General features: G+C 58.6%; 80 protein-coding genes, 1 tRNA gene and 1 pseudogene (1 of these 82 cut by a window edge). 37 read left to right on the top strand and 45 right to left on the bottom strand.

Annotated elements, in window-relative coordinates; translation table 11 throughout:
• Positions 1-152: 152 nt before the first annotated feature.
• Together AC1ROI_RS18425 and AC1ROI_RS18420 are read right to left on the bottom strand one after the other, a co-directional pair.
• On the bottom strand, positions 153-1,286 hold the full coding sequence (locus tag AC1ROI_RS18425; RefSeq protein ID WP_102595820.1) for a catalase family protein: 1,134 nt from the start codon (positions 1,284-1,286) through the stop codon (positions 153-155).
• A complete protein-coding gene (locus AC1ROI_RS18420; RefSeq protein WP_102595822.1) occupies positions 1,283-3,091 on the bottom strand; it encodes a di-heme-cytochrome C peroxidase in 1,809 nt (602 codons plus the stop codon). The genes AC1ROI_RS18425 and AC1ROI_RS18420 overlap by 4 nt, the downstream gene beginning before the upstream one ends.
• Positions 3,092-3,362: 271 nt before the next feature.
• Between AC1ROI_RS18420 and bamJ the strand changes: the two genes are divergently transcribed.
• From bamJ to AC1ROI_RS18390, 6 genes are all read left to right on the top strand, one after another.
• Positions 3,363-4,076, top strand: coding sequence for a BamJ family beta-barrel-assembly machinery protein (bamJ, locus tag AC1ROI_RS18415; protein ID WP_010456752.1), 714 nt, complete (start codon positions 3,363-3,365; stop codon positions 4,074-4,076).
• A 293-nt stretch (positions 4,077-4,369) separates the two neighbouring features.
• The gene (locus tag AC1ROI_RS18410; RefSeq protein ID WP_010456751.1) at positions 4,370-4,825 is read left to right on the top strand and encodes a YkvA family protein; all 456 of its coding nucleotides are present in this window, start codon (positions 4,370-4,372) and stop codon (positions 4,823-4,825) included.
• A gap of 114 nt (positions 4,826-4,939) precedes the next feature.
• A complete protein-coding gene (locus AC1ROI_RS18405; RefSeq protein WP_077748155.1) occupies positions 4,940-5,281 on the top strand; it encodes a helix-turn-helix domain-containing protein in 342 nt (113 codons plus the stop codon).
• Positions 5,278-5,649: a hypothetical protein gene (locus AC1ROI_RS18400; RefSeq protein ID WP_003223109.1), complete on the top strand. Its 372-nt coding sequence runs from the start codon at positions 5,278-5,280 to the stop codon at positions 5,647-5,649. The genes AC1ROI_RS18405 and AC1ROI_RS18400 overlap by 4 nt, the downstream gene beginning before the upstream one ends.
• Positions 5,650-6,057: an SEL1-like repeat protein gene (locus AC1ROI_RS18395; RefSeq protein ID WP_083376029.1), complete on the top strand. Its 408-nt coding sequence runs from the start codon at positions 5,650-5,652 to the stop codon at positions 6,055-6,057. It abuts the gene before it with no gap.
• 63 nt (positions 6,058-6,120) lie between these two features.
• Entirely contained in the window at positions 6,121-7,161 is a 1,041-nt protein-coding gene (locus tag AC1ROI_RS18390) for an alpha/beta hydrolase family protein (protein ID WP_102599433.1), read from the top strand.
• Between the two features lie 352 nt (positions 7,162-7,513).
• Here AC1ROI_RS18390 and AC1ROI_RS18385 read toward each other — a convergent pair whose 3' ends face one another.
• Both AC1ROI_RS18385 and AC1ROI_RS18380 read right to left on the bottom strand, forming a co-directional pair.
• Complete coding sequence (locus tag AC1ROI_RS18385; protein WP_102595825.1) at positions 7,514-9,304, bottom strand: bifunctional diguanylate cyclase/phosphodiesterase; 1,791 nt, start codon at positions 9,302-9,304, stop codon at positions 7,514-7,516.
• Positions 9,305-9,424: 120 nt separating this feature from the next.
• On the bottom strand, positions 9,425-11,506 hold the full coding sequence (locus tag AC1ROI_RS18380; RefSeq protein ID WP_172962143.1) for a carboxy terminal-processing peptidase: 2,082 nt from the start codon (positions 11,504-11,506) through the stop codon (positions 9,425-9,427).
• Between the two features lie 140 nt (positions 11,507-11,646).
• On the opposite strand from AC1ROI_RS18380, the gene AC1ROI_RS18375 reads away from it, so the two are divergent.
• The gene (locus AC1ROI_RS18375) at positions 11,647-12,609 is read left to right on the top strand and encodes a zinc-binding dehydrogenase (RefSeq protein ID WP_077748159.1); all 963 of its coding nucleotides are present in this window, start codon (positions 11,647-11,649) and stop codon (positions 12,607-12,609) included.
• Positions 12,610-12,663: 54 nt separating this feature from the next.
• Here the strand turns inward: AC1ROI_RS18375 and AC1ROI_RS18370 are convergent, their stop codons facing one another.
• The 6 genes from AC1ROI_RS18370 to AC1ROI_RS18345 form a co-directional block, all read right to left on the bottom strand.
• The gene (locus AC1ROI_RS18370; protein ID WP_102595823.1) at positions 12,664-13,317 is read right to left on the bottom strand and encodes an HAD family hydrolase; all 654 of its coding nucleotides are present in this window, start codon (positions 13,315-13,317) and stop codon (positions 12,664-12,666) included.
• A gap of 115 nt (positions 13,318-13,432) precedes the next feature.
• On the bottom strand, positions 13,433-14,422 hold the full coding sequence (locus tag AC1ROI_RS18365; protein WP_010456726.1) for an ABC transporter ATP-binding protein: 990 nt from the start codon (positions 14,420-14,422) through the stop codon (positions 13,433-13,435).
• Positions 14,419-15,219, bottom strand: coding sequence for an ABC transporter permease (locus AC1ROI_RS18360; protein ID WP_010456724.1), 801 nt, complete (start codon positions 15,217-15,219; stop codon positions 14,419-14,421). Before AC1ROI_RS18360 ends, AC1ROI_RS18365 begins: the two co-directional genes overlap by 4 nt.
• Positions 15,206-16,042 carry an ABC transporter permease gene (locus tag AC1ROI_RS18355; protein ID WP_154501365.1) on the bottom strand — a complete coding sequence of 279 codons (837 nt, stop codon included), beginning with the start codon at positions 16,040-16,042 and terminating at the stop codon, positions 15,206-15,208. The genes AC1ROI_RS18360 and AC1ROI_RS18355 overlap by 14 nt, the downstream gene beginning before the upstream one ends.
• A gap of 5 nt (positions 16,043-16,047) precedes the next feature.
• Positions 16,048-16,854 (bottom strand): alkaline phosphatase family protein, encoded by an 807-nt coding sequence (locus AC1ROI_RS18350; RefSeq protein ID WP_077748161.1) that lies wholly within the window; start codon positions 16,852-16,854, stop codon positions 16,048-16,050.
• 188 nt (positions 16,855-17,042) lie between these two features.
• Complete coding sequence (locus tag AC1ROI_RS18345) at positions 17,043-18,107, bottom strand: ABC transporter substrate-binding protein (protein WP_077748162.1); 1,065 nt, start codon at positions 18,105-18,107, stop codon at positions 17,043-17,045.
• 349 nt (positions 18,108-18,456) lie between these two features.
• Here AC1ROI_RS18345 and AC1ROI_RS18340 point away from each other — a divergent pair, with 349 nt between their 5' ends.
• Complete coding sequence (locus AC1ROI_RS18340; protein ID WP_010456716.1) at positions 18,457-19,170, top strand: UTRA domain-containing protein; 714 nt, start codon at positions 18,457-18,459, stop codon at positions 19,168-19,170.
• A 112-nt stretch (positions 19,171-19,282) separates the two neighbouring features.
• On the opposite strand, the gene AC1ROI_RS18335 is transcribed toward AC1ROI_RS18340, so the two are convergent.
• The 8 genes from AC1ROI_RS18335 to minC all read right to left on the bottom strand — a co-directional run bounded on the left by AC1ROI_RS18335 (position 19,283) and on the right by minC (position 27,297).
• On the bottom strand, positions 19,283-21,451 hold the full coding sequence (locus tag AC1ROI_RS18335; RefSeq protein ID WP_010456714.1) for a mechanosensitive ion channel family protein: 2,169 nt from the start codon (positions 21,449-21,451) through the stop codon (positions 19,283-19,285).
• A 78-nt stretch (positions 21,452-21,529) separates the two neighbouring features.
• Positions 21,530-21,706 (bottom strand): hypothetical protein, encoded by a 177-nt coding sequence (locus tag AC1ROI_RS18330; protein WP_008031437.1) that lies wholly within the window; start codon positions 21,704-21,706, stop codon positions 21,530-21,532.
• Positions 21,707-21,963: 257 nt separating this feature from the next.
• Positions 21,964-23,253 (bottom strand): M18 family aminopeptidase, encoded by a 1,290-nt coding sequence (locus AC1ROI_RS18325; protein WP_027922480.1) that lies wholly within the window; start codon positions 23,251-23,253, stop codon positions 21,964-21,966.
• Positions 23,254-23,329: 76 nt separating this feature from the next.
• Positions 23,330-24,436: a hypothetical protein gene (locus AC1ROI_RS18320; RefSeq protein WP_102595779.1), complete on the bottom strand. Its 1,107-nt coding sequence runs from the start codon at positions 24,434-24,436 to the stop codon at positions 23,330-23,332.
• Between the two features lie 50 nt (positions 24,437-24,486).
• The gene (locus AC1ROI_RS18315; protein WP_030131660.1) at positions 24,487-25,122 is read right to left on the bottom strand and encodes an RluA family pseudouridine synthase; all 636 of its coding nucleotides are present in this window, start codon (positions 25,120-25,122) and stop codon (positions 24,487-24,489) included.
• Between the two features lie 179 nt (positions 25,123-25,301).
• Positions 25,302-25,556: a cell division topological specificity factor MinE gene (gene minE, locus AC1ROI_RS18310; protein WP_007898843.1), complete on the bottom strand. Its 255-nt coding sequence runs from the start codon at positions 25,554-25,556 to the stop codon at positions 25,302-25,304.
• Complete coding sequence (gene minD / locus AC1ROI_RS18305; RefSeq protein ID WP_010456697.1) at positions 25,556-26,368, bottom strand: septum site-determining protein MinD; 813 nt, start codon at positions 26,366-26,368, stop codon at positions 25,556-25,558. The genes minE and minD overlap by 1 nt, the downstream gene beginning before the upstream one ends.
• A 191-nt stretch (positions 26,369-26,559) precedes the next feature.
• Positions 26,560-27,297 carry a septum site-determining protein MinC gene (gene minC, locus AC1ROI_RS18300; protein WP_010456696.1) on the bottom strand — a complete coding sequence of 246 codons (738 nt, stop codon included), beginning with the start codon at positions 27,295-27,297 and terminating at the stop codon, positions 26,560-26,562.
• Between the two features lie 118 nt (positions 27,298-27,415).
• Between minC and AC1ROI_RS18295 the strand changes: the two genes are divergently transcribed.
• Together AC1ROI_RS18295 and AC1ROI_RS18290 are read left to right on the top strand one after the other, a co-directional pair.
• Positions 27,416-28,348, top strand: a complete 933-nt coding sequence (locus AC1ROI_RS18295; protein WP_010456694.1) for a lipid A biosynthesis lauroyl acyltransferase — start codon at positions 27,416-27,418, stop codon at positions 28,346-28,348.
• A gap of 28 nt (positions 28,349-28,376) precedes the next feature.
• Positions 28,377-29,549 (top strand): patatin-like phospholipase family protein, encoded by a 1,173-nt coding sequence (locus AC1ROI_RS18290; RefSeq protein WP_010456692.1) that lies wholly within the window; start codon positions 28,377-28,379, stop codon positions 29,547-29,549.
• A gap of 113 nt (positions 29,550-29,662) precedes the next feature.
• On the opposite strand, the gene AC1ROI_RS18285 is transcribed toward AC1ROI_RS18290, so the two are convergent.
• From AC1ROI_RS18285 to puuE, 8 genes and pseudogenes are all read right to left on the bottom strand, one after another.
• Entirely contained in the window at positions 29,663-30,448 is a 786-nt protein-coding gene (locus tag AC1ROI_RS18285) for an outer membrane protein OmpK (RefSeq protein WP_102595878.1), read from the bottom strand.
• Positions 30,449-30,824: 376 nt separating this feature from the next.
• The gene (locus AC1ROI_RS18280; protein ID WP_102595877.1) at positions 30,825-31,610 is read right to left on the bottom strand and encodes an outer membrane protein OmpK; all 786 of its coding nucleotides are present in this window, start codon (positions 31,608-31,610) and stop codon (positions 30,825-30,827) included.
• Positions 31,611-31,771: 161 nt separating this feature from the next.
• A complete protein-coding gene (locus tag AC1ROI_RS18275) occupies positions 31,772-33,130 on the bottom strand; it encodes a nucleobase:cation symporter-2 family protein (protein ID WP_010456685.1) in 1,359 nt (452 codons plus the stop codon).
• Positions 33,131-33,210: 80 nt separating this feature from the next.
• Positions 33,211-34,491, bottom strand: a pseudogene (locus AC1ROI_RS18270) (urate hydroxylase PuuD); the annotation flags it as partial.
• Between the two features lie 50 nt (positions 34,492-34,541).
• Positions 34,542-35,045: an ureidoglycolate lyase gene (locus AC1ROI_RS18265; protein WP_010456681.1), complete on the bottom strand. Its 504-nt coding sequence runs from the start codon at positions 35,043-35,045 to the stop codon at positions 34,542-34,544.
• Positions 35,046-35,161: 116 nt separating this feature from the next.
• Positions 35,162-36,157, bottom strand: a complete 996-nt coding sequence (alc, locus tag AC1ROI_RS18260; protein ID WP_059404692.1) for an allantoicase — start codon at positions 36,155-36,157, stop codon at positions 35,162-35,164.
• Positions 36,158-36,247: 90 nt separating this feature from the next.
• Positions 36,248-36,763 (bottom strand): 2-oxo-4-hydroxy-4-carboxy-5-ureidoimidazoline decarboxylase, encoded by a 516-nt coding sequence (gene uraD / locus AC1ROI_RS18255; protein ID WP_010456677.1) that lies wholly within the window; start codon positions 36,761-36,763, stop codon positions 36,248-36,250.
• Positions 36,760-37,686 carry an allantoinase PuuE gene (puuE, locus tag AC1ROI_RS18250; RefSeq protein WP_008031461.1) on the bottom strand — a complete coding sequence of 309 codons (927 nt, stop codon included), beginning with the start codon at positions 37,684-37,686 and terminating at the stop codon, positions 36,760-36,762. The genes uraD and puuE overlap by 4 nt, the downstream gene beginning before the upstream one ends.
• 418 nt (positions 37,687-38,104) lie before the next feature.
• Between puuE and uraH the strand changes: the two genes are divergently transcribed.
• Positions 38,105-38,458, top strand: coding sequence for a hydroxyisourate hydrolase (uraH, locus tag AC1ROI_RS18245; protein WP_010456673.1), 354 nt, complete (start codon positions 38,105-38,107; stop codon positions 38,456-38,458).
• Positions 38,459-38,614: 156 nt separating this feature from the next.
• Here the strand turns inward: uraH and AC1ROI_RS18240 are convergent, their stop codons facing one another.
• The 10 genes from AC1ROI_RS18240 to AC1ROI_RS18195 form a co-directional block, all read right to left on the bottom strand.
• Positions 38,615-40,474, bottom strand: a complete 1,860-nt coding sequence (locus AC1ROI_RS18240; RefSeq protein WP_256580179.1) for a hypothetical protein — start codon at positions 40,472-40,474, stop codon at positions 38,615-38,617.
• A 110-nt stretch (positions 40,475-40,584) separates the two neighbouring features.
• Entirely contained in the window at positions 40,585-42,471 is a 1,887-nt protein-coding gene (locus AC1ROI_RS18235; RefSeq protein ID WP_219734222.1) for a hypothetical protein, read from the bottom strand.
• 233 nt (positions 42,472-42,704) lie between these two features.
• Entirely contained in the window at positions 42,705-46,304 is a 3,600-nt protein-coding gene (locus AC1ROI_RS18230; RefSeq protein ID WP_102595854.1) for a calcium-binding protein, read from the bottom strand.
• Between the two features lie 208 nt (positions 46,305-46,512).
• Complete coding sequence (locus AC1ROI_RS18225) at positions 46,513-47,142, bottom strand: LysE family translocator (RefSeq protein WP_010456665.1); 630 nt, start codon at positions 47,140-47,142, stop codon at positions 46,513-46,515.
• A 72-nt stretch (positions 47,143-47,214) separates the two neighbouring features.
• Entirely contained in the window at positions 47,215-48,564 is a 1,350-nt protein-coding gene (locus AC1ROI_RS18220; RefSeq protein WP_042932677.1) for an NCS2 family permease, read from the bottom strand.
• 335 nt (positions 48,565-48,899) lie between these two features.
• Positions 48,900-49,271 carry a glutathione S-transferase N-terminal domain-containing protein gene (locus AC1ROI_RS18215; RefSeq protein WP_010456661.1) on the bottom strand — a complete coding sequence of 124 codons (372 nt, stop codon included), beginning with the start codon at positions 49,269-49,271 and terminating at the stop codon, positions 48,900-48,902.
• 101 nt (positions 49,272-49,372) lie between these two features.
• A complete protein-coding gene (folE, locus tag AC1ROI_RS18210; protein ID WP_003204506.1) occupies positions 49,373-49,918 on the bottom strand; it encodes a GTP cyclohydrolase I FolE in 546 nt (181 codons plus the stop codon).
• A gap of 77 nt (positions 49,919-49,995) precedes the next feature.
• Positions 49,996-50,553, bottom strand: coding sequence for a Smr/MutS family protein (locus AC1ROI_RS18205; protein WP_010456652.1), 558 nt, complete (start codon positions 50,551-50,553; stop codon positions 49,996-49,998).
• 87 nt (positions 50,554-50,640) lie between these two features.
• The gene (locus tag AC1ROI_RS18200; protein WP_102595316.1) at positions 50,641-50,961 is read right to left on the bottom strand and encodes a hypothetical protein; all 321 of its coding nucleotides are present in this window, start codon (positions 50,959-50,961) and stop codon (positions 50,641-50,643) included.
• A gap of 130 nt (positions 50,962-51,091) precedes the next feature.
• Positions 51,092-51,682, bottom strand: coding sequence for a cysteine hydrolase family protein (locus AC1ROI_RS18195; RefSeq protein WP_010456648.1), 591 nt, complete (start codon positions 51,680-51,682; stop codon positions 51,092-51,094).
• Between the two features lie 238 nt (positions 51,683-51,920).
• On the opposite strand from AC1ROI_RS18195, the gene prmB reads away from it, so the two are divergent.
• Positions 51,921-52,829 carry a 50S ribosomal protein L3 N(5)-glutamine methyltransferase gene (gene prmB / locus AC1ROI_RS18190; RefSeq protein ID WP_010456646.1) on the top strand — a complete coding sequence of 303 codons (909 nt, stop codon included), beginning with the start codon at positions 51,921-51,923 and terminating at the stop codon, positions 52,827-52,829.
• Positions 52,830-52,955: 126 nt separating this feature from the next.
• Here the strand turns inward: prmB and AC1ROI_RS18185 are convergent, their stop codons facing one another.
• The gene (locus tag AC1ROI_RS18185) at positions 52,956-53,747 is read right to left on the bottom strand and encodes a hypothetical protein (RefSeq protein WP_102595317.1); all 792 of its coding nucleotides are present in this window, start codon (positions 53,745-53,747) and stop codon (positions 52,956-52,958) included.
• Positions 53,748-53,846: 99 nt separating this feature from the next.
• Positions 53,847-54,800 (bottom strand): alpha/beta hydrolase, encoded by a 954-nt coding sequence (locus tag AC1ROI_RS18180; RefSeq protein WP_010456642.1) that lies wholly within the window; start codon positions 54,798-54,800, stop codon positions 53,847-53,849.
• Between the two features lie 129 nt (positions 54,801-54,929).
• On the opposite strand from AC1ROI_RS18180, the gene aroC reads away from it, so the two are divergent.
• From aroC to mtnC, 5 genes are read left to right on the top strand one after another with little or no spacing between them, the layout of a single operon-like run.
• Positions 54,930-56,021, top strand: a complete 1,092-nt coding sequence (gene aroC, locus AC1ROI_RS18175; RefSeq protein WP_010456640.1) for a chorismate synthase — start codon at positions 54,930-54,932, stop codon at positions 56,019-56,021.
• Positions 56,022-56,054: 33 nt separating this feature from the next.
• Positions 56,055-57,200 (top strand): MFS transporter, encoded by a 1,146-nt coding sequence (locus AC1ROI_RS18170; protein ID WP_010456638.1) that lies wholly within the window; start codon positions 56,055-56,057, stop codon positions 57,198-57,200.
• Positions 57,197-57,823 carry a methylthioribulose 1-phosphate dehydratase gene (locus tag AC1ROI_RS18165; RefSeq protein WP_102595318.1) on the top strand — a complete coding sequence of 209 codons (627 nt, stop codon included), beginning with the start codon at positions 57,197-57,199 and terminating at the stop codon, positions 57,821-57,823. The genes AC1ROI_RS18170 and AC1ROI_RS18165 overlap by 4 nt, the downstream gene beginning before the upstream one ends.
• A 34-nt stretch (positions 57,824-57,857) precedes the next feature.
• Entirely contained in the window at positions 57,858-58,403 is a 546-nt protein-coding gene (locus AC1ROI_RS18160) for a 1,2-dihydroxy-3-keto-5-methylthiopentene dioxygenase (protein WP_102595319.1), read from the top strand.
• 4 nt (positions 58,404-58,407) lie between these two features.
• Complete coding sequence (gene mtnC, locus AC1ROI_RS18155; RefSeq protein ID WP_102595320.1) at positions 58,408-59,091, top strand: acireductone synthase; 684 nt, start codon at positions 58,408-58,410, stop codon at positions 59,089-59,091.
• A 205-nt stretch (positions 59,092-59,296) separates the two neighbouring features.
• Here mtnC and AC1ROI_RS18150 read toward each other — a convergent pair whose 3' ends face one another.
• Entirely contained in the window at positions 59,297-59,575 is a 279-nt protein-coding gene (locus AC1ROI_RS18150) for a DUF3509 domain-containing protein (protein ID WP_010456630.1), read from the bottom strand.
• Between the two features lie 344 nt (positions 59,576-59,919).
• Between AC1ROI_RS18150 and AC1ROI_RS18145 the strand changes: the two genes are divergently transcribed.
• The 10 genes from AC1ROI_RS18145 to AC1ROI_RS18100 all read left to right on the top strand — a co-directional run bounded on the left by AC1ROI_RS18145 (position 59,920) and on the right by AC1ROI_RS18100 (position 69,113).
• Positions 59,920-61,746 carry a long-chain-acyl-CoA synthetase gene (locus AC1ROI_RS18145; protein ID WP_102595321.1) on the top strand — a complete coding sequence of 609 codons (1,827 nt, stop codon included), beginning with the start codon at positions 59,920-59,922 and terminating at the stop codon, positions 61,744-61,746.
• A gap of 96 nt (positions 61,747-61,842) precedes the next feature.
• Complete coding sequence (locus tag AC1ROI_RS18140; protein ID WP_010456625.1) at positions 61,843-62,361, top strand: ankyrin repeat domain-containing protein; 519 nt, start codon at positions 61,843-61,845, stop codon at positions 62,359-62,361.
• A gap of 246 nt (positions 62,362-62,607) precedes the next feature.
• Positions 62,608-63,138 (top strand): hypothetical protein, encoded by a 531-nt coding sequence (locus AC1ROI_RS18135; protein WP_102595322.1) that lies wholly within the window; start codon positions 62,608-62,610, stop codon positions 63,136-63,138.
• Between the two features lie 64 nt (positions 63,139-63,202).
• Positions 63,203-63,394 (top strand): PLDc N-terminal domain-containing protein, encoded by a 192-nt coding sequence (locus AC1ROI_RS18130; RefSeq protein WP_010456621.1) that lies wholly within the window; start codon positions 63,203-63,205, stop codon positions 63,392-63,394.
• Positions 63,395-63,641: 247 nt separating this feature from the next.
• Positions 63,642-64,517: a polyamine aminopropyltransferase gene (gene speE / locus AC1ROI_RS18125; protein WP_010456619.1), complete on the top strand. Its 876-nt coding sequence runs from the start codon at positions 63,642-63,644 to the stop codon at positions 64,515-64,517.
• 228 nt (positions 64,518-64,745) lie between these two features.
• The gene (locus AC1ROI_RS18120; protein WP_083376044.1) at positions 64,746-64,979 is read left to right on the top strand and encodes a hypothetical protein; all 234 of its coding nucleotides are present in this window, start codon (positions 64,746-64,748) and stop codon (positions 64,977-64,979) included.
• Between the two features lie 214 nt (positions 64,980-65,193).
• Positions 65,194-65,535: a ribonuclease E inhibitor RraB gene (locus AC1ROI_RS18115; protein ID WP_010456615.1), complete on the top strand. Its 342-nt coding sequence runs from the start codon at positions 65,194-65,196 to the stop codon at positions 65,533-65,535.
• Positions 65,536-65,928: 393 nt separating this feature from the next.
• Complete coding sequence (locus tag AC1ROI_RS18110; RefSeq protein ID WP_010456613.1) at positions 65,929-67,338, top strand: circularly permuted type 2 ATP-grasp protein; 1,410 nt, start codon at positions 65,929-65,931, stop codon at positions 67,336-67,338.
• Positions 67,339-67,350: 12 nt separating this feature from the next.
• Entirely contained in the window at positions 67,351-68,301 is a 951-nt protein-coding gene (locus AC1ROI_RS18105) for an alpha-E domain-containing protein (RefSeq protein WP_010456611.1), read from the top strand.
• Positions 68,298-69,113: a transglutaminase family protein gene (locus AC1ROI_RS18100; RefSeq protein WP_010456609.1), complete on the top strand. Its 816-nt coding sequence runs from the start codon at positions 68,298-68,300 to the stop codon at positions 69,111-69,113. The genes AC1ROI_RS18105 and AC1ROI_RS18100 overlap by 4 nt, the downstream gene beginning before the upstream one ends.
• A 120-nt stretch (positions 69,114-69,233) precedes the next feature.
• Here AC1ROI_RS18100 and AC1ROI_RS18095 read toward each other — a convergent pair whose 3' ends face one another.
• The gene (locus tag AC1ROI_RS18095; RefSeq protein WP_102595323.1) at positions 69,234-70,055 is read right to left on the bottom strand and encodes a c-type cytochrome; all 822 of its coding nucleotides are present in this window, start codon (positions 70,053-70,055) and stop codon (positions 69,234-69,236) included.
• A 598-nt stretch (positions 70,056-70,653) separates the two neighbouring features.
• Here AC1ROI_RS18095 and AC1ROI_RS18090 point away from each other — a divergent pair.
• From AC1ROI_RS18090 to AC1ROI_RS18080, 3 genes are all read left to right on the top strand, one after another.
• Positions 70,654-71,859 (top strand): acetyl-CoA C-acetyltransferase, encoded by a 1,206-nt coding sequence (locus AC1ROI_RS18090; RefSeq protein WP_102595324.1) that lies wholly within the window; start codon positions 70,654-70,656, stop codon positions 71,857-71,859.
• 25 nt (positions 71,860-71,884) lie between these two features.
• Positions 71,885-74,029 carry a 3-hydroxyacyl-CoA dehydrogenase NAD-binding domain-containing protein gene (locus AC1ROI_RS18085; protein WP_077748177.1) on the top strand — a complete coding sequence of 715 codons (2,145 nt, stop codon included), beginning with the start codon at positions 71,885-71,887 and terminating at the stop codon, positions 74,027-74,029.
• 95 nt (positions 74,030-74,124) lie between these two features.
• Positions 74,125-74,853, top strand: a complete 729-nt coding sequence (locus AC1ROI_RS18080; protein WP_102595325.1) for an amidotransferase — start codon at positions 74,125-74,127, stop codon at positions 74,851-74,853.
• Between the two features lie 54 nt (positions 74,854-74,907).
• Here the strand turns inward: AC1ROI_RS18080 and AC1ROI_RS18075 are convergent, their stop codons facing one another.
• From AC1ROI_RS18075 to AC1ROI_RS18065, 3 genes are all read right to left on the bottom strand, one after another.
• Positions 74,908-75,879, bottom strand: coding sequence for a magnesium and cobalt transport protein CorA (locus tag AC1ROI_RS18075; protein ID WP_102595326.1), 972 nt, complete (start codon positions 75,877-75,879; stop codon positions 74,908-74,910).
• Between the two features lie 161 nt (positions 75,880-76,040).
• Positions 76,041-76,763 carry a lysophospholipid acyltransferase family protein gene (locus tag AC1ROI_RS18070; protein WP_102595327.1) on the bottom strand — a complete coding sequence of 241 codons (723 nt, stop codon included), beginning with the start codon at positions 76,761-76,763 and terminating at the stop codon, positions 76,041-76,043.
• 214 nt (positions 76,764-76,977) lie between these two features.
• Positions 76,978-77,667: a crotonase/enoyl-CoA hydratase family protein gene (locus tag AC1ROI_RS18065; RefSeq protein WP_010456588.1), complete on the bottom strand. Its 690-nt coding sequence runs from the start codon at positions 77,665-77,667 to the stop codon at positions 76,978-76,980.
• Between the two features lie 307 nt (positions 77,668-77,974).
• On the opposite strand from AC1ROI_RS18065, the gene AC1ROI_RS18060 reads away from it, so the two are divergent.
• From AC1ROI_RS18060 to AC1ROI_RS18030, 7 genes are all read left to right on the top strand, one after another.
• Positions 77,975-78,064, top strand: a tRNA-Ser gene (locus tag AC1ROI_RS18060).
• A gap of 329 nt (positions 78,065-78,393) precedes the next feature.
• Complete coding sequence (locus tag AC1ROI_RS18055; RefSeq protein ID WP_083376046.1) at positions 78,394-78,714, top strand: YbjQ family protein; 321 nt, start codon at positions 78,394-78,396, stop codon at positions 78,712-78,714.
• A 187-nt stretch (positions 78,715-78,901) separates the two neighbouring features.
• On the top strand, positions 78,902-79,087 hold the full coding sequence (locus AC1ROI_RS18050) for a hypothetical protein (RefSeq protein WP_010456584.1): 186 nt from the start codon (positions 78,902-78,904) through the stop codon (positions 79,085-79,087).
• Between the two features lie 326 nt (positions 79,088-79,413).
• Entirely contained in the window at positions 79,414-79,785 is a 372-nt protein-coding gene (locus AC1ROI_RS18045) for a hypothetical protein (protein WP_010456583.1), read from the top strand.
• A 193-nt stretch (positions 79,786-79,978) separates the two neighbouring features.
• A complete protein-coding gene (locus tag AC1ROI_RS18040; RefSeq protein WP_010456581.1) occupies positions 79,979-80,407 on the top strand; it encodes a glycine zipper domain-containing protein in 429 nt (142 codons plus the stop codon).
• Between the two features lie 127 nt (positions 80,408-80,534).
• Positions 80,535-80,717 carry a hypothetical protein gene (locus AC1ROI_RS18035; RefSeq protein WP_010456579.1) on the top strand — a complete coding sequence of 61 codons (183 nt, stop codon included), beginning with the start codon at positions 80,535-80,537 and terminating at the stop codon, positions 80,715-80,717.
• 106 nt (positions 80,718-80,823) lie between these two features.
• Positions 80,824-81,036 carry a hypothetical protein gene (locus tag AC1ROI_RS18030; RefSeq protein ID WP_102595328.1) on the top strand — a complete coding sequence of 71 codons (213 nt, stop codon included), beginning with the start codon at positions 80,824-80,826 and terminating at the stop codon, positions 81,034-81,036.
• Between the two features lie 580 nt (positions 81,037-81,616).
• Here the strand turns inward: AC1ROI_RS18030 and AC1ROI_RS18025 are convergent.
• Both AC1ROI_RS18025 and AC1ROI_RS18020 read right to left on the bottom strand, forming a co-directional pair.
• Positions 81,617-82,024, bottom strand: a complete 408-nt coding sequence (locus AC1ROI_RS18025) for a hypothetical protein (protein ID WP_102595494.1) — start codon at positions 82,022-82,024, stop codon at positions 81,617-81,619.
• A 325-nt stretch (positions 82,025-82,349) separates the two neighbouring features.
• Positions 82,350-82,546 carry the 3' portion of a hypothetical protein gene (locus AC1ROI_RS18020; RefSeq protein ID WP_102595493.1) on the bottom strand. Its footprint extends 205 nt past the window's final position, so the window shows 197 of its 402 coding nt (coding positions 206-402); its start codon lies beyond the right edge, outside the window; the stop codon is at positions 82,350-82,352.

The following is an 82,546-nucleotide window of genomic DNA, read 5'->3' as shown; positions in this document are numbered from 1 at the left end:
TTCAGTCGGTTAGAATACCGGCCTGTCACGCCGGGGGTCGCGGGTTCGAGTCCCGTCCGCTGCGCCATATTCGGTAATCTGGAACGCTGAACGCCAGGTCACCACACAGAAAGCCCGCTTTATGCGGGCTTTTTGCTGTCCGGGATTTGGCTTTATTGCTCGGCGTTGCGGCTGTGGCGGTAATCGCTGACCGCTTCGTACACCGCCTTGCGCAGACGGTTGATCCCGCCAATCGGGCGATGAGCCTCAAGCCCGAACCACGGGTTGAACGATTGGTTATCGCATTGCACGTTTAGCGCTGGCGTGTCGAAGTCCTGGGCGGGCAGCCTGATCCGTGCCACGGTTTCGAACGGCGCATCCTTTTCCTTCCATTGGATACTCGTGTCCTCGATCGGCATGTACTTGCCCGGATCCTGGCGCTGGATCTGCAAGACAAAGCACGCGGGCACCCGATCCGTCGACAACTGCTGATTCAGCGCATTGCGTAAAAAATTCGGCAGCTTCTGGTTCTGCGCCGGCAACGTGTAGGCCGGGCAACTGTCAGGGTCGGGCGTCACCCGAAACTTCGCATTGGCGTTACCGAACTTGTAGGGCGAGACCGAAAAGTACGTCGTCTGTGTCGGACTTTCCGGCGCAGGGGAGAGTGTCGCCAAAGCGATAAACAGATGACGGACCTGCCATGTGCGCGGATCCCATCCGGGGAAAAACGCCATCAGCTTCTTGCCATCGGCCTGGGCGGCCACATTCTGACGGTATTCGGCGACATCGCTGACGAAGAAATTCGGATGGCTGAACATCACAAAGTCCTGTTCGCCACGGCTTTGTTGATCGGTGAGCAGTTGGTTGCCGGGCACGTCGTGCAACTTGATCGCCATGCCCCGGGCATCGCGGATACTGTCGAACTGTGGATAGGCATTGCCGTTGGACAGCCGCATCGTCGCTTGCCAGGTTTTGCCGGGTTCGCTGAATACGCCCTGACGCAGCGCTTGCGTCAGATCCGGCAGGACCTGGACTTCGGCCTTCACGCAGCCATGTGCCTTGGCGTGCGCATCACGCAGGTAGCGGGTGCTTTCCCGGTGCTGATCGACGATGCGCACGGCCGTCTGGATGATGTCCTGAGTCATCGCCGCTTCGCCATTCGGGATCAGTTCTTCAGCGGATACCGGTCCACTGTGCTGCCAGGCAAACCACGCCGTGGCCAGCGCCCAGCCGAGCACTCCCAGGCCCAGTACCCACAACAGGGTTTTGCCGAGAAAGGCGCCCAACCACATCCACAGTCTGCTCATGGCAATTGTGCCTCCAACGGGCCGCCCAACACTTTCAGATACTCCAGCAGCGCCCAGCGCTCCTGCGGTTGCAGCAGGCGACCGATGACGCCGTTACCCAACTTGCCAGCACGGAATTCGTGGCCGCTGTTGTGATTGCCGGTGATGCGCGTGTCGAACTTGAAGCCATTGGTAAAGGCCTCGGTGCGATAGCCCAGGTGCCTGGGGTCGTACTCGAACGTGCCTTTGAAGAAGGTCGTTGCGCGTTCATCCTGGGGCGAGAGCAGTTGATAGAGGCTTGGCACCGAACCGTTGTGCAGAAACGGCGCCGTCGCCCAGACGCCGGCCAACGGACGGGCCTTGTAGGCGCGCAATTCACGCACGCCAATCGGCAGGCCGAAGCCATCCATCTCCGGACGCTCGGCCTCGGGGATTTTCGCCTCGCGATAAGCACGGTTTCCGACGAAAGCGGTGACGTAAGCCAGGCCTTTGGCTGACGAGAGTTTGCTCATGTCCAGCGGTTCGGCGGGCGGCGGCTGCAACTGCACATCCAGTTTCGCCAGCTCCGCCGGGTCCCATTGCAAGGCGCTGAGGTCGAAGCGATGGTCGGCGATGTTATTGGCCGCGCCCGGGTCTGTGCCGATGTAATCCACCGGCAGCATTTTCAGGTGTTGCACCCAACGCCCGTTGGTCTGGACCGATCGAGGCACGTGGCACCCTGCGCAGTTTTCGCTGAATAATTCGCGACCTTTGACGGCCAGAGGCTTATCGACAGCGCCGAGCAGCGCTTCGGGCCAGGCCGGTGGTTTGAGCCGTTGCAGGGTTTGTTCGATCTGGTGCAAGTCGCGCAAGCGGACACTCGACGGATAGCGCTCGTCACCTTTGAGCGGCTGGCCATTGGCGTCGAAGAAATCCAGGGTGGCACCGACGCCCAGCGCTTCGCCGATGTTGCGGGCCATCGGTTGCTGCGCCGAACCGTTCCATTGCACCCAGTCGAAGGTCCACATGTCCCACAGTTGCGGGTAGTCCACCGGCGCATTCGCCACGCGGTAATTATCAGGTGAAATCGCATCGCCGAAGCTGGCATTGGCAATGCGCCCGAAAGCGTCGGTGCGGCCGGGGCCTTCCTCGGTCGGATAGAGCCCGCGATGGGTATCGTTCCAGGCCACTTTCACGAACATATTGAGGGAGGCTTTGAAGTCTTGGCGCAACTGTTGGCGGCGGGTGTCGTAGTCCTCGCCCAGCACGTTGCGGGCGAAACGTTCGAATTTCCACGGGTTGTAATAAGTCGAGACCAGACTGGCGACAAGTGCTTGTCCGAAACTGCCACCGCGTAGTGTAGGAACACTGGAAGGCAGGACATGCTGCGCCGAACCGCCGTCGATCCGCACGGCCTGGCCATTGAAACGCAATTCACCGGTGTGGCAGGCGGCGCAGGTGATGTCGAGGAACTCGTCCTGGCTGCCGGGGTTTTGATGGCGGGCAAACCCCACGGGCAAGTTGGCAGGGTTGTTCGGTGTGGCTTTCTGCTCGGGGTCGATCAGGAAACCAAAGCGTGCGAGGTATTCCGGGGCGGCGAAGCGTTGTTCCGAGAAGGGCAGTTCGAGCTCCTTGAACCAGTCATAGCGCAAGCCTTTGACCTGAGTGCCCTGGGGGGTGAAGTAGTAAGTCTGGCGGTCGGCGGCGCTCCACTGCTCGAGGTAATGCACCTGTTGTGCGGGGGACCAGGTCGGCAATTTCGGGTTGGCGACGTAGTACAGCACCACGGCGAGGCCCAGCCCCAGCAGCACAGCGAACAACGCCAGCAGGCGGAATAAGAGGCGCAAGATAAACATCCTTGTCGATTTTGTAGCTCTCTTATGCCTCAGTGCTTGAGGTGCGGCAAGTGGCCATTACGCCAGATGCTGTGGGATCCGGTATTCGTCTCTGTGGGGTCCAAGATGACAGAAGCTTCATCGCTGCAATCCCGAAATGCGTTAAAACACCTGAACTTATCAGAAGTTTCCTGCTCTCATGCCGGTAGCCATTGGTCGTGGCCGCCTGATAAGCTCGCGGCTTTACTCGATTGCCCTTTAGGCGCATGAACAAGGAAATAGCATGAAACAGCATCGGTTGGCGGCGGCGGTGGCCCTGGTTAGCCTGGTACTTGCGGGTTGTGACTCGCAGACCAGCGTAGAGCTGAAAACCCCGGCGCAAAAAGCTTCCTACGGGATTGGCCTGAACATGGGCAAGAGCCTGGCTCAGGAAGGCATGGATGACCTGGACTCCAAAGCCGTAGCCCAAGGCATCGAAGACGCCGTCGGCAAGAAAGAACAGAAGCTGAAGGATGAAGAACTGGTCGAAGCCTTCGCAGCACTGCAGAAGCGTGCTGAAGAGCGTATGGCCAAAATGAGCGAAGAGTCGGCAGCCGCCGGCAAGAAATTCCTCGAAGAAAACGCCAAGAAAGCGGGTGTCACCACCACTGCTTCGGGCCTGCAATACGAAGTGGTCAAGAAAGCTGATGGCGCACAGCCAAAGCCGACCGACGTAGTGACTGTTCACTACACCGGCAAGCTGACCGACGGCACTACCTTTGACAGCTCCGTCGACCGTGGCAGCCCGATCGATCTGCCGGTCAGCGGCGTGATTCCGGGTTGGGTCGAAGGCCTGCAACTGATGCACGTTGGCGAGAAGTACAAGCTGTACATTCCTAGCGAGCTGGCCTACGGCGCCCAAAGCCCAAGCCCGGCGATTCCAGCCAACTCGGTGCTGGTATTCGACCTGGAACTGCTGGCGATCAAGGATCCAGCAAAAGAAGACGCCGCCAAGTAATCAGCGTCTGCTTTAAAAACAACGCCTCGCTTTATGCGGGGCGTTGTTGCATCTGGCGTTCAGCGAGGGTAAACAAAGCGAACGGATGCTGTACGGTGCAGTCATAGCCATTGAGGACGCCGTGCTAGCCGCGCCGGCGCGCCAAGTCAATGAAATCTTGGGTTTTTTTATGTGAGTAAAAAACGCCCGATCTGAGTTGAGCCCTTATGAAACGGGGCTTTCAGCCGTGAAATATAGCTCTGTTCACAAGGTTATCCACAATTTGTGTGGATAACATTTCAGCGGGAGGAATGATGAAAGCACCTTGGAATTTCGCTCGTTTCCTGCCACTCGCCGGACGCCTGCTTGCCCGTGGACGTTTGCCGACCCTGCTGTTCGCCGTCGCCAGCAAAGGGGCCAGTCAGGGCAACCGATTGGGCAAACTCAAAGACGATCTGCGCCTGATGCAGGCACTGTGCCTGGCCTACTGGCGTGGGGAGTACCGCGCCATCAGCCCGAAGGCGCTGATCTCGGTGGTGGCCGGCCTGATGTACTTCCTCAGTCCGGTGGATGCGATCCCCGACTTCATCCCGGTATTCGGCATGCTGGATGACATTGCCGTGCTGGCCTGGTTGATGAAAGTCCTCGACGATGAACTCAATGCGTTCCGTGCCTGGCGCAAACGTCAGTTGCCGGAGAAGCTTGCGGTGGTGGAGCGGCTCCCCGATACACCTGAGCAACTTCAGCTTCAAGGCCCGAAAAAAACCTGATTCGATTGAGGATCGTCCTTATATTCATACCCCCCGCGACCGTGGCCGCTGTTAGGATTACACTTCTAGGGAAAAGTGCCGACTCGCTAAGTGTCGTTGTCCTACGGGGAAGTCATGGATATTCAGATAATCACACGCGAAGGCGAGCCCGAATACGCGGTTTTGCCGTGGGCTCAGTACCAGGCTCTACTGAAAGCAGCAGGCATCAACCAACAACCGGCGCCCGACACGCCGGCGCGTCAAGCCACATCATCAGACCCGATTCTTCCAGGTCTGGATCAACTACGCAGTTTGCGCGAAGGGAAGGGCATCGCCATCGAGGCGCTGGCCCGCACGGTAGGCATCAGCCCGTCTTATCTGGCCCTGATCGAAAGTGGCGAGCGTCTACCCGACGCTGCGATTCGCCGCAGTCTGGCCTGGGAACTGACGGTGCCAGGGTGGAGGGATGAATCGTGAGCGTCCGCATCAGTCGTCAACATTGGGACGGGTTGTTGGGTGAGCTGGATCAGGCCCGCCGCCAACGGCATCTGCTGACTTATCGAGCCTTGCTGGAACGTTTGCAGTTGCCCACGCCGGCCATGCAAACCCTCACCGCTGCGCTGGAGCATCTGGCTGCGCTGGACGCCAAGGCCGAGCAGCCGCTGCGCAGCTCGCTGGTGATCAGCCAGGGCGCCAGCCGCCTGCCACGCACCGGTTTCTTCGAATGCGTCGAGCGTCTGGGGCGTTTCTCGGGACCGTCCGACGGTGTCGCCGCCGCCTCATGGCACGCTTCGGAAGTGGTGCGCGTGTTCGAATACGAGTACCCGGAATCGGCGGAGGCCTGAGTGTTTTTACGCCTCAAGGCACGGGCCAGTTACTGGCTGGCCCGCCGATTGTTTCACTGGTCGTGGTTCGTGCGACAGCCCCGCGGCTGGAGCTGGCTCGAAGGCCAGTTCGCACGGATGGCCAATCTGGGTGATGTCGGCGCGCAAAGCTTCTATGGCCACATCCTGACCTTTCGTGGCGTTGGCCTTGGGGCTCGCGAGGAGGGTGTGCGATTGCTGCGCCTGGCGGCTTTGGCGGGGGATGGCAAAGCGGCGTATCAGGTGGGAGTGATCAGTTTGGCGGGGACGCCGAGCAAGGCGCCGGATCCGGTGGAAGCGGCGCGGTTCTGGCGGATTGCGGTGCAGGCTGGGCATCCGCTGGCGGAGATCAAGTTGAAAGGGTTGGAGAGTGGCGATACTGCGCAGTAATTGATGCGCCTGACTGCGGATGTCAGGTGTTAAGAGTTGAATCTGATCAAGGAAGATAAAACATTGAAAACAGCTTTCGGCGCCCTGTTTCTGGTCTGCCTGACCACGAGTGTATTCGCTGGCGATAACGCTATCGGTTTCCAGGCCTCTACGTTGCCAGACACGCAAAACGACCGCCCACTGGAAATGGTCGTCTGGTACCCCACCGCAACCACCGCCACCCCTCAATTGTTCGGCGACAACCCAGCGTTTGTCGGGGCCCTCGCCGTGCCCAACGCGCCACCGACCGCCGGCGAGCATCCATTGGTGGTGCTCTCCCACGGTTTCGGGGGTAATTGGATCAACCAGACATGGCTGGCCAGCGCACTCGCCCACAAAGGTTACATCGTGGCGGCAGTCAACCACCCCGGCAGCACCAGCAAAGACCGCACCCCTCAAGCTGCGGCGCAGTTATGGCGGCGGCCCGCCGACCTCAGCCGGGCCATCGACGCGGTCACGGCTCAGCCGCAACAATTCGGCGCGGTCGCCAAGCATCGAATCGCCGCCGTGGGCCATTCCCTCGGCGGCTGGACCGTCATGGAAACCGCCGGCGCCCGTTTCGACCCCGACCGCTTTGCCCTGGACTGCAAAACCCACACGAAGTTGGCCAGTTGCAACGTCTACCGACAGATGAACCCCGCCAGCACTTCGGTATCGAAGGCCCGGCTGGCCGCCGATTTGAGCGATAAACGTGTCACCGCAGTTGTTTCACTGGACCTGGGACTGTCACGCGGGATGACTGATGACAGCCTTGCGGGGCTGCCAGTGCCGACGCTAGTGATTGCGGCGGGCGTGCCTTCTGAGGAGCTACCCGCGCAGTTGGAGTCAGCTGACTTGGCTAAACGTCTGCCCCAAGCGTCGACGCGCTATGTCGAGATTAAAGACGCTAGCCACTTTAGTTTTATGGCGGTGTGCAAACCTGGAGCGGTAGCGCTTCTTGAGGAAGACGTGCCGGGAGATGGGATTATTTGTGGGGATGCTGAGGGAGGGAGGGCTCGGGAGGTGATTCAGGAGCAGGTTGCGTCGCTGATTGCGGAGTTTTTGGTGCAATCACCGCGCGACTGAAAGAGCGAGGGTGTATGGGACGTGGCGTGAGGGAAACCTCTCGCCACGTCCGCAAAGCAAATGCCTACGCTTCATCCTGATCCACCCTACGAAAAGCCGATTTCCCATCCAAAAAACCGCTTCATGGCGCTCGATGACTCTCAGCGACTTCGCGTTGCTTTGCGCCATTCCGTTGCATGAGGGCTGTGATGTGGTTAGGCGGCGGTTCGGATTGAATCCAGAGATTTTTGTTGTGTGGTCTGGCCTCTTCGCGGGCAAGCCTCGCTCCTACGGGAGATGGGTAGTCCACAATAGTTGCGAACGACAAAAAACCCTGTAGGAGCGAGGCTTGCCCGCGAAGGCGTCCGTTCAATCACCGCTGCCCGATGATCAAATCCTCGTTTTGCACCGGCACCACCAAACTATCAATCACATACACGCTATACCCCGCCACATTCTTCGCGTGATGCTTGGCCTGCGAAGCCATCTCTGCCAACTGGCTCGCATCGAGTTGTCCACAGGCCTGTGGGTGTAAATGCACGACGCCGATCGACAATGACAGCAGTGGAAACTCCTGGCGCATGCCCTGGCGATTCGGTGCGATAAAGCAGCCGGCTTCCAGGTGTTCGCTGCGGTAGAAGCGTCGGCACTGGCTGTGGAAGTCGTCCAGCAACTGGTTCAGACGTTTGCGCCAGTCTTCCGGGCCGAGCACCAGCAGGAAGTCATCCCCGCCGATATGGCCAACGAAGTCGCGGGCCGGGTCCACCCGATCGTTCAGGCATTGCGCCAGACACAGCAGGACTTCGTCCCCACGGCCGTAGCCATAGATGTCGTTGAAGGGTTTGAAACTGTCGATGTCGACGTAACAGATCACCGATTCCCGCTCCTGTTGCAGCAGCCGCGTCAGGCATTGCTGGATGGGCACGTTGCCTGGCAACAGGGTCAGCGGGTTGGCGTAGCGGGCCTGCTGGATTTTCAGTTCGGTAATCAGCTTGAGCACATCGATCACCCGGCCCAGGCCCAGATAGCCGCCGTTGAGGGTGATGATGAAGTCCTCCTCGATGCGCTGGCGCGCGCGGCTGGTGATCAAGCGACTGACTTGTTGCAGTGACTGGCTCATCTCCACGGCGAGGAAGTCGTCGTTCATCAAGCGGCTGATGGGCTTGCGTGCGAACAGGTCGGTAGCAAAGGGCTTGAGCAGTGCGTCCGAGAGCGAATGCCGATGGACGATGCCGCAGGGATGGCCTTGCTCGTCAAGCACCGCCAGTGAGTTCAGGTTGGCCTGGCGGCGGAAGGCTTCCAGCACCGTGGCCGTCGGTGTGTCCCGGGCCACGGCCGGTTGGTCGTTGAGCAAGGCGCTGAGGTCACTGGCGTCATCATTCAAAGCCACTGCTGTGCTTTCCCGTTTTGGCATCAAGACTCGGGCGTCGCGAGGTGGATGCTCTTGAGGCCGACACAGCAAGTAGCCTTGCACCAGATCGACGCCCATCTCGGTCAACACCGCGAGCTCTTCCGGCAATTCGATGCCTTCGGCGATCACTTGTGCCCGTGAGGCTTTGGCGATTTGCAGGATCGAGCCGACGAATTCACGTTTGAGGGCATCCTGGTGAATGCCGTCGATAAAGTGCCGGTCGATTTTCACGTAATCCGGCCGCAGCTCGGACCAGAGCCGCAAACTCGAATAACCGGCCCCCAGATCATCGAGCGCAATGGAAAAACCCATCGCCCGGTAGTGATGCAGGGCATTTTGCAGCAACTGGAAGTCGTCGGTCGGGGTCTGTTCGGTGAGTTCGATCACCACCTGGCTCGGCGGGATGCCGAAGTCCTGCAGCAATTGCAGGGTGCGACCCGGTTGGTGAGCGGCTTCCAACAGGGATTCCGGAGAGACGTTGAGAAACAGTTTGCCCGGCAGCTGTTGTTCATTGAAGCGTCGGCAGGCACTTTCACGGCAGGCGATTTCCAGCTCGCTCAAGCGACCGGCCTGGCGGGCAACCGCGAACAATGCGATGGGGGAGTGCAGCGGACTGTTCGAGGGGCCGCGAGTGAGGGCTTCGAAGCCGACAATGCGTCGCTCAGAGACGGAAATGATCGGCTGGAACAGGCTGTGCAAACCGCTTTGAGCCAGAATGGAACTCAATGCACTCAGCTGTTCGGTGGTGGTCATGGCGATCTCTGGCGATAAAAAAAGGACTGGGAGCCATGAGCTCCCAGTCCTTTATTTCACGACAGAATGATGACTGTTTGATGACGCTCCGGGGAGCGTCAGCATTAAATTGCCATCATTTTAGTGCTTGGCGACCGCGGTGTTGAGTTTCAGGTAGTCCAACAGAATCCGCCCGGTCTCGCTCAAGTAGGCATCGTCTTCTGGCTTGGTCTTGTCCGGCTCGGCCGCGATGGCGTCTTCGTCTTCTTTCTTCAGCTCTTTGAGCGGCTCTTCGCCCTTGGCCTTGCGACGGATGTTTTCCATCACCAGTTGCTTGGCTTCGATATCGGCGTGTTGCGCACGGCGATCAGTTTCATTGAGGCTGACGGTTTTCTCCGTCATCAGCTTCTGGGCCAGGGCCAGCTTGTCGCGAATGAACACGAATTCGGCGTCTTTGGCCGTGCGCACGTCATGCTCGGATTTGAGCTGCGTGATGTACGGTTTGAAAGGGTCGGCCGCCGGCTTGATGGCCGCGCGGATGGTGTCCCACGGCATGGCTTCCGGCAGGGCGCTTTCGCCGATTTCCTTGGTGTCGATGATCGACGGGTAATCGATGTCCGGCAGTACGCCCTGATGCTGGGTGCTCTGGCCGGAAACCCGGTAGAACTTGGCCAGGGTCAGTTTCAGCTCGCCATGGTTCAACGGCTGAATGGTCTGCACGGTGCCTTTACCGAAGGTCTGGCCACCGATAATCAGTGCACGGTGGTAGTCCTGCATGGCGCCGGCAAAAATCTCCGAAGCCGAGGCGGACAAGCGGTTGACCAGCAACGCCATCGGGCCTTTGTAGAATGCGCCCGGGTTTTCATCTTCCAGCACATCGACACGGCCGTCGGCATTACGCACCAGCACGGTCGGACCTTTGTCGATGAACAGACTGGTCAGCTCGGTGGCTTCCTGCAGAGAGCCGCCGCCGTTGTTGCGCAAGTCGATGACCACGCCGTCGACTTTCTCTTTCTGCAGCTCGGTCAGCAGTTTCTTGACGTCGCGAGTGGTGCTCTTGTAATCGGGATCGCCGGCACGGAACGCCTTGAAGTCGAGGTAGAAGGCCGGGATCTCAATGACGCCGAGCTTGTAGTCCTTGCCATCCTGTTTCAGGTTGAGCACCGACTTCTTCACTGCCTGGTCTTCAAGCTTCACCGCTTCGCGGGTGATCGGCACGATCTTGCTGGTCTGGTCGTTTGGCGCATTGCTGGCCGGAATCACTTCCAGGCGCACCACGGTGCCTTTCGGACCACGGATCAGCTTGACCACTTCGTCCAGGCGCCAGCCGACCACGTCGACCATCTCTTTGTTGCCTTGGGCAACGCCGATGATCTTGTCGGCCGGTGCAACCTGTTTGGTCTTGTCGGCCGGGCCGGCAGGTACCAGGCGCACGACTTTCACCTGGTCGTTATCGCTCTGCAACACGGCGCCGATGCCCTCGAGGGACAGGCTCATGTTGATGTCGAAGTTTTCCGCATTATCCGGCGACAGATAGTTGGTGTGCGGGTCGTAGGACATGGCGAAGGTGTTGATGTACGCCTGGAAGATATCTTCCGCACGGGTCTGGTCCAGGCGCGCCAACTGGTTTTTGTAGCGCTTGGTCAAGGTTTCCTGAATCTGCTTGGAATCCTTGCCCGCGATCTTCTGCCGCAAGACTTCGTCCTTGACGCGTTTGCGCCACAGGTCGTCGAGTTCTGCGGTGGACTTGAGCCAAGGGGCGTCCTTGCGATCGATCAGCAAGGTTTCCTTGGTATTGAAGTCGATTTTGTCGACGCCCTTGTTCAGCTCGGCAAGGGCAAAGTCCAGACGCGCTTTGACGCGGTCCAGGTAGCGCTTGTAGATGGTGAACCCGGCGTTGAGATCGCCGCTTTTCAGGAAGTCGTCGAACTGGGTCTTCCACTTGTCGAATTCGGCAATGTCGCTGGCCATGAAGTAGCTGCGCGACGGATCCAGCAGCTTGAGGTAGCTGTCATAGATGATCACGGAGCGCGCGTCATCGAGCGGCGGCTTGCTGTAGTGATGGCGCTTGAGCAGTTCGACGACGTTCAGGCTGGCGATCACTTCGTCACGATCAGGCTGAAGCTTGTCCCAGCTATTGGCTGCGAATGTATTGCTCGACATCGGCAACAGGCCGATACCAATGAATAGGGCTAGGGCGGTGCTGGGGAAAAAATGCTTCATGCTGATTCGACGCGGAGACAATTGATCACGCATATTAGGCCGTCTTTGAAGTCGCCGGTTCCACAAAGGGCCGGTCACATAATGCAAGAAAGCCCGGCGCTACAGCTACGGGCTCAGTCCAGACTCACTATGGAGGCACTGTGAAAGCATTGCAAGGCGTGGAAGGTCAAGTGGAGTGGGTTGAAGAGCCCAGTCCTACATGCGATGTAGGACAAGTTCGGATTCGAGTGGCGGCAGCAGGCCTCAATCGCGCCGATTTGTTACAGAAAGCAGGGCTTTATCCGCCACCGCCGGGAGCCAGTCAGGTACTGGGTCTTGAGTGTTCGGGGGTGATCAGCGAAGTCGGCCCGGGCTCGTCCTGGCAGGTCGGCGATCGGGTCTGCGCCTTGCTGGCCGGGGGCGGGATGGCCGAAGAGGTAGTTGTCGACGGACGGCATGTGCTGCCGGTCCCCGAAGGTTTGTCCCTGGCCGAGGCGGCGGCGTTGCCGGAGGTGTACGCGACCGTCTGGCTGAATTTGTTTCAACTCGCTGCGCTCAAACCGGGTGAGAAAGTTCTTCTGCACGCCGGAGCAAGTGGAATCGGTTCAGCGGCCATTCAGCTATGCAAGGCCTTTGGCAACCCGTGCTGGGTCAGCGTCGGTTCCGCCGAGCGTCTGGCTTATTGCGAAGCGCTGGGTGCGCAGGGGGGTGTGGTGCGCACGGGCGACCTGGACAGCTTGCGCGACCTGGGACCGTTCGATGTGATTCTCGATCCGGTCGGCGGCAACTACGCCGCGCTGAACCTGAAAATGCTGGCTCTGGATGGTCGCTGGGTGCTGATCGGCTTGATGGGCGGTCGTGACGCGAACCTGGATCTGGCGCAGGTTCTGGCCAAGCGCGTGCAACTGCTGGGCTCGACGTTGCGCAGTCGTGATGAGCAGTTCAAGGCGGATTTGTTCAGTGATTTGAGCCAGCATGTGTGGCCGTTGTTTGCTGAAGGGCGGTTGAGTCCCCAGCTGGCGAAGACCTACCCGATCAAGGACGCCGAAGCGGCGTTTGCGGAGTTGGCGAGTAATAAGGTGGCGGGGAAGCTGGTCCTGATAATCGACCCAAGCCTGACCTGAAGGACACACTGAACCTGTAGGAGCGAGCGGGCGGCGCTCCTACAGGGGTATCGGTTACTTCCAGATATGGATTGGCCAGCCGGCTTTTTCGGCGTGCTCAAGCAACACCGGATCCGGGTTCACCACGTGTGGGAAATCCACCTTCAACAGCAGCGGTAAATCGTTACGCGAGTCGGAATAGAAACTCGCACCTTCCAGATTCTCCTCTTCCGCATCCAGCCACTCCAGCAACCGGACGATCTTGCCTTCGCGGTAGGTCAGGGTGCCGACGGTCTGACCGCTATAAACGCCATGCGTCACTTCCAGTTCGATGCCGAGAATCTCGTCGATGCCCAGACGGTCGGCAATCGGCTTGACCAGGTGCGTGCCCGAGGCCGAGATCACCAGAATCCGGTCACCGGCCTTGCGATGGGCGGCGATGGCTTTGGTGGCGTCACTGAAGATGATCGGCTCGATGAAGTCTTCCACCCAAGGCCCGACCAAATGCTCGACCTCTTCCGGTGTGCGCCCGATCATCGGCTCCAGGCTGAAGGTCATATACTCCTCCATGCGCAGTTTGCCGTGGCTGTAAGCGTCCATCAGTTCGTTGTTCTGACGCATGAACGACTCGGGATCGACCCAGCCCAGGCGGCCCATTTGCGCGCTCCAGAGGGTGGCGCAGTCGCCGTGGATCAGGGTTTCGTCCAGATCAAAAATTGCCAAGGCCATTAGTGCGGTTCTCTCCGAGAACAGCTTCAAGCGGCAAGTTTCAAGCCGCAAGAAGTGATTGAGGTGGTGAGCAGTTTACAACTTGTCGCTCGCAGCTTGCAGCTTGCAGCTGTTTTCAAGCTACTTCACACAGGGCAGTCGGATCGATGGAAAGTGCCAGGCGCTGACCATCGGGGTGCAGATCGGCCGCCGAGCGGTTCAGCACATCCACCACCAATTCCACGCCCCGGGCTTCGACCCGATAGCGAATCACGTTGCCCAGCAAACTGTGGCTGCGTACTTGCGCATCAAGCTCGCCATTGAGGCTCAGCTCGATGGCTTCCGGGCGAATCGCGATGCGGTGGTTGATCGGCCGTTGCAGCAGTTTTGAGGCGCTGTCGGCGTCCAGCAGGTTGTAGTTGCCGATGAAACCGGCGGCAAACACATCCACGGGCGCGGTGTAGAGGGTTTCGGCGTCGCCGCTCTGTACGATCTTTCCCTGATTCATCAGGAAAATCCGGTCAGACATGGTCAGGGCTTCTTCCTGATCGTGCGTGACGAAGATCGTGGTCAGACCGAGTTCACGCTGGATCTGACGGATCTGTTCGCGCAGGTGCTTGCGAATCCGCGCATCGAGGGCCGACAGCGGCTCGTCCAGCAACAACAGCCGCGGACGGGTAACCAATGAGCGGGCGAGGGCCACGCGCTGGCACTGGCCGCCCGACAATTGATGCGGGTAGCGCGCGGCGAAGTCATTGAGCTCCACCAGTTTCAGCACTTCGGCGACACGCTTCTGGCTGTCGTCGGCGTTGACCTTTTGCATGCGCAGACCGAAGGCGATGTTCTGCTCCACGGTCATGTTGGGGAACAGTGCATAACTCTGGAACACCATGCCAATCCCGCGTTTCTGTGGGCTCATCGGAACCAGATCGACGCCCTCCAGCAGAATCTTGCCGCCATCCACCGACGTCAGGCCGGCGATGCAACGCAACAGCGTGGACTTGCCGCAACCGGACGGGCCGAGGAGGGTGACGAACTCACCTTTCTGGATTTCGCAGTTGATGTCGCTGAAGACGGTGGTGCCCGCGTAATTTTTTTGAAGATGTTGGACGCTGACATAGCTCATTCGCTTTTGTCCTTGTTCAAGATATTGGCCGCCCAGGTCAGAACCAGCACAAAGAAGAAGTAGGAAATCACCAGCGCACTGGTGAAGTGGCCGCTGCTGTTACGCATGTTGTTGAGGTAGACCTGCAAGGTTTCGTAGCGGGTGCCGACCAGGATGTTGGCGAACACGAATTCACCGAACAGGAACGAGAACGACAGCAGCAATGCCACCATCAACCCCTTGCGCAGGTTCGGCAGCACCACCAGGAAGGCGGCTTGCCAGGTGCTGGCACCGAGCAGTTGTGCGGCGTCCATCAGGTCGCGCAGGTTGATCGCTTGCAGGTTGTTGGTGATCGCCCGGTACATGAACGGCAGCGCGATGGTGAAGTAGCAGCCGATCAGAATCCACGGCGTACCGACCATCGCAAATGGCCCGGAACCGTAGAGCTGCAACAGCCCCACCGAGGACACCACCGGCGGCACCGCGAAGGGCAGCAGGATCAGGATGTTCATCAGCGCATCGAGTTTGGGGAAGTGGTAATGCACCACGAACAGCAGCGGCAGAATCAGCACCACTGACAGAATCAACGCGCCGACGCACACCAGCAGCGACTGCCCGAAGGCATGCAGAAAGCGCGGATCGCTCCACAGCTGGATGTACCACTTGAAGGTAAAGCCACTGGGCAGAATGGTCGCCGACCAACTGCTGGCGATCGAGTAGATCAACGTCCCGGCCAGCGGCAACAACAGAATGGCAAACAGCACGTACACCACCACCCGGTGATAGACACCGGCGGGGCCCAGTTCAGCGCGAGACATGGTAGCTCCTCTTCAACAGCAGCTGATGCACGATGGTCACCAGGGTCATCAACGCCACGAGTACCACGGCCAGCGCGCTGGCCAGGTTCGGATCCAGGGAAATGTCGCCGGACACCATCGCCGCGATGCGGATCGGCAGTACGTTGAAGTTGCCGGTGGTCAGCGCGTAAACCGTGGCGTAGGCGCCAAGCGCGTTGGCCAGCAAAATCACGAAAGTGCCTAGCAGCGCAGGGGTCAGCACCGGCAAACCGATGTGGCGCCAGAACTGCCAGCCGTTGGCGCCGAGCAGTTCGGCGGACTCACGCCAGTCTTCGCGCAAGGCATCGAACGCCGGATAAAGCAGCAGCACGCCCAATGGAATCTGGAAGTAGGTGTAGAGAATGATCAGCCCGGTTTTCGAATACAGGTTGAAGTCCTGAATGATCCCGGCCTGCTTGAGCATGATGGTGAAGCTGCCGTTGAACCCCAGCAAAATGATGAAGGCAAAGGCCAGGGGCACGCCGGCGAAGTTGCTGGTCATGTTGGCGAAAGCATTCACGAAGTTACGCAGTTTCGAGTCGACCCGGCGCAGGGAATAGGCGCCGAGCACCGCGATGATGATCCCGAATACGCTGGACCAGAAACTGATCTCGAGGCTGTACTGGATCGCTTGCAGATAGAACTTCGAATTGAAGATCTTGGTGAAGTTGGCCAGGCCCCAGCCGAACTCTTCCGATTGCAGGCTGTTGATCATTACCCAGACCAGCGGCGCGATCTCGAACACGATAAAAAACAGAGCGAAAGGCACCAGGCACAACGCTGCCAGCCATTTACCACGGGTCATGGCATTCACTTGAGCAGCTCCCGGCAGACAGGTTTGTCGTGGGCCACGCCCAGCAGTTCGCAGACCGTGCCGCAGATGTCAGTCTGTTTGGGCGCGGCGCTGGCGTTGAAGCTGAAGGCATCGCCCAGGACAAACAGCGGCACTTCCCGTTCTTCCGCCAGCAGGCCGTTGTGCGAGCGGTCGTTGTTCATGCCGTGGTCGGCGGTCACCAGCACTTGGTAGCCGGCGTCGAGCCAGGTTTGCAGGTAGTCGGCCAGGATAATGTCCACCGAGCGGGCACTGTTGCGGTATTGCGGGGTGTCGAGGCCGTGCTTGTGCCCGGCGTCGTCGATGTTCATGGGGTGGATCAACAAAAAGTTGGGCGCGTGGCGCAGACGCAGGTTTTCAGCGTCGGCGAACAGGTGCGAATCCGGGTAGTGATCGTTCCAGTAGAAGTGACCGTGCTGGATCGGCAGGTCGGGGTTGTCGGTGTGACGATCCCGGGCGGCCTCGAACGGCGAGCGGTTATACAACTCGCTGACCCAGTGATAGGCCGCGGCGGCGGTAGTCAGGCCGGCATCCGTGGCGTAGTGGTAAATGCTGCGCTGGTTGGACAGGCGCGCGACGTTGTTGTGGACGATGCCGCTCTCGATGGGCGGGACGCCGGTGAGGATGCATTCGTAAAGCGGTCGGGACAGGGCCGGCAGTTCGCACTCCAGTTTGTAGAGTGCCGCGCGTCCTGCGCCGACGTAAGCCTGCAGGTGCCCCAAGGCGTGGCGCGCGACTTCATAGTTGAGGCCGTCGAGCACGACAAGGATGACGTTGTGCTTCATAGGGGCAAAAACTCCGCGAAACAGACATTCATAAAACTTGAATTCACCACGGTCCACTGTGGGAGCGAGCCTGCTCGCGAAGGCGCCGGGTCAGTCAACACAGGTGTTGAATGTCAGTCCGCTTTTCGCGAGCAGGCTCGCTCCTGCATTTGGATCTCCATCAGCCCGACAGAAGTCGGGCTACAGGGTTATTTCATTTCGACGAGGACTTCTTCGTTCCACTTCTGCGGCAAAGCCTTGGAAGTCTTTTCCCACGCATCCGCGTCTTTGATCGGCGTGACCTTTTTGTACTGCTCGTTTGGCAGCAGCTTGGCCTGGACGTCAGCCGGCAGCTTGATGTGCTCGGCGCGGATTGGACGGGCATTACCTTTCGCCAGGTTGATCTGACCGGCATCGCTGAAGATGTATTCGCGGGTCAGCTTGGCGGCGTTCGGGTTCTTCGCGTATTTGTTGATGATGGTGGTGTAGCCGGAAATCACCGAACCGTCGGAAGGGATCAGCACCACGTAGTCATCGGGGTTCGCCATCTTGGCCTTGTAGCTCAGGCCGTTGAAGTCCCAGACCACGCCGACTTCGATTTCACCCTTTTCCATCGTGGCGATGGTCGGGTTGGCCATGGACAGGCGGCCCTGCTTGGCGATATCTGCGAACAGCAACAACGCTGGCTGCAGGTTCTTTTCGTCGCCACCGTTGGCCAGTGCGGCGGCCAGTACACCGTTGGCGGCCTGGGCGGCGGTGCTCACGTCACCGATCGACACCTTGTATTTACCGGTTTTCAGATCCGCCCACTTGGTCGGAGCTTCGGAACCGTGCAGCAGCTTCTTGTTGATGATGAACGCGATGGTGCCGGTGTACGCCAGTGCCCAGTTGCCGTCCTTGTCCTTGGCCCAGTCCGGGATCTGGTCCCAGGTGCTTGGCTTGTAGGGTTGCACCACGCCTTGTTTGACCGCGATCGGGCCGAAGGCTGCGCCGACGTCGCCGATGTCGGCACTGGCGTTGTCCTTCTCGGCGGCGAACTTGGCGATTTCCTGCGCCGAGCTCATGTCGGTGTCGATGTGTTTCAAGCCGTATTTCGTGGCCAGGTCTGCCCAGGTGCCTTTCCAGTTGGCCCAGTCATCGGGCATGCCGACGCTATTGACCGCACCTTCCGCTTTCGCAGCGGCTTCCAGGGTTTTCATATCATCAGCGGCCATGGCGGCGCTGCACATGGCAATGGTCGAGCCTAACAGTGATGCCAGGAAAAGCTTTTTCATCCGAAGCTCCTTTGGGCGTTTTCAACGCTGCGATTGCGGTTGTGTTGGTCTAGGTCAGCAATACCTGAGCCAATTTAGGCGCCGCTGATGACATTTTGATGTCGACGATCGGTCGGCCTACATTTTTCGAGCGGTGATGCTCAGGCTTGCGAGTAAGCGTAGACCATGGCTAAAGGGCTGATACGAAAGGACTTGGCCGTGAATTTGCAGGTGTCTGGCGCAACCGTTCGGCGGCTTTGTCATCTGCCAGTCACAAGCAGTGCCTAGGCTTGCAGGGAGTTGATGGAGCCAATTTGAATCACGGTTCTGCCCCGAAACAGTGCTGGTCTAGTCCAGATAGGTAACGTTGATGCGCATCGAGACAACCAAAGCGGTGACAGCCATCGGGCAGGTTCTGCAGGAACAGCTTGACCATGGCCTGTTGGCGCCCGGGAGCAAACTGCCGGCCGAGCGCAAGCTCAGTGAGTTGTTCGGCACCACGCGTATCACCGTGCGTGAAGCCTTGTTGCAACTGGAAGCCCAAGGGCAGATTTATCGGGAGGAACGCCGTGGCTGGTTCGTGTCGCCACCGCGCCTGGCTTACAACTTGATGCAGCGCAGTCACTTTCACGCGATGGTCAGTGCGCAGGGGCGGGTGCCGTCCACCGAGGTGATTTCGGCGCGGTTGCAACCGGCGTCGGCGGCGGTGTGTGCGTGGTTGCAGTTGCCGGCGCTGTCCAGCGTGATTCAGATCTGCCGGGCGCGGCGCATTGATGAGCGGCTGGTGCTCTATGTGGAGCACTACCTGAATCCGCAGTACTTTCCGGGGATTCTGGATTTCGATCTGAATCAGTCGATCACCGAGTTGTACGCCAGGCATTACGACTTGCACTACGGTCGGGTGCGTTTCGAGATCGTGCCGACGGCGTTGTCGGTGGATGCGGCGGCAGCGTTACGGGTGTCGGTGGGGAGCCCGGGGTTGCGGATTGCTCGGGTCAACTACGATCAGCACGAACGGTTGATCGATTGCGACCTGGAGTTTTGGCGCCATGATGCGATTCATGTTGGGGTGGATGTGGTTTAGCCAGGGAGACCGCGTCGCTCCCATCGCGAGCAGGCTCACTCCTACATTGGAATGCATTTCAAATGTAGGAGTGAGCCTGCTCGCGATGGCGTCCTCACAGCCACCCTATCAATCAAGTAGCAGATACATCCTTCTGCGGCCCACCACCGGCCGTCAGCACCTGCACACTCATTCGCGGCATCGCCAGGTCCATCCCGGCCTCATCCAGATGCCGCTTCAGCGACAGATTGAACGCCCGTGAAACCTCCCACTGCTTGATCGGCGCGGTCTTGAACCGCGCCCGAAGAATCGCGTTGCCCGACTCGAAACTTTCGACACCCTGAATCTCCAGTGGCGACCAGATATTGCGCCGTTGCAGCGGGTCGGCGCGCATTTTCTGGCCGACTTCGCGCATCAGCTTGATCGCCTCGTCGATGTCCATGCTGGCGGGCACCGCCACCCGGAAGATCGCGTAGCCGAATTCCCGGGAGTAGTTCTTGATGCTTTTGATTTCGCTGAACGGAATGGTATGGACGATGCCGTCGATGTCCCGCAGGCGAACGGTGCGGATGGTCAGGCCTTCGACAGTGCCGAGGTGGCCGCCGACATCCACGTAGTCATCGATAGCCAGGGAATCTTCGATGATGATGAACAGGCCGGTGATCAAATCCGCGACCAGCGATTGTGCACCGAAACCGATGGCCAGACCGATCACGCCGGCACCGGCCAACAGTGGCGTGACGTTCATGCCCATGTTCGCCAGCGCGACGATCAGCGCAATGATGAAAATCGCCACGAACAGCACGTTGCGGATCAGCGGCATCATTGTCTGCGCGCGGGCGTTGGCCAGGCCTTTGCGCGAGCGGGTGAGGGCGTGGTGCACCGCGGTGTCGCTGAGGATCCAGATCAGCCAGGCAAAAATCAGCGTACCGGCGAGGCTGAACAGTTTGACGCTGACTTCATGGCCTTCGCCTTCGGTGAAGGCAATCAGCGACATGCCCCAGACCCGCAGGCCCAGTTCGATGAAGACCAGCCAGACCACGAGATGGGCGAGGGTGTAGAAGAAACTTTTCAGGCGCTCTGAATACAGCGCATGACGCTTCACACCCTTTTGCGGTTTAAGCGAATGACGACGAACCAGTCCGTTGATGACCATGCACAACACCAGCAACACGGTGCAGATCAGCGCCTGGCGCAGTGCGGTGCTGGTGTCGCCGGCCGAGACGAAGGTGGCGAACAGCGAGATGCCCACCAGCACCAGCGCGGGCACGTACCAGAAGGTGCCGAGAATCTCGATGGTGTCGCTGAGCGCGCGGCGCGTCAGACGTCGGGACAACGGCTGGTTGCGGATCAGGTGGGCGATGGGGCGGCGGAAACGCAGGATGAACAGCCCGGTGGACAGCGCCGCCAGGACGTTGGCGACGGTGGCGGCGGAGTGGGCCAGGTGACTGCCCAGGCTGGCGACCAGGCGCGGATCGCTCAGTGCTTCACCGAATGCGGCGAAACTGCCGATCAGCCACAACGGTCGAAAGGCTTGATGGCGCAGGATGTACAAGGCCCGGTGACGATGCGGGCCGTCGAGCAAGGAAAACGCGATCACGCAGATCGCCGAAAAGCAGGTGCCGACCACCAGCGCGTAGGCCAGCACCATGGCCAGGCTTTTGCCCAAGGATGAGGGCAGGGCATAGCTCATGTAGACCGTGATGACCAAGGCAATCAGCCACGGCCCGAGTTTGCGCAGGGCGAAGCGCAACATGTCCAGGGCCTTGGGGTGTTGCGGCAGTTCTTCGGTGAGGCCGAAGCGCATGCGCACCCGGTGACTGACCCAGATCAGCGCAGCGGCCAGCAGGCTCCAGACCATCAGAATCATGGCGAAGGCAAAGATGATCGGCAGCCACTCGTTGGCCGGCAGCATCAGCGCGGTCAGTTCGTCTTTGGCCAGGTCAAATTCTTCGGACCAGCGCGTGAGCGGGCTGTCGGCACCGGAAAACTGTTTTTCGAAGGTGGCCAGTGTGCCGCCGATCAGGCCGAGTACGCCTTCTTCGGCGGCCGGCTGAGCCTTTTTGGTGACATCGCGCAGCTTTTTCAGGTCCGCCAGCAGTTTGCTCCGCTGCTGATCGTTCTCCAGCGACTTGATGACTTCGTCCAGTGATTGGCCCAGCGGTTCTTGCGCTTCTGGCTGGGCCTTTGCCGAACTGTTGAGCAAGCCCGGCAAACCGACCGCCTGGGCAGGCGCCATCGGCAGCAGCGTCATCAGGCAGACAAGGAAGAAACACGGCAGGGCGAAAAGACGAGCGAACACTAGGCGGTCAACCTCGGGGGGGGACGGATCGGCCGAGTGTACGAGCCCGTCAAAATCAATGCGAGCCAGGGGCAGGATTTATTCGTTGAGTTTGGCGAGGATCTTGAACACCACGGTGGCGAGGATCGTCAGCATGCCGATCCACATGGCGAACACGCCGGCGTTTTTGTCGCGGAAGTTGAAGCCGATTGCCAGCAAGATCATCCCGGCGAGAATGGGGATCAGCATGGCATGGAATGAAGACATCGAGATCATGGGTGACTGCCTTGTCGAAGGGGATAGCTTGAGTCTAGGTGGCTTTTGGGCGACCGGTGGTCAGAGATCAATCATGAATGCGGCGCGATCATTGTGGCGAGGCAGCTTGCTCCCGCTGGGTTGCGAAGCAACCCCAAACCCAGCTATCGCGATCTATGAGACAGCACGCATTCACCGGGGGTTGCGACTGCTGCGCAGTCGAGCGGGAGCAAGCTCCCTCGCCACAGATAGCATTCCGGCCATTCATTGGCGCGAAATTACGGCAATTCCTGGCAGGCGTAGAACGCGCTCAGCACTTTGACCAGGTGGGCCAGGTCGTGGCTGCCGCACAGTTCACGGATCGAGTGCATGGCGAACGTCGGCAGGCCGATGTCCACGGTGCGCACGCCCAGGTGGCTGGCGGTGATCGGGCCGATAGTCGAGCCGCAGCCCATGTCGCTGCGCACCACGAAGCTTTGCACCGGCACTTCTTCGGCCATGCACAGATGGCGGAAGAACCCGGCGGTTTCGCTGTTGGTGGCGTAGCGCTGGTTGCTGTTGACCTTGATCACCGGGCCGGCGTTGAGTTTCGGGCCGTGGTTGGCGTCGTGCTTTTCCGCATAGTTGGGGTGCACGCCGTGGGCATTGTCGGCCGAGACCAGCAAGGATTTCTGAATGGTGCGCACGAATTCGTCACCTTCAGGCAGCAGGCGACGCAAGGTTTGCTCGAGCATCGGACCATCGGCCCCGCACGCCGAGCAGGAACCGACTTCTTCGTGGTCGTTGCACACCAGCACGCAGGTTTCGTCGGTTTCCGCGGTCAGCAAGGCTTGCAGGCCGGCATAGCACGACAGCAAGTTGTCCAGGCGCGCGCCCGCGATGAAGTCGCCATGCAAACCGATAATGGCGGCGCTCTGAGTGTCGTAGAAGCTCAGCTCGTAGTCGAGCACCACGTCGGCATTCAGGCCATGTTCCAGCGCCAGCTGATTGGTGAGCACGGCGCGGAAGTCCACGCGCTCGTCACCGGCAAATTGCGCGAGGATCGGGGGCAGTTCGGTCTGGGCGTTGATGGCCCAACCCATATTGGCTTCACGATTGAGGTGGATCGCCAGGTTCGGGATGGTGGCGATCGGCGCCTTGAAGTCGATCAGTTGGCTCTCGACCTTGCCGTCGCGGCGGAACGTCACGCGGCCGGCCAGGGACAAGTCGCGGTCAAACCACGGCGCCAGCAGCGCACCGCCGTAGACTTCGACGCCCAGTTGCCAGAAACCCTGGCGCTGCAATTCCGGCTGGGGTTTGACCCGCAGGCACGGGCTGTCGGTGTGGGCGCCGACCAGGCGAATGCCGCCATGCAGCGGCGAATGCCGTCCCATCTTGATCGCGACGATCGACGAGTCATTGCGGGTGACGTAGTAACGACCGTTGGCTTCAGTGGTCCAGGGCTCGCGCTCGTCAAGGCGCACAAAACCCGCCGCTTCCAGACGCTGAACGAGGCTGGCAGTGGCATGGAACGGGGTAGGGGAGGCCTTGAGGAAGTCGATCAGGCCTTGGTTCAACTCTTCGCGCATAAGAAGCTCCAGACAGCAGTGGGCGGGAGTTTAACGTATTGGCCGAGGCCTTTGGGCATGACGTGAACCGGTCACGTCAGCTGGCAGCCTCTACCCGCTTTTTCAGGTACTTCATGATAATCCGCTCATCTTCGGGCTTTTCTGGCTTGGGCAATTGCGGGGGCCAGGCGTTCTGATGAGTCTCCAGCAGCTTTTTCTGTTGAGCCTTGTCCCAGCGAAGGATCTCCCGCGAGGCACATTCCCACCATTCGTGGCGGCAGGCCGTGTAGTACGGATGATCGGGTGCCGCGCTGCCGTAAAGCAGATCGCGGCCGACTTTGCGTAGGGCGCCACTCTGGTTACGCAGCTTCCATTTGATTTTCAGGCGCTGCCAGGCCGATGGGAAGGGTTTGACCCGCGGCACGTCCTGGCACAGATCGACCAACTGCTGGCTGAACCGCTCGCCATGTTGAGAAAAGAAATACGCCTGCATCGCATGGAAAAAGCGTTTTTCCGCGAAGTAGTGATAGATGAATTTTTTCGCTTCATGAACCGGTTTGTCGCGCATGGCGAACGACAGGGCGATCTGCTCGATGGTGTGGATGTCGAAGCCGTCCCGGGTCCATTCGTCGGTGAGCGTGATCGACTCTTCGAACAAGGCGCCATCTCCGTCGGTCACGCCGCACAATCCGCTGTTGTACAGCTTGAAACCATTGTCCGCGCTGACGCCGTGAGCCTGCAGGCAACCGCCGAGCTTCACATAGTCGGGGCGTTCACACACGTCCTGCCAGTCGTACTCGAAGCGATCCATCAAGTAGTGCTGCGGCTGAATCTGGTTGAAGATCAGGTTCGGGTCGCTGGTGAACAGCGTGTCGGTGTCGACGAAGAGGGTTTTTTCAGCAAGCTGCAGGCCGGCGGCAATCGCGCAGGCCTTGCGACGATGGTGATAGCCGTTTTCGCCTTGCCACAGGGTCAGGGTTTCCTGGGTCAGCATGACCGTTTCGACCGGCCAGCCGGCGTAGTCCTGAGGACGATCCGTGAGGATTCGGATGCTCGGGAGCTTGCCGTTCTTCGCGTGGGACAGCGCGGTCAAGATACTGAACTTGGCTTCGCGCCGGTAAACGTCCTGGTTGCCGTAGATCAGGTAGAGCAGTTGGTGTCGGGTTTTCTTGACGGGTGTTGCCGGGAATTCGGTAAAGCTCATCGGGATGGGGATCCTTTTGCTAAAGCAGGCGACTGCGTGTCAGGCAGTGCTTAAAACGGTGCGGGGCATTCGAAGCGCAAGCGTTCACCGGTTTGCGGATGGGTGAAGCTGAGCATGCTGGCGTGCAGGCACAGGCGTGGCCAGGCGGCCAGGGCCTGTTCGTGGGCGTAGAGCCCGTCACCCAGCAGCGGGTGGCCGATGGAAAGCATGTGTACGCGTAGCTGGTGGGAACGGCCGGTGATCGGCGTCAGTTCCACGCGGCACCAGTCGCCACAACGTTCCAGCACTCGCCAGAAGGTCAGGGCGTGTTTGCCGAACTCGTGGTCCACCACGTGGCGTGGCTTGGTCGGCGGATCGTAGCGCAAGGGCAGGTCGATGCTGCCGCTGTCCAGTTCCGGTTGTCCCCAGCACAGGGCGGTGTAGGCTTTTTCGGTTTCGCGGTCGTGAAATTGCCGAGACAACTCGCGATGAGTGTCCGGGTCACGGGCCAACAGGATGATGCCGGACGTTTCCCAGTCCAGGCGATGGACGATTCGCGCTTCCGGGTAGCCGTTTTCTTGCAGGCGGGTGATCAGGCAGTCCTTGTTGTCATCGGCCCGGCCAGGGACAGAGAGCAGCAGGGTCGGTTTATCCACCACCAGTACGGCGGCGTCCTGATGGATGATGCGGATGTTGGACAACGGCATTAAAACAGCCTCGTAACAAACGCCAACGGCGACTCAGGCCCCCGCATCCGTAGGAGCGAAGCTTGCTCGCGAACACATCATCTCGGTCTATCAGATACACCGAGTTGCCTGCTTCGCGAGCAAGTTCCGCTCCTACAAAAGCGTAAGGGCCTGAGCCGCCGTGGCTCCCGCTGGACCGACTAGCGATCCGGCAGGGTGATATTGAGTTCCAGGATCGAGCAGCTGCCCTGGTTTTCCAGCGCGACATGCACGTCGTCGGACCCGATATTGACGTACTTGCGGATCACTTCCACCAGTTCCTTCTGCAAGGCTGGCAAGTAGTCCGGCGTACTGCGTTGGCCGCGTTCATGCGCCACGATGATCTGTAGACGCTCTTTCGCTACCGACGCGGTGCTGACCTTTTTGCTGGCACGAAAGAAGTCAAAAAGATTCATTATCTACCTCCAAACAGGCGCTCGAAGAAGCCCTTCTTCGTGATATCGATAAATCGATGCGGCTTTTCCTTGCCCAGCAGACGATCGACTGCATCGCTGTATGCCTGACCGGCGTCGCTCTGGTCGTCGAGAATCACGGGCACGCCCGAGTTGGAAGCCTTGAGTACCGCTTGGGATTCCGGGATGACACCCAGCAGGGCAACCGCCAGGATTTCCTTGACGTCTTCAACACCCAGCATTTCGCCATCGCTGACGCGCTGCGGGTTGTAGCGGGTCAGCAGCAAGTGTTCCTTGATCGGGTCTTCGCCGTTTTCGGCGCGACGGGATTTGCTGGCCAGCAGGCCCAGCATGCGATCCGAGTCACGTACCGAGGACACTTCCGGGTTGGTCACGATAATCGCTTCATCAGCGAAGTACATGGCCAGGTGGGCGCCTTTCTCGATGCCGGCCGGGGAGTCGCAGACCACGTATTCGAAGTCTTCTTTCAACGCCATCAGGACTTTTTCTACGCCTTCCACGGTCAGCGCGTCTTTGTCGCGGGTCTGACTGGCGGCCAGGACGTAGAGGTTTTCCAGGCGTTTGTCTTTGATCAGGGCTTGTTGCAGGTTGGCTTCGCCGTTCACAACGTTGACGAAGTCATACACCACACGGCGCTCGCAACCCATGATCAGGTCGAGGTTACGCAAACCGACGTCGAAGTCGACGATCACTGTTTTGTGGCCGCGCAGTGCGAGGCCGGTACCGATAGCGGCGCTGGTGGTGGTCTTACCCACACCACCCTTGCCGGATGTAACCACTAGAATCTTGGCCAAGGTGTTTCACCCCTAAGGAAAAAGGACTTTTAGCCCCTGAAAAACATCTCTTGAAAAACTACTGCAGTCGGACAGCCTTGGCTGGAATCCGGTCCAGAACAGCGATAAACACTGCGTTTGGCCTTTTTCCTACTTCGTTTGAGCCGTTTTCGCTACGTTTTAGAGATGCTTGGAAAATGCGGCAGTATCCGTTAAAGCCGAATGATGTTCAACACGTCGCCTGACAGGCTGACTTGCACGCCCGCGCCCCACAAAGGGTCACGGCGCAAATCCTCGGAAACCTTGTAGTGGCCGGCGATGGAGACCAGTTCAGCGCTCATCTGCTGACAGAAAATCCTGGCTTTCGTGTCGCCTTTGACCCCGGCCAGCACGCGACCGCGCATCGGACCGTATACATGGATGTTCCCATCGGCGAGAAGTTCCGCACCCGGGCTGACCGAGGAGATCACCACCAGGTCGCAGCCCTGGGCATAAATCTGCTGGCCACCACGTACTGGCGACGTGATGATTTTCGTCGGTTTGATGGTCGGCTCTGGCGGCTTTTCCGGCTTTTTCTTCACCTGGCCTTCGAGCGGGTCGAGGGGACGCTCACGGGCGCCGGATGGCGGCAGCACCGGCAAATCCACCGCGATGGCGGCGGCGATGTCTTCGATGCGGCTGGCACGGATCGCCAGGGTGCGCAGACCATGCTGGCGGCACACGCGCATCAGGCCCGGCAGATCGACCGCGCCTTCGCTGGCCGGGAGTTTGTCCAGGGCCAGCACCAGCGGCGCATTGCTGAAGAAATTAGGCGCCTGGGCGACCTTGGCGGCCAGTTGCCGATCAAGGTTCTCGAGGTCGTTGCGGGCCAGTTCCAGCACCGTAATGGCGAGCATGCTGCCCTTCAACTGGAACACGGGATCCTGGTCTTGCGGTTCGGTTTGGCTCATGGTCGGCATACAACGGCTTGTCACTAAAAGTGCCGAGACTTATAACGAGAACGCCCGCAAGCCGCAAGCCGGGTCGAACGATGTAGAATGCGCGGCCATTGTCTTTCCGGAACCTTTAATGGATCGCCCGCGTTTTCGAAAAACATTTCTTATGCCGCGTTTCTGGCCACTGTGGTGTGGCTTGGGGCTGTTGTGGCTGATTGTTCAGTTGCCATATCCGGCGCTGCTGTTCATCGGTCGCTTGTTGGGCGCCTTGATGTATCGGCTGGCCGGCGACCGACGGCGCATTGCCAAACGCAATCTGGAACTGTGTTTCCCTGAAAAGTCCGCCGACGAGCGCAAGCGCCTGCTCAAGGAAAACTTCGCCTCCACCGGCATCGCTTTCTTTGAAATGGCCATGAGCTGGTGGTGGTCGCGTCAGCGTCTGGCGAAGCTGGCCCATGTCGAAGGCCTGGAGCATCTGAAAAAGGCCCAGCGCGAAGGCAAGGGCGTGATCCTGATGGCGGTGCATTTCACCACGCTGGAAATCGGCGCGGCGCTGTTGGGGCAGCAGCACACCATCGACGGCATGTACCGCGAACACAAGAATCCTTTGTTCGACTACATCCAGCGCCGGGGCCGCGAGCGGCACAATCTCGATTCGCTGGCCGTGGAGCGCGACGACGTGCGCGGCATGCTCAAATTGCTGCGGGCCGGTCGGGCGATCTGGTACGCACCGGATCAGGACTACGGCGCCAAGCAGAGCATCTTTGTGCCGCTGTTCGGGATTCAGGCCGCGACGGTCACGGCCACCAGCAAATTCGCCCGGCTGGGCAAGGCGCTGGTGGTTCCGTTCACCCAGGAGCGTCTGGCGGACGGCAGCGGCTATCGGTTGATGATCCACCCACCGCTCGAAGGTTTCCCTGGCGAGACCGAAGAGGCCGATTGCCTGCGCATCAATCAATGGGTCGAAGGCGCTCTGCGTGAGTGCCCCGAGCAATACCTCTGGGCCCATCGGCGCTTCAAGAGCCGTCCACCGGGCGAGCCGAAGCTGTACAAGAAACGCGGCTGATCCCTTTTTTGCACCATGGAGTGTTGCGATGAGTCCTGCTGAACCGGTTACAGGGTTGATTCTTTCCGGCGGCGGGGCTCGGGCGGCGTATCAGGTGGGCGTGCTGGCGGCGATTGCGGAGTTGCTGCCAGTGGGCGCGGCGAATCCGTTTCCGGTGATTGTCGGCACCTCGGCCGGGGCGATCAACGCAGTGAGCCTGGCCAGCGGGGCGATGGACTTTCGTGGCGCGATCGAGCGCCTGACTGCGTTCTGGCAGGGTTTTCGCAGTCACTTGGTGCTGCGCAGCGACTGGCCGGGCGTGATCCATCAGGCCAGCCGCTTCGTCAGCCACAGTTTGCTCGGCATCGGCGCTCAGGTTCCGGTGGCCTTGCTCAACAGTTCGCCGCTGCGCGGGTTGCTCAACGACAAATTGCACATGAACGGCATCGCCGAGGCCATCGCCCAGAAGCAGTTGCAGGCGGTGGCGGTCACGGCGTTCGGTTACGAGTCCGGGCAGGCCGTCACGTTCTATCAGGGCGGCGGCACCATCGATGCTTGGTTGCGCCATCGGCGGATCGGCGTGCCCACGCAATTGACCGTCGATCACTTGCTGGCCAGTTCAGCGATTCCCTTGTTGTTCGCACCGGTAAAAATCGGCGAAGAGTATTTCGGCGATGGCGCGGTGCGCCAATCGGCACCGATCAGCCCGGCCCTGCATCTGGGCGCCAGCCGCGTGCTGGTGGTGGGCGTCAGCGGCAACCCGCGCGGGGTCGACCCGGAGCAACCGCTGCAACGCGCCTACACCGGTCAGCAGCCGACCCTCGCGCAGATCGGCGGGCACATGCTCAACAGCACGTTCATTGACAGTCTGGAAAGTGACATCGAGTTGCTGCAGCGTCTGAATCAGTTCAGTCACTTGCTGCCCGATGGCACGCCGATGCGCGCGTTGGGCGTGGCGCCAGTGGACGTGTTGGTGATTTCGCCGAGTCAGCCGATCGATGAAATTGCCGCGCGGCATCGGCAGGAATTGCCGGCGGCGTTGCGCCTGTTTCTGCGCGGGCCGGGGGCGACCAAGACGAGCGGGGCGGGGGTGTTGAGTTATCTGCTGTTCGAGGCGGGGTATTGCAGCGAGCTGATTGATCTGGGGCGACGGGATGCGTTGGCCAAGCGCGGGGAGTTGTGCCGGTTTCTCGGGTTGGCGGAGCCTGTGGTTACGGCCTGAGATCGGCGGTGTTGCTATCGCTAGCAGGCTAGCTCCCACAGGGGATCTTCAGCGCGAAGATCAACTGTGGGAGCTAGCCTGCTAGCGATGGCGTCCTTAGAGACGCCGCCGGATCAGAAGTGAACCTTGGCCAGGAAACTGGTCACGCTCTGATCAGTCTTGAAACCCTGGCTGTCTTCGATGCCGTACTTGTTTTTCCAGTAGTCATACTCGACGCCGACGTACAACTGCTTTTCGCCCAGGTTCAGTGCCTTGCCCAGGTCGTATTTGACCTGCGGATTGAAGTGCAGGTTGGCGTGATATTCGCCTTTTTTGTTGACGTCATTGTCGACCACCCAGTCCATGAAACCATCGATCAGGATGTTCGAGTCGCCGACCGGAATGGTGTAGGACCAGACCGGGGTGACCTGCCAGATGTTGTCACCCGGACGGTCGCCTTCGGTATGGCGGTTGTAGAAGTTCAGCTGGAAGTAGTCGAACCCAGGGATCGCCAGGTCGAAACCGGGACCGATCAGGTAGGACTCGGTATCGTTTTCCCCGAACTCGTAAGTCATGGCCAGCAGCACGTCTTTGACCGGGCCAAACGTGAGCTTCTGGTCGAAGATCTTGTTGAACGACAGACGCGGGCTGAATTCGCCGTAGTAGGTGTTCTCACCGGCGAAGGCGTCTTCCTTGCCGTTGTAGAAGATCTTGTCGATGAAGAAGAAGTTGTCGCCATATTTCCAGCCGTCGGCGTGTTCGAAGGTCACCGTCTGCTGAATGCGCGGGTTGACCTGGAAGTCCTTGCCATACAGATAAGTCAGGCTGTTGTCCTGCCATTGCAGCAAGTCGCCGGCCATGGCCTGGCCCCCGGCCAGTAACGATCCCGCGAGCATCAGGCTGGTGCACGTACGTTTCATTCGGTTGCTCCCAAAAAGTAGGTGGTTCCACGTTATTTTTCTAAGGTCGACGCTCTGGTGTGGCGCCTTTTTCTGTAGCGGTAAAAAATCATCCAGTCGGTCAGCTTCAGTGCTGATAGCAAGAGCTGAGCCAAGGCGTTCGAAAAGCCAAAAAACTCCCGCTCGGCTGCTCAAGAGCAGTCGATTGAGAGGGGTTTTGGAGTGCCTTGGAACCGTGCAGAGCCGGGATAAGTTGGCTTTCTGGTCAGGAATTAAATCCGGGCTTTTTTTTAAAGCGGATTCAGGCGGCCGCGGAGAATACTGACTCCTTGGCCAGGTCTCAAGTGCCCCGCAACAGCGCACCGACGACAGGTTTGGAGCACGGTTGCGGGCCATCTTAAAAGTGCACCTTCAGCAGCAGGCTGGTGGTGTTTTCATTGGTGTCGAAGTTGCCGTTGTTTTCGATGCCGTACTTGTCTTTCCAATAGCTGTACTCGACGCCGACGTACACCTGTTTCTCCCGCCAGCCCAGGGCCTTGCCAAGGTCGTACTTGATCTGCGGGTTGACGTGCAAGTTGGCGTGGTAGGTGCCCTGTGAGTTCTGGTCGTTATCCACCACCCAGTCGATGTAGCCGTCGATCAACAGGTTCGAGTTGCCCAATGGCAGGGTGTAAGACCAGGCCGGCGTGATCTGCCAGACATCGTCGCCAGGGCGCGAGCCTTCTGTCTGGCGATAGTAGAAGTTCAAGGTGAAAAAGTTGAAGCCGGGAACCGCGAGGTCGAAACCGGGGCCGATCAGGTAGGCCTCGGTGTCGTCTTCGCCATTCTCGTAGGTCATGGCCAGCAACACGTCCTTGATCGGGCCGAACTCGAAACGGCGGTCGAGGATTTTGCCGAAGGAGAGGCGCGGGCTGAACTCGCCGTAATAGGCGTGAACGCCTTTGTTCCGGTCTTTCTCGCCGTTGTAGTAAGTGCTGTCGACGAACAGAAAGTTGTCGCCGTACTTCCAGCGGTCGGCATGCTCAAAGGTTATCGTCTGCTGGATCGACGGGTTGACCGCAAAATCCTTGCCGTACAAATAGCTCAGACTGTTGGTCTGCCACAGCAGTAAATCGCCAGCCATGGCCTGGCTTGCGGCCAGAAGGCCACCGCCCAACAGCAGTTTTTTCTGTGTCCGAATCATCTGTTGCTCCCTCTTGTTTTTATTTTTGCAAGGCGCAGGCAGTCCCCGACCCTGTAGGAGTTGGCTTGCTGGCGATGAGGTCAGAACATCCAATTTTGATGTCGTCTGACACGCCGCCTTCGCCAGCAAACCGGCTCCTAAAGGGTTCGTGCGTTGCTGACTTAATGCGAGTGGGCGTGACAGTCGTTGATCGCGGCGCGTTCTTTGCCGCCAAGAATGTTGAACAGCAGGTTCAGCGACAGCGCACTCAACGTCGCCATCGCAATGCCGCTGTGGGTGATCGGACTCATCCACAACGGCAAGTGCGCGAAGAACTCCGGACGCACCACGGGAATCAGTCCCATGCCGATGCTCACCGCCACCAGCAACTGGTTGCGACGGTCACCGATGTCGGCTTCCTGAAGAATCTTGATCCCGGTGGCGGCCACCATGCCGAACATCGCAATCGCTGCGCCGCCCAGTACCGCCGGTGGAATCGAGGCCACCAGAAACGCCGCTTTCGGCAACAGGCTCAGCACCACCAGCAAACCGCCGGCAACGATGGTCACCGAGCGGCAACGCACGCCGGTCATCTGCACCAGGCCGATGTTTTGCGCGAACGAAGAGTGGGTGAAGGTGTTGAAGAAACCGGCGAAGAACGAGGCGCCGGCATCACACAGCAAGCCGCGGCGCAGCATCCGTGGGCAGACTTCCTGGCCGGTGATTTTGCCCAGCGCGAGGAACATCCCGGTGGACTCGACGAAGATGATCACCACCACCAGGCACATGGACAGGATGGGTGCGAGTTCAAACGTGGGCATGCCGAAGTGCAGCGGGGTGACAATCTGCACCCAGGGCGCATCCGCCATGCCGCTGAGGTCGACCATGCCGATCAGCCCGCAGATTACGTAGCCCAGGCACATGCCGATCAACACGGAAATGTTGACCCAGAACCCGCGCATGAAGCGGTGGACCAGCAGAATGGTGGCCAGCACCAGCGCGGCAATGGCCAGGTAAATCGGTGAGCCGAATTGAGTGGCGCCGGCACCGCCGCCCGCCCAATTGACGGCCACGGGGAACAGCGACAAACCGATCGAGGTGATGACCGTGCCGGTCACCAGCGGCGGGAAGAAGCGCACGACTTTGGACATGAACGGCGCGATGATCATGCCGAAGAAACCGGCGGCGATGGTTGCACCGAAGATTCCTTGCAGGCCGATCCCGGGCATGCCGGCCATGGCGACCATGCTGCCGACGGCGGCGAAACTGGCGCCCATCATCACCGGCATACGGATGCCCATCGGGCCGATGCCCAGCGATTGCACGATGGTCGCGATCCCGGCCACCAGCAGGTCGGCGTTGATCAGGAAGGCGATTTCTTCACGACTCAGGCCGGCGGCCTGACCGATGATCAGCGGCACCGCGATGGCGCCGCCGTACATCAACAGAACGTGTTGCAGGCCGACCAGGATCAGTTGCAAAAGGGGCAAACGCTGAATTGCGGGTGCGTCGGGGATGCGTGCTTCGGATAGCTCGGACATGCAACACCTCGGATCTTTTTTATTCTTGTGATTTTGTGCATCAGGATTGACCGCGGCGCGGCCATTCGCGGGCAAGTCGGAGCGCCCTGAACAATCCACGCCCCGATCAGGTCACGTTCCTGCTGGGTCATCTGGGTGATGTTGCCCAGTGGCATGATCTGGCTGGTAACGGCCTGAGCCTGGATGCGCGCGGCGTTCTGGCGGATCTGCTCGGGGGTGTCGAACATCACACCGGCCGGAGCCGCGCTGAACAATGGGCTGGTCGGTTTGGCCGAATGGCACACCGAGCAACGTTCCTGGATCACGCTGTGCACCTTGTCGAAACTCGGGCCGGCGTTGGACGCCTGGACCGGTGCTTCTGCAGGCTTCGCAGCGGCAGGTTTGGCACCACCACCGATGGCGGTTTCCGGCAGCGGCTGGTACTCGATGGTGCCAGGCGCCTTGGCCACTTCAGGTGCGCTCGGCATTTGCGCCGGGCCGGTGACGTAAGCCAGGCAGATCATGCCAACAGCCGCGACAGGCAGGGTCCAGGCAAACTTGTGGCTGTCATGACGGGTGTTGAAGTAGTGACGCACCAACACCGCCAGCACCGCGATCCCGGCCAGGATCAGCCAGTTGTATTGGCTGCCGTAGGTGCTCGGGAAGTGGTTGCTGATCATGATGAACAGCACCGGCAAGGTGAAGTAGTTGTTGTGACGCGAACGCAGCAAGCCTTTGGCCGGCAGTGCCGGGTCCGGCGTGCGGTTTTCGGCAATCGCCGCCACCAATGCTCGTTGCGCCGGCATGATGATGCGGAACACGTTGCCGACCATGATGGTGCCGATGATCGCGCCGACGTGCAGGTACGCACCACGACCGCTGAACACTTTGCTGAAGCCGTAAGCGGCGCCAATGATCAGCACGAACAGGATGAAGCCTAGCAGGGCAGGGCGTTTGCCCAGGGCCGAGTCGCAGAGGAAGGAGTAGATGAACCAGCCGACGAACAACGAGGCGATGCCCAGTGCGACCCCTTCAGGGCCGGTCAGGCTGCTGCCCGGTGCCAGCAGGTACAGCGTCGGGTTGGAGTAGAACACCACGCACAGCAGCGCGATCCCCGACAACCAGGTGAAGTAGGCTTCCCATTTGAACCAGTGCAGGTTGTCCGGCATGGTCGGCGGGGCCAGTTTGTATTTTTCCAGGTGGTAGATACCGCCGCCGTGGATCGCCCACAGATCGCCCGCCAGACCACTTTTCGGGTTGACCCGATTGAGGTTGTTTTCCAGCCAGACGAAATAGAACGACGCACCGATCCAGGCCACGCCAGTAATCATGTGAACCCAGCGCACGCTCAGGTTCAGCCATTCCAACAGATGTGCTTCCACAGTCTTTACCTCTCGCCTGTCACTCTGTTGTCGAGTGATCAGACCTTCTCTTATTGGTGGGGGGCAAGGATCAAACGCTCATCCTCTTTGAAAAAATGCTCATCGCAGTTATTGCCTGTGCCACTGCGATCAACCACCAGGAAGTCATCCCGCTTTTCGATCGTCAGCACCGGATGGTGCCAAACGCCGCGATGGTAATTAATGCCCTGCCTGCCGTTGGTGACGAAGGCGCGGACCAAGCCTGATACAGGTTCATCGCCAAGTGGCGCGACCACGATCAGAAAGGGGTTGCCGAGCAGCGGAATGAACGCCTGGCTGCCCAGCGGGTGACGCTCCAGCATGCTGACGGTCAGCGGCATGTCCTGCGCGTCGGCGCGGAAAATGCTGATGATCGCGTTGTCCTCTGGCGTGGCGGTTTGCACCGTCGCCAGTTTGTGAAAGCGCATGGTCGAACCGTTGTTGATCATGAAGTGATCGCTGCCGTCGGTTTCGATCACGTCACCGAAAGGGGCGAAGGCTTCTTTGGTCAGCGGTTCAATCGTCAATGTGCGCATGCTGGTCTTCTTTTCCGAATTCAATGTTGTTTGTTCTGGCGTCTTCGCGGGCAAGCCTCGCTCCTACGGTCGGTGATGCCTGTAGGCGCGAGGCTTGCCCGCGAAGGGCGCGCCGCTTATTTAGCGACCTTGCCCAATACCCGCAGGCGGCTCACGCCCCCATCCGGGAACACGTTCAGGCGGATGTGGGTGATCGGGCCCAGGGCCTTGATCTGTTCGGCGAAGGTGTGTTCGGCGTGCATTTCCAGTTTCTGCGCCGGCAGCAGTTCACGCCAGAACAGCGATTGGGTTTCGATCTGGCTGTCGGTGCCGCCCTTCACGAACGCGCCCTGGATCGAGCACGTGTCCGGGTAGTTGCCCTTGAAGTGCAGGGTGTCGACGATGACTTTTTCGATCTCGCCGGCATGACCCAGCGCGACGATGACCCAGTCGTTACCCGGCGTGCGACGACGTGCGGTTTCCCAGCCGTCGCCCATGTTGATGCCACGGCCCGGGTTGAGGATGTTGCTCATGCGGCCGAAGTGTTCGTCGGAGCAGGCGAGGGCGCGGCCACCGTTGAGGGCTGCTGCCAGGTCAACCTGTTCGTTGTCGCCGACAGCGGACCAGTCGCGGAACGGAATACCGTAGACACGCAGACGGGCCACGCCACCATCCGGGTAGATGTTGAAACGCAGGTGGCTGAAGGCCTGGTCATTGCTGATTTCGTGGTAATGGTGGCTGTTGCCTTGCAGCTCGACGGCGGACAGCACTTCAGTCCACTGGGTGTTGTCGTCCGGCTCGCCCGAGGCCAGGAAGCAGGCTTCCAGGGAGGCCGACGGCGGGAAGTTGCCGGTGAAGAATGAAGTGTCGATGTCCACGCCTTTAATCGATCCCGGAACGCCCAGGCGGATGACGGCGCTGTCGTAGCCTTCAAAGCGCTTGCGGCGCGACTCCCAGCCATCCATCCACTTGCCGTTGTCATCGAACACGCCCTCCTTCCATACGGCCGGGGTCGGTTGGAACAGACGGTTGGCGTCTGCGAACCAGTCATCGGTGACCGAGATGATTTTGGTGCCCAGGCGGGCGTCGGCCAGGTTGACGAACTTCTCGAAAGGTACGGCGTAAGCTTTCATTCTTCTTGTCTGCCTTTAATAAGTTGGCTTGGGATGCTTGCAGGGCCCTGGGAAACGCAAGCGTTCTAGAGGTTTCTCGGGCCAAGCTTGCTAGAGAGTCAGTAAACGGAACAGGGCGATCTTGTTAATCTCCGCCAGCGCGCATTTGAATTCGGTATCCGCCGAATTGTGGATGCGCGTTTCGAACGCCGCGAGGATCTGATGCCGGTTGCTGCCTTTTACCGCCATGATGAAGGGAAACTTGAACTTGGCCTTGTAGGCGTCATTCAGCTCGGTGAAGCGTTGAAACTCTTCGGCCGTGCATTGGTGAATCCCCGCGCCCGACTGTTCTTCAGTACTGGCCGCGGTAAGCTGGCCCTGGACAGCGGCTTTGCCGGCCAGGTCCGGGTGAGCGTTGATCAGGGCCAGTTGGCTTTGATGATCGGCGCTCAACAGGATGTCGCTCATGCGCTGGTGCAGGGTTTCGATCTCATCGATCGAGGCGTCCTGCCCCAGGTCAAAGGCCTTCTCGGCCACCCATGGCGAATGTTCGTAGATATCGGCGAACGCGGCGACAAACGCGTCGCGGCTCAGGCTCGAAGGTTTGACGGTCTGGAAGGTGCTCATTGGGCAGCCCCTTGGTACGGGTGGGTTTCGTGCCAGTGGCGAGCGATGTCGACGCGACGGCTGAACCACACCTGTTCATGACTTTTAGCGTACTCGATAAAGCGCTTGAGCGAGGCCAGGCGCGCCGGGCGGCCGATCAGGCGGCAGTGCAGGCCGATCGACAACATCTTCGGTGCTTCGGCGCCTTCGGCATACAGCACGTCGAACGCGTCTTTGAGGTATTCAAAGAAATCGTCGCCCTTGTTGAAACCCTGGACCTGGGTGAAACGCATGTCGTTGGTGTCCAGGGTGTACGGAATCACCAGGTGCGGCTTGCCGGTCGGGTTGTTCGGTTCCCAGTAGGGCAGGTCGTCGTCGTAGGTGTCGCAGTCGTAGAGGAAACCGCCTTCTTCCATCACCAGGCGACGGGTGTTCGGGCCGGTGCGGCCGGTGTACCAGCCCAGCGGGCGTTCGCCAGTGATTTCGGTGAGGACGCGGATCGCTTCGAGCATGTGCTCGCGTTCCTGCGCCTCATCCATGTACTGATAGTCGATCCAGCGGTAGCCGTGGCTGCAGATCTCGTGGCCGGCATCGACCATCGCGCGAATCACGTCCGGGTGACGCTGGGCGGCCATGGCCACGGCGAAGATGGTCAGCGGAATGTCGAATTCCTTGAACAGTTTCAGAATCCGCCAGACGCCGGCGCGGCTGCCATACTCGTAAAGGGATTCCATGCTCATGTTGCGCGCGCCTTGCAGCGGCTGCGCCGAGACCATTTCCGAGAGGAAGGCTTCGGATTCTTTATCGCCGTGCAGGATATTGCGCTCGCCACCTTCCTCGTAATTGAGCACGAACGACAGGGCGATGCGGGCATTGCCGGGCCAGTGTGGGTGAGGAGGGTTACTGCCGTAACCGATCAGGTCGCGTGGGTAGTCAGCGCTCACTGCAGTCTTCCTTCTTGTTCGTTGACAGGTTGTGTGGCGGCCTGGCGGTGAGATGACAGGCTGGCGTCACAGCGATGGGCTGATTGTATACAACTTTATGTTCACTTTGTAAGCCTGATTTTTTGCATTTTTGATGAGCTGTCATCTTTGCATGTTATTGCAAGAAACCTGCCCGAATGGTCAGCTAATGGATGGAAGGACCTTTTAGCGCATGGTTTGGCGTCAGATTTGTTATGAAATCCTGGATGGCGGCACTGGTTGGAAAAATGTCGTTTTTATTGTGTACAATTTTTTTGAAAAGTGTCTTAATCAGTCGCTCGCCGCAGCGTTTCGTGCTCCGAACCGGTGCGGTCTCCTTTCAACTGACTTCGGGAGGCGCGAGGTCTGACTGCTCCATGCAGGCAGGCGCGCAGAATCAATGGGACGTTTGACTACACACGTTTTGGACGCTGCACACGGTTGCCCGGGCAGCTCGATCAAGGTCGAGCTGTACCGCGTTGAAGGCTCGCAGCTGGAATTGGTCGCCAGCGCGATCACCAACAGCGACGGCCGTGTCGACGCACCGCTGCTGCAAGGCGATGACTACCGTTCCGGGGTCTATCAGGTTCAGTTTCATGCGGGCGATTACTACCGCGCCCGTGGTGTTCAGTTGCCGGAACCGGCGTTCCTGGACGTGGTGGTGCTGCGATTCGGCATCTCTGCGGAACAGGATCACTATCACGTGCCATTGCTGATTTCGCCTTACAGCTATTCCACGTACCGCGGCAGCTGATCCCCCAAGCAGCTGCCTCAACCTGGAAGCGACTGCGCATATAGCTTCTTTGGTCTTTCGCCCGCTCACACTGCGGGCTTTTTTTTGTCTTGTGTTTGGCACGGATACCTTGGGTTGCACCCCGCTGATGGACGGCGAGGTGCGCACGTTTCGCTATCAGCGTTCCTTGATGATGAACACCGAAGGGCTTCCAGCGAGCAGGTGCTGGACGCCGCCCATCAGCCATACCACATCACCCTTCGCATCGGCGGCAACCAGTGACTGGTGCGCTTCGTCGCCGATTCGCGTCTTCAGATGAGGGTCGTCAAGCTCTGCCATGGACGGCGGCAGAATTTCAATCGCATCGGTCTCCACACGTCCCACTTTCAAAAAGTACACCTTGTCGTGATTAGGCCTTTTAAATACCAGCGTTGGAGGCGTGAGCTGAACATTCTCTACGTTTGCGGGAAGGAAGACCTTGTAACCGCTGTGGCCCAGTATCGACGCGAGCAACAACGAAAGTCGTCCCGGCGCGTTGGGCAACTCGGCGTAGAACTGCCAGGCATGAGTGCTCTCGGGGTTGAAGTTCAACTGCTGCAAGGGCGTCACGGAATCCGGAGCGTGTAATTCGACGATGCGTCTGGCGCCATCATTACTGGACGCAACAGGCAACATGTCCAATGGGTCGCCGAGCCGTGGTACGCCCAGGTTCGATTTGCCCTCCCAGTAGCGAAAGGTTTGCTTCATTCGGGCCAAACCGCTGCCGTTGAACTCCGCCGACTCGTTGGATAGCTCAAATAGTCGCTTGGCGACGGCGCGGGATGTCGGCTCGGTGAAACCCTTGTAAACATCCGCGACCTGTTGCGTCAGTGTTTTCTCAAAGAGCCGAGCAGCGCCGTCGACTTTCCGGGTATTTGTTGCGGCGTGGTGGCTGGTGGCAACGGGTTGCAACGAAGGTGCCTCTTGCAACATGCGCTCGAAGGCCTCGAAGCGTGAGGGCGCAAATTCCGGGTGTTGAATGAACACGAGGGGGAGCTGATCGGCCATTGGCCCCTTTGGCACGATCGGATAATGGAGTTGGCCGATCATGATGGATTCCACCGAATCAGGCTTGGTTATTTTCCCCCAGGAGGCCCATAAATACGGGTTGTCATTCAGGGTGGCAGCAGGAGGGTTGTTATCGGCCACGGGGTTGACCGCCTCGACCTGTTCGTCCAGACGAGGGCGCTTGCCTGGGGTGGGTCCTGAATCTTCAGCGTCTGAGGCCGGTGTGTTGGTTGCCTTGCGTTGCCAAAGTGTCATCCCTTCAATGTTTTCGAGTAACGGGCCCGAAGGGATCAATTCGCTCGTCGAGGAGGCCTGATAGTGGCCGTCCGTATTTTTGCGGACCATGACCGTGCCTTCTTCCGTCACGTCGACATAGGTTCTCTTCAGCTTGTCGTAACGAAGACCGTTGGCATCGGGTGACGTCAGTTTGTCGGCCAGATGCCGAGGAATGATCTCCAGCGTTTCCTGCCTCACGGGAACGCTTGCGATGGGAAGGACCATGCCCTCGCGAGTGATTTTCCACTGCGCCTGGCCAGGCACCTTCGTGAGGATCGGCCCGGGTTGGCCCGGGGCAAACGGAAGAGGCACCTGGTAGTCGCCTCTCGCGTTTGCCCTGATCAGAAAAATGCCTTCCTCTCCAATATCGGCGTAAAGCTGCTGCTGGCGGCTCATGAAAAGCCCGGTGTCGGCGATGCTGAACAGTTCGTCGACCTTGTTCCGAGGCCAGGAAATCATGCGGGTAGCCATCTCGGCATCGCTTGTAGGGTTAGCCGACATGTCGCTAATGACGACAGGCTGACGAGGCAAGGTACTTTGCGATGAACCTGGCACATTGGCGTCTGAAACGGGATTGGCGTCTCCCCGCGATGTGCCAACCGTTGCGGCCTGATGGCCGCCTCGTACCCGGCTGTCTTCTGACGAAGACCTTGGAAGTGTTGTCGAGGTATCAGGTGTATTGGAAGTTGAAACTCTTTTTGGTGGTTTGGCCATCGGTCGTATTCCTGGATTTTTATATAAGTGGGTAATGTTTAAACAATAAGTATCTGAGGCCCGATAAGGGGCGTTTAATGATGTGCGGCTATCACTGAAGAAAGGCGGTATCAGCGCTCTCTGATAATAAAAACAGACTGCCATCCAGACGGCGTTGTTTGAGCGCCGCCTAATAACCAGACAATGTTGTTTTGTTGGTCGGCGGTAATGAGAGCTTGCCGGGCTTCATTCCCCACCTGTGAAGCTAACGCCTGGTAGGCAAGTTCGGGCGCAAGAGACGGTTTTAGTCCAATCGCATTTTTCTCGACGATACCGAGTTTCAGGAAGTAAACCTTGTCATGACCCTCGCGTTTGAATATCAACTTGGGATTGCGATGTTCATTCAATAAAGGAAACACGTCATACCCGTTGCGGATCAATGCGGTGCTGACTAACCGTTTGAGGTTGTAGTCAGAGCGATCCGCGACAAAGCTGTCCCATTCCATCTGGAAATGCCTGGGGAGGAAGTCCAGCCTGCGCAAGGGTTCGCCAAATTCCGGAGGCACCATGGAAATGATTGTCCCCTCATCATCCATGCGTGAAGCGACAGGCAATAAATCAATCGGATTTTCGAACTTTGCATCAAAGATGCCCGCCCGTTCCTTCCAGTGATCCAGCGTCAATATGGTGGTGTACAAGCCGTCGCGGGCGATTACCTCGGATCCCCCCGAATATTCGAATAGTCGCTTTGCGACAGCGCGCGAGGTGACCGGTGAAAAGTCCGGGAAGGTAGTTGAAACAGACTCTGTCATCGGTTTTTCAAACAATCGGCGGGTGCTATTCACAATCCACTTGCCATCGCTGTTCAGGACTACCGGTACGGGCTGCAACCAGGGTTTCGCGTGCAACATCTGTTCAAACAAGTCGAAACGAGAAGGCTGGAATTGGGGATGCTGGAGGTAATTCAAGACTTTTGGTACGTTTTTGACCTTGGGTACCGTTTCATAATGCAGTTCACCGATCTGTATGGATTCCGTTGAATGCGGCTTGTTGACCTTTCCCCAGGATGCCCACAGGTAGGGGTTTTCATTGGTCGGGTGGGCGGGGTAGAGAGGAATAACCTGTTGCTCGGGTCCACGGGGGCCTGGCTGCTGTTCATGTTCCTCAAGGCGCTGGCGCTTGCTCGGACCGGCTTCTTCGACGGTGGAGGACGGTTGACGAGCCGTCAGTTGATCAGTGGTTTGCGTCGGAGCTTTACGTCGCCAGAATCGTGTCAGTCCAACCCTCTCGAGTACGGGGCCGGAAGGTGTCCATTCCTGGCCGAAGGTCGCCTGATAATCGCCATTCGCGTTTCTGACGACTTGAACAATGCCTTCGTCGAGCAACTCGACATAACTTCGCAGGTTGTGCCAACGAATTCCAAGCCCGTCAGCGGCGGGTAGTTTTCTGATCACCAGTGGATTGTTGATCAGATGGACGGGTACCGCGAAGGTCGAAGCGGTCACGCGCGAACCCACTTTTTGTTCGCCTGGAGTTGACGGAAAAATGGACCACAGCGGCTTGCCTTCAAGCTTCTTCAGCACCGGTCCGGCATGGTCAGGGGCGAAAGGGAAATAGACTTGGTAGTCTCCGTTGGCGTTCGGTTCCACTCTGCCAATGCCTGCGTATTCAATGTGGGCATATAACCTTTGCTCTTTGCTCATGAAGAGCCCGGTGTCACCGATGCGTATCAGTTGATCAACCTGCTCAAGAGGCCAGGACACCCTATTCTCCGGTTGCAAAAAGGGGTGAGGAGTGCGAGCAGGCATGTGGGTGACAACCACGGGCTGGTGCTGGGAAGTGTCGCCTGGCAACGTATTTGAGGCAGGGACAAGGGGAGTGAGTTCTCCCTGCACGGGCGTGTCATTGCGGCCGGACGGGCCAACCCTGGGCACGTCATCCTCAGAAGAGAGTCTGGTGGAGGATGATGAAGTGCCAGGCGTATTAGGGTTTGGAATTTTCTTGGGTGGTTTAGCCATGGCCGTAGATCCGATAATAATCAGGTGAAGGTCTGAATCAGGACTGGCCGCTGATACAGACGAAAAATTAGTTGGGTGAAAAGCAGGGCTCGTGAAGAAGCACGGCCCTGGAAAACACGGTGGTTAGTTTTGATTGGATCAGCCGTCGAGAGGCGATAGATATGTATAGGGTGTGGCGGTATTTGCTACAAAAGACGTCTGCCTATCCTGAGGTTTGAAGTCTTGCGTAGGCGCTATAGAAGTTTGCAGGTGTCTAAAAGTATCCGCAGATCGGCGGCGCTTACCGGAGGGGTGGAACGAGTGCCAAACGCCATCAACTCATAACAGTGTTCGAGTTGGTGGGCGCACCGGTGTAAAGGCACCAGGTCGGCGTAAAGGACAGTGCGGGACGTGTCTGTATCAAGTATCCAACGACGGTCCGACAGGTTGTAAGACAGACTGCCGACAGTACCGTCTCTCAGGGCTATGTTTCGAACGGCGAGGTCCTCCATTTCCAAGGCTCTCAGTTCTGCCAATAGGGCGCCCTCGTTCAGAACATCGCCTTTGAAATACCGGCCATCCAGTGAGTCAATATAGACTTCGTCGAAATCCAGATCGACTTTATAGACAACGCCGTCTGGCGTGATGACCCGTATCTGATCGATCAAATCTTGTGGGTCGTCGTAGTGCGGAAGGTGAATGACGGTATGTCCGATCAGCAGACAGTCGTCCACCCGTTTGATTCTGGTGTAGGCGAGGCTCGTTGCATCGAATTCCCAGGTAGACGCCGATGGCGATTTGAGTAGGGCGTTCGCTCGAGCGCCTGGCGTTGAAATGCCTAGCGTCATTTCGGAGCTGAGGTGGACAAGGTACGTCGAGCCGTCACCCTCCAGATGTTCGATGGTTGTTTGTTCAGGGTAAGCGACCAGTTGGACACACTTCTCCCGGTTGCCCAGGTGATGGGCCTCGTTGTCCAAGGGCTGACAAAAAACAGACGCTCCATCTCTGGCCGCGAGTGGCAGCGGCACTTGGCGGGTGCGCTCCATTGGACCGTTTATTTCGAACTGATCGTTGGAGAAAGCTGAATCGGGCAAAGAGGGTGGATCGACTCTATAAGAAACACCGTCATTCATGATCAGAAGAACAGCTTGGTTCAACACGTTGGTGGGGCGCGTCAGTCGGCTTGTGATTCTCTGGTCGCCGCTCCAGATAGAGCTGGCCAGGTTGTTGATAGTCAATCGCTGACTGTCAAAGTGAAAGGTCAGACCACATTCTTTGTACATGATGCGATCAAAGTCACGTTGGCGCATCAGGTCTACCTTGAAGTAAGCCTCGACCCGCGTCAGTTCATGGCTGGCATACTCCAGATAAAGGGTTGCCAGCGTGTTTGTGCTTCGTTGTTTTACTGTAAGGATCGTATGTTTATTGAGTCGCGAAACAAAATAACTCGTGTTTTTGTCGTGTGCGATCGTGTATTCACGGTTGTAAAGGATGACCGGGTTTTGGGTTTTTCCCTGTTCAGTAATGACTGTTTTAATCTCGAGGGAGCCGGCAGCCTCTATGGTTTCAGGAAGTTCAGGCATCAAATGAAACCCGTCCTTTGTAACGAAAGTCAGTTTCCTGTTCTGCAGTTGCCGTCGATCGTTGGCTGTTTTATAGACGCCCTTGATGTAGACATCCCGCTCTTTAAGATCGTCGAGATCAAAGCCTGAGGTGATGACCAGTTCGTGATTGTCGATTTTCCAGCTCTTTATCAGGTCCATTCTCCAGTCAAGTGCAATGACGCTTTCCTCCACGCCATCTTCAGTAATGAATACGTTGCCGGGTTTATGGGCCACCGCGTAGTGATCCTTTCCGGGACCTCCGGCGGCTGTACCTTCATTGTTCAGGAGATAGATTTTGTCATCCCCGGCGCCCGCCTCAATGGTGTCGCGACCGCGCGACTTGATGACATTCGGGCCGCCCGTACCGATGACCTTGTTTTGCGCACCGGCCAGGGTTTCGACGTTCTCAATGCTCTCCAGAAGCGTGTGCCGATAGTTGAAACGGCCCTCATTGGTCTGGTCATGGGTGATGATGGACAGTCGTCCTTCGTTCAGATCGATGAAATACCCGAATCTTTGGCGGTTGCCCTCAGGATAGCTCCCGGTAACCACTAGCGTATCGCTGCCCAAACCACCTTTCAGAAGAGTGGGTAGAGGGTCTTTTGGACCGTTTTTGAGAAGTTCGGCGGCGCCTTCGAAGATGAATTCATCGTCTTTCTCTCCCCCGGTCAGATGCTTGATACCTGCGCCGTAATAGAATCTGTTTGGCTTTTTTTCAACACCCACGATGGTGTCGTCGCCGCCACCCATAAACCACACCGCACCTTTGTTCTCTCCTGGCGTTCCGAACTCCGCGCCGGGCATGTCGTCAGTCACACCGTTACGAGCATCAATCGTGTCGTTACTATCAATGACGTGCGGTTTTTGTATGGTTTTATATAGGTACTGTTGCGCCTCCCAATCGAAGCTAGGCACCTGTGTCGGCTTTAGCTCGACCTTGAACTTGCCGTTTACAATGACTTCTGTACTGTCTTTTAATTTTCCTTCCAGTAATTTTCGGGCGGTCGCTTGTAACAATCTCGAATGTTCAACCGTTGATTTGGCAATCGCGTGGCGGGTTTGTATGTCGTCGTCAGGGGGGATTCCCCAGAAGGCGAACCAGCCCGTGCGCAGGCGCTCATGGGTAGTGAGTTCGATGTAATCATCGATATCGTCGACAACGCGTACCGCCGCATAGACCTGTGAACCTGCCACCAGCAGAAGTCCGGCCGTCAGCCCCACCGGGCCGATAAAGGAGAAACCTGCCAGTGCGGCGGCACCCAGAATCAACGTCATGGCCGCGCTGGTCACACTCAAGCCAGCAGCGACATAGTGATCCGTGGCTTCTTTGCCTGTGGTTGCCGCTGCGCTATTAAAGGATTTGACGGCGGACATGACATCGAAGGGCAACGTCAGTGCGCTCGCGATCAGCCCCGCGCCACGCCCCAGTCGAACGCCGAAGCTGGTTTTGGCAAAATCCCTGTAGGCTTTTTGCCCGGCTTCGATCATGTATTTTGCTTGCTTGGTGACCGCCACTTCGACGGCTAATGAAGTGACTTCCGCTGAAGTGCTGAGGCTGTTGAATACAACTTCGCCGTGATCTTTTCTTGCAATGGCGTCTTGCAGGCCGCGCAGCCCGCTGTAAATACCGAAGGCCTGAAGCCCGGTCCCCATGCTGACCATGCTGCTACTTTTGACCCGATTCACCCAGGGAGGTGTGGTTTTGGACAAGTGCGCGTGGCGTATATCAAGCCTCTGCGCCGCGTTCAGCAATTTGTCCAGTTTGTGGCGGTACTGTTCAGGATCGGCAGCGGGATCAGGTAATTCTCTTAGCAGGGGCGGAGCCGTTAATGGGCGTTGCGACGCCATTTCAAACAGCAAGGAAGGCAGTGCGTAATCATCCCGGGTGCCGGTGAATCGCATACGCGCTTCAATAAATAAAGGGTCAAATTGCAAGGCGTTGATAAAAGACCGCTTGGGGTGTCGAAAGAACGTGTTTTGAGCGTTCAATCCCTGACCATTTGATGTCGCGCCCAGTGCATCCAGTGCACACCGGGTAATCGAGTGGGTGCCTATTTTTATAGGGCCGAACAGCTCATCAATAACGCGTAGCTGGCTTTTATTGGCATTTGTTTGTTGCGGGGCGGAGGCGATGCTTTCTTTATCGAAATCAATAGTGGTTGGGGAGTACTCATTGGCTTGCAGTTCAATATCCGTCACTTCGACGGCATTGTAGTGATCGGGATCGGGGGTTTGGAAAACCATTGCCATAGGAACTTCCTTTTCCTGGCGTCGTGTGCAAAATCGCAGCGCCATGGTAGGGGGAGTTCTGAAAAGACAACTATATATATTTATATCGCGTGTTGCGGTTTGTTGCGGGGCGGGGTTGAAGTGTTGCCATCCTTGGCAAACACTTCTTAGTGCGTTGACGTTGATAACGTCTAATGAAATCAAGAGTTCAAGTAATAGGGCAATACGATCAGTGATTGCTTAGTAAGGAGGCTGCGCCCGCTCCACTGAAGAGTCCTGCGCTCACCCGGTTAAACCAACTTTGTCCTTTGCCACTGCGTAAATACCTGGCCGCACCATGAGCGCCCAGCCCATAAGCTAATTTGCACAGCAGATCCAGCACAGTCCAGGTCGCAATCATCATCAGCAACTGCGGCAGGAACGGTTGTTCGGCGCTCAGAAACTGCGGCAGGAAAGCAGCAAAGAACAAAATATCCTTCGGATTGCTCGCGCCCAACACGAATGCGCGTCCGAAGAGGGCACGAAAACGTGGCACCGGTGCAGCCTGGGGCACTTCAGCGCCAACCGATGGCTGGCGCGATTGCTGCCAGCTCTGCCAGGCGAGGTAGAACAGGTACAGCGCACCAACGATTTTCAGCGCGCTAAACAACTGTTCCGATGCCAGCAACAGGGCGCCCAGGCCCAGCGCCGAGGCACTGAGCAGGCAGATCGAGGCAATAACGCCCCCCAGGAACGCCGGGTAAGAGCGGCGCAAACCGTAATTCAGACTGTTGCTGATCATCAGCAAAGACAGGGGCCCCGGGATCAGGATCACCACCAGCGCAGCGCCGCTGAACAGCAGCCAGGTTTCCAGACTCATCACTTTCCTCCATTTGTGCAAAAGCCCCACCCGACGGGGTGAGGCTGATTTGAAACACTGACGCCGTAACGCTTACAAGAAAATAAACTTGGCGATGAAGATCGCGCACAACACCCACAGACTGACAGAAATTTCCTTGTGCTTGCCGGTGAAGGCTTTCAGGACCACGTAGGTGATAAAGCCCAGCGCGATGCCATCGGCAACCGAGAACGTCAGCGGCATCATGATCGCAGTGACGATCGCCGGAATGCTGTCGGTCGCTTCGTCCCATTCGATGTGCGCCATGCCGCCCATCATCAGCATCGCCACATAAATCAGCGCACCCGCTGTTGCATAAGCAGGGATCATGCCCGCCAGTGGAGCGAAGAACATGGCTGCAATAAATAACACACCCACGGTGACGGCGGTAAGACCAGTCCGACCACCCGCCGCTACGCCAGCGGCACTTTCCACATAGCTTGTGACGGGTGGGACGCCGACTACAGCGCCAAACACGCTGGAAGCACTGTCAGCTTTCATGGCGCGAGAAAGGTTTTCGATCCGGCCGTCCGCGTTCACCAGGTTGGCGCGCTGGGCGACGCCCATCAGGGTGCCGGCGGTGTCGAACATGTGCACGAAGAGGAAGGCCAGCACCACGCTGATCATGCTGACGTTGAACACGCCGGCAACATTCATGGCCATCCAGGTGGGCGCCAGGCTTGGCGGGGCAGACATGATGCCTTCGTAGTGGACGAGGCCCAGGCCCCAGCCCGCGAGGGTCACGGTGATGATGCTGATGAGGATCGCACCGAACACTTTGTGGTAGCTGAGCACGGCGATCATCAGGAAGCAGATGGCGGCCAGCAACGGGCCGGGCTCGCGCAGGGAGCCGAGCTTGATCAGGGTGGCCGGGCTATCAACGACAATGCCGGCGGTTTTCAGGCCGATCAACCCAAGAAACAGCCCCACGCCGGCGCCCATGGCGTAGCGCAGACTCACAGGAATGCTGTTGAGCAACCATTCGCGAATCCGCGAAAAGGTCAGGAACATGAACAACACACCGGAAACAAACACCGCGCCAAGGGCGGTTTCCCAGTTGTAGCCCATGGTGCCGACCACGGTGTAAGTGAAGAAGGCGTTCAGCCCCATGCCCGGTGCCAGGCCGACCGGCCAGTTGGCATACAGGCCCATTAACAGGCAACCGAGCGCAGCAGCGATACAGGTCGCGACGAACGCGGCACCGTGATCGATCCCGGCGTCGGCCATGATGTTGGGGTTGACGAAGATGATGTAGGCCATGGTGATGAAGGTTGTCAGACCGGCAATCAGCTCGGTCTTCACCGTGGTGCCGTGCAAGCTGAGTTTGAAAATGCGCTCAAGCAAGCCATTGCGTAACGGCGGCGAGAGTTCCAGCGTCGGGGCTTCGGATTTGCGGCTTTCCACAGCGAATACTCCTCAAGAGTTTTATTGTTATTTCCAGGGCCGGACCCATGAGGGTGGCAGCGGCCCTTTGAGGCACTTGCGAATTTGTTGACCGGCTGGTCAGAAACTCGCACGAAGTGGATTATGCTTTTGTATACAAATAAAGCAAATAATGTTTTTGATTTTGTAGACGAAAAGTTTGGCAATAGGGATATATCGCCGGGAGGGAGACCTTCGTCGTACCGCTGACCGAGCCCGGCTCGCATCACAAGCAAGCGGGGAAACGACTGGGGGGGAGGGTAGAAACGAATAAACCGGCCAATGGGCCGGTTTATTTTTGTTCGAGATCCGCCGTGTCAGGCAGCTGCGAACCGCTTATCCAGATAATCAATAATCACCTTGGACTCATACATCCAGGTGGTCTGCCCATTTTCTTCAATGCGCAGGCACGGCACCTTGATCTTGCCGCCTTGCTCCAGCAGGGTCTGGCGATCCTGTTCGTTGTTCTTCGCATCGCGCAACGTTACCGGCACATTCAGACGACGCAGGGTGCGACGGGTTTTCACACAGAACGGGCAGGCGTGGAACTGATACAGCGTCAGGTCCTTGGCCGCTGTTTCGACCTGAGCCTGAGCGGCGGCGGGGCGCTGCTTCTTGCCTGGGCGAGTAATGAAGTCGATGAAGATGATCAGTTGGCCAAGGCCGACACGAAGCGCTTTTACGAACACGGAATAAGCCTCACAGGGCGAACGGAAGGCGCGCAGCTTACCTGATTTTTCACAGACGAAAAAAAACCGGCGATGAATGCCGGTTTTCTTCGTGTAACGAATTACTTGATCAGGCTGAGAAACTCGCTGCGTGTCGCGGCGTTTTCGCGGAACTCACCCAGCATCACCGACGTGATCATCGACGAATTCTGCTTTTCCACACCGCGCATCATCATGCACATGTGCTTGGCCTCGATCACCACCGCAACGCCCAGGGCACCGGTGACTTGCTGGACCGCATCGGCGATCTGGCGGCTGAGGTTTTCCTGGATCTGCAGGCGGCGAGCGTACATATCGACGATTCGCGCGACTTTCGACAGGCCCAATACTTTGCCGCTCGGGATGTAGGCGACGTGAGCCTTGCCGATGAACGGCAGCAGGTGGTGTTCGCACAACGAGTAAAGCTCGATGTCCTTGACCAGCACCATTTCGCTGTTGTCGGAGCTGAACAAGGCACCGTTGGTGACTTCTTCCAGTGTCTGTTCATAGCCGCGGCAAAGGTACTGCATGGCTTTGGCGGCACGCTTTGGCGTGTCGAGCAGGCCCTCGCGGGAGACGTCCTCGCCCAATTGGCCGAGAATCGCGGTGTAATTCTGTTCCAGGGACATGAAACTACCTGTGGGGATTTTCGCAAAGGGCAAGGGTACGGTGGCAAACACGGCGCTGCAAGCGTGAAGCGACAGCTTTACTCGTCACGACCTTCCATCATGGTCCGTTTGAGCATCACATACACCGCGCCGGCACCGCCATGTTTCGGTTGGCAAGAGGTGAAGCCGAGTACTTGGGAATGCTGACGCAACCACGTGTTGACGTGGCTTTTGATCATCGGCCGCTTGCCGTCCAGACGCACGGCTTTGCCGTGGGTGACACGCACACAGCGGATTTCGAATTTGGTTGCTTCAGCCAGGAACGCCCAGAGGGTTTCCCGGGCTTTTTCCACCGTCATGCCGTGCAGGTCGAGGCTGCCTTCGAACGGAATCTGTCCGATCTTGAGCTTGCGTATCTGGCTTTCCTGAACGCCGTCACGGGCCCACATCAACTCGTCTTCCGGGCCGACGTCGATCACGAACTGATCGGACAGACCATCAACGGTGGTGGCATCGGTGCGAACGGTCGCGGCCTGACGCAACTTGGCGATTTGCGCGCGGTCGGCCTTGGGTTTGCCGGTTTCGGCGCGATCGTGCTTGATCGGCTTGACGCCTTGGATCGCACTTTTGAACAGGGAAAAATCGTCGTCTTGCATGTCAGCCTCCGCGAAGGGCGGCCAGTTTACCCAAGTCGAGGCACTATCCATAACAATTGAGGCCCGCCTAAAAGCCGGGCCTTCGATTCAATCGTGTTTTTTCATCAGGTGCGGGGACATGTTCAGCTCTCGCGATTGGCGCGAACGACGCCGGCAACGACGCCACAGCCACACACCGATATAAAGCACAAACAGGCCAACCGCCAGAGTGATCGCCGAGCCCAGCGGGCTGGCATTCAATTCGCCCAGGGCCGGAGGGCGGCCGAGCAGGCTGGCGGCGCCGGCCATTGCCAGCAACACACCGCACGTCGCCAGCAAGGCAGCAAAGGCTGCGCCGAATCGAAAACGCCAGTTGCGTTGGCCCTTGGGCCGCAAGCGGCGTGCGTCAAAACCATCGGATAACTTCATTCCGACCTTCCTCAATGGGTATCGGCCCTTCGACCGGGAGTTGTCCGGGTTGTTCCTGAGGCTAAGTCAATTGCAGCAAATGAGAGGCTTTTGCGGATGAGCGGCGGTATTGACCGCTCTTCGAGGCCGATCAGATCAGTTCATGAGTGAGCGCGAGGGTGGCGAAGTTGTCCGCCATGATCGCCATTTCGGTGTGCTGAACATGCTCGGCTGTGAGTACGCCACCTTTGTAGGGCAGATCGCGAGTCGCGCAGGCGTCTTCAACCAGGGTGCAGCGAAAGCCCAGGTTCTTTGCCGCACGCACGGTGGTGCTGACGCTGGAGTGACTCATGAAGCCGCACACGATCAGGTCCAGGGAGCCGAGTTCTTGCAGTCGATCGTACAATGGGGTGCCGTGAAACGCACTCGGCAGCAGTTTGCCGATAATGGTTTCGTCCGCCAGCGGCTCCAGGCCCGGGATAAACTCACCGCGCTCGCCCTGTGGATCGAACAGCCCGCCCACGGTGCCGAGATGGCGCACATGCACGATCGGACGACCGGCGGCACGGGCAGCGGCCACCAGTTGCTTGATGTTCGCGACGGCAGCATCCATGCCGGTCAGGGCCAGCGGGCCGCTGAGGTATTCTTTCTGGGCATCGATGATGACAAGGGTCGCATGACCCAGATTGGCTGCTGCGTAACCGCGGCCGCTGAGTTGAAACATCGTTTTTGGAACGGACATTCTGGGGCTCCTTGGAGTGGGGCTTTTGCGACATTGTCCTCTGGCTGAGCGGTTCTGTGAATCGCTACTATCGCAGGCGCCGTCGTTGCTGGCGTGCAGCCTTGTCAAGATGCAGGTTTTGTTCAATAGCCAACAGTGAAAATGGACATGTCCTACATCTGATCTGCTGTTTTCCCGCGTCGTCGTGGCGCGTTTTGGCTGTTAGAATCGCCAGTCGTTTTTTCTGGAGTTTACCCCCGTGATCACTTCCCGCCTTCGTACCCTGCGTGACCATATCCGTTGGGCCGTCAGCCGCTTCCATGGGGAGGATCTGTTTTTCGGCCATGGGACCGACAACGCCTGGGACGAAGCCCGTCAACTGGTGTTGGGTGCCTTGCACTTGCCGTGGGAGATCGCTGACAGCTACCTCGATTGCGCCCTGGAAGATGACGAACTGGTCAATCTGCAACGCTTGCTCAAACGCCGCATCGAAGACCGCATTCCGACCGCCTACCTGCTGGGCGAAGCCTGGTTTTGCGGGATGTCGTTCATTGTCGACGAACGTGTGCTGATCCCGCGCTCGCCGATTGGCGAGCTGATCGAAAAACGTTTCGAACCATGGCTGGGTGCCGAGCCGGCGCGGATTCTCGACCTGTGCACCGGTTCCGGTTGCATCGGTATCGCCTGCGCCTACGAATTCCAGAACGCCGAAGTCGTGCTGGCTGATCTGTCGTTCGAAGCGCTGGAGGTGGCCAACCAGAACATCGAGCGCCATGGCGTTGATGAGCGGGTGTACACCGTTCAGGGTGATGGGTTTGACGGCTTGCCGGGTCAGCGTTTCGACCTGATCGTGTCGAACCCGCCTTACGTTGACGCGGAAGATTTCGCCGACATGCCGGACGAATATCAGCATGAACCTGAACTGGGCCTGGCCTGCGGTGATGATGGTTTGAACCTGGTGCGACGGATGCTCGCTGAAGCAGCGGATCATTTGACCGAGAAGGGCTTGCTGATAGTTGAAGTGGGCAACAGCCAGGTTCACGTTGAGGCGCTGTACCCGGAAGTCGACTTCGCCTGGCTCGATTTCGAGCGCGGTGGGCATGGTGTGTTCATGTTGAGTGCGGAGCAGTGCCGCGATCATCAGGCCCTGTTCGCTTCCCGCGTCTGACTATAGGGCGCTTTCGCGGGCAAGCCTCGTTCCTACAGGTCTTGTGTGTGCCGCATCATTTGGGCACGACGCAAAATCGGTGGGAACGTGGCTTGCCCGCGAAGACCGCGCCGCGGTCTCGGATCGTTACCGGTGCGTAGCAATCCAGATCAGTAACCCCGCCTGAAACACCGCAAACGCCACCAGGCACGTAATGGTAAAGCGCAGACCGGCGTCTTCACGCTTGTACTTGCTGACCTTCTCTTCGTGTTTCTTCAGTTTCACTTCCTGCTCGGCCAGGTTCTGCTCGGCCTGTTGAAGCATCTGCGCGGCTTCGAGTATTTCCACCACTTGCAGCTTTTCGCTGTTCCAGTCACCCAGCAGGTCTTCGACCTTTACTTCTTTGACGCTGCCTTTCAAATGCTGGGCGTCGGCGTAGACCACTTCAAAACCATGGGCCTTGAGAAAGTGATCGCGGCGCAGGCGCGTGTCTTCGTTCAACGCATCTTTATTGTTCAGATCCGTGCCGTCGATGGTGTAGCCGGGCCAACGCTTCTTCGCCCAAGTGATGCCCTGGGTGGCCATGAACCGGCCGATGCCACGGTTCATCGGTTCAATCTGCAAACCGCTTTCAGGCTCGAAATGCACACGCTTGGCGGTGTGATCGACCCACACGTCCAGATGGTTCTGCTCTTTGCGCACGCGCTGGCCGGGCAGCTTGATGCTCATGCGCATCAGGCTGTGGTCCTTGCTGTGGCGGTCGGCGTAACCGAATTCGACAAAGCGCAATGGCCGCCCACCGGTATTGCGGTCGGTTTGCAGCGGCGCCAGGCGGAGCATCTTGTGGTGCTCGACGTGAACGTCCGCCCACGGCAGCTCGACCGCTGGCGGTGTGTCTTTTTCAGCGGTCGTGTCGGTTGAAGTCTGGGTATCAGTCATAACGGCGAGATCCTGTCCAAGCTCTGCTTGTCGTCAGTCATAGCGCTGGCGACAAAGGCTTATCGGCCGTTTTTTTCAGGACTGGAGGGTGAGTAGTGGCTAACTGGTGCGAAGTCCGTCAATAAACTCGAGGATTCGCGCGCCGAGTTCGGCGGCCAACGGCAATTGCGGGTCCTTGTAAGAGGCCATTTGTCGTTTCACGTCGTTGGGCACGATGCGCATGACGTGGTTCATGCCTTCGATCAGCGCCAGTTCGGCGTCCGGTTTGGCCGCCTTGAGCATCCTGGCGTCACCGACGCCGACCTGAATGTCGTTGCTGCCCTGGATGATCAACGCCGGCATTTTCAATTTGGCGAACGCTGCCTCCGGGTCCTGACGGAACAGCGAAATCAGATACGGCTGCACGCTCGGGCGGAAAATTACCTGTAACTGCGGCGGCACGTTGTCGTCGGTTTTGCCGGCCTTGAGGCTGTCGAGCAGTTCATTGCTGCGCAGCATCAACGGCGGTGGCAGGCGATTGCTCAATTGCTGACGCAACACCTGGTCGATCGGCCGGGCGCTGCCCGACATGGAGATGACCGCGGCGGCATCGACGCTGGGCGCCGCAAGGCTGGCGATCAAGGCGCCTTCGCTGTGGCCCAGCAGAATCAGCTGGCCAAAGCGCGGGTCGGTTTTGAGCTTGCGGCCCCAGGCCTCGGCGTCGGCGACATAAGCTTCCACCGACAGATTGCGCTCGTCCGGCGTCGCTGCGAGGCTCGCCGCCACGCCGCGCTTGTCGTAACGCACGCTGGCGATGTTGTGTTTGGCCAGCACCCAGGCCAGCCGCTTGAGGCTGTCGTTACGGCCGCCGTCGGGGTTGTTTCCGTCACGATCCGTAGGACCGGAGCCGGAAATGATCAGGACAACGGGCACGGGGGTGTCGGATTTAGGCAGCAACAGCGAGCCGAAAAGCTCCCCGGTGCCGGTATCCAAAGTGATCGGGCGTTGCAGGACAGTGGCCTGGGCAAAGCCGGTAAACAGGGTAAGGCTCAAGGCTAGAACTCGCAGCATCATCACGCCATCATTCACAAAGGTGCCGGTTGGACTCGCGGGCACCCATAAGGTTCGAGGATGAACTACTTGGGTAGCCTGCGTATACTGGCGCGCATTACGTATTCAGGTTCATTTCACGGAGCGTCCTGCATGTCCGGCAATACCTACGGCAAGCTGTTCACTGTCACCACCGCGGGCGAAAGCCATGGTCCGGCGTTGGTCGCCATTGTCGACGGCTGCCCGCCGGGGCTGGAGATTTCCGTTGAGGATCTGCAGCGCGATCTGGATCGCCGCAAACCCGGTACCAGCCGCCACACCACGCAGCGCCAGGAAGCCGACGAAGTCGAAATCCTCTCCGGCGTGTTCGAAGGTCGCACCACCGGTTGCGCCATCGGCCTGTTGATCCGCAATACCGACCAGAAGTCCAAGGACTACTCGGCGATCAAGGATCTGTTCCGCCCGGCCCACGCCGACTACACCTATCACCACAAATACGGCGAGCGCGATTACCGCGGTGGCGGACGCAGTTCCGCCCGCGAAACCGCCATGCGTGTAGCCGCTGGTGCGATTGCCAAGAAATACCTGGCCAGCCAGGGCATCGTCATTCGCGGCTACATGAGCCAGCTCGGCCCGATCGAGATCCCGTTCAAGACCTGGGATTCGGTGGAAGAGAACGCGTTCTTCAGCCCTGACCCGGACAAGGTGCCGGAGCTGGAAGCCTACATGGACCAGCTGCGCCGCGATCAGGATTCGGTCGGCGCCAAGATCACCGTCGTCGCCGAAGGCGTGATGCCAGGCCTCGGCGAGCCGATCTTCGACCGCCTCGACGCCGAACTGGCCCATGCGCTGATGAGCATCAACGCCGTGAAAGGCGTGGAAATCGGTGCCGGTTTCGCCAGCGTCGCCCAGCGCGGTACTGAACACCGCGACGAAATGACTCCGGAAGGCTTCCTCAGCAACAACGCGGGCGGCATTTTGGGCGGTATCTCCTCCGGTCAGCCGATCGTTGCGCACTTGGCCCTCAAGCCGACCTCGAGCATCACCACGCCGGGCCGCTCGATCGACGTTCATGGCAACCCGGTGGACGTCATCACCAAGGGCCGTCATGACCCCTGCGTCGGCATCCGCGCCACGCCGATCGCCGAAGCGATGATGGCCATCGTGCTGATGGATCACCTGTTGCGTCATCGCGGGCAGAATGCCGACGTGCGCGTGAGCACGCCGGTGCTGGGTCAGCTTTAATGGCTGACCTCAACGCCGCTGCGGTCTGACGACGTGGCGGCGCTCCCATACTGGCGGCTCTCCAGTTTCTATCTGTTCTATTTCGCCTTGCTCGGTTCGACAGCACCGTTTCTGGCGCTGTACTTCGATCACCTGGGCTTTTCCAGCGCGCGCATCGGCGAACTGGTGGCGATCCCGATGCTGATGCGTTGCGTGGCACCGAACATCTGGGGCTGGCTGGGTGACTACACCGGCCGGCGCCTGGCCATCGTGCGCTTCGGCGCCGTCTGCACCCTGCTGACGTTTTCGCTGATTTTCGTCAGCCAGACCTACGCCTGGCTGGCGATGGTCATGGCGCTGCATGCGTTCTTCTGGCACGCGGTGTTGCCGCAGTTCGAAGTCATCACCCTGGCGCACTTGAAAGGGCAGACGTCGCGCTACAGTCAGATCCGCCTCTGGGGGTCCATCGGTTTCATCATCACCGTGGTCGCGCTCGGCCGGATGTTCGAATGGCTGAGCCTCGACATTTACCCGGTGGCGCTGGTGCTGATCATGGCCGGCATCGTCGTCAGCAGCCTGTGGGTGCCCAACGCTCAACCGGTTCAGGGCGAACGCATTGCCGGAGACGGTTTTCTCAGGCAATTGCGCAATCCCGGCGTGTTGGCGTTTTACGCTTGCGTGGCGCTGATGCAGGTGAGCCACGGGCCTTATTACACCTTTTTGACCCTGCACCTCGAACGGCTCGGTTACAGTCGAGGCGTGATCGGCATGCTCTGGGCGGTCGGCGTGGTTGCCGAAGTCCTGATGTTTCTGGCCATGAGCAAAATCCTCGCGCGCTTCTCGGTGCGTCGGGTGCTGCTGGTGAGTTTCCTGCTGGCGGCCGTGCGCTGGTTGCTGCTGGGCTCGCTGGCCGAATTCCTTTGGGTGCTGCTGTTTGCCCAGGTGCTGCACGCTGCAACATTCGGCAGCTTTCACGCCGCTGCCATCCAGTTCGTGCAACGTAGCTTCGGTGCGCGTCAGCAAGGTCAGGGCCAGGCGCTTTACGCCGCGCTCGCCGGCACTGGCGGCGCATTGGGCGCGTTGTATTCCGGCTACAGCTGGAACGCCCTCGGGGCCACGTTCACCTTTAGTATTGCCAGTCTCGCAGCCTTCGCCGCTGCCGTTATCATTGCCACACGCATGCAAGAGGACAGGCCATGAGCCTTACCCGTGAACACCTCGCCCAGGAAATCATCGACGCCGGGCGTTTTCTGTACGGTCGCGGCTGGTCGCCGGCCACCAGCAGCAACTACTCGACCCGCCTGTCGCCGACCGAAGCGCTGCTGACCGTGTCCGGCAAGCACAAAGGCCAGCTGGGTGTGGATGATGTGCTGGTCACCGACCTGTCGGGCAACAGCCTGGAACCGGGCAAAAAACCGTCCGCCGAAACCCTGCTGCACACCCAGCTCTACAGCTGGCGCCCGGAGATCGGCGCGGTGCTGCACACCCATTCGGTGAACGCCACGGTGCTGTCGCGCCTGACGCCAGGAGACTTCATCGAGTTCGAAGATTACGAACTGCAAAAAGCTTTCAGCGGCGTCTCGACCCACGAGTCCCGGGTGCGCGTGCCGATTTTCGACAACGACCAGGACATTGCGCGCCTCGCCGCCAAGGTGCAGCCTTGGCTAGAAGCCCATCCCGATTGCGTCGGCTACCTGATTCGCGGCCACGGCCTCTACACCTGGGGCGCGCGCATGAGCGACGCCCTGCGGCAGATCGAAGCGTTTGAATTTTTGTTCGAATGCGAGTTGAAGATGCGCGCGGTTTTGAACCGTCAAGCATGAACCGCAACGCATGAACCGTTAAGGAGTTGCCCTGATGAGCAGCCTGTCCGTTTACCACGTCTCAAACCCTGATCTTCCGAACAAGGTGCTGACCCATTTCGAAGACATCGCCTCGACCCTGGCCGAGCAGGGCGTGCGTTTCGACCGCTGGCAAGCTACCGCGAAAATCCAGCCGGGCGCCAGTCAGGAAGAAGTGATCGCGGCGTACCAGGAACAGATCGACAAACTGATGACCGAGCGCGGTTACGTCACCGTCGACGTGATCAGCCTGAACAGCGATCACCCGCAAAAAGCCGAACTGCGCGCCAAGTTCCTCGACGAACACCGCCATGGCGAAGACGAAGTCCGATTTTTCGTCGCCGGCCGTGGGCTGTTCACCCTGCACATCGACGATTACGTTTACGCGGTGCTCTGCGAGAAGAACGACCTGATCTCCGTACCGGCCGGCACGCCGCACTGGTTCGACATGGGCGAGCATCCGCACTTCGTCGCGATCCGACTGTTCAACAACCCTGAAGGCTGGGTTGCCAACTTCACCGGCGAAGACATCGCCAGCCGCTTCCCGCGTCTTGAGGACTGAGCCGATGCCGATCAAAGCGATTCTCACCGACATCGAAGGCACCACCAGCGCGGTGAGTTTTGTGTTCGACGTCCTGTTTCCGTATGCCGCCAAACACCTGCCGGACTTTGTTCGCCAGCACGCCGGGCGCGCAGATGTGGCCGAGCAACTGGCCGCCGTGCGCCGTGACAGCAACGAACCGGACGCCGACGTTGAGCGGGTGATCGAAATCCTGCTGGGCTGGATTGCCGAAGACCGCAAGGCCACGCCGCTGAAAGCATTGCAAGGCATGGTCTGGGAGCAGGGCTATCAGGCCGGACAGTTGAAAGGTCACGTTTACCCGGATGCCGTTGAAGCGCTCAAGCGCTGGCATCAGGACGGTTTTAAACTGTTTGTGTATTCCTCGGGCTCGATCCAGGCACAGAAGCTGATCTTCGGTTGCTCGGAGGCGGGGGACTTGTCGCCCTTGTTCAGCGGCTATTTCGACACCACGTCGGGGCCCAAGCGTGAAGCACACTCTTACGAGCGCATCACCCAGGCGATCGGGCTGGAGGCTGCGCAGATTGTGTTTCTGTCCGATATCGTCGAGGAACTGGACGCGGCGCGCGCCGCTGGCATGGCCACTTGCGGACTGGCCCGGGAAGGCGGGGCGCTGGCAGGGCATGTCACCGTCGACAGTTTTGCCCGGATTGATCTTTCCACCTTTTAACGTCGAAACGACTTACCTGTAGGAGCGAAGCTTGCTCGCGAAGGCGGCGTGTCCGTCAACATTATTGACATCTGCTCCATCGCCTTCGCGAGCAAGCTTCGCTCCTACAAAGGCTCAGTGCAGCTTCAAAAACAAAACAGGCCGTGGAGCGAAAGCTCTCACGGCCTGTTTTTTTACAGCGCGTTTATTTACACAACCGCAAGGTTCACGCCGAGTGATAGGTCGGCAGGGCAAACCGCTGCTGGCTTTGCAGCATGGAGATCTGCGGCAGTTCGCTGGCCTGTTCGGCCAGATCACGGCGAATTGCACTGATCACCCACGACAACTGATCGCCGGCATGCAATTGCTGGTACGAAATCGAACGCTTGAACACTTTGCCTTCGGTGCTGCGCAGGGTCAGCAGAATGCCACCATCCGGACGTGGTTGGGTGTTCACTTCGAAGTTGGAGAACAGGGAGGTAAATTTTTCTTGGATCAGGCTCATGTCTATCAGCTCCGTTAGCACTTGATTGGCAAGCATGGAGAGGTAGTTGCAGTGATTGTGCCAGCACCTGATATTTTTAAAATCCTTATAAATCAATGAGTTATATTTTTGGTGGATTTTCGCTTTCGTGCAATCTGCATGAATGACCATCGTGCATCCTGCATTTTGCGGGGTTGGCCTCGATTGGATGGAACCAATCACCCGCGCTGAGGTTCGCGATCTCGAACGCTCGGGGCGCGGATACAAAACATTTCAAAAACCGCGTGTACAGCTCAAGAACCGCTGACGTATTTTCGGACTCATAGACCGCCGCCCGACAATAAAAAGATCGAACGGGAGCAAGCATGAGCGACACGATTACCTGGAGCATGATGCTCCGCAAACTGCCTTCCATTGCCAAAGCCATTCCTCGGGTGGTGAAGGGCATGAAGGTTGCCAACGTCAAGGATCCGACCCAAGCGTGTGGCCTCGGCTGGACGTTCGAGCAAGCGACCTTGCGCAATCCCGATGGGCCCGCGTTGCTGCAAGGCGACGTGACGCTGAGTTATGCACAGGTCAATCAGTGGGCCAATCGCATCGCCCATCACTTGATTACCCAAGGCATCCGCAAGGGTGATGTGGTGGCGGTTTTTCTCGAGAACCGTCCAGAACTGCTGGTGACGATTCTGGCAGTGGCCAAGGTCGGCGCGATCAGTGCCTTGCTCAATACCTCGCAAACCCGCGACACCCTGGCCCACAGCCTGAACCTCGTGGCGCCTGCGGCGATCATTGTGGGCGAAGAACTGGTCCCGGCTTTCAGTGCCGTCCGCGAGCGGGTGTCGATCGAGCCGACGCGCACCTGGTTCGTCGCCGATCAAGACACCTATCGACATCCCGGCCATGCCCCCGACGGTTTCATCAACCTGATGAGCGCCAGCGCCCAGGCGTCCAGTGAAAATCCGACCAGCAGCCAGCAGGTTTTCTTCGACGATCCTTGTTTCTATATCTACACCTCAGGCACCACCGGGTTGCCCAAGGCGGGCGTGTTCAAACACGGTCGCTGGATGCGCAGCTCGGCGAGCTTCGGCCAGATCGCCCTGAATATGCAGCCCGAGGATGTCGTGTATTGCACCTTGCCTCTGTATCACGCCACCGGGCTCTGCGTGTGTTGGGGGGCGGCGATCAGCGGCGCCGCAGGATTTGCAATCCGCCGCAAATTCAGCGCCAGCCAGTTCTGGAGCGACGTGCGCAAATACCAGGCGACCACCCTTGGTTACGTCGGCGAATTATGCCGCTACCTGGTGGATCAACCACCCACGACCGAGGACAGCAAACACCGCGTGAGCAAGATGATCGGCAATGGCCTGCGGCCCGGCGCCTGGCGCGAGTTCAAGACGCGCTTTGCGGTTGAGCACATTTGTGAGCTGTACGCCGCCAGCGACGGCAATATCGGCTTCACCAACATCCTCAACTTCGACAACACCATCGGTTTTTCCCTGATGGCCTGGGAGCTGGTGGCCTACGACCACGACAGCGGCCTGCCGATTCGTGACGCCAAGGGCTTCATGCGCAAAGTTGCCAAAGGCGAGCAGGGTCTGTTGTTGGCGAGAATCGACGACAAGGCGCCGCTGGACGGTTACACCGATCCGCAGAAGACTGAAAAAGTCGTGCTCCACGACGTGTTCACCCGGGGCGACCGTTACTTCAATACGGGCGATCTGCTGCGCAATATCGGTTTTGGCCATGCGCAGTTTGTTGATCGGTTGGGGGACACCTATCGCTGGAAGGGTGAGAACGTCTCGACGACCGAGGTCGAGAACATCTTGCTGCAACACCCGAATATTTCAGAAGCCGTGGCGTATGGCGTGGAAATCCTGAACACCAACGGACGTGCCGGCATGGCCGCGATCACGCCAGCCGAATCCTTGGCAACCCTGGATTTCAGCGAGTTGTTGGCGTTTGCCCGCCAGCAGATGCCCGCGTATGCGGTGCCGCTTTTCCTGCGGGTGAAAGTGAAAATGGAAACCACCGGGACCTTCAAATACCAGAAAACCCGGCTCAAGGACGAAGCCTTCGACCCCGGCAAAACCGGCGATGACCCGATCTACGCCTGGCTGCCCGGCACCCAGACTTACGTGCAAGTCACCGACCAGATCCTGGCGGATATTCGCGGCGGCAAGTACCGCTATTGAATGTGGCTATGGCGGCTCTTGAGAAAAAAGAAGTGACAGCCTTGGGGCTGCTCGGGAAACTGTCGGCTTTCCGAATGACAGACAGTGGAGTCCCCGATGTCAGACCAAAGCCGCCAGATGACCCCCGAAGAAGCCGCTGAATTTGCCGAACAGGTATTCAACAAGGCACGCGAGGGCGATGCGGCCATGATGGCTGCGTTGCTGACCAAAGGCCTGCCGCCGAACCTGCGCAACCACAAGGGCGACACCTTGCTGATGCTCGCCGCCTACCACGGCCACGTGGAGACGGTGAAAGTGCTGCTGGAACACAAGGCCGACCCGGAAATCCGCAACGACAATGGCCAGAGCCCGATTGCCGGCGCCGCGTTCAAGGGCGACCTGGCGGTGGTCAAGGCGTTGGTCGAGGGGGGCGCACAAGTGGAAGGCTCATCCTTCGACGGCCGCACCGCGCTGATGATGGCGGCGATGTTCAACCGCGTTGAAATCGTCGATTACCTGATCAGCAAAGGCGCCGATCCGAAAGCCAAGGATGCCAATGGCGTCACCGCGCTGGACGCCGCGAAAACAATGGGCGCTGTCGACACCACCGCGCAGTTGCAAAAACTGCTGGCCTGAATACGCACGCTCCCCTGTGGTATCGAGGCTTTTATGGCGAGGGAGCTTGCTCCCGCGGGGCTGCGAAGCGGCCCCAAAACCATTCACCGCAGTAGATCAGGTCGACCGCTTTCACCTGATTGACGACTGCTTTGCAGCCGAGCGGGAGCAAGCTCCCTCGCCACGCAGTTTTGGTCTGCTCGGTAACTCTCTCCGAATGCGCTATCCTTCGCGCCCTCAAAATTCACTCGCTACAGGATCCGCCCCATGAAAGCCGCACTCGTCGAACTCATCACTAAAATCAGCTCCGGGTGCATGAGCGATGACGAAATCCTGAAAGTCGCTGACGAAGCGGCTCAGGCCTACGCCGATCCCGAGGCTTTTCTGACGGCCAATCCGGATATCAACTACGACGACTCCTTCCCGATTCCACTGGGCGAGTGGGTTGTAGTGGGCAGCCTGCCGGAAACCGTGCTGTTCCAGGCCGACACCTACGTCGACCTGTTCGCCCAGATCGTCGCCTCGTTCGGCCCCGGCGTTGATTTCAACATCAAACCCAAGCAACTGGCCAAGACCGAAGCCCTGACAGCGCTCAACCGCATTCAGGTGCAGATGGGCAGCATGAACAAGGAAAACGGCGGTTACACGCTGATGAACTTCAGCCAGTTGCTCGACGACGAACTGCAAATGGTGTTGGTCTACGGCAACGACGTACCGCGCGTGCTCGATTTGTGCGCGCAAGTGGGTATCACCGCCGCGCCATCGCTCGAAGCCCTGAAAATAGCGGTCCACGTTTAAAATACGGAACCCTCGCAAGGCCCGGCTATCCTAAGAGTGCACACCACTCTTAGGGAGCGACACCATGGGTTCCACGTTCAATGGCCTGATCGGCCTGATTATTCTTGTCCTGGACATTTGGGCAATCATCAACGTGCTCAAAAGTGGCGCTGACACAGGGATGAAAATCATCTGGGTGCTGCTGATTCTGCTGCTGCCTGTCCTGGGCCTGATCATCTGGGCTATCGCCGGGCCCCGGGGCAATGTGCGGATCTGACCCCAACACCGCCCCCCTGTAGGAGCGAGGCTTGCCCGCGAAGAACGATTACACGGTTTAACAGAGAGACCGAGTTATCGTTCTTCGCGGGCAAGCCTCGCTCCTACAAGTATGTGGGCGTCAGAAGGTTCGACCTGTCATCTTCCGCAACGTAGAATGCGCGCCTTTCCCGGTTAATCGAGCCGATCGATTGGCCATCATGGGCGGGTAACCGTCCGTTGCCACCGCATTCATCGGAGCACTTCCCATGAGCAACATCACCACCAGCGAATACCTGGAAACCCTCTACGAAGGCTACGGCCAGCGTTTTCGCATGGAAAAACTGCTGCACGAAGTGCGCACCGAACACCAGCACCTGGTGATTTTCGAAAACCCGCGCATGGGCCGGGTCATGGCGCTGGACGGCGTGATCCAGACCACCGAGGCCGACGAATTCATCTACCACGAGATGCTCACCCACGTGCCGATCCTGGCGCATGGCGCCGCCAGACGTGTACTGATTATCGGTGGTGGCGACGGCGGCATGCTGCGTGAAGTGGCCAAGCACCGCAGCATTGAGCACATCACCATGGTCGAGATCGACGGCACCGTGGTCGACATGTGCAAGGAATTCCTGCCGAACCACTCCAAGGGTGCGTTCGATGATCCCCGCCTGAATCTGGTAATCGATGACGGCATGCGTTTCGTCGCCACCACCACCGAAAAATTCGACGTGATCATTTCCGATTCCACTGACCCGATCGGTCCGGGTGAAGTGCTGTTCTCCGAAAACTTCTACCAGGCCTGCCGTCGCTGCCTGAACGAGGGCGGCATCCTGGTCACGCAGAACGGCACGCCGTTCATGCAGATCGAAGAAGTCAAAACCACCGCGGGTCGCCTGCGCAGTCTGTTCCCGGACTGGCACTTCTATCAGGCCGCGGTGCCGACCTACATCGGCGGCTCGATGACCTTTGCCTGGGGGGCGACCAACACCGCCTATCGCAAGTTGTCCCGCGAAACCCTGCAACAGCGTTTCGCCGGCAGCGGCATCATCACCCGCTACTACAACCCGGAAATCCACATCGGCGCCTTCGCCTTGCCGCAATACGTGCTGCAAGCGATCAACAAGCCAAGCAACGACTAAACTGAAGATGTACGCATAACCCCCTTGCAGGAGGGAAGCTTGCTCGCGAAAGCGGTGCATCAGGCAATACACAAGTTGACTGATGCAGCGCTTTCGCGAGCAAGCTTCGCTCCTACAGGTTCCTGTATGTTTTTCATACCTGCATGCGGTAATCCGTTTGAACGATCACTCAGGCCAAAAGTCCAGATGGATGTAAGCCCATTTGCGGGTTTGTTCGAGGAGGCACTGATGCAAAAGTGGAAAATCACTTTCGTGGATGATCACGGTGAAACAGTCGATGAAGTCTTTGAGTGCGACAAGTGCCCGGATAACGAGCAAGCCGCGAAACTCATCAAAGGCCGGCTCCTTCCTGTCGCCGCTGAACTGGATCTGAATGATCTGGAAGGGCGAACCGCTGATGCCAGCGTAAAAAATCTCAAAGCGCAGAACAGCATTCAAATCCTCGACATCACGCCAATCTGAACAACACCTGTCTCATTCTTATCCAGGCCTTGGCAGCGCCTCCGTCTTGGGGCTACTCTGCAATCGAGATCAGCGAACGGATCGCTAAGGTCTGGACTTGTCAGCTACATGCTTGCTTCCCACCGGCGACCTGGTTGCCGCATCGCTCGCACCAATCGGTTGCGCGTGCCGGGAATACGGAAAGTCTATCCATCATGATTGAGGGGGACGTTTCATGAGCACAGCCTATCAAGAAGACATCAGCAGCAGCGTGTTGCGCCGCATGAAAGAAGGCGGTTTCGATTTTTCACGGTTCCATCCCATCGAGTTCTACGCCATTTTCCCGGACGAGGAGCGGGCACGCAGGGCGGCAGGGCAATACAAAGGTGAATCCTTGAACGCGCAAATCAGTGTGCGCGATGACGGCGCATGGGCGCTCGAACTGAGCAAAGTCATGTACGCCACCTACGATGATATCGGCGATTTCGAACAGGGTTTCGAGGCGGTGGTTGAGCCTCTGGGCGGCATCCTCGAAGGGTGGGGCGTCAAGCAGGAAATACGAGGGCGTCTCGCATAACGTTATGAACAGTGACAACGCTCAGCAACGGCTGACCTTCGGGTTGGCCGTTTTCGTTTGTGGCATCCGCCCCTTGGCAAAACCCTGAAACAAGAATCCCGAGGCAAAAAAAACCGCCTGAGCAGGCGGCTAAAGGGAAGTTCGGTCAGGTTTTGCAGCGGATGCGCGGATTATCCGCACCGCCGGCCGGGCAGTGAAATCAACTCTGACTATGCTGGTGATAGGTGACAACGTCGCCTTGCAATGAAGCGGGGGCGATCAGCGTGGGGCGTTTGCTGCACAGGATTGGTGCGGTGCAAACGGCGTGATTCTCCAACTGATTGATAACAAAGCGTTTCTGCCGATGGCACGGGCCTTGCGATGCCTAGATGTCCGGGTGACAAGGAGTACGGCATGATCCGCACCTATTTTGATGAGATGTACGATGCCGGCGGCCAGGTCCGCCCGCATTATCGGGAGTTTGCCCGTTGGCTGGCCGAGACGCCTGACGAGCTCTTGGCACAACGGCGACGCGAGGCCGATCTGTTATTTCATCGCGCCGGGATTACCTTCACGCTCTACGGCGATGAGCAGGGGACAGAGCGCCTGATTCCCTTCGATACCATCCCGCGCAGCATCCCCGCCAGTGAATGGCGGATCGTCGAGCGCGGCTGTATCCAGCGGGTCAAGGCGTTGAACATGTTCCTCGCCGACCTCTACCACGAGCAGCGCATCATCAAGGCCGGCATCATTCCGGCCGAGCAGGTGCTGGCCAACGAGCAATACCAGCTGGCGATGCAAGGGCTCGATCTGCATCGCGATATCTATTCGCACATTTCCGGTGTCGATCTGGTACGCGATGGCGACGGCACGTACTACGTGCTCGAAGACAACCTGCGTACACCCAGCGGCGTGAGCTACATGCTCGAAGACCGCAAGATGATGATGCGACTGTTTCCCGAGTTGTTCTCGGCCCAGCGCATCGCGCCGATCGACCATTATCCGAACCTGCTGCTCGACACTCTGAAAAGCTCCAGCCCGATCGATAATCCGAGCGTGGTGGTGCTGACGCCGGGTCGCTTCAACAGCGCTTTTTTCGAGCACGCCTTTTTGGCGCGAGAGATGGGCGTGGAGCTGGTGGAAGGCGCGGACCTGTTCGTGCGCGACGACAAGGTGTTCATGCGCACCACGGACGGGCCGAAGGCGGTCGACGTGATTTACCGTCGCCTCGACGATGCATTCCTCGACCCGCTGGCGTTCAACCCGGATTCGATGCTCGGCGTTCCAGGGCTGCTGTCGTCCTACCGAACCGGCAACGTGGTGCTGGCGAATGCCATCGGCACCGGGGTCGCGGACGACAAATCGGTGTATCCGTTTGTCACGGACATGATCCGTTTCTACCTGGACGAAGAGCCGATCCTGAAGAACGTGCCGACGTTCCAGTGTCGCAATCCTTCTGAACTGTCCCACGTGCTGGCCAATCTTCCAGACCTGGTGGTCAAGGAAACCCAGGGCTCCGGCGGTTACGGAATGCTGGTGGGGCCGGCGGCGACCGCGGCGGAAATCGAGTCGTTCCGCGCGCGGATCAAAGCCAAGCCTCATGCGTATATCGCGCAACCGACGTTGTCCCTGTCGACCTGTCCGACCTTTGTCGAAAACGGCATTGCGCCACGCCATATCGACCTGCGTCCGTTTGTATTATCTGGCCGCGAAACCCGGGTTGTGCCCGGCGGTTTGACCCGTGTGGCCCTGCGTGAAGGCTCTCTGGTGGTGAATTCTTCCCAGGGCGGCGGAACCAAGGACACCTGGGTGGTCGAGGATTGAAGGAAGCCTGCCATGTTAAGTAGAACTGCCTCGGATTTGTATTGGATGTCGCGTTACCTGGAGCGGGCGGAAAACCTCGCACGGATGCTCGACATCAGTTATTCGCTGTCGCTGATGCCGCAGGACGGTCGCGGTGACGGTCTGCACGAACTGGCCATGCCGCTGCTGATTACCGGCACCCTGGACGATTACCTGGAGCGCCACGGTGATTTGCACGCCGAGCGGCTGCTGCATTTCTTCGCACTGGACGCGGCCAACCCGGCGAGCATCTACAGCTGCCTGGGCGCGGCGCGGGCCAGTGCCCATGCGGTGCGTGGGCGAATCACCGCCGACATGTGGGAAAACATCAACGCCACCTGGCTGGAAATTCGCGGGATCGCCGAGCAAGGCCTGAGTCGCTACGGCATGAGCCGTTTTTGCGAGTGGATCAAGGAACGTTCCCACCTGTTCCGTGGCGCGTCCTACGGCACGATCATGCGTAACGATGCGTTCCGCTTCATTCGCCTGGGGACGTTTATCGAACGGGCCGACAACACGTTGCGCCTGCTCGACGCCCGCTACGAAATGGCCGGCGATCAGGCCGAAGCGGTCAGCGACGGCACTGCTCACGCGTATTACCAGTGGAGCGCGTTGTTGCGGGCGTTGTCGTCGTTCGAGGCCTACACCGAGATCTATCGCGATGCACCCGGTGCCCGGCATGTGGCCGAGTTGCTGTTGCTGCGCGCCGATGTGCCACGTTCCCTGCGTGCCTGCACCGAAGAAATCGACCAGATCCTTGCCCAGTTGCCGGGGGCCAATGGCCGGCCCGCGCAACGTCTGGCGGCGGAGATGGACGCGCGTCTGCGCTACACCGGCATCAACGAAATTCTCGACGAAGGCCTGCACGCCTGGCTGACCGAATTCATCCCGCTGGTGCGCCAGTTGGGTAACGCCATTCACAGTTCCTACCTGGAGGCTGCATGAGACTTTCCATTAGCCACGAAACCACCTATCACTACGAAGATCAGGTGCGGGCGAGCATCCAGTACCTGCGACTGACACCCCACGACAGCGAGCGTCAGCATGTGCTCAGCTGGCAACTCGACCTGCCGCGCCCGGTACGCGCGCAACTCGATCCGTTCGGCAACATCCTGCATGTGCTGACCATGGACGAGCCCCACGAGGCGATCATCATCGGCGCCCGTGGCCAGGTGGACATCGACGAGCTGCGCGAAGCCGAACATGAAAGCCAGTCGGCACTGCCGTTCCTGCGCTTCACGCGCCTGACCGAAGCCGACGAAGCCCTGCGTGCGTTCGCGGAAAAGGAATGTAAAAAACGCCGGGATCGCACGGCGTTGATCGACTTGATGCATGGCCTCAATTCGCACATGACCTACACGCCGGGCTCCACCGAAGTGGACACCAGCGCCGCCCAGGCCTTCGCCGGGCGTTCCGGTGTCTGTCAGGACCACACGCACGCGTTTCTCGCGTGCGCCCGCAGCCTGGGCATTCCGTCACGTTATGTGTCTGGGTATTTGTACAGCGAGAATAGCGAACACCTGGCCAGTCACGCCTGGGCCGAAGCCTGGCTCGATGACGCTTGGTACAGCTTCGATGTGACCAATGAATTGGCCCGGCCGGAACGGCATTTGAAACTGGCGGTGGGCCTGGATTACCTGGATGCCTGCCCTGTACGCGGGATGCGCCGGGGCGGTGGGTGTGAGCAAATGCACGCGAAGGTGTTTGTTTCGCCGACGCCGATGCCAGCGCCGATTATCTCCGTTCAGCAGCAATAACCGAAACACCACGGCCCTCTTGCAGGAGCGAGGCTTGCCCGCGAAGGCGTACTGTCATTCACATTGATGTCGACTGACACTACGCCTTCGCGGTCAAGCCTCGCTCCTACAGGGAATGGATCAGGGCTTAGCTTTGCGCCCAGCCATATGCTTCAAATACCCCACCAGCATTTCCAGATCCCCCTCCGGCAACACCGTCGGCGCAAAACCCGGCATCTTCGCCTGAGGCCACTGGCGCAAACTCTGCGGATCTCGAATGTAGCGCTTCAGAAAATCCGCCCCGAAGTACTCGGTCGGGCTAAACGGAATATTCAGATCCGGCCCGAACTGCGCATCCCCTGCACCGTTCAATCGATGACATGCCAGGCAATTCTTCTGAAACAGCGCAAAGCCTTTGTTCACCGGATCATCCGCCTTCAAGGCCGGATCCGGCAGCAGCGCAGGAAAGCGCTCGGCCACGGGCGCCATGCGCTTGATACTCGCCACTTGAAACGGCCATTGCTCCGGGCTGATGTTGCCGGCTTGCGGATCGACCCACACCAGATAAAACGGCCCGGCACCCGGTTTCCCTTTAGATAACGCCGGCCACGGTTTCGCCGGGTCTTCAATCGCCAGCCACGCGCGCGCGCCCTTGGCGTTCAGCAACGGCGCCGCCGACAGTTCAGCGGCAAATCCGTCCAGCGCCACGGCTTGCAGATGGTCTTCAGGCTTGATGCCGGTCAACAACGCCGCCAACGGAACTGCGCGATAACTCATGTCCCGCTTGTAGGAAACGTCGTCGCTGATAGTGATGGTCTGGACCTGAGGATGCTTGAGCAATTCCTCGGTCTGCCAGGTGCGACTGCTCGCGCCCAGCTCAAGGTTCAGCTGTGCGGCATACGAGGGCGTGCTGAGCAGCAAGGCCCCAAAGAGAATGAGCGTTTTCAAATGATCGCCGTCCATGTCGTGGAAGTGCCGCAAAGGTTGGCACACCCACGCTGGCCCGGGTAGCGAGCCAGTCACATTTTTAAGAGGGCGATGTAAAAACCTGGCGCCGTATTATTTGAAGACCGCTTAACCGATCACCTTGGTCAAGTTCGGCAAAATCAACAACAGCGTAGTGGCGAAAAGAATGAGCCCGGCTTGACGTACTTTCGAATGCTTGAACATGGCTTGACCGCCTTTTTTGTTATTTCCTGATGCCTGCCTGCATATCTCCATGACGGCAGAGCGCTGAACTTCCTGTAAGACGAGTGCCTCGGCAAAACCCGACGACAACTTCGTACATGTTCACCTTAGAGCCCGCGTCACGCTTGGTTTAGATCCATTTCGTATGGTTTGCTTGCTTAAAGCTTTTAAAAAGGCATGAGGCCTATTGCCAGCTTCTTGGGCGCCCGTTTGCTAGACAGCTTGGTGACGTTAATCGGTTAATCCGCACCCGAGTGACCGTCCGTCTGAGCGTGTCCGTCAACGCCAGTGAGCATTGCGGTCATTGAATCCATGGCGGCTCGGCCTAAGGTGGAAGCTCAGTATTTACTCACCGCCCAGGTTCGAGGACGTCATGACCCAAGCTTTGATTTTCGACGCGTTACGCACGCCCCGTGGCAAAGGCAAGGCAGATGGCGCTTTGCACAGCGTCAAACCAGTAAATCTGGTGGCCGGGTTGCTCACGGCGTTGCAGCAGCGCACGTCGCTGGACACCAGCCAGGTCGATGATGTGGTGCTCGGTTGCGTCACGCCAATTGGCGATCAGGGCTCCGATATCGCCAAGACGGCGGCACAAGTCGCCGATTGGGACGTCAGCGTGTCTGGCGTGCAGATCAATCGCTTCTGCGCTTCGGGGCTTGAAGCCGTGAACCTGGGTGCGATGAAGGTTCGTTCCGGTTTCGAAGACCTGGTGGTGGTCGGCGGCGTCGAATCCATGTCCCGTGTGCCCATGGGCAGCGACGGCGGCGCTTGGGCGCTGGACCCGGAAACCAATCTGCACAGCCATTTCACCCCGCAAGGCGTCGGTGCCGACCTGATCGCCACGATTGAAGGTTTCAGCCGCCAGGACGTCGATGCCTACGCGCTGTATTCCCAGCAAAAGGCAGCGCGGGCGCGGGCCAACGGTTCGTTCAACAAATCACTGGTGCCGGTGCAGGATCAGAACGGCATCATCCTGCTCGATCACGATGAGTTCATCCGCGCCGAATCCACCCTGGAAGGACTGGGCAAGCTCAAGCCAAGCTTCGAGATGATGGGGCTGATGGGCTTTGACGCCACCGCGCTGCGCGTTTACAGCCAGGTCGAGCGGATCAACCACGTTCACACACCGGGCAACAGCTCCGGGATCGTCGATGGCGCCGCCCTGATGCTGATTGGCTCCGAGGCCAAAGGCCGTGCGCTGGGTCTGCAGCCTCGGGCGCGGATTGTCGCCACCGCAGTCACCAGCACCGACCCGACCATCATGCTCACCGGCCCGGCGCCGGCCACCCGCAAAGCACTGGCCAAGGCCGGGCTGCGGGTTGAAGACATCGATCTGTTCGAGGTCAACGAAGCCTTCGCCTCGGTGGTACTGAAATTCATCAAGGACATGGCCATCGACCCGGACAAGGTCAACGTCAACGGCGGTTCCATCGCCATGGGCCATCCGCTGGGCGCCACTGGCTGCGCCATTCTCGGCACGCTGCTCGATGAACTGGAAACCCGGCGTCTGCGCTATGGCCTCGCGACCCTGTGTGTCGGCGGCGGCATGGGCATTGCCACCATCATCGAACGCCTCTGAGCCCCGACCTTAAGGAACAAGTGACATGACTGAAGCCATTCGTTACGAAAAAGGTCAGGACCAGATCGTCGTCCTGACCATCGACATGCCGGGCCAGAGCGCCAACACCATGAACGCGGTCTATCGCGAGGCCATGGCCGCCTGCGTCGCCCGCCTGGTGGCCGAAAAGGACAGCATTGCCGGGGTCATCATCACCTCGGGCAAGAAAACCTTCTTTGCCGGCGGCGACCTCAATGAACTGATCAAGGTCGGCAAACCCGAGGCCAAGGCCTTTTACGACATGGTCCTGACGCTCAAAGGCCAGTTGCGTACCCTGGAAACCCTCGGCAAACCGGTGGTGGCCGCGATCAATGGCGCGGCGTTGGGCGGTGGCTGGGAAATCTGCCTCGCCTGCCATCACCGCGTCGCGCTGGACAATCCATCCGTGCAACTCGGCCTGCCGGAAGTCACCCTTGGCTTGCTGCCGGGCGGTGGCGGGGTAGTCCGTATGGTGCGCATGCTGGGCATTGAAAAAGCCTTGCCGTACCTGCTCGAAGGCAAGAAAGTCCGGCCGCAACAGGCCTTGCAAGCGGGTTTGATCGATGAACTGGCCGCAGATCGCGATGAATTGCTCAGCAAGGCGCGCGCCTGGATTATTGCCAATCCGGCCGCCGCACAGCGGTGGGACGTGAAGGGTTATCAGATACCCGGCGGCACGCCGTCGAACCCGAAAGTCGCGCAAATGCTCGCCATCGCACCGTCGATCCTGCGCAGCAAAACCCAGGGCTGCATGCCCGCGCCGGAGAAGATTCTCTGTGCCGCTGTCGAAGGCGCTCAAGTGGATTTCGACACCGCGCACCTGATCGAAACCCGCTATTTCACGGAACTGACCACCGGGCAAATTTCGAAAAACCTGATCGGCACCTTCTGGTTCCAGCTCAACGAGATCAACGCCGGCGGCTCGCGGCCCAAGGGGTTTGCACCTTGTGTCACGCAAAAAGTCGGCGTGCTGGGCGCCGGGATGATGGGCGCGGGCATCGCCTTTGTCAGCGCTTCGGCCGGCATTGAAGTGGTGCTCAAGGACATCAACCTCGCAGCAGCGGAGAAGGGCAAGGCCCACTCGGCGGCGCTGCTGGACAAGAAAGTCGCACGCGCCCAGATGCTCCCGCAACAGCGAGAGGCAATCCTGGCGCGGATCCATACCACCGAAAACGATGCCGACCTGGCCGGTTGCGACCTGATCATTGAAGCGGTATTCGAAGATCGCGAGCTGAAAGCCAAAGTCTCCTCGGCGGCACAAAAGGTCGTCGGCCCGGCCGCAGTGATCGCCTCCAACACCTCGACCTTGCCGATCAGCGGCCTGGCCACCGCCGTGCCGGATCAAACGAAGTTCATCGGTCTGCATTTCTTCAGCCCGGTGGAGAAAATGCCGCTGGTGGAAATCATCAAGGGCGCCAACACCAGCGACGAAACCCTGGCGCGCGGGTTCGATTTCGTCCTGCAAATCAAGAAGACGCCGATTGTGGTCAACGACAGCCGTGGTTTCTTCACTTCCCGGGTGTTTGGCACCTTCACCAACGAAGGCATCGCCATGCTCGGCGAAGGCGTGAGTGCACCGATGATCGAGACGGAAGCACGCAAGGCCGGTATGCCGGTCGGGCCTCTGGCGATCTCCGACGAAGTTTCCCTCAGCCTCATGAGTCATATCCGCCAGCAGACCGCCAAAGACCTGCAAGCAGAAGGGAAACCGCTGATTGAGCACCCCGCATTCGCCGTGATTGACTTGCTGCTCAACGAATACAAACGGCCCGGTAAAGCCGCAGGAGGCGGGTTCTACGAGTACCCGGTCGGTGGCCAGAAACATCTGTGGCCTGAGCTGAAAAGCCGTTTCGAGAAAGCCGACGGGCAGATTTCGCCAAAGGATGTGCGCGATCGCCTGCTGTTCGTGCAAGCCATCGAAACCGTGCGTTGTGTGGAGGAGGGTGTGCTGACCTCGACGGCGGACGCCAACGTTGGCTCGATCTTCGGTATCGGCTTCGCGGCCTGGACCGGTGGCGCGCTGCAGTTCATCAACCAGTACGGGGTGAAAGACTTCGTCGCCCGCGCCCAGTACCTGGCCCAGCAGTATGGCGAGCGTTTCGCGCCGCCTGCGTTATTGCTGGAGAAAGCGGCCAAAGGGGAGGCGTTTTAAGGGACGTATGACGCCTTCCGGGGCTTGCCTTGTCACCGTGTTTCGAGGCAGGCTCTGGGGTGTGCATTATTCCCATCACGTGTCAGGTATTTTTTATGTCGTTACGCATCTGCATTCTGGAAACCGACATCCTGCGTCCGGAACTGGTCGATCAATATCAGGGTTACGGGCAGATGTTCCAGAATCTGTTTTCGCAGCAACCCATCGCTGCCGAGTTCACCGTGTACAACGTGATGCAGGGCGAGTACCCCAGTGACGATCTGACCTTCGATGCCTACCTCGTCACCGGCAGCAAGGCCGATTCCTTCGGCACCGATCCGTGGATCGAAACCCTGCGGGCCTACTTGCTGAAGCGTTATGAACGCGGCGACAAGTTGCTGGGCGTGTGCTTCGGCCATCAGTTGTTGGCGCTGCTGCTGGGCGGCAAGAGCGAACGTGCGACCCAAGGTTGGGGCGTTGGCACTCACAAATACAAACTCGCTGCCAAGGCGCCATGGATGAGTCCGGTGTGTGAAGAACTGACCTTGTTGATCAGCCACCAGGACCAAGTGACGTCGCTACCGGAAAACGCCACGGTTATCGCCTCGAGCGATTTCTGTCCGTTCGCCGCGTACCACATCAACGATCAGGTGCTGTGCTTCCAGGGGCACCCTGAGTTCATTCACGATTATTCCCGTGCGCTGTTGGAGATTCGACAGGAGGCACTGGGTCAGCAGGTTTATACGAAAGGTGTGGCGAGCCTTGAGCAAGAGCATCACGGCACGACCGTTGCGGAGTGGATGATGCGGTTTGTGGCGCATAAGCCAGAAGCTAAAGCGGTTTAAAACATTGCAGCGAATGTGCGGCGAGGGAGCAGGCGCCCTCGCCACACAAGCGTTTCAAAGCCACCCGGACTTTTTGAAACTCGCCCACAAACTCACACATCCCACCGCAATAAACCCCAGCACCGCGAAATACCCGTAATGCCAGGTCAACTCCGGCATGTTCTGGAAGTTCATCCCGTAAATCCCCGCCACCGCCGTCGGAAACGCCAGGATCGCCGCCCACGCCGCAAACTTGCGCTGCACAACGCTCTGCCGTGACGCCTCCAGCAACACACCGACCTCGATGGTCTGGCTGGCAATGTCCGCCAGGGTCGTCAGGTCTTCCATCTGCCGTGTGACGTGAATCTGCACATCGCGAAAGTACGGGCGCATGTTCTTGTCGATAAACGGAAAGCTCAGCTTCTGCAGTTCCTCACCGATCTCCACCATCGGCGCCGCATAACGCCGCAAGCGCAAGACGTCCCGGCGCAGGCCGTGCAGCTTCTGGATGTCATGTTCATTCAGCGCGCTGCACAACACATTGCGCTCCAGATCATCGATCTCGGCATGGATCGCTTCGCCCACCGGCTGGTAGTTTTCAATCACGAAATCGAGGATGGCATAGAGGACGAAATCTTCCCCGTGCTCCAACAACAGCGGACGCGCCTCACAACGTTGGCGGACAAGGGCGTAGGACGCCGAATGACCGTTGCGCGCGGTAATGATGTAACCGTTGCCGGCAAAGATATGAGTCTCGATGAACTCCAGTTTGCCTTCATGCCGGACCGGTGAATACGTGACGATAAACAAGGCATCGCCGAAGGTTTCGAGCTTCGGTCGGCTGTGTTTTTCCAAGGCGTCTTCGATGGCCAGCTCGTGCAGGTTGAACTGGCGTTGCAGGTTGGTCAATTCCTGCGCGTTCGGCTCTTCAAGGCCGATCCAGACAAAGTGGCCAGGCTTTGCTGCCCAGGCCGCGCCTTCGTCGAGGGTGATATTGGTGACTTTTTTACCGGCGCTATAAACCGCAGCAGCAACAACTCTACCCATGATTTTGGTTCACTTCTTATTAGCGCTTTTGATTAACAAAGACCCAGTGGCGAGCCGTGCTCAGCTTAGCCTTGTCTGCTGCTTGAGAGTCAATGAAATCTGCCGAGTTCGCCGGCAGAGGTTCACAGGCGAAAAAAACCCGCACTAGGCGGGTTTTATTGTCAAACGGCTTGGAGTTGCCGGTCCATCGACTCGATGCATTCGCGCATCTGCTCGCGGCACTGTGCCATCAGCCGGGGCATGTCATCCAGGCTCAATCCCGCCGTAGGAATTGCCGGCAGCGAGCGGATCAGAATTTTCCCACTGCGCCAGCGGTTCAATCGCATGTGTTTGACGTAACTGCTGACACACACCGGCACGATCGGCACGCCCGCGGCGATCGCCATCTGGAACGCGCCTTTCTTGAACGGCAACAACTCTTCCCCGAGGTTGCGCGTACCTTCGGGGAAAACCCAGATCGATGTGTCTTGATGCTGCAAGGTGTGCGTGGTGGTCAACATCGACTGGCGCGCCTTGGGCGCATTGCCGCGGTCGATCAACACATTGCCGGCCAGCCAGAACAACTGCCCGAACAGCGGCACCCACTTCAGGCTCTTTTTGCCGATGCATACGGTGCGGCGGGGCACCACGTTGCCGAACACAAACAGATCGTAGTTGGACTGGTGGTTGGCGATGATCACGCAGCTGTCGGGCTTATCCATCAACGGTCCGACATCGGCCTTCACCCGCAAACGCAAAATACACATCGCCGGCCACGCATACAGGCGCGCACACAACCGGCTGTTGTCCGGGTTGAACGGGCGGCACAGGCCCAGAATCACCCCAAGCACACCGGCCAAAATAAAGTGCAGGCCCATCAATAACATACGAAACGCAAACAGCATTTACAGGCCCCACCGGGACAAAAGGTGGCGCAGTGTACGGATGTGCACTGTTTTCGGCAATTGCCGCTATAGAGGAAGGAGATAGGCGATGTTTGTGCGCATGTTTCCGACTTGAGGGTCAGACGCGTGCTAGAGCGGTTGTTGATTTTTCAACAGCGTGCGTATGAAAAAGCCCGACACGACGGTCGGGCTTTTCTGTGCAGACTGTCCGGGCTTAACCCATGTGTTCCTGATCCAGGATGATCGCGTTGTCCAGCGTATCCAGCAGCGCCTTGCGCACTTTCAGCTTGGTGTTCTTGTGCGCGGTCATGTTGATCTTCTTCAACTGACGCGCCGCCGCCAGCGCAGCACTTTGCAGCTCTTCGGCCGACACCACCAGGTCGAGGAAGCCGGCATCCACGGCGCTCTGTGGATTAAACATCTCACCGTTGATGACGGAGCGGTGGAACGCCGACTTGCGCAGACGATCACGCGCGATCTCGATACCGGCATGGTGCATGGTCATGCCGATCTGCACTTCGTTCAGGCCAATGCTGAACGGGCCGTCGACACCAATGCGGTAGTCCGCCGACAACAGCAGGAACGCGCCCTTGGCCACCGCATGCCCAGGGCACGCCACAATCACCGGGAATGGATGCGACAACAGACGACGGGCCAGCGTCGAGCCGGCCGTCACCAGCGCGACCGCTTCTTTCGGGCCGGACGTCATCACCTTCAAGTCATAACCGCCGGACAGGATCCCCGGCGTACCGGTAATGATCACCACTGCACGATCAGTCACCGCCTGATCCAGCGCAGCATTAAACGCAGCAATCACGTCCGGGGAAATGGCATTGACCTTGCCATTGCTCAAAGTCAGGGTCGCGATACCGTCTTCGAGATGGTAGGAAATCAACTCACTCATGACGCTATTCCTTGTATGAAAGTTGGGCAGACGTTACCCACCGCCGCAGGCCAGGTAAAGCGCCGTGACTGACCCGCCAGTCACCCTTTCCCCGCCGGGCAAGCGTAGCTTGCCACTCCCGCCGTGCATTCCTCTGCTTATAGAAGAGGGCGCGAAGCCGGAGATTGGCAGGTTTGCCATCGCCCGGAACCGACAGGAACGACTGAAACGCTAAGCGCATGAAAATTCTGCAAAAAAAGTTTGCCATCAGAAAAGCTTTCGACTACATTAGCGCGCCTCGACAGACAGAACATGTTTGAAGAGATACGGTGAAGTGTCCGAGTGGCTTAAGGAGCACGCCTGGAAAGTGTGTATACAAGAAATTGTATCGAGAGTTCGAATCTCTCCTTCACCGCCAAATTCGATGTAACCAGAACCCCTGATTTCGAGAGAAATCAGGGGTTTTGTGGTTTCTGGCGTTAGTATTTGAATCATGGCACCGTTGTTGGCTCAAGCGAATAAGCGAAGTCGCTTCTGAAAATGGTGTAGGAATAGTGAAAGGCGTGTGGGAAGTAACGCAGGAGCGCCAAGCGGATGGGGGCTTCCGACGGCAAGCTTCTTTGACTCTGTAAATATGCCTGAAGAACTGTGATACCTGATTATCGAAGCCCAGCCGTTGCTGGGCTTTTTGTTTTCAACGATTGGCCGCAGAGGAATAATGCGCGCCTCTATGAAGAAGGAATCCCCATGATCACCACCACCACCCACGCCATCGAAGGTCGCCAAATCACCGCCTATCTGGACATCGTCAGCGCCGAATCGGTGCAGGGCGTCAACGTTATCCGCGACGTGTTCGCCGGCATGCGGGATTTTTTCGGTGGCCGTTCCCAGACGCTGGAGCGGGCGTTGAAGGAAGCGCGGATTCAGGCGACCGAGGAGATCAAGGAGCGGGCGCGGGCGCTTCAGGCGGATGCGGTGGTGGGGCTCGATTTTGAGATCAGCATGCCGGCCGGCAAGGGTGGGATGGTCGTGGTGTTTGTGACCGGGACGGCGGTCAAGCTGAGGTGAGTGACGGAATGAATCTGTTTGATCGCCGGCTGATTTTGTAGGAAACGGCGGGGTCCATTCGTCGGGCATGCGGAGATCTGAACTACAAGTCTGGTAATGACCGGCTAGTCTCAAAAGCCTTGGTGGTCGATATTTTTCAGGCAATAGGGCTTGCCGGTATCGATCCCGCTTTGAGAGGGGAAGCGCTATGACTGATCCGTATATCGAAGACGACGGGGCAGAATTTCCAATCAACAATTGCGTGCAGTGTGGCCAGACGGAGTATGTGGCGAGCTTCGGTGAAGATCAGGTCGAGACCAGCAAAGTCAGATCCGCGGCGACCAAGGTGCTCAGGTCGAAGTTTTTGCCAAAACGAGTGACATCCAGGAAGTAATGGTCAAACGGACAAACCCCGCCAATGAGTGGGGTTTTTTTATTTTTAGAGGGGCTCGACAGGTCGACCGACAAGCGAGAATTTTCTGTTGATGTTTTTTCACAAAGTTTTCACACCCAAGTACGTAGTCTCAGCTCATCCGTTAGAAAGCAGTACCCTAGCCCGTTCCCCAGCGGGCTTTTTTTTGCCTGTCATAAAACCTTTTCCATAAAAGCTGTCCAAACGTCGCCAATTGCGAGGAGCGGCGGATTTTGTGTGGACGTTTCCTCCTCGAAAGCATTCAATCCCCGGCTTTTCGGTATTCCCTATTTTTGAGGTTTTTCGTCATGCGTTTAACACTGCCTGCTCTGGTTCTGGGACTTCTGGTGACTCAAGGTGCGATGGCTGCCGGTGATGGCACTGCTGCGATCGGTGGTGGTCTGGGTGGTGCGTTGGGTAACGTAGTCGGCCAGAGCATGGGTGGCAGCACCGGCGCGGCAATCGGCGCGGGTGTTGCGGGCGCAGCCGGCAGTGCCGTGGCAGCACGTAAAGGCAGCCGCACCAAAGCGGCCATTGGTGGCGGCGTCGGTGCGGCCGGTGGTTCGGTGATCGGCAACAGCCTGGGCGGCAAGACTGGTTCGACCATTGGTGCAGGCTTGGGCGGCGCATTGGGCGGCGGCGTGGGCAGCAATCTGGCCAAAGGTCACAAGCGTCACTGATCCTGAGCGATAACCTCGAAAAGCCCGGCTAAATGCCGGGCTTTTCGTATCTGGATGTTTCGTTTTTCACAGACTTTGAATTTGCAGATGTCCAACCTCCATCGCTGGCCGGATTCAGTGAGTGCAGGTGCTAGACTCACGCCCATCCGCAATGCGTACTCTTACCCCCGATGCGGAATTTGAGGTTCATATCATGCGTTTGACATTGTCCACGTTGTTTCTGGGACTTTTGGTCGCTCAAGGTGCAATGGCTGCCGGTGATGGCACTGCTGCAGTTGGTGGCGGTCTTGGCGGCGCACTGGGTAACGTAGTGGGTCAGCAAATGGGCGGCAGCACAGGCGCAGCGATTGGCGCCGGCGTTGGCGGTGCTGCGGGCAGCGCTGTTGGCGCGAACAAGGGCAGTCGCACAGAGGCCGCAATTGGTGGTGGGTTAGGTTCGGCAGGCGGTTCCGTGATCGGCAACAGCCTCGGCGGTTCTACCGGTTCGACCATTGGCGCAGGCCTGGGTGGCGCAGCGGGTGGTGCGGTCGGCAACAACCTTGGCAACGACAACGGCGGCTCCCACTCCGGAGGCGGTCATAAGAATAAGCACAAAAACAAACACAAGAATAAACATCACTGATTCGACATCGAGTGATATCAGAAACCCGGCCCAGGCCGGGTTTTTTCGTATCTGCCTGGTAGTCCCCGGAACGTTTGGTCGCAAGCCGCCTCGAACGTCATACACCCCCAACGTCGCGAGGACTGCCATGACTCCTGAAACCGAAGGCAAGGAAGAAAAAGGCCCAAGTGGGCTTCCGTTCATCAATGACCCCGGCAACGAAGATCCGGGTTCTTTGATGGATGATGCAACGGTCCCGCTCAACGACTCCGATGACGCTGGGGATGTGGGAAACGTCGAGTACGAAGAAGAGGAAGAAGACGACGATTGACCGGCGTTGATGTGCTATCGACCGATCGTCTCACTGATCGAACGCAAGCATTGTCCAGCCCTCGAAATTTCAGGGCCTGCTTTTCAGGCCCTTCGAGAGGTGCTTTATGAATGCTGATCCGAAAGTCGACGATGACGACGACACCCCTGAATACCCGCTGCCTTCGCCCACCGATTCCCTGAGTCGCGATCAACGTCCGCCGGACGACGACACTGCGGTTGAGCAGGTGCCGACTGATGATGTGAAGCGTGGCGATGTTGAGACCACCCCCGAAGACCCGGATATTGCCGGTAACAATGGCTCCGGTGAGCCCAGCTGAAAAGCCATTCGTCGATTGAGCGGCACCTTTAAAAAGCCAATGCTGCCAGAAATCAGGTACGCACCTTTTTAGAGGAGATGCACCATGATCAGGTCAACATTGATGGTCCTGACGGTGAGCAGCGTGTTGTCGATCAGTTCAATGGCGGCGTTTGCTCAGTCTTCCGGCAACGATGCACCGGTCGATAAGGGCGGGATGCCGCCGTCTACTGAAATGAACGCGGGTTCTGGAGACGGGAAGGCGTTGCCGCCTGGCTCCATTGGTGGTGGGAATGCGGGTGATGCGAGCGGGAGTAGCACCAGCCCGGGAGCGGGAAGCGGGTCGATGAGTGGTGGAAGTTCGATGGGGAGTGGTTCTGGGAGTGGGTCTGGAGGATCCGGTAGCTCTGGTGGTTCAGGGATGAGCGGTGGTGGGAGTGGTGGGAGTTCGGGAAATGCGGGAGGAGGGACGGGTGGTGCTGGTGGGGGGACGAGTGGTTCCGGCGGTTAATCCAGGTTGTTCTTGGAGGATAAGCCCAGTCCGAACTGGGCTTTTTTGCTAATAAAGTGCTTTGGCTAAATATGATTGTTAACCTTCGTGGTTAGTGCGTGAACTGTTGCAGCCAACGGTTATAGAAGTCCCTTTGTTGTTGAATATCAGTTGTGATGTCTTTGTCTTCAAAATCGAAGATATTAACCACGTCTTCAGTTTCAGTTGCGCGTCCCATATGGAGCTCATACGCCACTATGCCGCCGGCCATTTGCGAGGCCATTTGCGAGGCCATACGCGAGGGATATACGTTGAGTTTGGCGCCTTTGCATAGAAAATTCATTTCCTGAAAATCGGCTCGCAACAGCCCAAAGCATTCGTAAAGATCAAAAGCCGTGTAAGTTTTTCTCAAGCCATTTTTTGTTGTGAAAACCAATGTCAGATTTTTTCGGTCGCATTCGATTGAAATTTTCTCGGTGACTCCGCAGGAGTTTATGGATATTTCTATTGTTTTGTTCACGATCACTTCCTGCGTGGGTTGGGAGTTGAGTAGCCCTTGGAGCTGGCATCCGTCCTAAATAAATCTGTCCCCTGAGCCCGTCCCCTTAAACCGATCGGGAATGGGGCTGGGAGTGGGAATGGAGGATCCGGTAGTTCCGGTGGTTCAGGGATGAGTCGCGGTGGGAGTTTGGGGAGTGCGGAAGGAGGTGGTGGTTCGGATGGTTAATCCGAGTATTCCAGAAGATGAGCCCAGCACAAACTGGGCTCTTCAGGCGCTTTTTTAAATAACAGAGATGTTTAGGGGGCTGTGTTTTTTATTAAAAAATCGCTGCTCTGTATGCGCTCTAGTGTTTAATTTTTTTTATGGACTCTAACCAGCGATGAAAGAATTCGGTCTGTAGTCTTGGTTCGTTGATTATTTCTTTGTCATCAAAATCGAAGATGTTGACGATATCTTTTCTTGTGGCGCGGACGCCTATTTTGTGCTCGTACGCCATTATTCCGGATGTCATCTGCGACGACATGCTAGATGGTCTAACGT

This window comes from Pseudomonas sp. GW823-FHT02C02 (genome assembly GCF_058797635.1).
The sequence above is the reverse complement of the archived record's forward strand: the minus strand, read 5'-3'. Positions and strand labels throughout refer to the sequence as shown.

Coding starts and splice junctions, on each gene's coding strand:
- minC (WP_010456696.1), bottom strand. CDS start 27,297: ATGAGCCAAACCGAACCGCAAGACCAGGATCCCGTGTTCCAGTTGAAG.
- AC1ROI_RS18080 (WP_102595325.1), top strand. CDS start 74,125: ATGTCGTTACGCATCTGCATTCTGGAAACCGACATCCTGCGTCCGGAA.
- AC1ROI_RS18145 (WP_102595321.1), top strand. CDS start 59,920: ATGAGCGACACGATTACCTGGAGCATGATGCTCCGCAAACTGCCTTCC.
- AC1ROI_RS18030 (WP_102595328.1), top strand. CDS start 80,824: ATGAATGCTGATCCGAAAGTCGACGATGACGACGACACCCCTGAATAC.
- minE (WP_007898843.1), bottom strand. CDS start 25,556: ATGAATCTTTTTGACTTCTTTCGTGCCAGCAAAAAGGTCAGCACCGCG.
- AC1ROI_RS18290 (WP_010456692.1), top strand. CDS start 28,377: ATGAGTCCTGCTGAACCGGTTACAGGGTTGATTCTTTCCGGCGGCGGG.
- AC1ROI_RS18045 (WP_010456583.1), top strand. CDS start 79,414: ATGCGTTTAACACTGCCTGCTCTGGTTCTGGGACTTCTGGTGACTCAA.
- uraD (WP_010456677.1), bottom strand. CDS start 36,763: ATGAGCACCTTCCAGACCGTCAAACCTTCGAGCCTGAGCCGCGACGCG.
- AC1ROI_RS18085 (WP_077748177.1), top strand. CDS start 71,885: ATGACTGAAGCCATTCGTTACGAAAAAGGTCAGGACCAGATCGTCGTC.
- AC1ROI_RS18320 (WP_102595779.1), bottom strand. CDS start 24,436: ATGAGCTTTACCGAATTCCCGGCAACACCCGTCAAGAAAACCCGACAC.
- AC1ROI_RS18345 (WP_077748162.1), bottom strand. CDS start 18,107: ATGAAAAAGCTTTTCCTGGCATCACTGTTAGGCTCGACCATTGCCATG.
- AC1ROI_RS18110 (WP_010456613.1), top strand. CDS start 65,929: ATGATCCGCACCTATTTTGATGAGATGTACGATGCCGGCGGCCAGGTC.
- AC1ROI_RS18095 (WP_102595323.1), bottom strand. CDS start 70,055: ATGGACGGCGATCATTTGAAAACGCTCATTCTCTTTGGGGCCTTGCTG.
- bamJ (WP_010456752.1), top strand. CDS start 3,363: ATGAAACAGCATCGGTTGGCGGCGGCGGTGGCCCTGGTTAGCCTGGTA.
- AC1ROI_RS18405 (WP_077748155.1), top strand. CDS start 4,940: ATGGATATTCAGATAATCACACGCGAAGGCGAGCCCGAATACGCGGTT.
- AC1ROI_RS18115 (WP_010456615.1), top strand. CDS start 65,194: ATGAGCACAGCCTATCAAGAAGACATCAGCAGCAGCGTGTTGCGCCGC.
- AC1ROI_RS18055 (WP_083376046.1), top strand. CDS start 78,394: ATGATCACCACCACCACCCACGCCATCGAAGGTCGCCAAATCACCGCC.
- AC1ROI_RS18205 (WP_010456652.1), bottom strand. CDS start 50,553: ATGCAAGACGACGATTTTTCCCTGTTCAAAAGTGCGATCCAAGGCGTC.
- AC1ROI_RS18140 (WP_010456625.1), top strand. CDS start 61,843: ATGTCAGACCAAAGCCGCCAGATGACCCCCGAAGAAGCCGCTGAATTT.
- AC1ROI_RS18370 (WP_102595823.1), bottom strand. CDS start 13,317: ATGGCCTTGGCAATTTTTGATCTGGACGAAACCCTGATCCACGGCGAC.
- AC1ROI_RS18325 (WP_027922480.1), bottom strand. CDS start 23,253: ATGCGCGAAGAGTTGAACCAAGGCCTGATCGACTTCCTCAAGGCCTCC.
- AC1ROI_RS18410 (WP_010456751.1), top strand. CDS start 4,370: ATGAAAGCACCTTGGAATTTCGCTCGTTTCCTGCCACTCGCCGGACGC.
- AC1ROI_RS18295 (WP_010456694.1), top strand. CDS start 27,416: ATGGATCGCCCGCGTTTTCGAAAAACATTTCTTATGCCGCGTTTCTGG.
- AC1ROI_RS18180 (WP_010456642.1), bottom strand. CDS start 54,800: ATGATGCTGCGAGTTCTAGCCTTGAGCCTTACCCTGTTTACCGGCTTT.
- AC1ROI_RS18050 (WP_010456584.1), top strand. CDS start 78,902: ATGACTGATCCGTATATCGAAGACGACGGGGCAGAATTTCCAATCAAC.
- AC1ROI_RS18165 (WP_102595318.1), top strand. CDS start 57,197: ATGAGCCTTACCCGTGAACACCTCGCCCAGGAAATCATCGACGCCGGG.
- AC1ROI_RS18235 (WP_219734222.1), bottom strand. CDS start 42,471: ATGGCTAAACCACCCAAGAAAATTCCAAACCCTAATACGCCTGGCACT.
- AC1ROI_RS18090 (WP_102595324.1), top strand. CDS start 70,654: ATGACCCAAGCTTTGATTTTCGACGCGTTACGCACGCCCCGTGGCAAA.
- AC1ROI_RS18365 (WP_010456726.1), bottom strand. CDS start 14,422: ATGAGCTATGTCAGCGTCCAACATCTTCAAAAAAATTACGCGGGCACC.
- AC1ROI_RS18105 (WP_010456611.1), top strand. CDS start 67,351: ATGTTAAGTAGAACTGCCTCGGATTTGTATTGGATGTCGCGTTACCTG.
- AC1ROI_RS18185 (WP_102595317.1), bottom strand. CDS start 53,747: ATGACTGATACCCAGACTTCAACCGACACGACCGCTGAAAAAGACACA.
- AC1ROI_RS18380 (WP_172962143.1), bottom strand. CDS start 11,506: ATGAAGCATTTTTTCCCCAGCACCGCCCTAGCCCTATTCATTGGTATC.
- folE (WP_003204506.1), bottom strand. CDS start 49,918: ATGTCCCTGGAACAGAATTACACCGCGATTCTCGGCCAATTGGGCGAG.
- AC1ROI_RS18265 (WP_010456681.1), bottom strand. CDS start 35,045: ATGCGCACATTGACGATTGAACCGCTGACCAAAGAAGCCTTCGCCCCT.
- AC1ROI_RS18425 (WP_102595820.1), bottom strand. CDS start 1,286: ATGAGCAGACTGTGGATGTGGTTGGGCGCCTTTCTCGGCAAAACCCTG.
- uraH (WP_010456673.1), top strand. CDS start 38,105: ATGGGACGTTTGACTACACACGTTTTGGACGCTGCACACGGTTGCCCG.
- AC1ROI_RS18100 (WP_010456609.1), top strand. CDS start 68,298: ATGAGACTTTCCATTAGCCACGAAACCACCTATCACTACGAAGATCAG.
- AC1ROI_RS18315 (WP_030131660.1), bottom strand. CDS start 25,122: ATGCCGTTGTCCAACATCCGCATCATCCATCAGGACGCCGCCGTACTG.
- AC1ROI_RS18160 (WP_102595319.1), top strand. CDS start 57,858: ATGAGCAGCCTGTCCGTTTACCACGTCTCAAACCCTGATCTTCCGAAC.
- AC1ROI_RS18275 (WP_010456685.1), bottom strand. CDS start 33,130: ATGTCCGAGCTATCCGAAGCACGCATCCCCGACGCACCCGCAATTCAG.
- AC1ROI_RS18355 (WP_154501365.1), bottom strand. CDS start 16,042: ATGACCCGTGGTAAATGGCTGGCAGCGTTGTGCCTGGTGCCTTTCGCT.
- aroC (WP_010456640.1), top strand. CDS start 54,930: ATGTCCGGCAATACCTACGGCAAGCTGTTCACTGTCACCACCGCGGGC.
- AC1ROI_RS18285 (WP_102595878.1), bottom strand. CDS start 30,448: ATGAAACGTACGTGCACCAGCCTGATGCTCGCGGGATCGTTACTGGCC.
- AC1ROI_RS18070 (WP_102595327.1), bottom strand. CDS start 76,763: ATGCTGTTTGCGTTTCGTATGTTATTGATGGGCCTGCACTTTATTTTG.
- AC1ROI_RS18065 (WP_010456588.1), bottom strand. CDS start 77,667: ATGAGTGAGTTGATTTCCTACCATCTCGAAGACGGTATCGCGACCCTG.
- AC1ROI_RS18135 (WP_102595322.1), top strand. CDS start 62,608: ATGAAAGCCGCACTCGTCGAACTCATCACTAAAATCAGCTCCGGGTGC.
- AC1ROI_RS18040 (WP_010456581.1), top strand. CDS start 79,979: ATGCGTTTGACATTGTCCACGTTGTTTCTGGGACTTTTGGTCGCTCAA.
- AC1ROI_RS18130 (WP_010456621.1), top strand. CDS start 63,203: ATGGGTTCCACGTTCAATGGCCTGATCGGCCTGATTATTCTTGTCCTG.
- AC1ROI_RS18330 (WP_008031437.1), bottom strand. CDS start 21,706: ATGATCTCGATGTCTTCATTCCATGCCATGCTGATCCCCATTCTCGCC.
- AC1ROI_RS18240 (WP_256580179.1), bottom strand. CDS start 40,474: ATGGCCAAACCACCAAAAAGAGTTTCAACTTCCAATACACCTGATACC.
- AC1ROI_RS18230 (WP_102595854.1), bottom strand. CDS start 46,304: ATGGCAATGGTTTTCCAAACCCCCGATCCCGATCACTACAATGCCGTC.
- AC1ROI_RS18340 (WP_010456716.1), top strand. CDS start 18,457: ATGCGCATCGAGACAACCAAAGCGGTGACAGCCATCGGGCAGGTTCTG.
- AC1ROI_RS18120 (WP_083376044.1), top strand. CDS start 64,746: ATGCAAAAGTGGAAAATCACTTTCGTGGATGATCACGGTGAAACAGTC.
- AC1ROI_RS18035 (WP_010456579.1), top strand. CDS start 80,535: ATGACTCCTGAAACCGAAGGCAAGGAAGAAAAAGGCCCAAGTGGGCTT.
- AC1ROI_RS18075 (WP_102595326.1), bottom strand. CDS start 75,879: ATGGGTAGAGTTGTTGCTGCTGCGGTTTATAGCGCCGGTAAAAAAGTC.
- speE (WP_010456619.1), top strand. CDS start 63,642: ATGAGCAACATCACCACCAGCGAATACCTGGAAACCCTCTACGAAGGC.
- AC1ROI_RS18200 (WP_102595316.1), bottom strand. CDS start 50,961: ATGAAGTTATCCGATGGTTTTGACGCACGCCGCTTGCGGCCCAAGGGC.
- AC1ROI_RS18280 (WP_102595877.1), bottom strand. CDS start 31,610: ATGATTCGGACACAGAAAAAACTGCTGTTGGGCGGTGGCCTTCTGGCC.
- AC1ROI_RS18360 (WP_010456724.1), bottom strand. CDS start 15,219: ATGTCTCGCGCTGAACTGGGCCCCGCCGGTGTCTATCACCGGGTGGTG.
- AC1ROI_RS18385 (WP_102595825.1), bottom strand. CDS start 9,304: ATGACCACCACCGAACAGCTGAGTGCATTGAGTTCCATTCTGGCTCAA.
- alc (WP_059404692.1), bottom strand. CDS start 36,157: ATGAAAGCTTACGCCGTACCTTTCGAGAAGTTCGTCAACCTGGCCGAC.
- mtnC (WP_102595320.1), top strand. CDS start 58,408: ATGCCGATCAAAGCGATTCTCACCGACATCGAAGGCACCACCAGCGCG.
- AC1ROI_RS18195 (WP_010456648.1), bottom strand. CDS start 51,682: ATGTCCGTTCCAAAAACGATGTTTCAACTCAGCGGCCGCGGTTACGCA.
- AC1ROI_RS18350 (WP_077748161.1), bottom strand. CDS start 16,854: ATGAAGCACAACGTCATCCTTGTCGTGCTCGACGGCCTCAACTATGAA.
- AC1ROI_RS18150 (WP_010456630.1), bottom strand. CDS start 59,575: ATGAGCCTGATCCAAGAAAAATTTACCTCCCTGTTCTCCAACTTCGAA.
- AC1ROI_RS18225 (WP_010456665.1), bottom strand. CDS start 47,142: ATGAGTCTGGAAACCTGGCTGCTGTTCAGCGGCGCTGCGCTGGTGGTG.